The sequence below is a fragment of the Vibrio gazogenes genome, from assembly GCF_023920225.1.
In the GTDB taxonomy this organism is placed as follows: domain Bacteria; phylum Pseudomonadota; class Gammaproteobacteria; order Enterobacterales; family Vibrionaceae; genus Vibrio; species Vibrio gazogenes.
On sequence record NZ_CP092587.1, the window covers coordinates 1 to 115,343 of the forward strand.

A 115,343-nucleotide genomic window follows, 5' to 3' on the forward strand; every position below is an offset into this window, starting at 1 on the left:
GTGTCATCTTCTCTTTGGTTGCAATGTTTGCAACAGCTTCAGGAAGAGCTTCCTGCGACAGAATTCAGTATGTGGGTTCGACCGCTGCAAGCCGAGCTCAATGACAATACTCTCACTTTATTCGCCCCCAACCGTTTTGTGCTTGATTGGGTTCGAGATAAGTATCTCAATAGCATCAATCGCCTTCTCAACGAGTATTGTGGGAGTGATATTCCAAGTTTACGCTTTGAAATTGGTAACCGTCCGGTCGCCGAGCAGAAACGTGCGCCGGTACGTACACCGGCAGATGTTGCTGCCGAGTCGTCAGCGCCTGCCCGACTACAAGCTAGAAAACCCATCCATAAAACTTGGGACGATGAGTCGGCACCGATCGAGATTAACTATCGGTCGAATATGAACCCGAAGCATAAGTTCAATAACTTTGTCGAAGGTAAATCGAACCAGCTTGGTCTCGCAGCGGCAAAACAAGTTTCCGATAATCCGGGAGCAGCCTATAACCCTCTCTTTTTATACGGTGGTACCGGTTTAGGTAAAACGCACCTGCTACATGCAGTTGGCAATGCGATCGTTGATCATAACCCACAAGCAAAAGTGGTTTATATGCATTCTGAGCGGTTTGTGCAGGATATGGTAAAAGCACTGCAAAATAATGCGATAGAAGAATTCAAGCGCTACTATCGTAGTGTCGATGCGCTTTTGATCGATGATATTCAGTTTTTTGCCAACAAAGAGCGTTCTCAAGAGGAATTTTTCCACACCTTCAATGCATTGCTTGAAGGGAATCAACAAATCATTCTGACATCCGATCGTTATCCGAAAGAGATTCACGGTGTAGAAGATCGTCTTAAATCCCGGTTTGGTTGGGGGTTGACGGTCGCGATTGAACCCCCTGAATTGGAAACGCGTGTTGCCATTTTGATGAAGAAAGCGGAAGACCACCAGATTCATCTGGCTGATGAAGTGGCTTTCTTTATTGCCAAACGACTGCGCTCGAATGTTCGTGAGCTTGAAGGCGCACTCAATCGTGTCATTGCCAATGCTAACTTTACCGGTCGGCCGATTACGATTGACTTTGTTCGTGAAGCGTTGCGTGATTTATTGGCTTTACAGGAAAAATTGGTCACGATTGATAATATCCAGAAAACTGTGGCTGAGTATTATAAAATCAAAGTTGCAGATTTACTGTCGAAGCGTCGTTCACGTTCGGTTGCCCGGCCTCGTCAATTAGCGATGGCATTGGCAAAGGAGCTGACCAACCATAGCTTGCCAGAAATCGGTGATGCGTTTGGCGGACGCGATCATACGACGGTTCTTCATGCTTGTCGTAAGATCGAGCAGTTAAGAGAAGAAAGTCATGATATCAAGGAAGATTATTCCAATCTGATTCGGACCCTTTCTTCCTGATGTCTGGACAAAATCAATAGTCATACAGAACAAATAGCACGGTGTCGTCGATCTCTGACCTGATTCGGTGGAGTGACATATAATAAAGAGCGAACTATGAAATTTACCATTGAACGTAGCCATTTGATTAAACCGCTTCAGCAAGTATCCGGAACGGTTGGTGGACGGACAACATTGCCGATTCTCAGTAATCTGTTGTTGGCGGTTGAAGGTGATACCCTCATGCTGACAGCCACCGATCTGGAAGTTGAATTGGTTGGTAAAATTGCTCTGGAAGGTGATGTGGAACCCGGCCGCGTGACCGTGCCAGCCCGCAAATTACTCGATATTTGTCGCGGACTTCCCGATGATGCGATGATTTCTGTTTTATTAGATGGTGATCGATTACAGATTCGTTCCGGTCGCAGCCGTTTTTCTTTGGCAACGCTACCGGCAAAAGATTTCCCGAATATTGAAGACTGGCAGAGTGAATTATCTCTCACTTTGTCACAGTCTGACTTACGTGGACTGATCGAAAAAACGCAATTTTCGATGGCTAACCAAGATGTTCGCTACTATCTCAACGGAATGTTGTTTGATATCGAAGAGACGACATTGCGTTCTGTGGCAACCGATGGTCACCGGATGGCTGTTGCTCAAGTATCATTACCGGAGCCATTGGCTGCACAACAAATTATTGTACCGCGCAAAGGTGTTCTGGAACTGGTGAAGTTGCTTGATATGCCTGAGCAGCCGGTTATTGTGCAAATTGGTAGTGCAAACATCCGCGTTGAAGTGAATCAATTTATTTTTACCTCAAAATTGATCGATGGTCGTTTTCCTGATTACCGCCGAGTGTTGCCGCAGAGTACCAATAAAGCTCTGGTCGCATCTTGTGATATCTTACGTCATGCATTTTCTCGCGCTGCGATTCTGTCGAATGAAAAATTCCGCGGCGTTCGCCTGAATATTGATGGTAGTGATATGCGGATTACAGCGAATAATCCGGAGCAGGAAGAAGCGGAAGAATTATTGGATGTTAATTTTGAAGGTGAGCCGATAGAGATTGGCTTTAACGTAAGTTACGTACTGGATGTCCTCAATACATTGAAGTGCGATAATGTCCGAATGTCGATGTCAGATTCGAATGCCAGTGCTTTGATCGAAAATGTCGAAGACGATAGTGCGATGTATGTCGTCATGCCGATCCGGTTATAAGTCTGAGCAGTCAATGAATGCATTCGAACGATAGATTGAAGTATGCCACTTTCGCGCTTAATGATTCAGCAATTTAGGAATATCAAAGCCTGTGATATCTCATTATCATCAGGCTTTAACTTTCTTATCGGGGCGAATGGCAGCGGAAAAACCAGCGTACTTGAAGCGATTTATATGCTGGGCCACGGACGTTCGTTTAAAAGTAGTTTAACAGGCAGAGTGATCCAAAATGAGTGTCAGGAGCTATTTGTTCATGGCCGTTTTTTGAACCCCGACCAAATAGAGATACCAGTTGGCATTAATAAGCAGCGCGATGGCACGGTTGAGGTTAAAATAGGGGGTCAGGCCGGACAAAAATTGGCTCAGCTGGCGCAGGTTTTACCCCTGCAATTGATTCATCCTGAAGGCTTTGAATTGCTGACGGATGGTCCGAAACAGCGACGGGCATTTCTTGACTGGGGAATCTTTCATTCCGTCGTGGCTTTTTTTGAGGCTTGGGGACGTTTTCGTCGTCTGAATAAGCAACGTAATGCGTTACTGAAGACCGCGACGGATTATCGAGAACTCAAATATTGGGATGCGGAATTGTCGCATCTGGCCGAACAGATTGATGCATGGCGTGCCGATTATGTGGCGCAGATCAAGCCAGTAGCACAAGCGTTGTGTCAGTCATTTTTACCGGAATTTGAAATCCAGTTACAATACTATCGTGGCTGGGAAAAAGAGACGTTATATCAAACGCTTCTCGAAAGAAATTTTGAACGCGATAAAATGTTGGGTTACACATTCAGTGGGCCGAATAAAGCGGATTTAAGAATAAAAGTGAACGGTACACCGGTTGAGGATGTTTTGTCGCGCGGTCAGCTTAAGTTGATGGTTTGTGCCCTACGGGTCGCACAAGGACAACACTTAACATCCTTAACGGGTAAACAATGTATTTATCTCATTGATGATTTTGCTTCCGAGCTGGACAGCGAGCGCCGTAAAAGGTTAGCAGACTGTTTAAAAGCGACCGGAGCGCAAGTTTTTGTAAGCTCTATTACCCGAGAACAGGTGGATGACATGTGTATGTCAGACAGCAAATTGTTCCATGTGGAACAAGGCCGGATAGAGCAAGGATAAAAAATAAAGAGAGTAACTCATGTCGAATAATTACGATTCATCGAGTATTAAAGTACTGAAAGGTCTGGACGCAGTCAGAAAGCGTCCGGGGATGTACATCGGCGACACGGATGATGGTACGGGTCTGCACCACATGGTCTTTGAGGTGGTAGATAACTCAATTGATGAAGCGTTAGCGGGTTACTGTAAAGATATCATCGTGACGATTCACGAAGATAACTCCGTCTCAGTCAGTGATGACGGTCGTGGTATTCCGACTGAGCTTCACGAGGAAGAAAATGTGTCTGCGGCAGAAGTTATCATGACAGTGCTGCACGCAGGCGGGAAATTTGACGATAACTCGTACAAAGTTTCCGGTGGTTTGCATGGTGTGGGTATCTCGGTCGTGAACGCTTTGTCTGAAAAGGTTGCCCTGACAATTTATCGTAGTGGCCACATTTATACTCAGACTTATCATCACGGTGTGCCACAGTCACCATTGGCTTCCGTAGGAGATACCGAAAAGTCCGGAACCCTGGTCCGGTTCTGGCCGAGTAGTGAAACCTTTACCAATATTGAATTCCATTATGAAATTCTTGCCAAACGCCTGCGTGAGTTGTCTTTCCTTAACTCCGGTGTTTCAATCAAACTCATTGATGAACGTGATAGCAAACAGGATCACTTCAGGTATGAAGGCGGTATTCAGGAATTCGTATCGCACCTGAACCGCAATAAAACACCGATCCATGACCGTGTCTTCCACTTTAATCAGGAGCGGGAAGATGGCATTACGGTTGAAGTCGCAATGCAGTGGAATGACAGTTTTCAGGAAAGTATTTTCTGCTTTACCAATAACATTCCTCAGCGTGATGGCGGGACGCACATGGCTGGTTTCCGGGCGGCATTGACTCGGACGCTGAACACGTTCATGGACAAAGAAGGCTTCAGCAAAAAAGAGAAAACATCGACATCCGGTGATGATGCCCGTGAAGGGTTGACGGCTGTTATCTCAGTGAAAGTGCCGGATCCTAAATTCTCCAGCCAAACTAAAGACAAACTGGTTTCTTCAGAAGTGAAATCTGCGGTTGAAACCGCGATGGGTGAAAAATTATCAGAGTTTCTGATTGAGAACCCGAATGAAGCCAAAATTGTTTGTTCGAAAATTATTGATGCAGCGCGTGCTCGTGAAGCGGCTCGTAAAGCGCGCGAGATGACACGTCGTAAAGGCGCGTTGGATCTCGCGGGTCTGCCGGGCAAACTGGCCGACTGTCAGGAAAAAGACCCAGCCCTTTCTGAACTATATATTGTGGAGGGTGACTCGGCTGGTGGCTCTGCCAAACAAGGCCGAAACCGGAAAAATCAGGCTATTTTGCCGCTGAAAGGTAAGATCCTTAACGTTGAAAAAGCCCGCTTTGACAAAATGCTATCGTCTCAGGAAGTAGCAACATTGATTACCGCGTTAGGTTGCGGCATTGGCCGTGACGAATATAACCCGGACAAACTGCGTTATCACAATATCATCATCATGACCGATGCCGATGTCGATGGTTCGCACATTCGTACGTTGCTGTTGACCTTTTTCTATCGTCAAATGCCTGAGTTGATTGAACGGGGTTATATCTATATTGCGCAACCACCTTTGTATAAAGTCAAAAAAGGTAAGCAAGAGCAGTATATTAAAGATGAAGATTCAATGACCCAGTATCAGATTTCTCTGGCGTTAGATGGCGCTTCATTCCACGTGAACTCTGATGCACCACCGCTGTCTGGCGAGCCTCTGGAAGGGTTGGTTCAGCGTTATAATTCAGCGATGAAACTCATTGAACGGATGAGCCGTCGTTATCCATATGCTTTGGTCTGTGAGTTTATTTATATGTCTCGTCTGACTGAAGCCGATTGTGCCGATCACGACAAAGTTGAAGCTTGGACCAAACTATTAGTTGAACAGCTCAATGCTAAAGAAGTCGGTGCAAGTCAGTACAGTTATAAGATTGAACAAAATCAAGAGACGGGACTTGTTTCTCCGAAAATTACGGTTCGTACTCATGGCGTGACTTACGAATATATGCTGAGTGTCGATCTGCTGAATTCGAAAGAGTACGGCTCATTGGCTACCTTATCTGAAGAGCTGAATGGGCTGATTGAAGAAGGCGCTTATATTAAGCGGGGCGAACGGACACAGTTGGTGAATAGCTTTGCTGAAGCGATTCAATGGCTGATGAAAGAATCTCGTCGTGGCTTGGCTGTACAACGATACAAAGGTCTGGGAGAAATGAACCCTGATCAGTTGTGGGAAACCACCATGGATCCGGAAACGCGTCGTATGATGCAGGTGACGATTGATGATGCGGTCGGTGCCGACGAGTTGTTTACCACGCTGATGGGTGACCAAGTTGAACCACGTCGTGCCTTCATTGAAGACAATGCGCTGAAAGTGGCGAATTTGGACGTTTAGTCGGCATTTCTGATGAGATTTTGTTTCTCATACCATGTTCTTATGAAAAACAGCCACCATTCGGTGGCTGTTTTTTTGTCTGTGCTCGATACGCATTGAGATGAAAAACAGCGGCAAAAAATTTTAAAAAAATTAATTTGCTCCCCTTGAACCGAATTTGAATGACCATATATCTATGAATGAAGAGGATGCCAATCGGGCCTCTGAACCGGAAAACCGCCTTGCTCTGACGAGAAGGTGAGTTAACCAAAGTACAACCGTTCGCTCTCTGGGTCGTCTGAACAGAAAGTCGAACATTCAAATTCATGAAACTATTGCTTCATAGAGAGGATAGAAATATGAGAACTGTCGATTTCACACCTTTATACCGTAATGCCATTGGCTTTGACCGTCTGTTTAACTTAATGGAAACCGCCAACGCAAAAAATGGCTCTTCAGGTTATCCCCCATACAATATCGAGCAAAAAGGCGAAAATCAGTATCGGATTACGATGGCTGTCGCTGGATTTGCTGAGCAGGATCTTGAGATCACCCAACAGGAAAATACCCTGATTGTACAAGGTGAACGTAAACCTGAAGATGAGAGAACATACATTTATCAAGGTATTGCAGAGCGCAACTTCGAACGTAAGTTCCAGTTGGCAGATTATGTCAAAGTGGTGGGTGCAACCATGGAAAATGGCCTGCTGCATGTTGATCTGGAACGTGAAATTCCAGAAGCGATGCAACCACGCAAAATTGCGATTAACGGTAAAAACCTAATCGAAAGCAAAGAGTCATGATTGGCTGACAAATCGGTTAGGAAAGTTGTGAAGGAGCGCCTTATGGCGCTCTTTTTGATCGCCCTTGATGTGACGGCTACCGGATTGAGATCTTGAATGACCGATTGATGGTTCACACATCGCGAAAAAAGATTCGACCAGATGTAATAAATTGCCGTTTTATCCGTCTAATCTCCATAAGACCGTCGAGCACTCGTGAATTTATCACTTTCGTCTTGGCTAAAAGAACCATTGCACGATACTCTTTTTGTTAGGATAAAGTTTTGTTAGGGGAAAGTTTCGTTAGGGGAAAGTTTCGTTAGGGAACGTTTAGTTAGAGAACGTTTGGTTAAGAGACGTTTGGTTAGGGAAGTTTAGTAAAGAGAAAGTTGATAAAGGCGAAATCATCACCAACGCTCATCAAAGCATGGAAGGACAGATTATGTTGATCAGGAAAAAACCACAGCTGACGGAAGCTGATGTGACACCGGAAGCTATTTATCGTTCTCGCCGGAAATTCATGCAAGGCTCGCTTGCGCTCGGAGCCAGCGTTTTACTCCCATCACTGAATGTGCTGGCCAAACCCGGTCAGGAAGCCGGAGAGTTTCAACCGAACACACCGCAATGGCTCAAACAGCAGTTGAGAGATGCGCGCGCCAATCAGCAAATCATCAATGAACCGTTAACGCCCTATAAGAATGTCACGCAGTACAATAACTTTTATGAGTTTGGCTATGGCAAGAATGATCCCGCTGATGAGAGCGGGGATTTTCAGCCGTTCCCGTGGCAAGTCCAAATTGGCGGCGAAGTCGCTAAAGCCGGCACCTATCATTTAGAAGATTTACTCAAAGGTATCACGCTGGAAGAACGGATTTATCGGCTACGCTGTGTTGAAGCCTGGTCGATGGTGATTCCTTGGATTGGATTCCCTTTATCAACGTTACTCAAACGATTTGAACCAACCGGTAAAGCGAAATATGTCGCTTTTACAACACTCGAACGCCCGGAACAAATGCCGGGACAGAACAGTGTATTTAGCTCTATTGACTGGCCGTATGTCGAAGGGTTGCGGATCGATGAAGCGATGCACCCCCTGACCATGCTTGCAGTTGGGTTGTATGGTAAAACCCTGCCGAATCAGAGTGGCGCGCCATTTCGCTTGGTTGTGCCATGGAAATATGGTTTCAAAAGTATCAAATCGATTGTCAAAATTGAACTGACGGAAAAGCAGCCACCGACGACATGGAGCCAGTTAGCCCCTCATGAATACGGGTTTTATGCCAATGTGAATCCTCAGGTCGATCACCCGCGCTGGAGTCAGAAAGAAGAGCGGCGTTTGCCTTCGGGATTATTGAGCCCGAATATTATTCCGACACGACTATTTAATGGCTATGACGAAGTTGCGTCTTTGTATCAGGGGATGGATTTAACCCGTAACTACTGATTAAGTTCGTGAACGCCGAGATCGGTTTTGATCGTCGGAGACGCAAGTGAGGAGAAATAAATGCCGGTTACTTTACGTCGTATCTTGATTTTTATACTCGGCTGTACACCGTTGTCACTTTTGATTTGGGGTGTGTTTACTCAGAATTTAGGGGGCGACCCGGCGAAAACTATCGTGCTGGAAACCGGGCTTTGGACCTTACGTTTTCTGCTGATCACATTAACGGTTTCTCCATTTGCCCGGTATCTGAAATGGCGTTGGTTAATGCCTCATCGACGGATGTTGGGGCTGTTTGCACTGTTTTATGGATTGCTGCATTTGTTGGCTTATTACCAGTTTATTCTGGGCGGAAATCTGGCCTTCTTTGGCTCGGAACTGGTGAAGCGGCCTTATATTCTGGTTGGTGCGCCGGCATTACTGATTTTGATAGCCTTGGGCATCACGTCAACCAAAGGCTGGATGAAACGGCTTGGGAGACGTTGGCAAACCTTGCACCGTCTGGTTTATGTTGCGTTAATTCTGGGCTGGGTTCACCTGTTCTGGCAAGTCCGCTCCAGTTATTACGAGGCTGCGTTTTATGGCGTGATTGGCTTGGTGTTACTGAGTTTCCGCTTTCCACTGCTATGGCGTTTTTGTCAGTCTCGTTTACGTCGTCGGGGCAGAGCGCCCGTCAAGCCTCATTAAGCGTCGGTCCTGAATGAATGCCCGATTGATTCTCGGCAGATACCGCTCTCTTTTTTGATGAGGACAAACGCTTTCTGATTGTTTTGATACAATCAACCGGTCACAAAGCAGTTTGATCAACGGAGTTGAAATGAAACAACAGGAAGTCACCACATACTATCTTGAAATGCGTACGCTGACGGCATTGAATGAAAAACCCAAACCGGAAGGGTTTGAGGTGATTGAAGCGCAAGTGAAGAACTATCGTTTTAACCGTTATCTTTATCAGTTAGTCGGTGAACCATGGCTATGGTGGGATAAGCTCGCGTTTTCTGATCAGGAATGGCAAACCTATGCGGAATCGCCACACCTGAGAACTTGGTTTGCTTTAAGTCAGGGAAGTATTGCCGGTTATTACGAACTCGAGCAGCAAGCTGACGGGAATATTGAAATAGCTTACTTTGGACTCGCGCCTGATTTTATGGGGCATGGATTTGGCGGTTACTTACTGACTCATGCTCTTCAGTCTGCGTGGCACTGGGATAACCCGCAGCGGGTCTGGGTTCATACCTGCACGCTTGACCACGAACATGCGCTGGCAAACTATCAGGCGCGGGGGATGTCAGTTTATAAAACAGAAACTGAATCAACATCTTAGCAATTTCAACCTTAACCTTAGATATCGCCATGATTGTCAATTCGGACCAAATGGTTTGACCATGATCGTCTCTATAAATCTGACGATATCTCTCGGTTCAATCCTGATTGGTTAAACCCCTGTCTGATATGCCTTAGCGACTTCTTCTGCAATGATGGCAATGCCTTTCTGCATCTGCTGGTCATCTTGCACATAATTCATTCGTAAGCACTGGTGATCATGCTGCCACTCTTCTTGTTGGCCGATAAAGAAATATTCACCGGGGATAATCAACACACCACGATCTTTCAGGCGTTGATAGAGTTCCATCGTAGTGATCGGGAGTTCATCGAACCATAACCAGAGGAAAATCGCCCCTTCCGGTTTGTGGATCCGAAAACGTGGATCAGGAATCGCCTGTTGGAGTAGCTTAATCGCGTATTGGGATTTTTGCCGATAGAACGGCTGGATCACATCCGCGCTGAGACGCAGTAGGTCGCCTTGTTCAATCATATGATTGGCGATTGCCGGGCCGATACTGCTGGGAGAAAGATTAATAATGCCGCTGAGATTGCTCATTGCTTGAGTGATTTCTTCATTGGCAATCACAATGCCGCAGCGGACGCCCGGTAAACCGAGTTTCGACAAACTCATGCACAGAATGGTGTTTTCATTCCAGAACGGGGTGACATCTTCAAAAATAATATTTGGAAATGGCAGCCCATAAGCATTATCGATGATCAGTGGAATATGATGCTGACGTGCTAATCGGTCCAGCCTGAGGACTTCTTCATCCGTTAGCACATTGCCGGTTGGGTTGGTTGGACGGGATGCGCAGATTGCGGCTATCGAATCGTCCACTTGCAGATGTTCGAAATCGACATGATATTTAAACAGGCCATGCTCAAGCATTTCGATTTCTGGTCGGTACGAGATAAACATATCTTCATGGATACCCGCATCCCCGTAACCAATATATTCCGGAGCCAACGGCAGCAGAATTTTCTTATGTGAACCGTCCGTTTGTTTCCCGGCCAGTAGGTTGAACAGATGAAAAAAGCTGCTTTGACTGCCATTGGTCAGACTAATATTTTTTTCCGTAATTGCCCAACCGAGGTTTTCTCTGAGCAGCGCCGCCAGTGAACGCAGAAAGGTATTTTTCCCCTGTGGGCCATCGTAGTTTGCCATGGCGGCAACCAGTTCACCGCTATCGAGTAGCGACTGACTCGCCTGATGAAAATAATCGAGCATGGTCGGAATGGCGGCTGGGTTTCCGCCGCCGAGCATAATGGCACCGGGTGTGCGGAGGCCAGTATTCAAATCATCCATGAGCCGAGTGATACCTGAGTATCGGTTAAATTTTTCACCAAACGAAGAGAACTGCATGACTGAGTTACCTGATATTTTTATAGGAAAGAATCGCTTTTCGTTGCCGGAAATGATGCCGGTGCATCAGTATGGTGCTTGCATTGCGATGGTGATTACATTGCGGCTCTTGATTTCGTGATTACCTTCGATTCCGCCAGTACATCATACTAAGTTTAACCGTAATGGTTTTTAATTGAAAAGCAACTCTTACCTGTTTATTTCTCTCCTTCACCGACTCGGGGCTTTATGGGTTGGTCGAGCAACCGGATTGAGGATTACGCTTCATGTGAGCGTGAATCAAGATAATGCCGCCAGCCACCCAAGTGACTAATATCTGTTGCATGACTGAGACCGATTGGTTCGCAGATGAATCCTTTGACCCAGACGCCGTCAGCCAGCTCGACGGTTCCTAAACCGAGCGGATGTGGAATCTGGTCGAGCAGGGTACCGATCGCCTCAACCGGGACAGACCAGACTTCAACGTCAATCATGGTGCCTTCGGTTTCATTGCGGATGAGGCCGGGACGCTGCGGCGGAGAGCCAGCCAGAGCATACAAGCGGTAGTTTGCTGCTGTTTGAGTGCGTTGTTTGAGGGTGGCACCGACGCTGGTGAGCTGGTGGTTGAGCGGCAACCCTTGCATATGTGCACCACAGACCAATAGATCAAGGTGTGAACGCTGAGGCGGATACAGGCCATTGGCGCCGACGGGTAAACGAATGCGTTGTTGCCATTCGCAAGCCAGATCCATCAGGCTTCTGTCAGAGAATGCGGGGCCGAATAGCGTAAAGCCGAACGGCATAGCTGCGTCGGTAAATCCGCCCGGGATTGCGATGGCGCAGTAATCGAGCAGATTCATGAAGTTGGTGTAGTAACCGAGATTGCTGTTGAGAGTCACCGGATCCTGATTGACGGCTTCAATCGTATAGGTCGTCCCTGCGGTTGGTGTGAGCACTACATCCACATTGTCCAGCAGGGCATCACAGGTCACTTGGTAATCCTGCAATTGATAGAAGCCTTGGAAGGTTTCAACGGCTGACAACTGTTCTGCCTGACCGATGATGGTCTGAATCACCGGCAGACAGCGTGAGGCATCCTGTTCGAAAAATGGCTGAATGGCAGCATAACGCTCAGCAACCCATGGCCCCTGATACAGTAGTCTGGCCGCAGCGAGAAACGGAGACAAATCAAACGGGACCAGTTCTGCACCAAGGGCTGTCAGTTTTTCGATGACTTGTTCGAAGCCGATCTGATACGCCTGATTGCCGAAAAAATTCAGTTGTTCCGCTTGCGGTACGCCGATGCGTAACCCCTGAAACGTCGTTTTCGGAGCCGTATGGAGAGGATGAACATCCGGGCGGGCGTAGCTGTCCTGACGATCATAGCTCGCTGCGACCTGATACAGCAAAGCCAGATCTTCACCGTGATTGGTAAAGAAAGTGACGCAGTCAAGGCTGCGACAGGCTGGCACCACACCACGACAACTGAGCAGCCCTTTGGTGGGTTTGAGCCCGTAAATATGATTGAAAGCAGCCGGCACCCGGCCGGAGCCTGCGGTATCGGTTCCCAGCGCAAACAGAACCTGACCGGTCGCCACCGCCACAGCACTGCCCGCGCTTGAGCCACCGGAAATATATTCGGGATTGAAGCTGTTGGTGGTTGCTCCCCACGGACTGCGGGTTCCGACCAGTCCGGTTGCAAACTGATCGAGATTGGTTTTCCCGAGCGGAATCGCGCCGGCAGCAATCAGGCGCTCGACCACAAAAGCGGAACTTTCCGGATGGTAGCGATACGCTTCACACCCGGCGGTGGTTGCCAGCCCGGCCAGATCGATATTGTCCTTGATCGCGAAAGGAACACCGTACAGCGGGAGTTCGTCGATATCATAGGCAGACAACGCATCAAGATATTGATCGAGCTGTGCCGCAGTGATTGTACTGATCCAGGCATGGTGTGAGTCATCCTGAGCCAGCTTCAGTTGTTGGTGTAAAAAGGGACGTACCGATAGTTCTTTGCAGCGGTACGCTTCCTGTAATTGTGTGATAGTGAGGATAGTCATCAGTTCGCTTCCTTACTGCTTGAAACAGAATGAGTCGTTAAACTGGCTGAATCAGCCGTACGAATGGTTAAAATAGGCTGGCCGGCCTGAATCGGTGAACCCGTCGTATGGCAAATGGTTTCAACCGTGCCGCTGATCGGTGAGGTCACTTCCAGCTCCATTTTCATCGCTTCGAGGACAGCAATGGTTTCGCCTGCTGTCACGGTTTGGCCGGGTTGAACCTGTATTTGCCAGATATTACCGGTGACATGACTTTCCACTGCTTCACAGCCTTCATCGAGTTCCCAGCGCTCTGGTGTGGCTTCCAACGTGACATCTTCAGCAATAAAATTCGCTTGACCGCTGTCCGCCCAGCGCTGTCTTTCGGCTTCGAAAGCCGCCTGCTGACGGGATTTGCACTGCGTAATCGCATCGGCATTGTTGTCGATCAGCGTTTGATACGTTGCCAATGAAAAGGTGGTTGTTTCTATTTTTAACGGATACTGCCCGCGCGGATGTTGGCGACGAATGGTTTGTAACTCATCGGCACTGACCGGATAGAAACGAATCTGATCAAAAAATTGCAACAGCCAAGGTTGTTGGAAATAAGGCGTGGTTCGATAGCGGTTCCACATTTGTAGGGTTCGTCCGACAAACTGGTAACCTCCCGGACCTTCCATCCCATACACACACAAATACGAGCCACCGATACCGACCGCGTTTTCCGGGGTCCAGGTACGGGCCGGATTGTATTTGGTGGTGACCAATCGATGGCGCGGATCCAGCGGTGTAGCAACCGGAGCACCGAGATAAACATCGCCTAGTCCCATAACCAGATAGCTGGCATCAAAGACGATCTGTTTGACGTCATCAACGGACTCAAGGCCGTTAATCCGGCGAATAAATTCAATATTATCCGGACACCACGGTGCATCCTTTCTGACGACTTCTTCGTACTTACGAATTGCCAGTCGAGTGGCTTCATCATCCCAAGACAGAGGCAGGTGAACAATTCGCGCCGGTACCGTTAACTGATCAATATCACCAAGTTGCTGCTCTAATTCGATCAGCGTGTCGAGCAACTGTTGGCGTGGCAGGTGCAGGTTGTCATAGTGAATCTGAAGGGAACGAATACCCGGTGTCAGCTCGTGAACGCCGGAGAGTTGACATTGTTCCAGTCTGAGCATGAGCGCATGGACGCGAAAACGCAGACGGATATCCAATACCTGAGGGCCATATTCCACCAGCAGAAAATCTTCACCACACTGGCGATAGACAACCTGCTGCTGATTGGCTGATGCCGGAATTTCGGCCACGATCGGGGTGTCTGGTTGTACCGGTGTGAATGAATAAGGTTCAACCTGACATTGGCTGATCTGAGCATGTTGCTGCTGCTCGGCATCTTCCGCTTCGGCCAGAGAAACCGGCACAAAGTGAACTTTATCTCCCGCTTTGAGCTGACCGATTTTCCACAAATCGGCTTTGATTACGGTGGCCGGGCAGACGAATCCACCCAGGCTGGGGCCGTCCGGCCCCAGAATGACCGGCATATCACCGGTAAAATCGATGGTGCCGATCGCATAAGCATTGTCGTGAATGTTTGACGGGTGCAATCCTGCTTCTCCGCCGTCCGGGCGCGCCCAGTCCGGTTTCGGACCGACTAAACGGACGCCGGTCCGGCTAGAGTTGAAATGTACCGTCCAACTGGCGGCAAAGAATGCCTGAATATCATCATTCGTGAAAAAGTCTGGCGCACCATGCGGACCATACATGACATGAATCTGCCAGCTATCGGACAGTTCCGGCAGTGCCGTGACTTTTTCCGCTGTTCGACCAGACGGTGATGGATCGAGTTGCAGCACATCACCGCTGCGTAGCGCGCGTCCGGTATGTCCACCGAACTGACCTAAGGTAAACGTTGATTTGCTGCCAAGATAATTCGGACACTGAAAACCACCGGCAACGGCCAGATAACTCCGGGCTCCGGGGCCGGTAATCTTACCGAGTCGTAAGGTTTGTCCTGCATTCACTTGAGTGACAACCCCCATTTGCAGCGGTTCATCATCCAGCGTGGCTTGAATCGTTGCACCGGTCAGGACAATCTGCTTGGCCATGTTGAATCGCAGGGTCGGACCGGTCACGATGATCTCCAACCCGGCACAATGGTCATCATTGTGCAGCAACTGATTTGCCAGCCGGAAGCTAAGAGAATCCATCGGCCCTGATGGCGGTACGCCGACATGCCAGTACCCCTGACGACCCGGATAGTCCTGAATCGTGGTTTGGGTACCGCCATTGAGAATATCGACAGTATGTGGTTGATAAACGAAGTCATCCAGACTGCGGGTCAGAATCTGACCGTTTTGGAACAGCGGCGTCTGAATCAGTTGTTGCAGATACGCCTGATTATGGGTCGGACCATACAGACTGAGCTGACCGAGGGCTTGTGTCATTCGGGCCAGCGCCTGAGCGCGATTTGCTCCGTGGACGATGATTTTTGCCAGCATCGGATCAAAGTATGGGGAGACCTCGACACCGGCTTCGATCCAGTGTTCGATACGGACGCCCGGCAGTTGCGGCCACTCGACATGGCTGATTAATCCGGCACTGGGTTGGAAGTTTTTATTCGGGTCTTCAGCATAAAGGCGCACTTGAATCGCATGGCCGTCGGGCTGTCGGTCGTGCTGCCATGCTGATAAGTCGAGGGTGCCTGCCCCTTGCAGCACCATCCATTCGACCAGATCGATGCCGAAGACTTCTTCTGTGACACCATGTTCGACTTGTAAACGCGTATTTACTTCCAGAAAATAGAACTGTTCACTTTGCTGATCAAGGACGAACTCAACGGTTCCGGCACTGCGGTAGTTGACAGCGGCTGCCAGCCGAATTGCTGTCTGGCGGAGCGCCTGACGTGTGCTCTCACTCAGATTGGGGGCCGGGGTTTCTTCGATGACTTTCTGGTTGCGGCGTTGTGCCGAGCAGTCCCGTTCACCGAGGGCGATGACCTGTCCTTGTCCGTCGCCGAAAATCTGAACTTCAATATGGCGAGCTTGTTCGATAAATTTTTCTAAAAAAATACCGCTGTGACTGAAATTGTTTTCGCTGAGTCGTCGTACCGAGTCCAGCGATTGGGCCAGCTCTGCGGCATGATTACAGCGCTGCATCCCGATACCGCCGCCTCCGGCGGTACTTTTGAGCATCACCGGATAGCCGATTTGCTCTGCCTGTGTTTGTGCGTCTTCGAGATGGCTGATGAGAACACTGCCCGGCAGTAGAGGCACCTCGGCCTGTGAAGCAATTGCCCGGGCGGAATGTTTCAGACCAAAGGTTGTCATCTGCTCCGGTGTCGGGCCGAGAAAAGTGATACCGGATTGTTCACATAAAGTGACAAATGCCGGGTTTTCACTCAGAAAACCGTAACCGGGATGAATCGCATCCGCTTTGCAGGATTTTGCCAGTGCGATGATTTTTTGTTGATCGAGATAAGTCGCGGCCGCGGCGCCGTCTCCGAGAGAGTAAGCTTCATCAGCCTGAAGGACATGCAGACTTTCCGCATCCGCTTCACTGTATACTGCGACACTGGTGATATTCATCTGCTTGAGTGTTCTGATTATCCGGCAGGCAATCGCACCGCGGTTAGCAATCAATACCTTATTCAACATAAGTGATTCCGTTATTGTCGGGTCGTCCCGTTGGTATTGTGAGCAGAATCGGGGTCGTCCCCGGCTCAGATCTTCAGACTGGCAGGGATTAGGCGTCCCAGACCAATACGTCTATCGGGGTTGGGTTATAGGCATTACAAGGATTGTTCAGTTGCGGACAGTTCGAAATCAGCACAATGACATCCATCGCTGCTGTGAGCTCGACATATTTGCCCGGTGCACTGATGCCGTCTTCAAAAGTCAGGCCGCCGGATTCGGTGATCGGCACATTCATAAAGAAATTAATATTGTGGGTAATATCGCGTTTGGTCATCGCGAACTCTTCATGTTCGCTGACCGCCAGCAACCAACTGTCACGGCAAGCATGCATACATTTCTTGTCTGTCGCATAGCGAACCGTATTGCTCTCGGTCGCACAGGCTCCACCCAGTGTATCGTGACGGCCACATGTATCAGCGACAATTTCCAGCATCAGATTGCCCTGATCGGAGAGAATCCGGCTTCCGGCTGTCAGGTAGACATTGCCTTGTTCGCGAATCGTATCGATTGCGCTATAGCGTTCCGCTGGGTTATTGGCATTGTAAAACAGTGTATCCGCAGCTTGATTTCCTTCCAGATCGAGGATGCGGACAGTCTGTCCCTGATGGACGACTTTCATGTAGTAATCACCAGCCGGAACGGTATCGCGGCGGCATGCATCTTCAGCGCGTCGTGGACTTTCAATTATCATCAGAGTACCTCCTGAGGGGGGATGCAGTGGTAGCGGCGGTTATTTTCAAGACCGCGTTGATTCTCATCTTTTCCGTGTTCGGGTTCAGCCAGCGTCGCGGTTGCACTGGATTGGGTCAGTGTCAGTTGTACTGGCTTAAACGGGTATTCTGAGGCCGGGTTGAGCGGATGCGGGCAAGTCGTCAGGATGACCAGTGTTTCCATCTCGAAAGACAGGGCAATTGAATCTCCGGGCTGGCTATGATTTTCTTCGTAGATGAGGCGACCGTCCGTATCGGTACGCACTTGACTGAACAGATTCAAATTGGCAGCCAGATCCCGTTTGCCGAGACCATATTTAGCAACCTCAACCAACAGAGCGTCATAGCCGTTCTGTTTCCATTGGTTGCGGTCATGTTGATAGGTTCGCGCTCCCCATTTCTGAGTCACTTTGGCTTTATTGGCGACCCCACAGACGGTATCGATCCAACCGGTATCATCGCGCACGACGCGACAAAAAATCCGGCCCATATCTGAATAGAGGCAGTGACCTGCTGTGAGTTTAAAGGTGTGCTGGCATTTGAGTGTGTCCGGGGCATTATAGCGTTCGAGCAGGTTATCCGGGTTGTAAAACAGCACACTCAGGTTGGCACCCCCTTCGATATCGGTCGCGGTCAACGTATAGCCGCGTGGTATTTTCATCGACCAGTGCGATGCACCGGGAATGGTGTCGGTGAAAATAATGTCTGGTTCTGCGACAGACATTATCGGTTGATTTGGTATCTTTTCATTAAGCATCGTAGCGTTCCTCAGATTGCATCAGGAATCGGTTGGACCATCGCACTGACATGTTCAGCCAGCAGATGATTTGTCTGGGCGGATTGAACCGCGGTTTTATGTAAAGGAATATCGAAGGTGACTTGGGCTCCGTAGCGTTCCGGTGACTGCGGATCGAGACGTGGGTGGTCAAAGACCCAAATCCGGCTGCCGAGATGAAAACCTTCGCTCAAATCGTGGGTAATCATGAATACCGTCAGGTGTTGCTCCTGCCATAGTTTCCGTACCAGTTCATGCATGTCTTTGCGAATGCCGGGATCCAGTGCTCCGAAGGGTTCATCCAGTAATAGAATGCGTGGCTGTTTGACCAGTGACTGCGCAATTGACAGTCGTTGGCGCATTCCTCCGGAAAGCTGGTGGGGATATTGATGTTCGGCATGGCTTAGCCCGACTTGTGCCAGCATATTGCGGGCCTGTTGCTGAGCTTGTTGCCGCTGGTGACCAAACATGCGTCCCAACCAGTGACCGCTGAATTGAGCACTGCCGAATTCCAACCCGATCAGGACATTTTCCAGGACGGTCAGATGAGGAAAGACCGAATATTTCTGAAAGACAATGCCCCGCTCGACGCTGGGTTCTTGCCGGAGCGGTTGACCATCGAGCAGAATGTCTCCGCGGCTGACCGATTCGGTTCCCAGTAACAGATTGAGAAAGGTCGTTTTACCGCAGCCGGAGGCGCCGACAATACTGATAAACTCTCCTTCGGTGACGTTGAGGTTGAGCCGTTCAAGGACGATATTATCGTCATATTCTTTCCACAGATTGCGGATTTGCAGCATCGGTTTTTTCATCTGCTTACCCTCCCTGAGTCTGGTGATGCCAAGGGCTAAGCCGTCGGGAGAGTTGCCTGAGTAGCCAGTCCATGACAAAAGCCAGCAGGGTAATCCACAAAACATAAGGCAGAATGATGTCCATCGACAGATAACGCCGGACCAGAAAGATCCGATATCCCAGTCCTTCGGTGGCAACAATAGCTTCGGCAGCAATCAAAAATAGCCAGGCACTGCCGAGTGTTAGCCGGACGGCATCGATCAGATGCGGCAGGATTTGCGGGACAATTACGCGGACAATAATTTGCCAGCTATTTCCCCCCAGCGTCTGCGCCTTGATCAGTTGTTCTTCCGGGAGTGACTGGGTTTTTAACTGGATATCACGAATGATGATGGGACAGATACCAATCACAATGAGGGTCACTTTGGAAAGCTCTCCCAGCCCGAGCATGATGAATAGAATGGGGAGGATCGCCATTGGTGGAATCAGGGAAATTGTCGTCACGAAAGGTGATAACGAAGACCTGAATAAGGGGAGAATACCATTGGCGACCCCGAAACAGAGACCGATGAACGCACTCAACCCAACCCCGATACCAAGCCGTTGCAGGCTGGCTAGTGTATCGTTGAGCATCAGATACTCTCCGGTCCGTTTGCTCGGTGTGAATGCCATCCGTTCAACCGCATTGGCGAAACTACTGAAAGAGGGCAATAGTTTATCTGCCGGATTGACGCTCAGACGGGCATCTGAGGCGACCAAGTAGATGATCAGGACGATCATAAAGGGCAAAGTCCCTAACATCAGACGCAGTAATGGTGATGGTTTCCGGTTAATGAGTCGAGTCATAGCTACTCCAGATCCACAGTTGGTACGGTGCGACAGTCGGTTTGTCATGCTCACAGCTTGTGTTCGGCAGCCATTTGCATGTAAGTCGAATTGAAGCGGAGTTTGATATTGCCTGCATTACCGAACACTCCGGTAGGGGTTTCGATGCCGATAAAAGAGGCATCCGGTGCTCCATCGCCCAGCAGACCGTGATCAAAAGAGAACTGCGCGACTTTCTGCATGGTTTTCATCAGTGAAGCACTGTTAGTAAATTGCACCGCATCAGCAGGAGAGAAGAACATCTGGGTAGCTTGCAATTGGGCGTTATAACCGGCCAAATTAGTGCCGGATGCTTTTGCCATCATGGTTTTGGCGGCATCGGCTTGTGGTGATTTCATCACAGACATCACTTCATACCATGCACCTGTCAGGGCTTTGGCAAACTTAGGGTTGTCTTGCAAGGTTTGGGTATTGGCAACCAGCAGATCGATAATTTCACCGGGGATTTTCGTTGAATCGAAGACCAGTGATGTGTGGGGCTGTGCCGTAATCTCGCTCAGTAGTGGGTTCCAAGTTACGACCGACGTAACATCCGGTGTCTGATAGGCTGCGACAATATCGGCATCCGAGGTATTGACGACATGGACGTCTTGTTCTGATAAACCCACGGCTTCGAGTGCCCGAGCCATCAGATAGTGTGACACGCTGAGTTCGACTAAATTGATATTTTGACCTTTAATGTCGGCCAGTGTTTTATGATCACCTTTCAAGACAATGCCATCATTGCCCGCGGAAAAGTCACCAACGATTAACGCGGTCGAATCAACACCACTGGCTGCCGGAATTGTCAGTGCATCCATGTTGGTCATGACAGTTGCATCGAACTGCCCTGCGGTGTACTGATTGATTGATTCAACATAGTCATTGACCTGAACGACATTGATTTGAATGCCATATTTATCAGCCCACTTTTTCAGAATGCCGGATGAATCTGCGTAATCCCATGGCATCCAGCCAACATAAATCGACCATGCTAATGTAAATTGTGTTTTTTCTTCGGCGGATACCGAACGAGAAAGGGTGAGAAAAGAAACGAGTGTGACAGATAAAACGAGTGCCGTGAGATACGGTTTCAGGAAAAATTTCATAGACCACCTCCACTGTGGGTCATAGGGATGAACAAGCGCATCAGAGACATAACCAATAATATTTATTGGTTGGCCTCCCGGGCTTTTGTCCCGCCGTGTGACCTCAGGTGAGGTTGATATCTCTCGGACCAGTCGCTGCGGTAGCAGCCGGAACCCTAGATATCTATTTAATTCATTGTACGTTCGAAATACTACTGCATTATGCTCTTCGCAACTAACGAAAGAAATAGCAAAGGCTATGCCAATGGTTCAATTATTATAAATAACAATTGGTTATGGTTAATATAGTGCATTGGTGTCGGTGGGGTTTTCACCATGTTGGTGCATTTTCGCACTATTTCTGTCAGGTCGCCTTTTGTGTGAGAGCCATTTGTTATGAGAATGACTTTGGTATGTGCTCAACAAAAAAGCCCTGAATGAACAGGGCTTTGAGGGCATTGTCTTGATGTGAACCGACTACTTCTGCAAGACTGAAATATCCGCAATTTCTAAGAATAGATTGCGTAAGTCGTTGAGCAGTGTCAGACGGTTGATTTTCAGCGCTTCATCATCCGCCATGACCATGACGTCTTCAAAGAATGCGTCAACCGGTTCTTTCAGAGCGGCTAACTGGCTTAATGCTGACTGATAATCACCGTTAGCAAATGCAGGTTCCAGAGCTTCACTCAGAACCGCGACATTTTCTGCCAGTGCGACTTCAGCACCTTCCTGAAGTAAGGCGAGGTCGACTTCTTCTGCCAATTGACCGTCAAACTTAGCCAAAATATTACCGACACGCTTATTCGCTGCAGCCAATGAATCAGCCGCATCGAGTGTACGGAAATGAGAGACGGCTTTTACGCGCTGATCGAAATCAGTCGGTTTGGTTGGATGACGAGCCAATACCGCCTGAATGACATCGACGCTGAAGCCTTCGTCTTGATACCAAGCGCGGAAACGGCCAAGCATAAATTCGATAACATCGTGCTCGACGTTGGCATTGGTCAGTTTATCGCCGAACTGTGCTGCGGCTTCGGCAACTAAATCAGCCAAATCTAACTGATAGCCGTTTTCGACGATAATCCGCAGAATCCCTAATGATGCCCGACGCAATGCGTATGGATCGGAACCTTTCGGTGCCTGACCAATCCCGAAAATACCGACAATGGTATCCAGTTTATCGGCAATCGCGACCGCGGAAGAGATTGCGTTACTTGGCAGACGATCACCGGCAAAGCGCGGCATGTACTGTTCATTCAGCGCCAGTGCCACTTCTTCGGCTTCACCGTCATGACGTGCATAGTGCATCCCCATGATGCCTTGCGTTTCGGTGAACTCGAATACCATTGATGTCATCAAATCGCATTTTGCCAGCAGTGCGGCACGAGTTGCTTTCGCGACATCGGCACCGATGCTTTTGGCAATGTAAGACGCCAATACGGCAATCCGGTCGGTTTTATCTTTGATGCTGCCCAGTTGTTTCTGGAAGATCGCAGTTTCCAGCTCCGGCAGGCGATCAATGAGCGGACGTTTGCGGTCATTGTTAAAGAAGAACTCTGCGTCAGCCAGACGAGGACGGACAACTTTCTCATTGCCTTCGATGACGTGGCGAGGTTCTTTCGACTCAATGTTGGAGACGAAAATAAATTTCGGTAGCAGGTTTTTATTGGCGTCGTAAACCGGGAAATACTTCTGGTCACCTTTCATGGTGTAAACCAGTGCTTCAGAAGGGACTTTGAGAAATTCTTCCTCAAAAGAAGCGGTCAGGACAACCGGCCATTCGACCAGTGACGCAACTTCTTCAACCAAGTCTTCTTCTAAATCGGCAATCCCACCCACATCTGCTGCTGCTTTTTGCGCACCGGCAATAATCGTTGCTTTACGAGCCTCGTAGTCTGCAATCACTTTGCCGCGTTGTTGCAGAATGTCTGGATACTGGCTGGCTGATTCGAGGGTCAGTTCGGGTTCACCCATAAAACGGTGGCCGCGAATCACCCGGCCAGACTGAACGCCGAGGATTTCACCTTCGATCAATGCTTCATCCAGTAAAATGGTTAGGGTTTTGACCGGACGGATAAACTGGGTGTCTTGGTCGCCCCAACGCATTGGTTTGGCTATCGGTAAGTTTGATAATGCTTTGGCGGCGAGTTCAACAATGAGTGTTTTTGCTGACTGGCCTTTGACGGCTTGCTTGAACAGCAGCCATTCGCCTTTATCGGTTGTCAGTCGCTCTGCTTGTGCAACGGTAATCCCGTTACCCCGCGCCCAGCCTTCAGCCGCTTTGGTTGGATGACCGTCAGCATCAAATGCGACCGCTACTGCCGGGCCGCGTTTTTCGACGACTTTATCCGGTTGTTGTTCTGCTAAGCCGGCCACTTTCAGTGCCAGACGACGCGGTGTGGCGTACCACTGCATCGCTTCGAAAGGTAAATCAGCGGCTTTCAATTCGGTTTGAAAGTTGTGATAAAACGCTTCAGCCAGTGTGCGAAGCTGTGTCGGTGGGAGTTCTTCCGTTCCCAGTTCAATTAAAAGTTCTTTAGCCATGCTTTTCTCTCCCCTTATGCCTGTTGGTCTTGCTTTTTGCACATTGGGAAGCCCAACGCTTCACGAGATGCGTAATAAGCTTCTGCGACGGCTTTGGTCAAATTACGGATGCGTAAAATGTAGCGCTGACGTTCTGTCACAGAAATCGCTTTGCGTGCATCGAGCAGGTTAAATGCATGTCCTGCTTTTAAAATGCGTTCATAAGCAGGTAACGGGAGTGGCGTTTCTAGGTCCAGCAGATGCTGACACTCTTTTTCACATTGATCGAAGAAGGTGAACAGGAAGTCCACATCTGCATGTTCAAAGTTATAGGTAGACTGCTCGACTTCATTTTGGTGATAAATGTCACCGTAGGTGACTTTACCCAGCGGGCCGTCCGTCCAGATAAGATCATAAACGGAATCGACGCCCTGTATGTACATTGCCAGACGTTCGATACCGTAAGTGATTTCACCGGTGACTGGTTTACACTCCAAACCACCCACTTGTTGGAAATAAGTAAACTGGGTCACTTCCATACCGTTCAGCCAAACTTCCCAGCCCAGTCCCCAGGCACCCAAAGTCGGGTTTTCCCAGTTATCTTCGACGAAGCGAATGTCGTGAACTTGCGGATCAATCCCCAGCGCTTTCAGCGATCCGAGGTAAAGTTCTTGAATATTATCCGGTGACGGTTTGATCATCACCTGAAACTGGTAATAGTGTTGCAGACGGTTCGGGTTTTCACCGTAGCGGCCGTCAGTCGGACGGCGGGAAGGCTGCACATAGGCTGTCGCAATTGGCTCTGGGCCAATGGCACGCAGGCAGGTCATCGGGTGAGATGTCCCTGCCCCCACTTCCATATCTAAAGGTTGAACAATCGTACATCCTTGACGGGCCCAATAATCCTGCAGCGCGAGGATCATCCCCTGAAAGGTTTTGATATCATAGTTTGTTTGCATAGTCGGGTTCGCGCGAGTTGTTTGAATCATGAAAAATAACGTTGAATTATACCGATATATTGACCTATCGAGTAGGGGCAATCTTGTTTAATTGTTGTGCATTGTTCTTTTCACGATATAAAACCGATACGATGCTTGTTTTCCGTACATAAGCCCGTTAAAATCGCAGCGTCTTTGGGGAGTAGCTTACCACGCCATTGGCCCGGAATTGGATTGTTCTGCGGCAATGTCACCGGTTCGTTCGTCAACATCATTGGTGCCCATCACCGTGGCGTTCGAGACTCATACGAGTTTAGCAAGACCTTAGACAAATATCGCAGTACTAGGGGTAGGGTGCGATGTTTGTCTATGGTTCATCGTCCTGCCCCGAGAGCATGTCGTGAATATTTTAGCTATATCAATTACAACTGTAACGCTGGCAGAGATCGGCGATAAGACACAACTCCTTTCATTAATGTTGGCAAGCTGCTATCGCAAGCCGTTGCCGATTATCAGTGCCATCTTCCTTGCAACTCTGGTGAATCACGCCCTTGCGGCCTGGTTGGGCGTCGTCGTTGCTGAATACCTCTCTCCGGATATTTTGAAATGGGTGATTTTTGTCAGCTTTTTAGCGATGGCGGGCTGGGTCTTGATCCCCGATAAAATGGATGATGATGGTGCCTGTTCGAGCCGGGGGCCGTTTGTTGCCAGCTTTATTGCATTTTTCGTTGCGGAGATCGGGGATAAAACACAGATCGCAACTTCTGTGTTAGGGGCTCAATTTGCCGATGGTTTGCTCTGGGTGGTTTTGGGAACGACCATTGGGATGATGATTGCCAATGTGCCGGTTGTGTTGATCGGCAAGCTTTCAGCCGATCGATTACCGCTGGGCTTGATTCGGAAAATCACCGCGGTTCTGTTTGTCGGTTTGGCTGGCGTGGCGGTTTTATATTGAGTCGAGTCATCAGTGAACAATATCGGTGACAAGCGTGATATCTGACATACATGCTTCATGATTCTCATGCTACTGTGATGCTAGGATCGTCAATAAAGGGAGTGGCGTATGTTAGTTCGTTACACTGGCATGAGCTTGAAAAGCCAATTCTACTTGTATGGATTTGGCTTTATTCTGACTGTATTGGGTATGGTATTAACTGATATGTGGTTACCGATGGTTGTCGGCGCACTCATCTTGATGGGGCTGATCGTCGAGTCTTGGATCCATATTTTTCATATTGTGCCGCTGCATCAGGAAGTACGTTCTCTGAAAAAGCAGATGGAAAAACTGCAACATCATTATCAGGATGAGAAGGAGCTTTGACGTTTCGTTGCATTCGACATAAAACACTTCTGTGATACTTGTTCCACTTCTTTCGGGCAAGTTTTTGCTCACCGGGCAACTTCTTGCTCGCCTCTGGGCAAGATCTTGCTCGTATCTATATTTATGTCCTTATAACCATCTGATTTTATTAATATATGCAAGTTGGCACACCCCTTGCTCTTACAGTACAAGAGCCTAAAGGTTCTATGTGTATTAAAAACATGAACTTATTATAGATAATTGAAGGAATTTCAGAATGCCAACTCCATGTTATATCTCTATCGAAGGTGAAACTCAGGGGCTAATCACGTCAGGCGCTTGTACTGCTGATTCTATCGGTGACTCTTTTGTTGAAGGTCACGAAGATGAAATGATGGTTCAACAGTTCGACCACGTTGTGACTGTTCCGACTGATCCTCAGTCTGGTCAGCCTGCTGGTCAACGTGTTCACAAGCCTTTCCAATTCACTGTAAACCTGAACAAAGCTGTTCCTCTGCTGTATAACGCATTGGCTTCAGGTGAAAAAATGTCTTCTGTTACTTTGAAGTGGTACCGCACTTCAATCGAAGGTAAACAAGAAAACTTCTTCACCACAACACTTGAAAACGCAACGATCGTTAATATCGAGTGTGCAATGCCGCATTGCCAAAACCCAGCAGACGCTGATTTCACTCAAAACCTGACTGTATCAATGTCTTACCGTAAGATCACTTGGGACCACGTTAACGCGGGTACTTCAGGTGCTGACGACTGGCGTAAGCCAATCGAAGCTTAATTGTCTGATGGACAGGCACCTGATGTGCCAGTCCGACAATGCTTTGATGGTCATGTTGCTCACCTTTGGTGGGCAACATTTGTTTATATCGCGACCTTTTTTACCTTTCATCCGAATTTATTTGTAATAAGCTTATTTCGTCATCAGCAATCAGGTTGCGCTGTGATGAAGCCAGAGCCCCCGCCAGATAAACCCTTGATCTTCGATATAACACTTTGAGCGTTCCATCTTTATGATTCGGCTTTCACATTTGTATTTTGGGTTACAAGATATTTTGTGATTTCTCACCTAAGCTTCTTATTGTCTCACTCGAATATGGAGAGGAATCAATCATGAAGATACAATCGGTTTGCATTGCAGTGACCTTGATGATTGGTTTGCTTACAGGTTGTGCTCAGCAGAGGCGGGGTTCAATGATGGCGCAATTGTATGATGGTCGTCCTGTGAGCAATCTGGCCGTGAATGGTACACCGAAAACTGAGCAAGAAGCGATTGCTCGTGGCGATACTGCGATGCATGCGCAGCAGGATGATTTAGCGCTGTTTGAGTATATTCGTGCGTTGTCATTGCCAGCGGGACAGCAGCGGGATGAAACACTTTATAAAATTGGGCGAATTCATCAGTTGCATCAGCGCGATAGGTTATCCGAGAAAGCTTATCAGATGGCGTTGCAAGACAATCCGTACAATATCGACGTATTGCAGCAGTTGGGAGTGAATTACAGTAAAAAAGGGGCGTTTGATGTCGGAAAACGTTTCTTTATTCGCGCCATTAATGCAGATCAGATGCGTTTGCATCACCACGTGATGCTATCGCCGTCGATAAACCGGATCGACACTGTCGATGCCTTAGAAATGGATCAACATTCTCCCATCGATGCTTACATGGGGCTGGGGATTATTTATGATGTGGATTCTCAGCATGGCATTGCTCAGGCACTTTATAAAAAGGTGCTGCATATCTACCCTCAATCGAGCAAATTACTGCTCAACATCGGTTATTCCTATTACATGAGCGGTGACGATCTCGAGGCCAAGCGTGCCACGCTTGCTGCATTGGCGCTTGATCCCGATAACAGCAGAGCGCAGAACAATCTGGGCCTCATTTATCTGAGTCAGGGAAAAATCCAGCGAGCGCTGAAAGTGTTTATGCGGCAGATGGAAAGCTATCAGGCATTAAATCGTGTCGGCTACTTTCTGATGATTCAGGGTCACCCCGATAAGGCTATTCCTTATTTGCAGCAAGCTATTGATGAAAAGTCATCCTTCTATCAAGCCGCGCATGAAAATCTGGAAAGAGCGTTTGCTGAAGTAAACGCTTTAGCTCATCGGTAGTTATCGGCGTAACATCAACTCGACTCAAGTCCTTTCTGAATCAAAAACTGATACGGTTCTTGCTCGATTTGAGCTTCTAACAACTGATGATCCATAAACCGACAGAAGCTGGGAATATCGCGGGTTGTCGAGGGGTCATCGGCAATGACCAGTAACTTCTCTCCGTCTTTCATCGAACGAATGGTCTTTCTGACCATCATGACAGGTTCGGGACACCGTAATCCTTCTGCCTCTAATGTGTAGTCGGCTAATGATTTATCAATGGTCATGGCAGGGGCTTTGTTAGTCATTTGAATGTCAAATCATACTGCCGAAGAAAAAATATTCAATAACCTCTTGGCAAATGAAACTTTTTGTTTTAATTTATTTAACATGTTTGCAACATGACGTCGAGGAGCAAGGAATGCTGAACGAAATCGACAGACTAACTATCTATGCTCTGGCGGGATTTATCTCTTTTGGCGTGTTGGTGATGAGAACATCGGCGTCGGAACAAGCTTCACTCATGCCGGCATGGGGAGTGATTGCTGCAATGATCGGGCTTTGGCTGGAAGTCCATCAATACGATACATCCAAGCATTGATTGAAAAGTAACTCTAAACACAATGCAACCTTTCCGACACTATCCCATTTTTCTTGGGCTTCCCCGCAGTAATGCGGGATTTTTTTTGCCTGTAACCACTACCATTGCTGCGACGTTGCGACATTCAGCAAAGGTTATGCCCATCCGGTGTCGGAATTAGCTCTGGCAAAGCCGAGCGCCTCAGACACATAGCCTTTCAGAGAGACTGCACCTCAGAAACACAGCATTCGTTGGTTATCTATCGAGCCATCATCATGCCAGTCAATTGAATTGACCGGCATGATGGCTGAGAAGTAGACGATTCCCAAACTAAGACAAAAAGAACTGATAGGTCGGATTGTCGGTTTCGTCTTTGTACTGATAACCCAATTCAACGAGATGTGCTGAGAAACGGACTAAATCGTCGTCATTGAGCTCAAATGCACAAAGCACTCGGCCGTAGTCGGCACCATGATTGCGATAGTTGAAGAGACTGATATTCCAGTGTGTTCCGAGCGTACTGAGGAATTTTACCAGTGCCCCGGGATATTCCGGAAACTCGAATGCGTATAACCGCTCTTTGAGTGGCTTCGACGGTTTTCCGCCAATCATGTAACGAATGTGCAGTTTGGCGATTTCGTCATCGGATAAATCGATAACCGGATAGCCAGCTTTACGCAGATCCTGAATGATGCTGTTGAGTTCTTCCGGGCCACCGGCGAGACGAATCCCGACGAAGATATTGGCCAGTGAGTCATCATTGTAGCGATAGTTAAACTCTGTGACCGCCCGGCCACCGATAATCTGGCAGAATTCGAAAAATGCACCCTTGCGCTCAGGGATGGTTACAGCGAGCAAACCTTCACGTTTTTCGCCCAGTTCACATCGTTCTGAAACATAGCGTAAGCCGTGAAAGTTGGTGTTGGCACCGGAGAGAACGGTTCCTAACTGTTTGCCAGTCAACTGGTGCTGTTCTGCGTACTTTTTCAAACCGGCCAGAGCCAGAGCACCGGAAGGTTCGGCAATCGCACGGGTATCTTCAAAGATATCTTTCACTGCGGCACAGATTTCGTCACTGGACACAGAGACATGACCGTCCAGATATTGCTGACACAAACGGAACGTTTCATCGCCGATGCGTTTTACCGCGACTCCGTCTGCAAACATGCTGACTTGTTCCAGAACCACCGGTTCTCCGGCATCAAGCGCCGCTTTTAAACAACCGGATTCTTCCGGTTCAACGGCGATGACTTTGATTTCAGGCATCAGTTGTTTGATCAGCACGGCAACACCGGCCGCCAGACCACCGCCACCGACGGGCACGAAGATATAATCCAGATGACCGTTCTGTTGCAGCATTTCCATGCCAATCGTGCCTTGTCCGGCGATAACCAATGGATGATCGAAAGGGGGCACAAACGTATAATGATGCTCAGCGGCAAGTCGTTCGGCTTCTGCTTTCGCTTCATCGAAGTTATTACCGAATAACACCACGGCACCGCCAAATCCACGAACGGCATCAACTTTGATATCCGGGGTGGTTTTCGGCATGACGATCGTTGATTTCACACCTAACTTGGTGCCGGATAAGGCCAATCCTTGAGCATGGTTACCGGCGGATGCTGTAATAATGCCGGCTTGCTTTTGAGCTTCGCTCAGATGTGCAATCATGTTGTAAGCACCGCGCAGTTTAAACGAATGAACTGGTTGGCGATCTTCGCGTTTGAGCTGGACTCGGTTATTGAGTCTCGCTGCGAGCCGGGGCATGTCTTGCAATGGTGTCACCATCGCAACATCGTAGACCGGGGCGCGTAAAATTTGGCGCAGATAATCTGCGCCGGTTTGGCTGGTGAATGTCATCGACTAGTCTCCTAGCTTTGATTTGTCTCTCACCGCACCTTTGTCAGCACTGGTTGCCATGCTGGCATAGGCTTTCAGCGCAAAAGAGACTTCACGCTGGCGATTGGCCGGTTTCCAGCCGAGCTGATCTTGTTTCGCACGACGGCTTTCCAGTTCATCTGCTGACACGACCAGTTCAATGGCTCGTCCGGGAATATCAATATCAATGATGTCACCGTTTTTAATCAGCCCGATAGCACCGCCATTGGCGGCTTCCGGAGAGGCGTGACCGATGGACAAACCGGATGTGCCGCCAGAGAAGCGACCGTCGGTCAGCAGGGCACACGATTTACCCAGTCCCATCGATTTCAGATATGTCGTCGGATACAGCATTTCTTGCATTCCGGGACCGCCTTTTGGTCCTTCGTAGCGGATGACGACCACCTCACCGGCTTTGACTTGACCGCCAAGAATACCTTCAACCGCATCTTCCTGACTTTCAAACACAATCGCCGGACCACGGAATTTCAGGTTGCTTTCATCGACACCTGCAGTTTTGACGATACAGCCGTCCAGTGCGATATTGCCTTGCAATACCGCAAGGCCACCATCTTGGCTGAACGCGTGTTCTCTGGTACGGATACATCCGTCTTGACGATCATCGTCCAGCGTTTCCCAGTAGCAATCTTGTGAGAAAGCCTGTGTGGTGCGGATACCCGCAGGACCGGCACGGTAGAATGCTTTCACGTCAGCAGAATCAGTTTGCATGATGTCATATTGCGCCAATTGTTCTTGCAGGCTGATACCGAGTACCGTTCTGGTCTCTGTATTCAGGAGCTTGGCGCGGTTGAGTTCACCGAGAATCCCCATGACACCACCGGCACGGTGGACGTCTTCCATATGGTACTTCTGAGTCGACGGGGCCACTTTACATAAGTGCGGCACGCGACGTGACATGCGGTCAATATCGTCCATGGTGAAGTCCACTTCACCTTCCTGTGCTGCAGCAAGCAGGTGCAGTACCGTATTGGTTGAACCACCCATGGCAATATCCAGTGCCATGGCATTTTCAAATGCAGATTTATTGGCAATGTTACGCGGCAGAACGGATGCATCATCTTGTTCGTAATAGCGTTTTGCCAGCTCGACGATGCGTTGACCTGCGGTGAGGAAGAGTTTTTTGCGATCCGCATGCGTTGCGAGCAGAGAACCGTTGCCCGGTTGCGACAGCCCCAAAGCTTCAGTCAGACAGTTCATCGAGTTGGCCGTAAACATACCGGAACAAGAACCGCATGTCGGACAGGCGGAACGCTCAACCTGTTCACTTTGTTCGTCAGATACATTTGGATCGGCACCTTGAATCATCGCATCTACGAGATCGAGTTTGATCAGCTGATCGGAAAGTTTGGTTTTACCGGCTTCCATCGGGCCGCCGGAAACAAAGATCACAGGGATATTCAGGCGTAGCGAGGCCATGAGCATTCCGGGAGTGATTTTGTCACAGTTGGAGATACAGACCATCGCGTCGGCACAGTGTGCATTGACCATATATTCGACAGAGTCGGCAATCAGCTCACGAGAAGGCAGTGAATAGAGCATTCCGCCGTGACCCATCGCAATGCCATCATCGACGGCAATGGTGTTAAATTCTTTGGCAATACCACCGGCGGCTTCAATTTCACGAGCGACCATCTGGCCTAAGTCTTTCAGATGAACATGGCCCGGTACAAACTGGGTGAATGAGTTGACCACGGCAATGATTGGCTTCCCAAAATCATCTTCTTTGACGCCGGTAGCACGCCATAAAGCGCGTGCCCCTGCCATATTACGACCATGTGTTGTTGTTGCGGAACGATACTTCGGCATTGTGTTGTCCTTTACTTGATTCTTTTGGGGTTAGGCATTCTTTTGAGGATTGACGTAATCTAACCAACCCCATTTATCTTCAGTAGTTCCATTGAACAGTCCGAAAAAGGCATCCTGAATCACTTTGGTGATCGGCCCGCGTTTTCCTGAACCAACGCAGATGCGATCAACACTGCGTACCGGTACGATTTCAGCTGCGGTTCCGGTCATGAAAATTTCGTCTGCCAGATAGAGCCCTTCACGGGCGATATTGGCTTCGCGGACGGTATAGCCGAGATCTTTCGCCAAAATCATAATGGTATCGCGCGTAATCCCCGGAAGAATCGAGCTGGTTGTCGGTGGTGTGAGGATTTCTCCGTCTTTTACCACAAAAATATTTTCACCGGCCCCTTCGGACAAATACCCGTCAACACTCAGGGCGATCCCTTCGTCATAACCGTGACGACGGGCTTCTCCACCGACCAGTAGTGAAGAAAGGTAGTTCCCCCCGGCTTTCGCAGCCGTTGGGATAGTATTCGGTGCAGCACGGTTCCAACTGGAGATCATCGCATCGACGCCATTTTCCAATGCTTCTTCGCCAAGATAGGCACCCCATGGGAAAGCTGCGATAATCATATCCAGTTCGGTATCGTTTGGCGGGCAAACGCCCAGACCGACATTACCGACAAAAGCTAATGGGCGGATATAAGCGGAGTTGAGTTGATTTGCGCGTAAGGTTTCTCGGGTTGCTTCCATAATTTCTTCAACAGAATATGGAATCGGGAAGCGATAAATTTTGGCAGAGTTGACTAAACGTTGTGCGTGTTCCCGATGACGGAACACGATCGGGCCTTTGGGGGTGTCATAGCAGCGAACGCCTTCGAAGACTGATGTTCCATAGTGCATCGCGTGCGTCAGGACATGTACTTGAGCATTTGCCCACGGCATCATTTCCCCGTTAAACCATATAAAATCCGCAGTATTAGTAGCCATTATTATTTCTTCCTTATGCACAAATTTTTTGTTGTAAATTGTTATTGGGTAGTTCGTTATTGCTGATTTGAATGACTTCAACAGTACGTACATCCCATAATTTTTCGATTTGGTTGGTCAATGTTGTGATCGGCCGATCGCTGTCGACGATAATTTCGACGCTGGCAACTTTGCTTTCATGATTTTGGGTTGCCGCAACCTGTTTGATGATGAATCCGCGGTGACGAATGACACGCAGTACCCGCTCTAGCAGAACCGGCTTATCATCAGCTTTGATGTCGAGTAGATATCTTTCCATTTCTGGTGTCTCCTATGTGTTTTCCAGCATGTCATTGTTTGATGCACCGGGTGGTACCAGCGGCCAGACATTTTCTTCTTCATCAATTGCTACATGCAGTAGATAAGCGGTTTTGCTTGCCAGCATTTCTTGTAAAGCCGGCTCAACTTCTTCTTTCTTGGTAATGGTTTTGCCCGGAATATCGAAAGCGCGTGCCAGCATGATGAAATCCGGGTTGTCGTCCAGAATGGTTTCACTGTGGCGACCATCGAAAAACAGAGATTGCCATTGACGAACCATTCCCAAACGCTGGTTGTTCAACAATACGATTTTGACCGGAATCTGGCGACGTTTTAACGTGCCCAACTCCTGAATATTCATCATAAACGAGCCGTCACCCGTAATCAGAATAGATTGGTTGTTAGGACGAGCCACGGCTGCACCCATCGCGGCCGGTAAACCAAATCCCATGGTGCCAAGACCCGCGGATGAAATAAAGTTTTGCGGCGCTCTTGGTTGAATGTGCTGAGCTGCCCACATTTGATGCTGACCGACGTCTGTCGAGACAACTGAGTCGTCAGGCATCATATCGGACAACTGTTTCAGTAGCAGCGGTGCATAAATCAGTTCACCGGGATGGTCATAACGCCATTTGAATCCACTCCGCAAGCTTTCACTGTGGTGAACCCAGCCACTAATATCATGTGAGAGTTCCAGTTGCGGCAGAATCGTATTGATGTCGCCCCGCAGTGCCGCATTGGCACGTCGGAGTTTATTGAACTCAGCGGCATCGATATCAATATGAATCACTTTTGCATGTGGGGCGAAAGTATCGAGTTTACCGGTCACCCGGTCATCAAAACGAGCGCCGACCGTGATGAGGAGGTCACATTCCTGAACGACTAAATTGGCCGCTTTCGTCCCATGCATACCTAACATACCCAGATAGTGAGGGTCGTGGCGTTCAACCGAGCCTAATCCTTTGAGGGTACTGACGGAAGGCATTGGGTTGAGTCGTAAAAACTCTCGTACCGTTTCGGTTGCATGAGCGAGTTGAACACCGCCACCGACATAAAAAACCGGCCGTTGGCTTTCATTCAGCATCGTTTGTGCTTTCGTGAGTTCATCCGGATTGGTTTGAGGCATGGCAGGGGGGATACATGGGGTGAGTGTCGTGACAGGGGATTGGGCCAGTTGAACGTCTTTTGCGATATCAACGATGACTGGCCCGGGACGTCCCGTTTTGGCAACTTCAAAGGCCTCCGCCAATGTCGGTGCCAGATCATTGATATCGGTCACCAGATAACTGTGTTTGGTACAAGACAGTGACATGCCGATGACATCCATCTCCTGAAATGCATCCGTTCCGATATGAGAGCTGGCGACCTGTCCGGTAATGGCAACCAGCGGGACGGAATCAAGGAAAGCATCTGCCAGCCCTGTTACGAGGTTCGTTGCTCCCGGACCTGATGTCGCCATGCATACGGCAACTTCTTGTGTTGATCTTGCCATCCCGATGGCTGCCATTGCCGCCCCTTGTTCGTGACGACACAAAATATGTTCGACACCACCGTCATACAGGGCATCGTAGATGGGCATGATCGCACCACCCGGATAACCAAATATGGTCTTGATACCTTGTTGCTTCAGGGCTGCTACGACGAGTTGCGCTCCGTTCATCGTGTCCCTCCCGTACATTCATCGTTCTTATTGCTTCGTGTTGTGTTGTGTGAGCACTTCATGTGCGACTCCCGTTATACCGCTTTGCCGACTGAGTCAGCGCACGTTTTATTATTGTCCAGACTAAAAAAAACCCCCGGACTTTTCAGTGCGGGGGTTTTTTTTATCTTGCTGCTATCTTTCGTCCAGTAGCCCCCGCGCGGAATCAATAATGACCACGACTAGAATTAGGCTAATGAGAGAATGTAAACGGACGAATAGATGCATCATGAATAGAAATCTTATTTTTAGTTAATGTTCCAAGATTGATGAAAATCTCGACATACCTAGTGTGTAACATACAATTCTGTTACATGACAAGGAAAATATCATTCTTTTTTCATATTCTTTTATTTTCCGCCTGCATTATACCTACCCTCGTACATTCTGCGTATCACTGATTGATACCGTGAATGTTTATAAATCAATCACAAGGGAATTATATGGGGTTAGCAATCATTCATAGTCGGGCGAGTGTTGGTGTAGAAGCACCGTTGGTGACAGTTGAAGTACATATTAGTAATGGGATGCCCGGATTTACACTGGTGGGCTTACCGGAAACCACCGTCAAAGAATCACGGGATCGGGTTCGTAGTGCGATTATCCATTCTCGGTTTGAATTTCCGCCCAAACGCATCACTGTCAATCTGGCTCCGGCCGATTTACCGAAAGAGGGTGGCCGATTCGACCTGCCTATTGCTTTGGGTATTCTGGCAGCATCGGATCAAATCATGTCGGATCATCTGGCAAACTATGAGTTTTTAGGGGAGTTAGCGTTATCCGGTCAGTTGCGAACCGTGAAAGGCGTTTTACCCGCAGCTTTGGCTGCCGGGTTGGCTGATCGTGCTTTGGTGGTGCCGCATGAAAATGGTGATCAGGCGGCTTTAGTCGGGCAAGAACAACATTATTCTGCCGGGAGCTTGCAAGAAGTCTGTCAGGCTTTATGCGGCGATTTGTCGCTGGGATTACATCAGTCTCCGCCACAGATTGAACAACCAGCGTCTGTGCGGGATTTGCAGGATATTATCGGCCAGCAACAGGGTAAGCGTGCTTTAGAAATTGCCGCTGCCGGGCATCATAATTTGCTGTTTCTCGGGCCTCCGGGAACGGGTAAAACGATGCTGGCCTCGCGGCTATGTGACTTATTGCCTGAGATGAGTAATGAAGAAGCGATGGAAACTGCAGCGGTTGCTTCACTGACGCAACAGGATATTCATCAGTACAACTGGAAACAGCGGCCATTTCGAGCGCCGCATCATTCCAGTTCTATGGCTGCTTTGGTCGGTGGCGGTTCGATTCCGCGTCCCGGTGAAATTTCACTGGCTCATAACGGATTACTCTTTCTCGATGAGATGCCGGAGTTTGAGCGTCGGGTGCTCGATTCATTACGTGAACCCTTGGAGTCTGGGGAGATTGTCATTTCCCGGGCGCAAGGGAAGACGCGCTTCCCGGCGCGGTTTCAGTTAGTCGGGGCGTTAAATCCAAGCCCGACAGGGTATTATGACGGTCAGGAAAGCCGGATTAATCCGCAACATATTCTTCGCTATCTGAGCCGATTATCAGGGCCGCTATTGGATCGCTTTGACTTGTCGATCGAGATCCCTGCTTTACCGAAAGGCATGCTTGCCGAAGGTGGGGGACGGGGAGAAACAACTCAGGTGGTTCGTGAGCGAGTGCTGCGGGCGCGTGAATTAATGCTCCGTTTACGAGGAAAAGCGAATTCTCTTCTGACCAGCCGGGAAATTGAGACGTTCTGCCCATTGGCTAAATCTGATGCCGACTTTCTGGAAAATGCATTGCACAGTCTAGGCCTGTCTATTCGTGCTTATCATCGCATTATTAAAGTTGCCCGGACTATTGCTGATTTGGCGGGAGAGGAACATATCCAGCGGGCACATCTGGCAGAAGCGCTGGGATACCGAGCCATGGATCGATTATTGAAGCAGTTGACGATGCAAGCCGTTTAAAATACTGAATTTAGGTTGAAAACGGTCTTTCTTGTTGAAAAACAGATCACTTGATTCGACGATTTAAGCAGTGTGGAACGGTATTTGGGCGCTATCGGCATGACGAAGAGAAGCATGTTATTCAATGACTAAATTTGTATAATCACACGCTATTTTATTTTTGAGCGGAAATGACGTCTATCTTATGCTGGCTTACGTTTTATTGGTTGTAAACGCCTGTTTGGTGTTGGTGAATACTGGTTTTTGTTCTGTTGCGATCTGTGTAGCGGCCTTGATCAAATTGTTGTTGCCGACGCCTGCTTTAAAAGCTTATGCGACGCGGCTTGCCAACTGGTTTATGTGGTTGTGGGCCACGGTAAATATGCGTATTTTGCACTTATCCAACCCTGTCGAATGGGACATTCAGGGTGTCGATGACTTAAATCGGCAGGGATGGTATCTCATGATCAGTAATCATATGAGCTGGACGGATATCGTCGTACTATGCAGTGTGTTTAAAAATCGAATCCCAATGCCGAAGTTTTTCTTAAAGCAACAGTTACTTTATGTCCCGTTTATCGGAATGAGTTGCTGGGCACTGGATATGCCGTTCATGCGTCGTTATTCAAGAGAATATCTGCTGCGCCATCCGGAAAAACGCGGTCAGGATCTGGCGACGACACGTCGCTCCTGTGCGAAATTCAAGAATACACCGACCACCGTGGTCAATTATGTTGAGGGGACGCGTTTTACAGCGGAGAAACAACGCGCAACCAAATCGAGCTATCGGCATCTGTTGCCACCGAAATCGGGAGGCATTGCTTATACGTTGGCGGCAATGGGTGAGCAGTTCGAGAACATTATCGATGTGACGCTGGCTTATCCGGATAACCAGGCCGTGCCATTTAAAGATATGTTGATGGGTAAAATGCAGCGCATTGTGGTTCGGGTTCGGGTTTTGCCGATTGATGAGCGGGTTTCCGGTGATTATTTCAATGACAAACCTTATAAGCGGCAGTTTCAGAAATGGTTGGGAGATGTTTGGGAGCACAAAGATGCGTTATTGGATGATATCTATCAATGATGCCGGATGAGCGATGCGATATCGACGAATCAGGGCGCCCAAAGGCGCCCTGATTGTTTTGAATTGTTCCGTTGAGGTTGTTTTTGGGATTGATTATTTTTTCAGCAAATAGTCAACCAGCTCGAAATATTGTTCGATTTTAATATCGTGTGGTGGCTGAACAAGGTACTTATTGTTGACGACAACCGCAGGAACCCCAGTCAGGCCACTGTTGTTAAAGGTATCATCGAAACGGCGAACCATAGAATCTACGGCAAAGCTGTTAAATGCATTATCGAATGATTTGCCATCAATCCCTTCATCAGTAAAGATTTGTTTTAAAGCTTTGTCGTTCTGAGGTGGGCGTCGTTTGTTATGAATGCGATCAAACATCACCGGCACCATTTTGTCTTCTACATTCAGAGAGACCATCGTTGCATAAGCTTTACTCATCGAATGCGCCATGTTGCCACCCATGAATGAAACATGAACTCGCTGGAATTCAGTCCCTGCCGGAAGTTGCGCTGCCAGTTTTTCAACAATGGGTTCAAACTCATGACAGTGTGGGCAGTAGAACGAGAAAAACTCCATCACTTTCGGGTTCTCGGAATGCGGTCGATCAAGTACTTTGTAGTATTTGCCTTCTTCAAACTGAGCGGCGTGAATAGACAGACTGACGAGTAAAGTTGTTAGTAAAGCAAAAAGCTTTTTCATGATGAACTCCATATGATTCGATTATTGTATTATACCCACCTAACTTCAAATCCTTCCTACTGCATATATTCAACGCTGGTGAAACATGTTTATGCAAAGCCACAGCAATGAATTTTATTGAAGTGATTCTTCAAGGTTGGGTATTGGGGCTACCATTGGGGCATAAAAGAAAGTGGTGTCTCTTCCAGTGCTGAAATTTGTTCTTTCAGTGCAAGCACTTGTCCCTCCCAATATTTGGGATCATTAAACCAAGGGAAAGCGACCGGAAACGCAGGATCTTGCCATCTTTTTGCCAACCATGCCATGTAATGTACCATGCGTAGACCACGCAACGGTTCAATTAGTTTCAATTCGGAAGGGTTAAAATCGCAAAATTCTTGGTAACCTTCAAGGATTGTATCGAGTTGTGTCAGTCGATCAGCACGATCGCCGTGCAGCAGCATCCATAAATCCTGAATTGCCGGGCCATTACGCGCATCATCCAAATCGACAAATATCGGGCCATCACGCCAGAGAATGTTGCCCGGATGGCAGTCTCCGTGGAGACGGATATTGCTCGTTTGTTGCGGCCAGAGCTGCGCTATCGTATGAATCAGCAAAGAGAGATCGGAAAAAAACGCCTTTTCGATATGGGATGGAATAAACGTTGATTGTTCCAGTAGTTGTTGGGGGCGATAGAGGTACTCGTCTAGTGTGACGGTTGGACGATGCGTAAAGGGTTGTTTGGTTCCGACTTGATGAATACGTCCCATAAATCGTCCGACCCACTCAAGCTGTTCAGCATTGTCAATTTCGAACTGGCGTCCCCCCTCACTGTGAAACAGTGCAAATCGATATCCTTGATAATGATGAAGTGTCTTGTCCATCAGGCAGATCGGTGCGGAAATCGGGACGTCTGATTCCGTGAGTTCTTGAGCAAATTGGTGCTCTTCCTCAATTTGTTCGTCCGACCATCGTTCCGGGCGATAAAATTTCACTACATAGCGCTGACGAGATTCATCGATAAATTGGTAAACCCGGTTTTCGTAGCTATTCAACGGCAAGAATCCGGATTCGGCACGGATACCGATGCTCTCTAGTGCATACCACATGAGGTCTGGGGTCAGTGCATCGAAGTGAAAGGTTGCTTGTGTCATGATCAGAGCTTGGCTTATCGGTCTGTGATGTGTGACGAAAGACTAACATTGATTCATGATATCCCCAAACAGGCTCAGTGCTTACCAGCCTGTCGGGGAGAATCGGTTTTCCATGTAAGTGGCGTAATGGCTTATGATAAGCGAAACGCATTGACAGACTGCGACAGATCGGCCGCTATCCCAGTGAGTTGGTGGGTTTTATCCGCATTGTCGTCTGAGGTTTCTGCTGTCGCCTTCGCCAGATCGTTGATCTCGACAATACTGGCATTGATCTCCGCGGAAACGTGGGTTTGTTGTTCTGCCGCTGTCGCGATCTGGCTATTCATATCCTGAATCACCGCCACGGATTGGCGGATCGTTTCTAAGGCGTTTGTTGCGTGTAATGATTGTTCTTCGGCATGTTTTGCCCCCTCAGTATTCGATGCAATGAGCTGAACCGTTTTCTGGGTCTCTCCCTGAAGTCGTTCAATGACCATCTGAATTTGCTCGGTGCTCTCTCGGGTCCTGCCGGCAAGTTCTCTGACTTCGTCTGCAACAACTGCAAATCCACGACCATTTTCACCAGCCCGGGCAGCTTCAATCGCGGCATTTAAGGCCAGCAGGTTAGTCTGCTCCGAGATGGTATTGATCACATCAAGAATTCCCCCGATATCAATGGTCTCTTTCTCCAATTGAGCCGTGGTTGTGACCACTTGTTCCATGCCTTGAGCCAACATCCGGATGTTTTGGTTCATCTCTTGGACGATGTCTAATCCTTGTTGCGATTTTTCAGCCGCTTCTTCCGCAGCTGAAGAGGCGTTCAGAGCATTTTGTGCGACTTCATCGACAGTCACGGTCATTTCATTCATCGCTGTTGAGGTTTGCTCCAACTGATTCATTTGGGATTGAGAGCTGTGATTGACATACTGGGCTGAAGAAGACAATGTCTGAGAGACTTGATCGATGTTCGTGGCCGAGTCATTGATATTGGTGATGATATGCCGAAGATTGGCCACCATGTGCAAAACGGATCGATAGATACCTGTCGCATGTTTTTGTGTTGTTAGCTGGTGAGAAAGATCGCCATGAGCAATTTGTTCGACGATATCAGATATCTGTTGGGGCTCTCCGCCAATCGGTTTATACATCAATTGAATAACCAACCAATAGACGATGCCTAGGGATAAGCTCAGTAACACAATGGCTAATACAATAGTTAAATATAAATTATGTTTTGATGGTTGAAGAATATTATCCCAGGTGTCCCATGACCAAACCATCCAATTCAGTGAATCAATGGTTATTTCTGTAACGTAATATTCTTTACCATTATGGGTATAAGAATGGACACTATTTTCTTTATTTTTATACGGTGCATAAGAGGGTCTTATTGTGAATATATTCTTGCCAATCTCATCTTTATTTTTTGATGAGAAAATAAATCCATCCGTTCGACTAACAAAGACTTGTTTATTTTCTGATATCTTGTCGACAAAAGCATTCACTGTATCTATTGAGAAGTTTGCCGATAGTACACCAATTACTTTTCCGTTTCGATATATTGGGTTGGCAAGTGCAATAACCGATCTACCCTCTATACTTTTAAACGGTGTCGTAACAATATTTTCGTCACCTTTCATACCGCGAATGAACCATTCTCGCTGGCGTTGTTTGGCATTGAAATTAGGAATAAAACCGTTGGTGTTACTTGAAAATGTTTTGCCGGAAGGTAGTGCAACATAAGCATTGAGGAGATCTATCTTGTCTGGAAGTTCCTTCAGCGTAGAGAGCAATTTTTTTTCGTCGATAATCCGGCCATCTTGAATGGGGAGGGTATCTCCGACAATATCAAGAATATGGAATATCCTTTTTGTTTCGAGCTCGAGAACTTGAGCAATTAATGTCGATTGATTGGTTAATTTCTCCGTGTAATTTTCGCTGGATGATGAGCGAAAATTATAAAAACATACAATTGAGATGATTGTAACAATGATAGTAAACAATCCGCCAATATAAGATATTAATTTAGCCTTCGCACTCACTGACGTTCCTCTTCTTTAATATAAGTATTCAGGTGAGTAGAGCATACCATTGCTGGTTGTTTATTTGTTGGTCAAATTTACTGGTTGGAGATGATCATTTTCGATAGACAACCCTATATAAAGTATGCTTATGAAAATTCATTATATAATTTAATATATCAACAAGTTCACATGTTTTTTATATATTTTATTGATGTGATTATTAGTTTATTCGATTCATTTAAAAATAAATTGAATGAAACATTTTATGAGTGTTCGGACACAATTCTATTGAATGATACTGGATGGTTTGTCGGTTCGATAAAAGGTTGGATTGATGTCATCGCAGACCCCGAATGGGGTCATGCGTGGTTATTCGATAATACCGCGAGCTTTCAAAATAGCGGTTTTAAAATCATCTTCCTGATCCTTTTTTAAGCCCGGAATCATCTCATCTTTGGCACTATGGCGCATTTTCAGATGATAGATCAGGGTATCGTCACTTAAATCGACTAAGTCGCCTTGATAACCGGCTTCGTTGGCGAGCTTGACCAAAAAGGTTAGCAGGTTTAACTCAGAATCTTTCTGCCACTCCGGTTCTAACAGATCGATCAGCTCTTCGATACGGTGACATTTCATCGGCTTCTCCATGAAGTTTGTATGGACTTATATAGGTAAAGTAGCAAATTGTAGGCAGGAAACCAACGTGAAAAGGCAATAAAAAAGCGCAGTGTTTGACTGCGCTTTCATTGGGTTGGCTTATGCTGCTTTTACTTCGGTTGATGTTTGCGGTTCTTCATGAACACGTTTCTCTGCCGGGGTCATTACAGGTGCAACTTTTACTTTTGGTCTAGAAGCTGCGAAGCTTGCTCGACGACGTGACGCACTACCATGTGAGTGCGAAAACCTGACTGCTGCTGGGCGCATATATATACCTAACGGTCAGACATTTCCCTTGCCATTTCAATGGCCTAGATTAGCTATTGAGTCAAGACTTCATCATCACTGCTGAAGGTGGGCTCATCTGGTGCAAACCGTTCCGAATAGCTGTCTAGGAATTTCGTATGTACAATTTATGTACACATGGCTAAGCATAGCATTTACATATGAATTGATCGATAACCTTTTGTTCATACAATGTCATAAAATTTAAATTATTGATGCTAAGAATTGAGTTCTGGCAAAGTTCAGTATTACTATGAATGACCCATTTAGCTCATGATCGGATGAGATAACGTTAATTGCAGAAGGCTGGGGAGGTCGATATGTCTTTTTTGAAGAAAACCCTCGCAAGTTTTGGTATCGGGTCAGCAAAAGTTGACTCTATTTTACAACAAGAGGTGCTCCAACCCGGACAACAGGCCAATGTCACGATCCATGTCTATGGGGGAGCAACAGCACAGGATATTGATAATATTGAAGCACGGTTGTGTTGTCGCTATATCGATGAAGAGCCGATTGGCGATGATCGTCAGGGAAGCCCTCGGACACAAAGAGTGCACCGGCACTGTGTTTTGGATCAATGGCGTTTGCCATATGCATTCACCATTCACCCCGGAGAGACTCGGGATTTTTTGGTGACATTCAATATTCCCTGGAATACACCTATTACGATTGGTGATGCAAAAGTTTGGTTGGAAACCGGGTTGGATATTGCGCTCGCCGCTGATCCGACAGATAAAGATGAAGTGACCGTACGACCGGAGCCATTACTCGATGCCGTATTTAGTGCTTTCGAGTCTCAGGGGTTCCGAATTCGTCAGGTTGAATGTGAAGCGGTCAGTGGATTCGAGCTGCCGTTCGTTCAGGAGTTCGAGTTTGTGCCAACAACCGGGCCCTATCATGGCCGCTGGCGTGAAGTTGAAGTCATCGCTTATCGTTCAGAGTCTGGCTTAGAATTATGGTTTGAAATTGATCGACAACAGCGCGGTGTCAGTGGCATGTTGTCTCATCTGCTTGGCAGTGGTGCGTTGAAACGTCATCTGATGATTCCGCTCGAAACACCGCTTGAACAGGTGGCGGAGCGAGTATTCGATTTCCTTGAGGAAAGCACGTAGAATTCAGCGTACACATGTAAGTTGAATTGTGTCATACTCAGCGACGATATGGATGCTCAGGAGTTTCACATGACCTCGTTGAATCAAGAATATACGTCCAAAGAAGAGATATGGAATTCGGTCACACATGGTGTCGGCTTGATTCTGGGCATCATCGGTTTAGTGATGCTACTGGTGAAAGCTACATCAGGAACCGATGATGTTTTGACGGTCACGAGTGTTACGATCTACGGTGGCAGCATCATTCTATTGTTTCTTGCGTCGACGCTTTATCATTCGATTCCGCTTCAGCGCGCCAAACGCTGGTTAAAAACGTTTGATCATTGTGCGATTTATCTGTTGATTGCCGGCAGTTATACCCCTTTCCTTCTGGTGAGCTTGAGAACCCCCTTAGCGATAGGACTGATGACCGTGATCTGGTTGATTGCGCTGGTTGGTATTGTCTTAAAAATCGCCTTTATTCATCGCTTTAAACGTTTGTCTTTAGTGATCTATGTCGTCATGGGATGGCTGTCTTTAATCGTGGTCTATCAGTTGGCGATTCACCTGAATATCGGCGGATTGACTTTGCTGGCTGCCGGGGGAATTATCTACACGCTCGGGGTGATTTTCTATGTGACGAAAAAGATCCCATATAATCATGCGATTTGGCATGGTTTCGTTCTCAGTGGCTGTGCTTGTCACTTCTTCTCTATTTATTATTATGTGTTGTCCTGAGTGTTGAGACCTTTGATGTCAAAAGTATCTGACGTACGACACTGACTATTGTGATGTCTGCTGGTGTGTGATGCTTTTTGTCGGTGTTAACTCCGCCAGAATGCGGGAAAGAACAGAACCAGAATCGTCAGAATTTCCAGCCTTCCCATTAACATACCAAAACTCAGAATCCATTTAGCCATGTCAGGAAGCGGCGCAAAGTTACCGGTCGGGCCGATGATATCTCCCATCCCCGGACCGACGTTTGAGACGGCTGTGATGGCGCCGGAAATGCTGGTTGTTGAATCCAATCCCATGGCACTGAGCGCAGCAGCAATGATGATGATTGTAATCCCAAAAGTCAGTGCAAAAGCGACAACGGAACGAATAATGTCATCCGTGACGGGGCGGTTATTATAGCGCTGAACAAAGACCCCGGAAGGATGAATGAGTTTCATCATCTGTCGATTGAGTAGCGTGATGGCAATTTGAAAACGGAATATTTTGATCCCACCGGCCGTCGAACCGGAACAGGCACCGGCCATCATTAAAAACGCAAATAATGTGCTGGGCAGCGCTCCCCAAGCAGTAAAGTCATCCAGCCCGTATCCCGTTGTCGTCACGACAGACACAATATTAAACATAGCAACCCGGATGGCATCCATCACGGGATAGCCGTTATGGATGATGAGCCACACAGCCACAATACTGCTTGCTGCGAGAAACAAATAGAAGAAACCGCGTACCTGAGCATCTTTATACAGTTCGATCGGTGTTTTTTTACGGATTGCTGAGACAAAAAGTAAGAAGGGTAATCCGCCAAGGAACATAAAAACGGTAGCAATCCAATGGGCGCCTTTCGAGAAGTGATTCATCGAACCATCAGAAGTCGAGTATCCTCCGGTCGATAATGTTGTGAAAGAGTGATTGATTGCCTCAAATACGGTCATGCCGGTCATGACATAGCCAATGCAGCATAAAAGCGTCAGAATGACGTAAACAATCACGATGTTTTTGGCGACAGTTTTGGCCCGGGGACTACTTTTATCGGACCAGTCAGAAGACTCCGTCTGGAACAGTTTCATTCCCCCGACATTGAGCATCGGCAGTATGGCTACCGCCATCACGATAAATCCGACCCCACCCAACCATTGTAAGATCGAGCGCCAGAGTAAGATGCTGGGCGCCATGTTATCCAGACCGCTCAGGACGGTGGAGCCGGTTGTCGTAATGCCGGACATCGTTTCAAAATAGGCGTCCGTAAAACTAATGTGATTGATAAACACGAAAGGGAGTGCAGCAAAAGCACTGGCGACCGTCCAGACTAAACTGGTGATCAGAAACATATCCCGGACATTCAGCTTAAAATTTGCAGTACGCCCGAGGGTCAGAAAAATAAAGGCTGCGACATGTGTGATCAGGACGGCCTGTCCGAAGTCCAGAAATCCGGCCGTGCCGCTGACAAAAGACACCAATGTCGGAACGTACATGAACAAAGCGAGTTTGGAGAGCACCAAGCCCAGAACAAATAGAATCGATTTCAGATTCAGCATGGTCATCAATCACTACAGGAAAAATGGGCTGGGCTGGAACAACGCTTCCACATCGGAAACATACTTCTTGTTGACCAAGAACATAACCACATGGTCATCTTGTTCGATGAGTGTCCGGTCATGGGCGATCAGGACCTCTTCACCTCGCACAATCGCACCGATAGTCGTACCGGGAGGCAGTTTGATATCCCCGACCGCTTTGCCGACAACTTTTGAGGTGGTTTCATCACCGTGAGCAATCGCTTCAATGGCTTCCGCAGCGCCACGGCGCAAGGAGGAGACATTAACGATATCAGCCCGGCGAACGTGTGTGAGTAACGCCGAAATAGTTGCCTGTTGTGGCGATATAGCGACATCAATGACACCACCTTGCACGAGGTCTACATAAGCGCTTCTCTGAATCAGAACCATTACTTTTTTGGCGCCTAAGCGTTTTGCCAGCATGGCAGACATAATATTGGTTTCATCTTCATTGGTCAGGGCAATGAACACATCCACTTGATCGATGTTTTCTTCAGCCAGCAGCTCTTGATCCGCAGCGTCACCACAAAACACAATGGTATTTTCCAACTGTTCCGACAGATATTCAGCACGCTGGTAGCTTCTTTCTATCAGTTTGACACTGTAGCTATGCTCCAGACGTCTGGCGAGACTTGCCCCGATGTTACCACCCCCGACGATCATGATTCTGCGGTAAGGTCTCTCCAGACGCTGTAGTTCACTCATGACGGAACGGATATGATTACTGGCAGCGACAAAGAAAACTTCATCATCGGCTTCAATGACCGTTGTTCCCTGAGGACGAATGGGTCTGCCTTGACGGAAAATGGCTGCAACGCGGGTTTCGATATGCGGCATATGTTCGCGCAGTGCTGAGAGTGCATTGCCAACGAGTGGACCCCCATAATACGCTTTTACCGCGACCAGGCTGACTTTTTGATTGGCGAAGCTGACCACTTGTAGTGCACCGGGATAGTGGACTAAGCGCTCGATATAACTGGTTACCAGTTCTTCCGGCGCAATCAAATGGTCTACCGGGACTGCCCCGGAATGAAAGAGTGTTTCTTTTTCAGCAAGGTATTCAGGAGAACGAATTCGGGCGATACGGTTCGGTGTATTAAACAAGGTAAATGCGACCTGACAGGCAACCATATTGGTTTCATCGGTGTTTGTCACCGCCACCAGCATATCGGCATCCTGAGCGCCAGCTTCTTTGAGAACTCCCGGATGGCTGGCATGTCCGTTGACAACACGAAGGTCGTATTTGTCCTGAAGTTCTCTCAGGCGGTCACTACTCTTATCGACAATCGTAATATCGTTGTTTTCACCAACTAGGTTTTCCGCCAGTGTGCCACCTACCTGACCGGCTCCAAGAATGATGATTTTCATAACATAATCTCTTGTTTACCACTGAAAAGACAGTGCGCTTAAAATCCGTGATGACTCAGATATATGTTTCAAGTCACACTAGACGGTTTTCCGTAACACTGCGTAATAGAAACCATCCATATCATTTTCTCCCGGCAGAATTTGTCGCCCCGGATTATCAATTTCTGAATTTATCAGTTGTGCATCTAATGTTCGAGATAAAAACGTTTTTATCTGCTGACTATTTTCTTGAGGTAATACCGAACAAGTGGCGTAAACCATGGTTCCACCGGGTTTTAACTGGGCCCACATCGCATCCAGAATTTCACTTTGCAGCGAGACCAATGCGGTAATGTCATCGGCACGACGCAGCCATTTTATATCCGGATGTCTCCGGATAACACCAGTTGCCGAACAGGGAGCATCCAGTAAAATACGGTCAAACATCTCCCCATGCCACCAATCTTCAGGGTGCCGGGCATCTCCGCAGATGATTTTGGCATCCAGATTGAGTCGCTCAAGGTTCTCATTCACCCGCTTTAATCTTGACGAATCACAATCGACGGCAACCACTTGTGCATCGGGAATCTGTTCCAGAATATGTGCCGTTTTACCACCGGGTGCGGCACAACAGTCAAGAATCAGTTCTTTGGCCTGCGGTGCTAAATAATGGACCGATAACTGTGCCGCAGCATCCTGAACGGATACCCAGCCTTGCTCAAACCCCGGTAATAATTTGACATCACAAGGCGTCGCCAATTTTATGGCGTCTTTGGCTTCCGGATGTAGACTCACATCAATGTTTTGTTCTTCCAGTAGCTTCAAGTAACTTTCAGTCGTGTGATGCTGATGGTTGATCCGAAGCCACATCGGTGCTTTGTGATTGTTGGCTATGACGATAGACTGCCATTGCTCAGGATAGCTTTCCTGCAGTGATTTCAATAACCATTTAGGATGACAGTATTGAACGGCATCATGTTTGCTGTCTTGTAGGCGTTGATCGATCGATGCACTGTTGCGCTGATAATTTCTCAGAATCGCGTTCACTAAACCGCGTAGGCGTGAGCCTTTTAAATCCTGAGTTGCGCTGACGGTCTCTCCGACGGCAGCATGGTCAGGGATGCGCATAAATTGAATTTGATACAAGCCCACCAGAATTAAATGATGAAAAACTCGTTTTTTTCCGGTCAGTGGTTGACTGATCAGTTCATGTGCAGCGGCTTCTAAACGCGGAAGATAGCGAAGTACACCGAAACAGATCTCCTGAAGGAGCGCATGATCTCTGGGTTTTATTTTTTTCTGGGCCTCTGGTAATACAGAGGACAGTGATGCACCTTGGTCAACAACTTGAAAAACAACTGAAGCGGCAGCAGCACGAACATTCATCATGAATCTGAACCTTTAGTAAAGTAGATAACCGATCGGTTATCGATCGTATTAATTGAGCTGAGTTCCTACCCCAAACCACTCGGCGCGGGCATTGAGAATATCCTGAACAGGCATTGCTTTTTTGCCGGGAACTTGCAGTTGTTCTAAAACCAGAACATCTTTTCCTGTCGCAATATAAATGCCAGTTTTATCCGCTCGAATGATGGTTCCGGCTGGCTGGTCAGTCGATGCGTGTTCAACACGACTCTGCCAGACCTTAATGGCGGGGGATGACTCTGCTTTGGGATCGGTTACGGAAAAATGACTGACAGGCCAAGGATTGAATGCCCGGATACAGCGTTCAATAAAATCGGCTGGTTGTGACCAGTCTATACGGGCTTCTTCTTTACTCAGCTTCTGCGCGTAACTCGCGAGTTGGTCATCCTGACGAACGGGTGTTATTTGCTTAGTGCTTACTGCATTGAGCGTTTCAATGAGCGCTTGTGGCCCTAAATGGGCAAGTTTCTCGTACATTGAAGCACTGGTATCGGTTGATTCGATGGGGAGTTTGGCAATCGATAGCATGTCGCCGGTATCTAATCCCGCATCCATCTGCATGATTGTAACACCAGTCTCTTGATCGCCCGCCCAGATAGAACGCTGGATAGGCGCTGCACCACGCCATTTAGGCAGAATCGAACCATGCACGTTGATACACCCTAGTTGTGGGGTATCCAGAATAGCTTGAGGAAGTAAGAGTCCATAGGCGACAACAACCATCAAATCAGCATTGAGTTCGGCCAGTTGTTGCTTGCTTTCTGTTGATTTGAAATTTTCCGGTTGATAAACCGGAATCTGATGCGCTGTCGCCAAGGTTTTGACTGGGCTGGCGGTCAGTTTCTTGCCACGTCCCGCGGGGCGGTCGGGCTGGGTGTAAACTGCAATGACCTCATGCTCTGAAGACAATAATGCCGCCAGATGACGGGCGGCAAAATCCGGAGTTCCGGCAAAAATAATTCTGAGTGACTGACTCACCGTGACCTCACTTATGCTTCATTTTTATTTTTTTCGTTCGCGCGTTTGATTTTTTCCAGCTTCTCTTTAATCCGTTTACGTTTTAGCGGAGAGAGATAATCGACGAATAATTTCCCTTGAAGGTGATCTAACTCGTGTTGTACACAGATAGCCAGAAGGTCATCGGCTTCAAAGGTAAATTCTTTTCCGTCTCTGTCGAGTGCTCGAACCTTCACTTCTGCCGCTCTTGGAATCAGTGCTCTTGATCCCGGAACCGATAGACATCCTTCTTCGATACCATCTTCTCCCCGTTTTTCGAGGATTTCAGGGTTAATCAATACACGAGGCTGATCGCGGGTTTCAGAGACATCTATCACCACGATACGCTGATGAAAATCAACCTGTGTTGCTGCCAGGCCAATCCCATCTTCTTGGTACATGGTTTCGATCATGTCATCAACGAACTTCTGGATTTCAGGTGTGACTTCTTGAACGGGTTTTGCAACCGTTCTTAAACGTTCATCAGGAAAAGTTAATACTTGTAATACAGACATATACACTCAAATTGTTGAAATGTGCCGAAACAATAAAAAGTCCAATGCTCCAATTCTAGACATTTTAAGACCTAATTGACAGCATTGTGAGTGATAAATCGAAGTGATTATTAATTATCCGTCGATTAAACCATTGTTTCACCAATTTACGACTTAGTATCAGGATATCTCCGGAGATGTACCAATCAGCCTCGCATGTTACAGAACACGACCGACTATTGATGTGGATAAAACTCTGCCTGACACCTCGTCTGGGAACGCAGTCGTTGTTAAAGCTACTCGGCAAAGCATCGCTTGAGTCGTTGAGCCATTATTCTGAAAAAGAGTGGCTTGCTTTGGGACTCTCGCCCGCGCAGGTCTCTTATCTGCTCTCCGGAGCTGCGAATCAAGTGGCCGAAGATTGCCTCGAATGGCAAGTGCGTGGCAAGTATCGTCATATCGTGACTTATTTTTCACCGGATTATCCGGCACTATTGAAAGAAATTCCGTCTCCGCCACCATTGTTGTTTGTGCAGGGAGAGATTTCGCTGCTATCCGTGCCACAGATAGCCATTGTCGGCAGCCGCCATGCCAGTATGCAAGGATTGCAAGATGCGTGGCATTTTGCGAATGGATTTGCTCAGCATCAAGTAGCAGTGACCAGTGGGTTAGCGCTAGGGATTGATGGTCAGGCTCATATGGGAGCAATCGAAGGTGGCGGTAAAACCATTGCTGTTTTAGGGGCGGGCTTAGAGCGTATCTATCCGGCCCGGCATCGTGGGCTGGCTGAGCGGATACTTGAACAACAGTCCGGTGTTCTGGTGTCAGAATTTTGTCCTTCAACACCACCGAAATCAATGAACTTTCCTCGCCGTAACCGAATTATCAGTGGGTTATCTCTGGGAGTGCTGGTGATTGAAGCTGCGGAAAAGAGTGGGTCATTGATTACCGCAAGATATGCTGTTGAGCAAAATCGGGATGTTTTTGTGATCCCGGGCGCGATTCATCAGCACGGTTATCGGGGAAGTAATGCACTAATCCGTGATGGCGCTTGCTTAGTTCAGAATATTGAACAGGTACTCTCTGAAGTTGGTACGTTATCTGCTTGGGTAAAGAAAGAAGAGAAGCGAGAAGAGAAAATTCAGCAAAATGAGCTTTTTCCGCCATTAATTGACGACGAAGAATTGCCATTTGCTGAAGTGTTAGCTAACGTAGGGGTAAAAGCGACGCCAGTTGATATTCTTGCAACGCGAACCCATATACCAGTTCATGAAGTGATGAGACAGCTACTAGAGCTGGAATTATCCGGGCACGTGATTGCAGTTGCTGGTGGCTATATTCGTAAGGGGAGGGGCTAGCTATGATGATGGATATTCTTATGTATCTATTCGAAACTTACATCCATAGCGATGCTGAGTTACAAGTTGATCAAGATGAGTTAGAGGATGAGCTCCTGCGTGCAGGTTTTCATCAGAAAGAGATCTACAAAGCCCTTAACTGGTTGGAAGAATTGGCATGTCTACAACAAAGTGATGTGCATTCTCCGTTATCGATCAGTGCTGCAACAGCAATGCGAGTCTATACCGAGAAAGAGACTGCCCGACTTGATGTTGAATGCCGCGGATTCCTTTTGTTCTTGGAACAAATTAAAGTGCTGACCCCTGAAACTCGAGAAATGGTTATTGATCGAGTGATGGGACTAGAAACCAATGAATTTGAACTAGATGATTTGAAATGGATTATTCTGATGGTGCTATTCAATGTTCCGGGTAATGAGAGTGCCTATACGCTGATGGAAGAATGGTTGTATACCAAAGAGCAAGGCATTTTGCACTGATAGAGATTCAATGAGTCGTCATATAGATCAGCAATTATTTTCTGCACATGAACATGCTTTGGATGAAGTTGAGTCATGTCCCCAATGTGGTAGTGCGTTACAGTTGCGTCATGGTAAACACGGACCATTCTGGGGCTGCTCTGCCTATCCTGCATGTGATTATATTCGCCCGCGTCACCAGCAAGATGGTCATATTATCAAAGCCTTAGGTGTGCCCTGCCCTGAGTGTGGCAATGAGTTGGTATTAAGGCAGGGCCGTTATGGCATGTTTATCGGCTGTAGCCATTTCCCGCAATGTCATCATATTGAATCTTCCGATCCGCCCAAGACTGAACAACCCCGAGAGGTGTGTTGTCCGGAATGTCACACCGGTCAATTGGTTGAACGAAAATCCCGGTTTGGTAAGACTTTCTGGGCTTGCGATCAGTATCCGAAGTGTAAGTTTGCGATCAATGCTCCGCCAGTGATTGGGCAATGTAGCGAATGTGGTTTCCCGCTGTTGATTGAAAAAAAATCGGCATCCGGTATGACATTGATGTGTGCTGCCCGGCGGTGTGGTCATGTTCAAGAGACTGAATAGCTGAATGATGAAATAAGTTACCAAGGGCAGTGATACCCTTGGTTGATGAGTCGGTTATTTAAGCTCTGGTTTGAAAAATGTATCAAACCATGGACTGCATGATATCACTGATTATTTATGTTGGCTGGCGAATTGATGGACTGCTGGAAATGCATCTGCCGGAAGTATGTCAGCCAGCGAACAGATGATCCGCTCCAGCTCTGCATAGTAATCTGCACTGACATTGATATGTCCCATCTTTCTGCCTGAACGTTTTTCTTTACCATACCAGTGGATATGACATCCTTCCGTTGCCAGAATCTCTGAGGGGAGTGTATCTTCGCCCAGAATATTCACCATACATGTGGGGCGAATCAGTTTTGTACTGCCCAGAGGTAAACCACATACTGCACGTAAATGATTCTCAAACTGGCATGTATCTGCGCCCTGTTGAGTCCAGTGTCCTGAGTTGTGTACCCGAGGCGCGATCTCGTTGACAAGTAACTGCCCCTGAACATCAAAAAATTCCAGCGCAAGGACACCCACGTAATTGAGCGTATTCGCAACTGCTTCAAACATGGTTTTGCCCTGTTGCTGTAACATTTGCGCATCAATGGATGTTGATAGACTCAGTACACCATCGGTGTGGATATTTTCTGATAGTGGGTAAACAACCCATTGCCCATCTTTGCCACGAGCTCCAACCAGTGATACTTCGCGATCAAAGGGGACAAATTCCTCAGCAACAATCGCTTGATTGTCACTGGCTTCAATACATTGTTGCATTTCAGGCCAGATTGCATCGGCATCGGTTGTTGATTTTAGTCGCCATTGACCTTTTCCGTCATACCCGCCTAAAGCACTCTTCAGAACCATTGGTATACCGACATGGCGAATCGCACTGTCAAAATCATCTCTGGTTTTGATGACAAAATACTTGGCATTTTTGACGCCGGCTTCATCAAGCAGTGCTTTTTCGAGACGACGGTCACCACCGGTTTTGATGGCTTGCGCGCCGGGGAGTAGTTTCCCACTCTGTTCACACTGGTGGAGAACATCATGTGGAATGTGTTCAAATTCGGCAGTAATGACATCCGCTTGCTGAATAGCATTTTCCAAACCATGCCCTTGTACTTCCTGAGTCAGCGGATGAATCATCTGCCCACTGACCACATCGAAGGCGCTAATGTGAATGTTCAAGGGCGCTCCGGCAAGTGACATCATCCGCGCGAGTTGGCCTGCGCCTAAGACAAGTACGTGCATACTGGTTATTCCTCGGTTGGGTCTGGATGGGCAAGAACGGTATCTGTTTGCGATTGACGAAACGCTTCAACTTTTTGCATGACCTGTTCATCGTGAACACCAATGATTTGCGCTGCCAGAATACCTGCGTTCGCTGCACCAGCTTCACCAATTGCTAAGGTGCCGACCGCGATACCTTTAGGCATCTGAACGATAGAAAGTAGCGAATCCATTCCTTTTAGCGCCTTGGATTGAACCGGAACACCCAGCACGGGTAGACTGGTAAAAGCTGCGGCCATGCCCGGCAAATGAGCAGCGCCGCCAGCACCGGCGATGATCACTTTGAGACCACGTGCTTTGGCTTGACTTGCATAGTCGGCCAGTAACTGAGGTGTACGGTGTGCTGAAACGACCTTGGTTTCATATTCTACACCGAATTGCTCTAACATTTCTGCGGCGAGCTTCATCGTTGGCCAATCGGACTTCGAGCCCATTATAATTCCGACTTTCATCTCAGACTCCTTCAGGTTTATTGCAATACTCAAGTATGTTTATGCTGTCAACGTGCGACAATTTTGCGCGCATTATACGGGGAAATTTGCCGAAGGAAAACGTTTGCGTCCGGAAGGTTCCCCCGATAACGTATTTTCGGACAAAATTGATTTCGTTTTCTGGCATGATCGTTTGTACACTAGTGGCATCATCATTCGAGCATAATGAGAAGTATTGTGAATAATTTTGAGCAGGTGCTTGATGCGTTGCATCAAGGTGATGTGATTGCCTATCCGACCGAAGGCGTATTTGGCGTTGGGTGTGATCCTGACCAGCCTGACGCGATTCAAAAGTTACTGGAAATCAAAAACCGTCCGGTTGAAAAAGGGTTGATTCTCATTGCATCCAGTTATGCGCAGTTACAACCTTACATTGATGAAAGTCAGCTTTCAGCACAACAATTGGCCCATGTTCAAGCCAGTTGGCCGGGACCGGTCACCTGGGTTATGCCGGCCAGTGATCGTGTTTCGGTTTGGCTCTGTGGTTTGTTTGATACGATTGCCGTACGGGTCACGGATCATCCGCAGGTTCGGCAGTTGTGCGATGCTTATGGCAAGCCCATTACTTCAACCAGTGCCAATTTAACCGGCCAGCCGCCTTGTATGACGACAGAAGCGGTGCAGCAGCAACTTGGTCACTGTCTCCATGCTATTTTGGCCGGGCAAACCGGTGGGCGCGATAAACCCAGTGAGATTCGAGATGCACGCACGCTAGAAGTATTAAGACAAGGGTAGAGACAAGGGAAATCGCGATGAGTGGTATTGATAAACAGGCCGTTAAAACTTTTTTACTGCAACTACAGGATTCAATTTGTCAGCAGCTTGAAGCCGCTGATGGTATGTCCCGATTTGAGCAAGATGAATGGCACCGCGAACCGGGTGACCGATTGGGTGGCGGCGGACGTAGTCGTGTGATGTGTAATGGTCAGGTATTTGAACAGGGTGGGGTTAATTTTTCCCATGTCACCGGTCATGAAATGCCTGCGTCTGCAACGGCACATCGACCGGAGTTAAAAGGACGTCGATTCGAAGCAATGGGCGTTTCTTTGGTCATGCATCCCAATAATCCTTACGTTCCCACTTCACATATGAATGTTCGCTTCTTCATTGCAGAAAAGGACGGTGAATCACCCGTTTGGTGGTTTGGTGGCGGGTTTGACTTAACCCCATTCTATCCGTTTGACGAAGATTGCCATCATTGGCACCAAGTGGCGAAAGAGATTTGTCAGCCGTTTGGTTCAGAGGTTTATCTACAACATAAGGATTGGTGTGATCGGTACTTTTTCTTACCGCATCGAGAAGAAACCCGCGGTGTTGGCGGACTTTTCTTTGATGATCTGAATCAGTGGGATTTCGACACCTGCTTTGCTTATATCCGAGCGGTCGGTGAGGGATACACTCGCGCTTATCTGCCCATTGTTGAGCGGCGCAAAGACTGTCAGTTTACTGAGCATGAACGTCAGTTCCAGCTGTACCGACGAGGGCGATATGTGGAATTTAATCTGGTGTTTGATCGGGGCACATTGTTTGGTCTGCAATCGGGTGGTCGAACCGAGTCGATTCTGATGTCTATGCCGCCACTGGTTCGTTGGGAGTACGGTTATCAACCTCAGCCCGACAGTGCAGAAGCGTGTCTGACGGAATATTTGACGCCAAGAGATTGGTGACAGTGTTCGTCGGGAGTGATAGGGTCAAAAGATTCTTTTCTATTTTCTTTGAGTGAAGGCAAGGATATGGCTTATCAGGATCAGTATGCAGTATTCGGCAATCCAATCGGTCACAGCAAATCTCCTTTTATACAGACATTGTTTGCTCGACAGACCAACCAAGACATGGTCTATACGGCTGAGTTGGCGCCGATAGATGGTTTTAAAACAGCAGTAGATGCGTTTTTCTCTCGAGGGGGAAAGGGATGTAATGTGACTGTTCCCTTTAAAGAGGAAGCATACGCGTTTGCCGATCTGTTGACCGAGCGCGCCAAAATTGCTGGTGCGGTCAATACATTAAAGAAACTCGATGATGGCGGCATTCTCGGGGACAATACCGATGGTGCTGGTCTAGTTCAGGATTTATTGCAGTATCAGGTGCCCTTGAAGGGAGCGAAAATTTTGTTAATTGGTGCGGGTGGTGCAGCAAGAGGCGTGATTCATCCTTTATTAGCACAATCTCCCGACTCGATTGTGATTACCAACCGGACTTTCACCAAAGCACAAGATCTTGCTACTTTTTTCCAAGAACATAACCGTCAAAATCAAGACTCGTTAACATCCGTACCAGTCTCGGCTCAACCGATGTCAGAGATCCATACGGCATTTGATGTGGTGATTAATTCGACGTCAGCAAGTCTGTCCGGAGCGCTGCCGGATATTTCCAGTGATATCTTTGCAGAAAGAAGTGTTGCTTATGACATGATGTATGGCAAAGGGCTCACGGTTTTTAATCACTGGGCCGTGGAGAATGGTTGTGCTCATGCCTATGATGGCTTGGGGATGTTAGTTGGGCAAGCGGCGGAAAGCTTCATGCTATGGCGTGGCATTCGCCCCGGCACTCGGCAGATATTAAGAGAGCTGAGACGCAATTTGGAAGGCAGCCTATGAATCAGTCGATTCTTTTTCCCGATGTGCAGTCTTGGGATCAAGCAATGCAGCAAATCCGTTTCCCTGCTCAATGTCAGGGCGCGTTAATTGAGTGTACTGTTGCCGTTACTGTTCTGGAACAAATTGCCAACCAGCAGATAACGAATGAAGAAGAAGCTGTCAGTATTTTCTCTCAATATCGTTTCGATTGCGAAGAATTGGCCGAGCAGCTGATTGAGGATGAAGCATACAATGCGCTCGGGCAAATCGAACTGACCGTCTCTAATTAGCCGATATCTTCTACTTGATGAAGAAAGTCATCTTTATTCTGAACATAGTTCTCTGCAGATTTAACTAAGAAGGCTCGCTCTTCATCCGTGAGTGGGCGAGCCTGTTTGACAGGATTGCCCATATAAAGGTAGCCGCTTTGTAATGTTTTGTTGGGTGGGACCAAACTACCTGCACCAATCACAACTTCACTCTCTACAGTCACCCCATCAAGAATAATGCTGCCCATGCCAACCAGAACTCTGTCCTGAATCGTACAACCATGTAGCATTGCTTTATGACCTACAGTGACATCATCGCCAATAATCAGTGGGTAACCATTCGGGTTCGCGGCATTTTTGTGAGTGACGTGAAGAACCGAACCATCCTGAATATTACTTCTTTTCCCGATATGGATATGGTTAACATCGCCTCGGGCTGCCACCAAAGGCCAGATACTCGAATCATCCCCGATTCGGATATCACCGACTAATACAGCCGTACAATCCACATAAACACGTCGACCAAGTTCTGGGGCAATCCCTTTATAGCGCCGAATTGAACTCATGATGCTCTCCTCAAAATGTTAGTTTTTTGTTTTTCGTGATGTCGAATAAGGATAATGGCTTTTCTGTTTGGAGTAAAAATAGACTTTCTGCCTAAAAAACACCCGGTTGATTAGAAACATAGGAAAACTTATCAAAAAGGGCTTGCCAATCGAAAGGCGATGCCTATAATGCCCCTCGCTGACACGGGATAGCGGTGAGAAATCCCCATCTGTGTCAGTCCGGTCTTCACCGAAAAATAAATCTGAAAAAAGTGTTTGACACCAAGATTTATCTCGCTAGAATGGCCGCCTCTTCGAACGGAGAACGTTTTGAAGAATCGCTCTTTAACAATATAGACCAATCAATCTGTGTGGGCACTCGTCGATAAATATCCAATAAGATTTTATCAATGAACCGAGTGACCAATATCAAGTTGGAAAGCAGTTTACTGTAATCTGACAAGAGCACAGTCAATTCAGCATTACGTATGTAATGTGACTTTTTGCTTTCGCTTTTTTAAAAGCGGAGACGAAAAGCAGTATTCATTGAGCCGACACTTCGGTGTCACAAAAACTTTAATTGAAGAGTTTGATCATGGCTCAGATTGAACGCTGGCGGCAGGCCTAACACATGCAAGTCGAGCGGTAACAGAAAGAAGCTTGCTTCTTTGCTGACGAGCGGCGGACGGGTGAGTAAAGCCTGGGAAATTGCCCTGATGTGGGGGATAACCATTGGAAACGATGGCTAATACCGCATAATGTCTACGGACCAAAGAGGGGGACCTTCGGGCCTCTCGCGTCGGGATATGCCCAGGTGGGATTAGCTAGTTGGTGAGGTAAGGGCTCACCAAGGCGACGATCTCTAGCTGGTCTGAGAGGATGATCAGCCACACTGGAACTGAGACACGGTCCAGACTCCTACGGGAGGCAGCAGTGGGGAATATTGCACAATGGGCGCAAGCCTGATGCAGCCATGCCGCGTGTATGAAGAAGGCCTTCGGGTTGTAAAGTACTTTCAGCAGTGAGGAAGGATGTAGCTTTAATAGAGTTATATTTTGACGTTAGCTGCAGAAGAAGCACCGGCTAACTCCGTGCCAGCAGCCGCGGTAATACGGAGGGTGCGAGCGTTAATCGGAATTACTGGGCGTAAAGCGCATGCAGGTGGTTTTTTAAGTCAGATGTGAAAGCCCGGGGCTTAACCCCGGAGTTGCATTTGAAACTGGGAGGCTAGAGTACTGTAGAGGGGGGTAGAATTTCAGGTGTAGCGGTGAAATGCGTAGAGATCTGAAGGAATACCGGTGGCGAAGGCGGCCCCCTGGACAGATACTGACACTCAGATGCGAAAGCGTGGGGAGCAAACAGGATTAGATACCCTGGTAGTCCACGCCGTAAACGATGTCTACTTGGAGGTTGTGGCCTTGAGCCGTGGCTTTCGGAGCTAACGCGTTAAGTAGACCGCCTGGGGAGTACGGTCGCAAGATTAAAACTCAAATGAATTGACGGGGGCCCGCACAAGCGGTGGAGCATGTGGTTTAATTCGATGCAACGCGAAGAACCTTACCTACTCTTGACATCCTCAGAAGAGACTGGAGACAGTCTTGTGCCTTCGGGAACTGAGAGACAGGTGCTGCATGGCTGTCGTCAGCTCGTGTTGTGAAATGTTGGGTTAAGTCCCGCAACGAGCGCAACCCTTATCCTTGATTGCCAGCACTTCGGGTGGGAACTTCAGGGAGACTGCCGGTGATAAACCGGAGGAAGGTGGGGACGACGTCAAGTCATCATGGCCCTTACGAGTAGGGCTACACACGTGCTACAATGGCGTATACAGAGGGCAGCCAACTTGCGAAAGTGAGCGAATCCCAAAAAGTACGTCGTAGTCCGGATTGGAGTCTGCAACTCGACTCCATGAAGTCGGAATCGCTAGTAATCGTGGATCAGAATGCCACGGTGAATACGTTCCCGGGCCTTGTACACACCGCCCGTCACACCATGGGAGTGGGCTGCAAAAGAAGCAGGTAGTTTAACCTTCGGGAGGACGCTTGCCACTTTGTGGTTCATGACTGGGGTGAAGTCGTAACAAGGTAGCGCTAGGGGAACCTGGCGCTGGATCACCTCCTTACGAAAAGATATTTTGGATGAGTGTCCACACAGATTGATTTGGTTTATGTAGAGTGCATTGTCCCGTTCGTCTAGAGGCCTAGGACACCGCCCTTTCACGGCGGTAACAGGGGTTCGACTCCCCTACGGGATACCATTTTTAAATGTATTTAAACAGTATGTTTAAAAATGGTTTACTGATTTAAAAGTAAACTTGCTCTTTAACAATTTGGAAAGCTGACAAAATAATGTGTGTTTCTTTGGAAACAGACGATTATTTGTAAAAGTTCTCAATTCTTTCTCGAAAGAGAAAGACCAACACAATCAAGTGTTCTTGGAATGACACAATTTGTGTCTATTCAATTGAGTCCGGCAAAACCAGTCTCTCGCTCATGTAAAATAATGAGAGACACCTAGGTTACTGATATGCAGCTCGAAACTTCTTCGGGTTGTATGGTTAAGTGACTAAGCGTACACGGTGGATGCCTTGGCAGTCAGAGGCGATGAAGGACGTACTAACTTGCGATAAGCGTAGATGAGGCAGTAAGAGCCACTTGAATCTACGATTTCCGAATGGGGAAACCCACATGCAGCAGCATGTATCATCAGGTGAATACATAGCCTGATGAGGCGAACCGGGAGAACTGAAACATCTAAGTACCCCGAGGAAAAGAAATCAACCGAGATTCCGACAGTAGCGGCGAGCGAAATCGGAGTAGCCCTTAAGCTTTTACAGCGTTAGGTGAAGTGTCTGGAAAGGCACGCGATAGAGGGTGATAGCCCCGTAACCGACGGCGTTGTTTGAGTGAAAACGAGTAAGGCGGGACACGTGATATCCTGTCTGAAGATGGGGGGACCATCCTCCAAGGCTAAATACTCCTGACTGACCGATAGTGAACCAGTACCGTGAGGGAAAGGCGAAAAGAACCCCTGTGAGGGGAGTGAAATAGAACCTGAAACCGTGTACGTACAAGCAGTAGGAGCACCTTCGTGGTGTGACTGCGTACCTTTTGTATAATGGGTCAGCGACTTATATTCAGTGGCAAGGTTAACCGATTAGGGGAGCCGTAGCGAAAGCGAGTGTTAACTGCGCGTTTAGTCTCTGGATATAGACCCGAAACCGAGTGATCTAGCCATGGGCAGGTTGAAGGTTGAGTAACATCAACTGGAGGACCGAACCGACTAATGTTGAAAAATTAGCGGATGACTTGTGGCTAGGGGTGAAAGGCCAATCAAACTCGGAGATAGCTGGTTCTCCCCGAAAGCTATTTAGGTAGCGCCTCGGACGAATACTACTGGGGGTAGAGCACTGTTAAGGCTAGGGGGTCATCCCGACTTACCAACCCTTTGCAAACTCCGAATACCAGTAAGTACTATCCGGGAGACACACGGCGGGTGCTAACGTCCGTCGTGGAGAGGGAAACAACCCAGACCGCCAGCTAAGGTCCCAAATTACAGCTAAGTGGGAAACGATGTGGGAAGGCTCAGACAGCTAGGATGTTGGCTTAGAAGCAGCCATCATTTAAAGAAAGCGTAATAGCTCACTAGTCGAGTCGGCCTGCGCGGAAGATGTAACGGGGCTAAGCTGTAAACCGAAGCTGCGGCAATGCGATTTATCGCATTGGGTAGGGGAGCGTTCTGTAAGCCGTTGAAGGTGTGTTGTAAAGCATGCTGGAGGTATCAGAAGTGCGAATGCTGACATGAGTAACGACAAGGGGGGTGAAAAACCTCCCCGCCGGAAGACCAAGGGTTCCTGTCCAACGTTAATCGGGGCAGGGTAAGTCGACCCCTAAGGCGAGGCTGAAAAGCGTAGTCGATGGGAAACGGGTTAATATTCCCGTACTTGTTGTGAATGCGATGGGGGGACGGAGAAGGCTAGGTGGGCCTGGCGACGGTCGTCCAGGTTCAAGTGCGTAGGCTGTAGAGTTAGGCAAATCCGGCTCTACAATAGGCTGAGACACGATGTCGAGCATCTACGGATGTGAAGTCATTGATGCCATGCTTCCGGGAAAAGCCTCTAAGCTTCAGTTCACAAGAAATCGTACCCCAAACCGACACAGGTGGTCGGGTAGAGAATACCAAGGCGCTTGAGAGAACTCGGGTGAAGGAACTAGGCAAAATGGTACCGTAACTTCGGGAGAAGGTACGCTCTTGACGGTGAAGTCCCTTGCGGATGGAGCTGATGAGAGTCGCAGATACCAGGTGGCTGCAACTGTTTATTAAAAACACAGCACTGTGCAAAATCGTAAGATGACGTATACGGTGTGACGCCTGCCCGGTGCCGGAAGGTTAATTGATGGGGTTAGACTACGGTCGAAGCTCTTGATCGAAGCCCCGGTAAACGGCGGCCGTAACTATAACGGTCCTAAGGTAGCGAAATTCCTTGTCGGGTAAGTTCCGACCTGCACGAATGGCGTAATGATGGCCACGCTGTCTCCACCCGAGACTCAGTGAAATTGAAATCGCTGTGAAGATGCAGTGTACCCGCGGCTAGACGGAAAGACCCCGTGAACCTTTACTACAGCTTGGCACTGAACATTGAGCCTACATGTGTAGGATAGGTGGGAGGCTTTGAAGCAGTCACGCTAGTGATTGTGGAGCCGACCTTGAAATACCACCCTTGTATGTTTGATGTTCTAACTTGGCCCCATTATCTGGGGTGAGGACAGTGCCTGGTGGGTAGTTTGACTGGGGCGGTCTCCTCCCAAAGAGTAACGGAGGAGCACGAAGGTGGGCTAATCACGGTTGGACATCGTGAGGTTAGTGCAATGGCATAAGCCCGCTTAACTGCGAGAGTGACGGCTCGAGCAGGTGCGAAAGCAGGTCATAGTGATCCGGTGGTTCTGAATGGAAGGGCCATCGCTCAACGGATAAAAGGTACTCCGGGGATAACAGGCTGATACCGCCCAAGAGTTCATATCGACGGCGGTGTTTGGCACCTCGATGTCGGCTCATCACATCCTGGGGCTGAAGTCGGTCCCAAGGGTATGGCTGTTCGCCATTTAAAGTGGTACGCGAGCTGGGTTTAGAACGTCGTGAGACAGTTCGGTCCCTATCTGCCGTGGGCGTTGGAGAATTGAAAGGGGCTGCTCCTAGTACGAGAGGACCGGAGTGGACGAACCTCTGGTGTTCGGGTTGTGATGCCAATCGCATTGCCCGGTAGCTAAGTTCGGAATCGATAACCGCTGAAAGCATCTAAGCGGGAAGCGAGCCTTGAGATGAGTTCTCCCTGGCGCTTAAAGCGTCCTGAAGGGTTGTTCGAGACTAGAACGTTGATAGGCAGGGTGTGTAAGCGCTGTGAGGCGTTGAGCTAACCTGTACTAATTGCCCGTGAGACTTAACCATACAACACCGAAGGGGTTTTAGGGCTCAGTAAGAGACTTGATTGTGTAGAGAGAATCAGCTTTTCGAATTGAAAGAATTTGCTTGGCGACGATAGCGTTTTGGACCCACCTGACTCCATGCCGAACTCAGTCGTGAAACGAAACAGCGCCGATGGTAGTGTGGGGTCTCCCCATGTGAGAGTAGGACATCGCCAGGCTTTAATTTATCGTTTGTCTACGGAAGCTTGATGCTTTTGATAGCTGCGATGCTCATGTGCACTTGCACACTGCGCGTCTCACTTCAAAATCCTCAGCGCACAGCGACAAACGTCTAAATAAAGCAGTTTTTGATAGTAAGACTTTATTTAGGTAACAATTTGTGGAGAGATGGCTGAGTGGTTGAAAGCACCGGTCTTGAAAACCGGCGTACGTTAATAGCGTACCTAGGGTTCAAATCCCTATCTCTCCGCCACTTTTGAAAAGCTGTTGTTCATCAACAGCTTTTTTTTTATGTCAAAAAATCACCTATCTATATCTGCTAAACTTGCCCTACTTTTCCAGTCAAAATTGAAAACTCGATATATTCACCCATCTATTCAACTATTCTGCATATCAGAATATTCAAAACACCATCAGTCGTTCTTCGTTATATATTCATCCTTATAAAAATGAGATTGATCTGGCGCTGTTGTTGCTTGCGGAAAGAGTAACCGTGACATAGTGTGATCAATCGAGTATGTTATTTGACGCCATTACACATACTTTCTTTGTTGTCTATTTATGTCGAAGAAAATCTGCATCAATATTGTTCTATATTCTATTTTTCTACTCATTGCTGGCTGTTCTTCAGCACCAGACAGTGTGCCATTAAAGGGGAAGTGGACAGATCCCCGCACTCGCCCATGGTATAATACCAATCGCACTAATTAATTGGTCAACATGGTCCAATCTCTAAAGCAGAGTGAAATGACCCTGCTTTTGTCTGCACAAAAACGATTCCAAGCACTACACAGCTTGTCGACAATATCGTCATAACATTCAAAACACCTATTGGCTATTTCGTTCTGACGTAACCAACTCCATACCTGCTCTATTGGATTCAGTTCCGGTGAATAGGACGGTATATGAATGATAGTCACGTTCTTGAATGAATCGGCAAGATAACTTTGATGCCAACTGGCTTGATCCATGATGACGACAGCATGTTTGTCCGTGGGTGTTGATTGAGAAATGAGCCTGAGTTGCTCTTTCATTGCTTCCATGTTGCTCATCGGCACAACAATAGCTTCAGTTTCTCCGGTATTAACGCACACCGCTCCAAAGAGGTACGCATACTCAAATTGCTGTTGTTGTACCGCTCTGGGGCGAGTCCCTTTTTCTGCCCATATTCGGGTGGTTGTGTTGCGCTGGCCAAATCTGGCTTCATCTTGAAACCAGATTTGAACATCTTTTAAAGCCACATGTCCTGGGATCTTAAGGATCGTTTCGATTTGGAATTTTTTTAAAAGCTTCTTGCGCTTCTACAGATTGCTTTGGGTGCTTTGAACGCGTTGTTATCCAAACTAAATCAAGCTTTCTCAATATTTTATAGATACCTGATAAGCTGTACGATAGGCCAAATTCCTCATGTATGAATTCAATAATATCTGTTCCCTGTAGTCTTCCACCTTCAGGCTTAATCGCATTGGAAGTTATGTACAGCTTTAACTGAGATAGCTGGTCTTCAGTCAGTCGTGGAGGACGGCCTGTATGCTGCTTTTCTACTAAGCCTTCAACACCGTTCTTCAAATAAGTCACCACCCAGTTATTGACACTGGTACGACTGACTTTTAAATATTTGGCGATCTGAGTGCGGCTTTTTCCATCCACGAAATGAGATATAGCAAGAAGTCTCGTACGCATCCTAGCATCAGATGTTTCACGAATAAGTTTTGGGAAGTCAGAGGTCATCATATCAGCTCCTATTGAAGTTGACATTAGATCATAAAATTAGTGCGATTGGTATAAGGCTGCAATGGCTGCGAATGGTAAAGCCGTTATGACCCATGCTTATAGCGAAAGTTTGATCATGTTAGCCAGTTCGATTGATCAGATAAAAGGTGCTTCAATCCAGATTGCGACAGCACTGAGGAACAGTCTTGTGTTTGTGAGGATATTAGACTCAAGACGCAGCAGATTAATGGCACTGCGAATCAGCTGACCGAAGACGCTCAAGATCCGATTGATAGTGCAGAATCATTTCGGGCGGTCTCAGAGAAAATGTTCGATTTGGTTGGTAAATTTAAAGTGTGATCAATCCATTTGAATGATCTTGAAACGATATATGCCAATGCCTGAGCTGTTGTACTCAGGCATTTTTTGTATAGAGAAAACCCCCAGCTAGGCTGGGGGTTCCGTAAAGCTTACAGCTATAAGTCAGTTATATAACCCCTTTCAATTTGATAAAAACGTCTTGTGGTCTGGCAACTACAAGAGTTAATTAAGAATTGAAAGGGGGTCCCAATGGGGGACGAAAAGAGCTTAGCGCACACGCGCTGGAACTGTAAATACCACATAGTCTTTGCACCGAAATATAGAAGGCAAGTGTTCTACGGAGAAAAACGTAGAGCAATAGGTGAAATATTGAGGAAACTATGTGAATGGAAAAATGTGAACATTCTTGAAGCGGAATGTTGCGCGGATCATATCCACATGCTTTTAGAAATACCGCCCAAAATGAGTGTTTCAGGGTTTATGGGGTATTTGAAAGGTAAAAGTAGCCTAATGCTTTATGAACGATTCGGGGATTTGAAGTTTAAATATAGAAATCGAGAATTTTGGTGCCGAGGTTATTATGTAGATACGGTAGGTAAGAATACGAGCAAGATACAAAATTACATCAAGCACCAACTAGAGCAGGATAAAATGGGAGAGCAATTGTCGATTCCGTATTCAGGTAGCCCGTTTACGGGCCGCAGGGACTAGTCATATGCAAATGTCAGATCACTACGCGCCTGCTAGGGCGCTGCCAGTAGGAGAGCCTTATAGGCGCATATGAAAAACCACCGGCTATGCCGGTGGATACTTTTTTTATGAAATCAACAATGCTCTCAAGCTTTGTGTTAAAGATGGTGTTGACGGCATTAAGTTACAATACTTCTTTTCGCGGTGACTACTTGCCATAAGGCTTTTACCAGTGGTTGTTCTAACTGGGACTGACGGCAACAGACACCCAGTTGAAACGGTTGTATGAGTTGACTCTCCGGTAAGCGTTGCACTTTTTCTCGGGCCGGACTGTTATTGATGACGACATCCGGTGCAATGCCTATCCCGTATCCGAGCGCAACCATACTCACAATTGCTTCATGTCCGGCACTCTGAGCATAGATGTTCGGCTTAATTTTCATTTCCGTAAACCAAGTATTGGCTCTTTCTCTTGCCGTCCCTGATTCAGGGATGATAAATGGAATCATTGACCAATCAATCGGGTCGGCACAAAGAGCCTGCTCGAAGCTGCTGACACCGACAGGGGCAATGACTGACAGCGGTATCTCACTGATCGATTCAAATACAATGCGGTTAGGCAGTTGCTCCGGCAACGCCGAGATGGCGAGATCAGCTTCATTGTTCAGAACTTTGTCGATTGCCTGAGCGGGGTCGCCTGTTAATAGCTTAAATTCAATAAACGGGTGTTGAGAGCGAAAATCAGCGAGTAATTCGGGAAGGTGGCTATAGCTGGCAGTTACCGAACAAAACAGACGAATTTCACCTTTCAGGGTTTGGTTGCTTTCATGCAGCTGTGCTTGAAACTGCTGCCACTCACTGATAATTTTCATGGCAACCGGCAGGAGTTGAAGGCCGGTTGGCGTGACTTCTACCCGGCGATTGTCCCGAATAAAGAGGTGTTGCCCGATTTCATCCTCGAACTTTTGAATCTGGCGACTCAACGCGGATGGACTGATGTGCATTGCCGCTGCGGTTTTACTGAAATTTTTACTGTCACAGAGATGGACAAAAAGTTCTAATATTCTGATATTCATATCGTTGTCTAATGTGTTGCATTTCTTGCAATACTTTGTTGTGAATATATCACTTTCAGCAACAGAATGTCTGATTTAATATGTTGGATATTCGGTGTTTGCTACCGACATAATGAATCAATAACGAAGGAGCCCTACATGGCTAACTATTTCAATACACTGAACTTACGTCAGCAACTGGATCAACTTGGCCGTTGCCGTTTTATGGACCGTGAAGAATTTGCCACTGAAGCAGATTACCTCAAAGGTAAGAAAGTTGTGATCGTTGGTTGTGGTGCACAAGGTTTAAACCAAGGCCTGAACATGCGTGATTCTGGTCTGGATGTTGCGTATGCACTGCGTCAGGCGGCTATCGATGAGCAACGTCAGTCCTATAAGAATGCAAAAGACAATGGTTTTGAAGTAGGTAGCTATGAACAACTGATTCCTCAAGCTGATCTGGTGGTTAACCTGACGCCTGATAAACAGCATACCAATGTTGTTGAAACCATCATGCCTCTGATGAAAGAAGGCGCAGCACTGGGCTATTCACATGGCTTCAACATCGTTGAAGAAGGGATGCAAGTCCGTAAAGATTTGACGGTTGTGATGGTTGCACCGAAGTGTCCGGGAACTGAAGTTCGTGAAGAGTATAAGCGTGGTTTCGGTGTTCCGACACTCATTGCTGTTCACCCGGAAAATGATCCACAAGGAGATGGTCTGGAAATCGCGAAAGCGTGGGCTGCTGCCACCGGCGGACACCGTGCGGGTTGTCTGGAGTCTTCGTTTGTTGCCGAAGTTAAATCAGATTTGATGGGTGAGCAAACGATTCTGTGCGGTATGTTGCAGGCTGGCTCTATCGTATGCTACGAAAAAATGATTGCTGAAGGTATCGATGCCGGTTATGCAGGAAAACTGCTGCAATATGGTTGGGAAACGATCACTGAAGCACTGAAGTTCGGTGGTATTACACATATGATGGATCGTCTGTCGAATCCAGCGAAAATTAAAGCATTCGAACTGTCTGAAGAATTGAAAGACTTGTTGCGTCCTCTGTATAACAAACACATGGATGATATCATTGTCGGCGAATTTTCTAGCACAATGATGGCTGACTGGGCAAATGATGACGCAAATCTGTTGAACTGGCGTAAAGAAACGGGTGAAACGGCATTTGAGAACTACCCTGAATCCGATGTGAAAATCACTGAACAAGAGTATTTCGACCACGGTATCCTGATGATCGCGATGGTTCGTGCCGGTGTTGAATTGGCATTTGAAGCAATGACGGCTTCCGGAATCATTGATGAGTCAGCTTATTACGAATCTCTGCATGAGCTACCACTGATTGCCAATACTATCGCTCGTAAACGTTTGTATGAAATGAATGTTGTTATCTCTGATACAGCTGAATACGGAAACTACCTATTTGCCAATGTTGCGACACCGCTACTGCGTGAAAAATTCATGCCTTCAGTGAGCACGGATGTGATTGGTAAAGGTTTAGGCGAAACATCTAATCAGGTTGATAATGCTTATCTGATCGATGTGAACAGCGTGATTCGCAATCATCCGGTTGAGTACATTGGTGAAGAATTGCGTGGCTATATGAAAGACATGAAGCGTATTGCTGTTGGTGGTTAAGTTGAGTGATACAGTCGTCACCCTTGGGATGGCGATGATTCTCGCTACACTGATGAGATAATAAAAAGGCCTGAATTGAATGATTCAGGCCTTTTGCTTTTGAATACCAGACGGTGTGTCATGACAACTTGCAGGACATGACAAGTTGTTCTCCGTGCATAGAGGTTACTGATCTTGTTTGGATAACTTATCTTCCAACTCAGTAACTTTTGCTTCCAGTTGAGTCAGTTTTTCACGGGTACGAAGTAATACTTGTGTCTGAACATCAAATTCTTCACGACTAACAACATCCAGCTTATTCAATTGTCCCTGAATAACCTGACGAACTTTTTGTTCAACATCAGCGCCAAGGTCTTTGACCGGTTGAGGCATGGCATCATGAATCTGTTTTGCGACTTGCTCTAGTTTTTTGGGATCAAACATATAGGGTAAAACTCCTCTTCTACTGCTGTTATTCTATGTAATTCAGGTAAGAAAGTCGTTATCAAAGTGGACAAAAAAGGCCACAACGTGTGGCCTTTTACTTATCTGGATATTAAACACACCCGGCGAAGTACCTATGAAGCCGTATGGTTTGGTGTTTCATCGGTTGATTGCTTTTCTTCATCGTCTTCTACAAAAACCGGCAGTGGTTTGTGTTTCTCTGCCAAGTAACTATAGATGACCGGGAGAACAAACAGTGTAAACAATGTTCCGATTGCAAGCCCGGCAACAATCACAATACCGATACTGAAACGTTGTTTGGCACCGGCACCGGTGGCAGACATTAACGGAATCAGGCCGGCAATCATTGCGGCTGTTGTCATCAGGATTGGACGCAGACGAATCTTAGCGGCCTCCATAACAGCTTCAATCCGATCTTTATTGAATTTCAACTGTACCTCTTTGGCAACCTCACAAATCAAGATGCCGTGCTTGGTTATCAAGCCAATCAAGGTAATCAATCCGACCTGAGAATAGATATTGAGAGACGTGAAACCAAAGAACCCGCCCCATGCCAGGGCGACTAAAGCCCCACAGATTGCAAGTGGTACAGAGACCATGATGACGATGGGATCTCTGACAGATTCAAACTGAATCGCCAGAACCAAGAAGATGATTGCCAAAGCGAGAGCAAAGGTTGTATAGAGTGCGCTCCCTTCGGTAATGAACTGACGAGATTCCCCCATGTAGTCACGGGTGTATCCGACCGGTAGTGTCTTATCAACTTCATGATTCAACCATTCGAGAGCACTTCCCATCGTGACTCCGGGGGTTGGTACTGCACTGATCGTTGCCGAGTTCAACTGGTTAAAGTGAGGCAATGCCCGAGGTTCCGAAACCACATCAATCTTAATCAGACTACGTAAGGGAATGGCATCGCCATTGGCAGCCAGTACATAGTAATTATTCATCGATTCTGGATTGAGTCGGTACTTACGCTCGACTTGCGGAATCACTTCATACGAGCGTCCATAGAGATCAACGCGATTGACATACCCGTCAGCCATCAGCGCTGCTAGGGTCATACCAATATCCTGCATCGTCACCCCATAAGCACCCGCTTTGTCTTTATCAATGCTGATCTTCATCGTTGCAGAATCGAAGTTCAGATCCAGTGTTGAGTAGACAAACAAGGGACTATGTTGAACTTTGTCCAGAATGTCTGAAGCCAAAGTAAACAGGTTTTCAAAGCTATTGGGGGTTTTCAACACTAACTGAATCGGTAGACCTGAACCTGCACCCGGGAGTTCTGGCATCTCGAAGGCTGAAACGGACATACTCGGTACTTCTTTCAGCAGCCCTTGGAGTCGTTTCTGTATCTCAGCCTGACTTGCTTCACGTTGACTCCAAGGCACCATGACGGAGAAACCCAGCGACTGGTTTGATGTGGGTACACCAGTGAATTCCAAATTCAAGTCAACTTCGGGTTGAGCCATCAGAATGTCATTGACGTGTTCCATGGTTTTTTGCATGTAATCGAGGTTGGCATTGGACTGACCATTGGCAATAAACATCACCACCCCTTTATCTTCAGCCGGGGCCAGTTCGGTCGGAATAAATTTAAAGAGAACCGGGAGGCTGGCAAGGATGATTAATGCAAAAGCAATCACAACGGTACGGTGCAGCATGACCGCGGACAGCATTTTCTCGTAGCGGTTGGTGACACGATCCAATATTGAGTGAACCTTACTTTCAAATCCGCTAGGGGAACTATGTGCGACAAGCATTTTTGAACACATCATCGGTGAGAGTGTCAGGGCGATAATCCCTGAAACGATCACTGAGCCTGCCAGAGATAATGCGAACTCTTTAAATAGTGAGCCTGTAATCCCTTGGGTCAGAGCGATTGGTGCGTATACCGCTGCCAGCGTCAGTGTCATGGCAATGACCGGCAGTGCAATTTCTCGGGTTCCGATAATTGCAGCCCTGAACGGTGTTTCACCCAACTTGATGTGACGGTCAACGTTTTCAAGAACAACGATCGCATCATCAACCACCAAACCGATGGCAAGCACCATGGCAAGCAGAGTCATTAAGTTCCAGGAAAACCCGAAAGCTTGCATCACCAGAGAAACCCCGATCAGAGACAGTGGAATCGTGATAATCGGAATCATGACCGCGCGGAAAGAACCAAGGAACAGAGTAATCACTACCAACACGATTAAAACGGCTTCTCCGATGGTTTTGATCACCTCGTCAATCGACTCGTTGATTGCTTCTGTCGAGTCATAGAGCATCGTCATCTTGATATTGCTCGGCATATTCTTGTCGATGCGCGGCATGATAGCTCTGACATCTCGAGCAATATCGATCGGGTTAGCACTGGGAGCAGCATTGATAGCGGCAACGATGGCTTCTTTTCCGTTGGCGGTTGCCCGATAGGTATCATGACTCTTTGCCAGCGAGACTTTAGCAATGTCTCCCAGACGAATGATTTGCCCCTCATCCGACTTGATGACCAACCGTTCTAACTCTGTTGGCGTGGAAACCTGTGTATCCGCATCCCCATTATAGAGAACAAACTCTCCTGTCGACTGCCCGGTCGCCGATTGGTAGTTATTGGCGCTCAGCACACTCATGACTTGTGAAGCAGACAGTTTCAGTGCGGCCATCTTATTCGGGTCTAACCAAATACGCAGGCCATATTTGATCCCGCCATAGAGATCAACTTTCGACACACCACTGACCGAGAATAACTGTGGATTGACCACGCGCTCGAGATAGTCGTTGATTTGGCTGGAATTAAGTTCATCACTGGAAAAGCCAATATAGACTACCGCAGTCGTTGAGCCGGTTGACATCGTTACACTCGGGTCTTCCGCTTCTTTTGGCAACTGTGAGCGTACCGAATTGGTTTTTGCCAGGATATCAGCCAATGCCGCATTCGGGTCGGTATTGAGCTTCATTTTGACCGTAATTGTTGAACCACCCATTGAGGATGAAGAGGTCATGTAGTCGATATTATCGGCTTGAGCAATCGCTTGCTCTAAGGGTTGGGTGATGAATCCTTGAATCAAATCCGAGCTGGCGCCATAGTAGCCAGTCGTCACAGTGATCACGGTGTTCGTCATCTCTGGATACTCTCGGATTTGCAGTTTGAATACGGCTTGTAATCCAAGCAATGCAATCAAGAGGCTCAGTGATATGGCGAGAACCGGACGTTTGATGAAAATATCAGTAAAACGCATGGAACCTCCGGTTAAAGCATGGGAACTTCAGATGATGGTGTCAGCGTATCACTTTCCACCACATGAACTTTTGCCCCATTACTTAAGCGGACCTGACCGGAGGTCACAATCGTATCTCCGTCTTTCACACCACTTAATATGTGAGCTACATCTTTTTTGCGTTCTCCTACCTCAATAACATGTTGTTTGACACGCTTTTCACCATCTTTCTCGGTCACAATGTAAACACTGTCACCATAAAGCGTGTAGGCAATTGCCACCTGAGGAATAATTACCTGATCTTTTTGAACCGGCAGTAGGATATTTGCTTTGGCGAACATCCCGCTGCGTAGCTTGCCATCGCTATTTGGAATATTGGCTTCCACCTGAACCAAGCCACTCTGTGCACTGACCGCAGGTTCGATAGCTTTAATCGTCCCTTTGAACGAGTCATCCGGATAAGCATCGACAGTGATGTTGACTGTTTGACCAACCGAAATCTTAGATAGGTCGGTCTGCGGTATTGTAAAGTGCAGACGCATCACGGAAGTATCTTCCAGACGGACGATAGTGGAGCCGATATTCATATATTGACCGACATAGATATTGCGGATACCCACCGAACCGGAGAAGGGGGCTGTGATTTCACGCCGGGCGATAGTCGCTTTCAAACTTTCGATATCTGCAGACAGAGAGAAATAAGCAGCTTCAGCTTCATCGAAAGATTCTTGAGACAAAGACCCTTTTGCATACAGGCCTCTGTAGCGCTCATATTTTGCTTTTGCCGCAGGCAAACGAGCTTGCGCACTTTTTAGGTTCGCTTTTTCAACAGCAGAATCAAGCGTCATCAGCATCTGTCCTTTTTCGACGAAAGCGCCTGACTCGAATGTGATATCTTTAATGACACCACTGGTTTCGGAGGTGAGTGTGACCCCCTGCTTCGGTTCGATAAAACCGATCGCTTCAATAACAGGCGTCCAATCTTGTACTTTGATTTGAGAAACTGTAATCGGAAATGAGGGTTCGGGCATGTTCGCAAAATAGTCATTCATCGCTTTTTGCTTGAACAAATTGACTCCGATAACACTACCTAACAGCACAATAACAATCAGTAGCATCGAGAGTGTCCATAATAATGTCCGCTTTTTCATTCGATGTTAAACTCCAAGTTTAATGATGAACTAGCCTCAACGAGTTATTTTCCCAGTTTGTGCAACAAGATGTCCCGATAAAAATGAATCCGCTATCAGAATGATTGGTTCGCTTGATTGCTAACTTTTTGGTATTGAAGCATGAATTAGGTTGCCATTATAGCTTACAGAGTAGCCATATATGCAACACACTTGTGCAGTAAATTATGTAAAAACTCGCATATTTACCCGAGTGGTAAATTTATCAGCCGAGCATTATCATGAGGACGTGTGAATATCCTCATAAACCAGTCATCAAGTTCAGAGCAGATGAGATAACGGATGAAGTTAAATCCAAGACAAGATGAAGCCGTCAAATATATATCGGGCCCCTGTTTAGTCCTTGCCGGTGCCGGATCAGGTAAGACCAGAGTAATTACCAATAAAATTGCCTATTTAGTTCAACAGTGTGGGTATAAGGCTCGCAATATTGCGGCGGTGACGTTTACCAATAAAGCTGCCAGAGAAATGAAAGAGCGGGTTGCACAAACATTGGGGAAAAAAGAATCCCGTGGCTTGATGGTTTCGACCTTCCATACACTTGGTTTGAATATCATTCGTCGGGAATATAAAGCGCTCGGTCTTAAGGCTGGTTTTTCTTTGTTTGATGATCAGGACCAGTTGGCCCTTCTCAAAGCATTGACGGAAAAACAGATCGATGGGGATAAAGATTTATTGCGTCAGTTGCTCAGTACCATCTCCAATTGGAAGAATGACATGTTCTCTCCGGCTCAGGCTAAGGCGAGCGCCAGAGGTGAACAGGAGCAACTATTTGCTTTTTGTTATGAGCTCTATCAGAACCAGATGAAAGCCTATAATGCACTGGATTTTGATGACTTGATTCTGATGCCGGTCGGGTTACTGAAGAACAATGAGCAAGTCCGCCAGCACTGGCAATCAAGAATACGTTATCTGCTGGTGGATGAATATCAGGATACCAATACCAGTCAGTATGAGTTGGTTAAGCTGCTGGTGGGAGCGCGCGGTCGGTTTACAGTTGTGGGTGATGACGACCAGTCGATCTATTCATGGCGGGGGGCCAAACCACAGAATCTAGTGTTATTGGGAGAAGATTATCCGAACTTACGGCTCATTAAGCTGGAGCAGAATTATCGTTCGACCAATCGGATCTTACATTCAGCCAATATTTTGATTGCGAACAATGCACACGTCTATGAAAAGAGGCTCTTTTCTGAACTGCCGGATGGTGAACAACTGAAAGTCATCATGGCCAATAATGATGATCATGAAGCAGAACGTGTCACGGGTGAGATTATCGCCCACAAGTTTATCAATCATACGGAATATCGTGACTATGCCATTCTATACCGGGGGAATCATCAATCCCGTTTGATTGAGAAAAGCCTGATGCAGAACCGCGTGCCTTATAAAATTTCAGGGGGAACGTCTTTCTTTGCCCGAGCCGAGATTAAAGACATCATGGCGTATCTGCGGGTATTGGTGAATCCTGATGATGACAATGCTTTTCTGCGGATCGTTAATACACCGCGCCGTGAGATTGGTCCCGTGACACTGGAGAAGTTGGGCAGTTATGCCAACATGCGCGGTAAAAGCCTGTTTGAAGCCAGTTTTGAAATCGGGTTGGAACAGCACCTGACGGGAAAGGGGCTGGAAAATTTAAGGCGTTTTACGCAATGGCTGGTGCGGTTATCGGATCAGGCAGAGCGGGGGGATACGGTTGAAGTCACGCGATCACTGGTGCGCGATATTCATTATGAAGATTGGCTGTATGAAACCTCATCAAGCCCGAAAGCGGCTGAGATGCGAATGAAAAATGTGTCCGATCTCTATTCATGGATCGTCGCGGATTTGGAGGGCAATAACCCAGATCAGGAGAAAAAGACGCTCAAAGAGGTCGTTCAGCGCCTGACTTTACGTGACATGATGGAACGTGGAGAAGAAAACGATGACAGTGATGCGGTACAACTGATGACCTTACACGCATCCAAAGGGTTGGAATTTCCGTATGTCTATCTGCTCGGGACTGAAGAAGGTATCTTGCCCCATCAAACCAGCATTGATGAAGATAACATCGAAGAAGAGCGGCGACTGATGTATGTCGGTATTACCCGGGCCCAGAAAGAGATGACGTTTATCGTCTGTAAAGAAAGACGTCAGTACGGGGAGTTGATTCGTCCGAGTCACAGTCGTTTTTTAGATGAATTACCTTATGATGACGTGACTTGGGAACAGAAGAAAAAAGAACTTTCACCTCAGGAACGAATGGAAAAAGGACAAGCGCATATTGCTAATTTGAGAGCCATGTTTAAAAAGGATTCTTGACGAATCGAGTGGGAAAAGCAACGATAGAACACGGTATGATGCGATGCTTTGCTGGCAAGACTCAACTGTCTGATTATCGAAGAGATGCCTTTTTTAAGAGCGACTGACGAAAAAGGCGTCAAACGAGAAAAAAAGTTGAAAAAAAGCTAGACGACAATGAGTGATATCCGTATCATTCCCCTCCGCCGATAGGGCATGATGCGCCCGTAGCTCAGCTGGATAGAGCGTTGGCCTCCGGAGCCAAAGGTCGAAGGTTCGAATCCTTTCGGGCGCGCCATTTGCGGAGGAATGATCGGCAACAGACGTATGGTGGCTATAGCTCAGTTGGTAGAGCCCCGGATTGTGATTCCGGTTGTCGCGAGTTCGAGTCTCGTTAGCCACCCCATTTTCCTGAGAACATTTCCCCATTTGGGCTGTTTTTCAGAGAGACAAACGGACTGTTTGCCTTGAGCATGTATCCTATGCTGTCGGCAGTGATAGATAATATCAAAGAATAAAATATATCGGTGAATAGCGCAGTTTGGTAGCGCATCTGGTTTGGGACCAGAGGGTCGGGGGTTCGAATCCCTCTTCACCGACCACTTTTCAGTGGTGGCTATAGCTCAGTTGGTAGAGCCCCGGATTGTGATTCCGGTTGTCGCGAGTTCGAGTCTCGTTAGCCACCCCATTTATTCTCGGTGAATAGCGCAGTTTGGTAGCGCATCTGGTTTGGGACCAGAGGGTCGGGGGTTCGAATCCCTCTTCACCGACCACCTTCAAAGCCTCGGTTTTATACCGGGGCTTTCTTGTATCGGTTGTTATCTAATGTCTGCTTCAGAGCGCGAACGTCAACATAGCGCTGTTTGGTTGCGCATCCATTCTTTTAAAAATAAGCGGACCAGAGGATGGTTTTCGGGGGTTCGAATCCCTCTTCACCGACCACTTTCAAAGCCTCGGTTTTATACCGGGGCTTTCTTGTATCGGTTGTTATCTAATGTCTGCTTCAGAGCGCGAACGTCAACATAGCGCTGTTTGGTTGCGCATCCATTCTTTTAAAAATAAGCGGACCAGAGGATGGTTTTCTGGGGTTCGAATCCCTCTTCACCGACCACCTTCAAAGCCTCGGTTTTATACCGGGGCTTTTTTTGTATCGGTTGTCATCTAATGGCTGCTTCAGTGCACGAACGTCGACATAGCGCCGTTTGGTTGCGCATCCATTCTTTTAAAAATGAGCGGACCAGAGGATGGTTTTCTGGGGTTCGAATCCCTCTTCACCGATCACTTTCAGAGCCTCGGTTTTATACCGGGGCTTTTTTGTATCGGTTGTCACCGCATTGTCTGATTTCACACTATACCCATGGAAATAGTATGTTTTTTGTTTATTAGTTTTTTGAATAGATTCAGTTTCATAGTATTGTGGACATACGCTGTGGGGAGTTTAGTATAATTGACTAGGTTGTCAGATTATCGAATGTAAACATTTAGTTAATGTAATGATGGTATTAATAGCCAACAGGAGTGGTTATTTTGGTCTAATATATTGTATGTATGGTTTATGTTCGATATTTCTTATTTATATTTGATGTTTTATTAGCATTTTTTCATGTAATGTTTTTCGTGGTTCTAGAGTTTGATTTAGCGTTTTATTCTGATATTTCTATATAATTTATATTTAAAACTGATGGCGATTACATTCATACATGATGTTTTCGATTTATTTACATAAGAATAATGCACAAAAAAAGCATTTTTATTCGATTTTTATCGCAGGTTTTCCGGTTATACTGAATTTATATACTATGTTTATTGCTTTTTTTTGAAATTTTTGCACAATGATAAGCTTTGTGAGTGATCAGCAGAATATGCTGATATGAAAGGATTCAACTCTTTAGGCTCGGTATTTACTGCGAGTCAGAGGTCAAATTTGTCATGTCTCTTTTAGAAGTTAAAAATCTTCAAATCGAATATCCGTCACGCCACGGGGTACATGCCGCAGTGAAATCTCTTTCTTTTCAGATTGAGCGCGGAGAAATAGTCGGTGTCGTCGGTGAATCCGGGGCGGGAAAATCAACCGTCGGTAATGCCGTGATTGATCTGCTCAGCCCTCCGGGTATTATTGCCGGTGGTGAGGTTTATTTAAATGGTGAAAAGATTTCGGGCCTATCACCGGAGCAGATGAGACGTGTGCGGGGATCGAAAATTGGATTTATTTTTCAGGATCCGATGACATCATTGAATCCGCTCTTTACGGTTGAACAGCAACTGAAAGAAACGATTCATGCCAACATGAAAGTGACGGATGAAGAAGCCTATCAGCGTGCTCTTGCACTCATGCAGCAAGTTGGTATTCCCCAACCTGAGAACCGCTTGAAACAATACCCACATCAGTTTTCCGGGGGCATGCGTCAGCGAGTCGTTATTGCCATTGCATTGGCAGGTGAACCGGATCTGATTATTGCTGATGAGCCAACCACCGCTCTGGATGTCTCGATTCAGGATCAAATATTAAGCCTGATTCGTGAATTATGTGTACAGAATCAAGTCGGCTGTATGCTCGTCACCCATGATATGGGAGTCGTGTCGAATGTAACCGATCAGGTTGCGGTGATGTATCGTGGTGATCTCGTTGAATTCGGACCGACTGCACAAGTTTTGGGAACACCGCAGCACCCTTATACCAAAAGCCTTATTTCGGCCGTCCCCCGTTCGGATATCAAGCTTGATCGTTTTCCTCTGGTCAGTTACATCGAAGAAGCGAGTGAGATGGAACCGCTGGATATTAAGAATCACTGGCTTGGGCAACGTCAGGATCAGCGTGACTATTCCGGTGCATTATTGAAGGTCGAAGATGTTAACCTGCGTTTTGTGACCAAAGATTCGTTGTTTGAAAGTCGGCGTGAGTATGTGCAAGCTTCAAACCATGTGAGTTTTGATGTGATGGAAGGCGAAACCTTCGGCTTGGTCGGGGAATCCGGTTCAGGTAAATCAACCATTGCACGCATTATTGCCGGTTTGTATGTACCAAACTCTGGGAAGATAACCTTTGAAGGTATCGATCTCACCGCTCTCACTTCAGAAAAAGCGCGTCGTCCGCTACGTCGTCAGATGCAGATGGTTTTTCAAAATCCGTATACTTCAATGAATCCTCGCATGAAGGTCTTTGATATCATCGCTGAGCCGATACGGTTTCATCATTTGACCAAAAACGAATCTGAAACGCGACAGATTGTCTATGATTTGCTGGATCATGTTGGACTGGGACGAATGGCGGGTATTAAGTATCCGCATGAGTTTTCCGGCGGACAACGTCAACGTATTTCAATTGCGCGTGCTTTGGCGACGCGGCCCCGATTATTGATTTGTGATGAACCCACATCTGCGCTGGATGTTTCGGTTCAGGCGCAAATCCTGAATTTGTTGAAAGACTTACAAGCGGAATTGAATTTAACCATGCTCTTTATCAGTCATGATTTACCGGTGATTCGCCAAATGTGCGATCGGGTTGGCGTGATGAAGATGGGGACATTACTGGAAGTTGCACCGACAGAAAAGTTGTTTTCTGCACCGCAACATGAATATAGCCGTCAGTTAATCTCTTTGATGCCTGAGTTTACAGGGCTGAAAGAAGATATTGCGGCAATGCGTTGACCTCAACCCCAAAAGATAGAAGCAAACACACGAAGGGATGAACTTCCCGCATAAGGAGTTATGCAATGAAAATGATAAAAACCAAACTGGCTGTGGCATTGATGGCTGTTGGACTGAGTTTCTCAGCCGCTGCTGCGGATATTACGATTGCTTATGCAGCTGATCCGGTGTCTATGGACCCTCAAGAACAGTTATCTGAAGCGACCTTACAACTTTCTCACATGGTGTTCGACCCCCTTGTTCGCTATACCCAGTCTAAAGAATTTGAACCTCGTTTGGCGAAAAGTTGGGAACGCATCAATGACACCACCATGCGCTTTCATTTGCGTCATGGTGTGAAATTCCACACCGGTAACCCTTTTTCCGCAGATGATATTATCTGGACGTTCAATCGTCTGAAATCTTCAGGGGATTATAAAGGGATCTTTGCTTCAATCGATAAAGCGGTCAAAGTTGATGATTATACTGTTGATCTGGTGACCAAAGGCCCTTACCCACTCATTTTACAAAATGCGACTTATATCTTCGCGATGGATAGCAAGTTCTATTCAGGCAAAACCAAAGATGGTAAAGATAAGTCAGAAATCATCAAGCACGGTAATTCTTTCGCATCAACCCATGAATCCGGTACTGGCCCATTTGTTGTTACCTATCGTGAGCAAGGCGTAAAAGTCGAGTTTGAACGGTTCAAAGACTACTGGGATAAAGATTCAAAAGGCAATGTTGATCACCTCACATGGGTACCAATCAAAGAAGATGCAACGCGTGTTGCTGCCCTGCTATCCGGCGACGTTGATATGATTGCACCAGTTGCACCGAATGATCTGGATCGGATTGATGAAGCAAAAGACATTGATTTGGTCACCATTCCCGGTGAACGGATTATCACCTTCCAGATGAATGAGAAAAGTCAGCCAGCCTTTAAAGACAAGCGTGTGCGTGAAGCAGTGACTTATGCCGTCAACAATACCGGTATTGTGAAAAAAATCATGAAGGGTTTTGCGACTACCGCAGCACAACAGAGTCCGATGGGATATGCGGGTTATAACCCGGACCTGAAACCACGTTACGACCTGAAAAAAGCCAAAGCGCTGATGAAAGAAGCCGGATATGAAAAAGGCTTTACCATCTCGATGATTGCGCCGAATAACCGTTATGTGAATGATGCAAAAATTGCACAAGCGGTTGCTTCAATGTTGTCTAAAATCGGTATCAAAGTCGACCTGAAAACCATGCCAAAAGCACAATACTGGCCAGAGTTTGATAAATGTGCCGCAGATATGCTGATGATTGGTTGGGCTTCAGATACACAGGATTCAGGCAACTTTTCTGAATACCTGACAATGACACGTAACTCTGATACGGGTAAAGGCCAGTATAACTGCGGTTATTATTCGAATCCGGAAGTTGATCGCTTGGTCGAGGCATCCAACGTTGAAACTGATTCAGCCAAACGTTCAACGATGCTGAAAGAAGTTGAAGCGAAGTTGTATCAGGATGCTGCATTTGTACCGCTACATTGGCAAAACCTTGCCTGGGGCGCTAAATCCAATGTGGATATCAAACCTGTTGTGAACTCGATGAATTATCCTTACTTGGGTGATCTGATCGTTAAAGAGTAACGGTACCTGCTTAGCCAGCTTGATATCTTGTTGATCGATAGATTGTGTTGATCGATAGATGGTGATTGAGTGCTGGCGTGTATTTGTTTTCCTGTTATTACGGTGCTTATTTCATTCAGTCGGATAAGCACCTTTTTCAGACTGAACTCTCGTTAAAGTCATTTGGCTTGTAGCGAGGTCACAGATAGCCAAGGGGCAATATATGTTCTCTTTCCTGATCAAGCGTCTGATTCAGGCGTTTGTCGTTATGTTTGTCATTAGCTTAGTCGCTTTTGCCATTCAGGATAATTTAGGTGATCCATTGCGTGAGCTGGTGGGTCAGTCCGTGTCAGAAGCACAGCGACAAGTTCTTCGTGATGAAATGGGGCTCAATGACCCATTTATGGTGAAGTATGTTCGGTTTATAAAAGCTGCATCTCACGGTGATCTTGGGACTTCGTATTTCTTTAAGCGTCCAGCGCTGGATGTCATTCTGGAAAAACTGGTCGCAACACTGGAGCTGGTATTCGGTGCCGCTGCAATTATTATTAGCCTGTCGATTCCTCTTGGTGTTTATTCAGCGATCCATCCGAAAAGCTTTTTTTCCAAGCTGATTATGGCGGGCAGTAGTATCGGTATCTCGATTCCTGTTTTTCTGACCGCAATCATGTTGATGTATATTTTCTCGATTGAACTGGGGTGGTTGCCTTCTTATGGTCGGGGTGACACTGCCAATGTTTTGGGATGGGAATCCGGATTCTTTACACTCGATGGTTTAGCGCACTTGATTCTACCGTGTATCTCACTGGCATCGATAATGTTGCCGTTGTTCATTCGTCTGGTTCGCTCGGAAATGCTGGAAGTTCTGAGTTCGGAATACATTAAGTTTGCCAAAGCAAAAGGATTGGCATTACGTAAAATTTACTATCGTCATGCCCTGAAAAATACCATGTTACCGGTATTGACGGTTGGTGGGGTACAGCTCGGCACGATGGTCGCTTATACCATCCTGACCGAGACGGTTTTTCAATGGCCGGGTACCGGTTTCCTGTTTCTGGAAGCTATCAATCGGGTCGATACACCATTGATTACCGCTTATGTTATTTTTGTCGGGCTCATTTTCGTGGTGACGAATACCATTGTCGATCTGCTCTATGGATTGATTAACCCAACCGTAAACCTCACCGGAAAAGGAGCATGATGATGAAAGAGGCCGTATCTGCCCCGTCTCTCTGGGAGCGTTTTAAAAAATCGGATTTTCTCTATTATTTTTCTCATGACAAAGTCGCGATGTTCAGCTTTGCTGTCTTTCTCACCTTTGTTGTGGTTTCTTTATTGTCACCAGTGATTGCTCCGACCAATCCTTATGATCTGACGTCGCTGGATATTATGGATTCGGAAATCCCACCGACATGGATGCCCGGCGGGGATAGTCGTTTCTTGCTTGGTACCGATGATCAGGGCCGGGATATCCTCTCGACGATGTTATATGGTTCGAGACTCTCTTTGACCATCGGTTTTTTGGCGGTGGCGCTGCAACTGTTTCTCGGTATTATCATCGGCCTTTCATCCGGTTATTTCGGTGGCCGGATTGATAGCTTTTTGATGCGTTTTGCCGATGTGCAGTTATCTTTTTCAACCATGATGGTTGCAATTATTGTTTCGGCAATTTTTAAGGCAAGTTTTGGGAGTGAGTTCTATAGTGAATATGCGGTGATCATGCTGGTTGTTATCATCGGTATTGCCGAATGGCCACAATACGCAAGAACGATTCGTGCCTCCGTACTTGCCGAGAAGAAAAAAGAGTATGTTGAAGCAGCCCGTGTGATGGGATTTAAATCACTGCGAATCATGTTCCGTCACATCCTGCCCAATTGCTTATCCCCGATTTTGGTGATTTCAACGGTTCAGGTTGCCAATGCAATCATGTCTGAAGCGGCACTTTCTTTCCTCGGTCTTGGATTGCCGGTTGACCAACCATCGCTTGGCTCGCTGATTAGTATCGGTTTTAATTATATTTTCTCCGGTTCATGGTGGATTACAGCATTCCCCGGCGTTGTATTGGTCTTGTTGGTTCTGGTGATTAACCTGCTTGGAGACTGGCTCAGGGATGTTTTTAATCCTAAAATTTATAAAGGATGATGAAGTCGATTGATTTATCGATGAAAGTTTTCCTAAACTGAGCCGTATAATGAAAAGATACGGCTCTTTTTTTGCATGTTTCTTCGTATCGTATTGGAGCAAGGTTGTGATCGATTGATTATTTGACAACTTAAAGTGATGAAAGGATTTGTTGTGAATGTGATGATAAAGGTCACCAGAAATATCCTGATGGGGTCTGCCTTATTTTCTTGTATTTTTGGGGCTCATTGGGTAAACGCACAAGAAGAATTTCTTTGTGATGCGACACAGGCATCTACACAAGAGCTTCCCACATTAGACAAAAATTGTCCGGTTGGTGAAGGCTTATGGGGCAAAAGCCGACCTCGGAGTCAGAACTCAATGTTCTGGATTCAGTGTGGTATTTTCAGTCAGCCGATGCCGTTGGCTGATGCGAAGATACTTTATCGACAAATTTCTACGGATGTCTGGATGAAACCCGGTGCCAATCAATATCGTTGTTTGATCGGCCCGTATAATGATATTCGCAAAGCAAGACAGGAACTCAAAAAAGTTCGTCGGTTGAAAGCATATCACGAAGCATTTATCCGGGAGGTTCGTAAATCGCAACAAGGGGCGGCGAGAACCACCACATCATCGAAAGCAGCTGTGGCTCAACGGCGCGTGAGCCAACCTCGTGCCGCACGACAGCCATCTACACCGCCCCAGCCACCTCAAGCGGCCAAAACGCCAACGGCACCAACGTCAAATCAGGCCGTGACATCCCCGGCTTCTCGTATTCCAAAAGTAGGGAAAGACATTGTTATCCGCAGGCAAACTGCCATTGCCGGGGTAAAATATGTGATTCCTTTTCTGGGGGTGAAAGCATCCCAGTTTTATATGGAATATGAAATCCCTTGGAACCGGTTGAGCTATGAACAAGCCTATGCGACCTGTCAAAAAATTGGCATGAAAATGGCGACGGAGAGTCAGTGGAAACAGCTGTTGGCATCTCAGGTGATGAACCGGGAGCAATGGCCTCTTTACCTGCCTTATTGGGGAGGCGATAAGAAAGGGATGTTCACCAACGGCAAAGTCAGTCAGTTGAAAGGCTCATCGTTACTGAATGTGCTTTGTGTTCAATAAAATTATCATTCCCGGCTACCCAGAGTATCTTTTAAGCACCAATTGTTCAGTACGATGATTTTGTCTTTAAGGATGATGAACGTCAGAGAAGATGATATTTCTTATCAAATGATAATGAATATTATTTATTTTTTTTACTAATCGGGTAAAATCCAGTTTTTGCTATCCGTGTTTGTAAAGGAATTCATTCATGCTTAAAAGGTTTATGACGCTTTTTTTGATTCTATTTGTACCTCAGGTTGTTGCTCAGGTGACGACGGTAACTGACGTATTAGGTCGTCAGGTCACGCTTGACCTACCAGCCAAACGCGTCGTACTTGGTTTTTATGGTGAAGACTATATGGCCATCGGTACGGAAAAGTCATTTGATCATGTGGTAGGGATGTCAAAAGGGATTTGGGAGCAGTGGCGTCCGGCGAACTGGGCGATGTATGTTGCACATCGACCATCACTGGCAACCTTACCTGATGTCGGTAAAGTGGATACCCAGACATTCTCTGTCGAAAAAGTGATTAGCTTACACCCGGATTTGTTGGTATTGGCGGAGTGGCAATACAAAGGACTGGGCAGTGATGTGGGTCGTATGGAACAAGCTGGGATCCCGGTGATTGTGATTGATTACAACGCACAGACGCTCAAGCGGCATATTGAAAGCACGTTAATTATTGGCCAGATCACCGGTCAGGAAGCGCGAGCACAGAAAATTGCAACTGAATACAAAGACATGATTCAGTTGGTGAAAGATCGCCTGGCGAAGGCCAACCGACCCAAACCAACCATCTATGCTGAGTTTGGTTTTCCGGGAACGAAAGAATATGGTTACACTTTCGGCAAAAATATGTGGGGTGCGATGGCCGAAGTTGCCGGGGGCGAAAACATCTCCAAGCCGTTTGTTGAATGGTGGGGGCATTTGAATCCTGAGCAAGTTTTAGCCGCTCAGCCAGATGTTGTACTGCTCACCGGTTATGAATTTGGTGGCGCTGATGATGCCATGATTATTGGTCAGAATGTTGATCGTGCGACAGCATTGGCTCGTTTGAAAGGGTACAAGCACCGTTTAGGTTGGGAGAGCCTGCCAGCGGTCAAGAATAACCGTATGATTGGTATCTATCACGGCGCTTCGCGCAGTATTATGGATGCACCGATGACGCAGTATATTGCCAAAGCATTGTATCCGGATCTGTTTGCTGATCTGGATCCTGAAGCGGAATACCTCAACTTCTATAAGAAGTATCTGCCAGTGACACCAACAGGCACTTTTGCCGTTTCTCTGTAAGTCTTCTCCCATGAATAAAGCCGCTGGTTCACAGCGGCTTTTTGTCGAATAGACCAAGGATCGAATCGGCTTCGTTCATTAGAACAGACTCAGCTTATCGAAACAGATCAAGTCCCTTCGGCAGTCGCTGCCTTCATGGTGTTCACGACTTTATTCCGTTCTGAAATGACAATCAGTAATCGCTGCAATCCAATGAAAGCGAATAGCAAAATACCGATGATAATTTTAGTCCACCATGAGCTCAGTGTGCCATCGAAGGTAATATACGTCTGAATCAGCCCTTGAATCAGCACCCCGAATAGAGAACCGAACACGGTTCCGACACCACCGGAAAGTAATGTTCCTCCGATCACAACCGCAGCAATGGCATCCAGTTCGACCCCGACGGCAGCCAGCGGGTAACCGGCAGAGGTGTAAATCGCAAATACAATCCCGGCGGTTGTCGCCAATAAGGTCGACAGCATGTAAATACCGATGGTGGTTTGTTTGACGGCAACCCCCATCAATCCAGCGGAAACCGCATTTCCCCCAATGGCATACACATTATTGCCAAAGCGAGTACGATGGGCGACGAAGATACCGATAATCACCACCACCAGCATAATCACTGCCAACAAACTCAGGCGTCCGCCACCGGCAATTTTCCACATACTGCGGGAAAGCTCCCGGAAAAATGGGTGAGTAATCGGCAGCGACTGTTCTGAAATCAGGAAGCTGGTTCCCCGCAAGAAGAACATCCCGGCCAGCGTAATGATGAACGGCGGGATTTTTAAGGTGTGAATTAACCATCCCATCCCGGCACCGAATGCACTGCCCATGATGAGAACAATCACGATGGCCAATTGTGGGGCGACTTGCCAGTCACCAATCATTTTCGCCAGAAAAACACCGGTAAACGCAATCACGGCACCAACGGACAAATCAATCCCACCGGAGAGTATGACAAAGGTCATACCGACCGCGACGATGCCTAAAAAGGCGTTGTCCGTCAGAATATTACAAATCACCCGGGTTGATGCAAAAGCCGGAAACTCAACCAAGCAGATCAGGTAGCCAATGATAAATACCAGAATCGTAATAACGAGTGGCAAATTACGCTTTATCATGTCGGCGTCCTCCTTTGAGCAGTTGCACCACGGCCGGAGATTGCATAACCAGAACCAGCAAGACCACAATCGCTTTGACGATCTGATTCCATTGGGGCTGATAGCCGGAAAGCAGAATCCCGGTGTTCACACCTTGAATGATTAGTGCGCCAACAAGCGCAATAAAGAGATTGAAACGCCCTCCGGCAAGGGAGGTGCCTCCGATGACCACCGCGAGAATCGCATCCATTTCCAGCCATAATCCGGCATTGTTGGCATCTGCGCCACGGATATCGGCCGCGACGATCATGCCGGCAACAGCCGCAGTAATCCCACTGATTACGTAAGTCGAAATCACCACCGTTGGTGCATTGATACCGGCATTTTTAGCGGCCCGGATATTAATCCCGACGGATTCAATAAACAGACCTAGTGCCGTTTTCTGAGTCAGCAGCCAAATTGCCACCGCAACCACAATCGTGATTACAACCGGTGCCGGCAGATATAGGAAGGAACCACTCCCGATCCACGCTAACGTTTCATTATTGAATGTCACGATTTGTCCTTCGGTAATGAGCTGGGCAATGCCTCGCCCGGCAACCATCAGGATCAGCGTGGCAACGATCGGTTGTATTTTGAAAATCGCGACCAGAAAGCCGTTCCACAAACCACATAAAGCACCGGCCAGTAATGAGACCAGAATAATTACCGCGATCGGATAGCCCTGAGTGGCCAGACTGGCAAATGTTGCACCACTGATCGCCATCACGGCACCGACGGACAAATCGATCCCGCCGGTGGCAATCACCAACGTCATGCCAATGGTTAATAGTGCCACTGGTGAGCAGCGGTTGAGGATATCAATCACACTACCGAACAGTCGGCCATCTTGTATATTGATAGAAAAGAAGTTGTCTGCCGCGAGGCTATTAATCAATAGCACACAGATGAGTGCAGCGATCTGCGGCGTGCCTTTGGGTAATCTTTGTTGCCAGCCCGAGCTGAAATGAGCCCGTAAACTTGATGTATCCATGATGCGCCTCACATAGCAATCGCTTGCATGATATTGGGAACAGACAGATTTTCCGCTGGAATTTCTGCCACCTGTTTTCGATCTCTGAGCACAATCACCCGATCCGCGTAACCGACCAGCTCTTCCAACTCCGAAGAGATGACCAGCAAGCCCAATCCGTTAGCACATAAGGACTCAATCAAACGAATGATTTCCGCGTGCGCACCCACATCAATCCCTCGGGTTGGTTCATCGAGAATCAGAAACTTCGGCTTGGTTAATAACCACCGAGCCAGCAGCACTTTTTGCTGATTACCTCCCGATAAGAATTCGATCGGTTGTTCCATGCTCGGGGTTTTGATCGATAACTGACTGATGAAACGTTTTGACGCTTCTTCTTGTTCCGTGCGGGACAAGGGGCGGAACCAGCCGCGTTGAGCCTGAAGTGCCAGAATGATATTTTCACGCACCGATGCAGATGCAATGATACCGTCTGTTTTTCGGTCTTCGGGGCAAAAACCGAATCCCAAAGAGGAAGCTTGTCTGGCCGAACGAATTTTGATCGGCTTACTTTTGATATAACTCTCACCGCTATCATTGGGCTCAATCCCGAAAATGACTTGTGCGGTTTCGGTTCTGCCTGAGCCAAGTAGTCCGGCTAAACCGACAATTTCACCGGGATAGATTTCCAGATCAAACGGCTCAATGGTGCCTTTTTTACCGAACTGAACAAATTTCGCGATAGGACTGTCACTGAGGCGGGTTTTACCGACCCTTTCCAAGGCGTTGTCTTCGAGTTCACGGCCGAGCATCATTTTAATCAACTCAATACGGGGGAGTTTGGCGGTTTCCTCGGAGCCGACCAACTCGCCATTTCTTAATATCGTAATACGATCACTGACCGCATAAACCTGATCTAAAAAGTGTGTAATAAAGACGAGGCTAATCCCTTGGTCGCGCAAATCTCGCATGATGCCGTACAGCATTTCCACTTCATTACTGTCCAGACTGGCGGTCGGCTCGTCGAGGATCAGAATTTTTGCAGAAAGTGACACGGCTCTCGCGATAGCGATAACTTGCTGAATTGCGACAGAAAAATGATTGAGCGGCTGAGTGACATCGATATTGAGGTTGTACTGTTTGACAATCTCTCGTGCCTTTGTCTGCATTGTTTTGCGATCAACCAACCCAAATTTCTTCGGTTCGTGACCAATGAACAGGTTATCCATAATGGACATATTCGGTAGCAGATTGACCTCTTGATACACGGTACCGATTCCCAGCGCTTGCGCGTCAGCGGTACTTTGCGGATTGATGGGCTTTCCATCTAACAAAATGTCACCGCTGTCACGCTGATAAACTCCAGTCAGCGACTTAATTAATGTGGACTTTCCTGCACCGTTTTCGCCAAGCAATGCCATGATTTCACCCTTTCTCAGAATAAAATCAACGTTATTCAGGGCTCGTACTCCGGGAAAATATTTGCAAATTCCTTTGGCATGTAAAACGATGTCATTATTATTTTCCAATGACATAATCACTCCAGTTCTGGCTGACGTTCATCCCGCCTCACCTGATGGTTTAGCGGGATAATTTGGATCAATGACCATTCGGTCGCATTACCGTTGGTTAATAACCCATGTCTTTTTTCAGCTCCAGTTGTGCTGGTGCATCGGCAGGTTCAAAGAATTTAGATTCAGTTTGAATATGTTTAGGAGGGATGGTTCCATCTTTTTTATAGGCGATGAGTGCGTCAAATGCAGGTCCTGCCATATTGGGTGTCAGTTCAACAGAAGCGTTTGATTCACCGGCCATCATGGCTTTGAAGATATCAGGAACACCATCGATAGACACAATCAAAATATCACTGCCCGGTTTCAGCCCAGCTTCTTTGATCGCTTGAATCGCACCGATTGCCATATCATCGTTATGTGCATAAACCGCACAGATATTCTTACCGTTGGCTTCTGCTTTGATAAAGCTTTCCATGACTTCTTTGCCTTTACTGCGCGTGAAGTCCCCTGACTGAGTCCGGATAATTTTCACGTTAGGCACTTTGCTAATTGCGTCGGCAAACCCTTTTTTACGATCTAGAGCCACACTGGCACCCACGGTCCCTTGTAGTTCGACTACATTACATTTCTTGCCATCCATTTTATGAATCAGCCAGTTCCCGGCAACTTCTCCCTCATGAACACTGTCAGCAGCGACGGATGTCATATACAGAGAGTCATCATCGACAGTAATGCCACGGTCTAACAAAAATACGGGGATATCATAGTCACGTGCTTCTTCCAGCACGGGTTCCCAGCCGGTCTGAACGACTGGTGCAATAAAGATCGCATCCACACCTTGAGCAATAAAAGAGCGGACGGCTTTGATTTGGTTTTCTTGCTTCTGCTGGGCGTCGGAAATCTTAAGATTAATTCCGCGTTTTTTCGCTTCAGTTTTTGCCACACTGGTTTCAGCTGCACGCCAACCAGATTCAGAACCAATTTGTGAAAAGCCAACAGTGAGTGTTTTTGCCAATAAACTTCCTGATAGCAGGATGCTACCGATCGCTGTCGCGATTGCTATTTGTTTTAACATAGGATTCCCTTTTTCGTTTCACGTTACTTTTGTTGTTGTAATCAAAATAGTTATGGGACCCGTCAAGGTGCCACAATTATAGTAATGACCAATAATTGAACGGTGCGAGAGCTCAATCACAAATAGATTTCGGTAGCATAATTGTCCATGTATACAGCATGTAATGGGCTATATTACGTGAATAGAACACGCCAAATCAGGAAGTTACAGGGGAATTGACTAAATACTCGTGTTAACTTTGTTGCATATAATATCCGCAATGATCGGGATGTGGGTATTGATGAGATCAGCGTTGAAGCGGTTACAGGACGGGCATGAGAGGCACATTCAATCCCAGTTGTTGTCAACTCGGATATACACCACAGCATTCTATATATTTTATTCTTCTATCGGGTTTCAGTTGTTCAAACTATCTCATATTTATGTGAAGTCGTCAGGGGATGACGCTAAACTCAGAGCACCATCAGAAAAGAGGGTAGAGGCATTTCAACGCGTCTTATCGTTATCAATGAAAGATGGATAAAAAAACCACTGACTGCTCGTGTCGAACAGTCAGTGGTTGATTGATTTTTCAGATCGAGATTCTGAATCCGATTTACATCGTAACGAACTCTTCCGAGCCGGTCGGGTGAATTGCCACAACAGCATCGAAGTCTGCTTTGGTTGCACCCATCTTCATTGCGACCGCGAAGCCCTGAATCATTTCATCGACAGTGAAGCCAATGCCATGCAGGCCGACCACTTTCTCGTCCGGGCCAACGCAGACAAGCTTCATTCGGCATGGCTGACGGTGTTGGGTTACTGCCGTGTACATTGCTGTAAAACTGGATTGGTAGACTTTGACATTGTCTTCACCAAACTTAGCAATGGCTTCCGGTTCGGTCAGACCGATGGTGCCGATTGGCGGGTGACTAAAGACCACGGTCGGGACCAGATTGTAGTCCATTTTTGCATCGGGTTTATGGTTGAACAGGCGTTCAGATAACTGACGTCCGGCTTTGACCGCAACCGGTGTGAGCTCGATGCCACCTGCCATAATATCACCGACACAATAAATACCGGTGACATTGGTTTGCTGGTATTCATCGACTTTGATATAGCCTTTTTCATCGGTCGCAACGCCGGTGGCTGCCAAATTGATCGCATCCGTTGCCGGATGACGACCAATTGCCCAGATGACTTGGTCGACATTCTGCTGGGCGCCGTTTTCCAGATGGAGGGTCAAACTGCCATCCGCTTCTTTGATGATCGATTTCGGAACGGAATGCGTATGCAGCGTCGGCCCTTCTGCGGCCATCACTTCCATCAGCGTTTCAATCACCATCGGATCAAAGCTACGCAGTGGGGACTCTTTACGGCAGAACAAGTGGGTTTCTGTGCCTAACGCATTGAGTACACCGGCAATCTCAACGGCAATGTAGCCGGCCCCGATGACTGCGACACGTTTGGGTTGTGCCTGCAAATCAAAAAATCCATTAGAGTCAATACCGTACTCAGCGCCCGGAATCGCAGGGATTGTCGGACGACCACCAACGGCGATCAGGATATGATCAGCCGTGTAATGTTCACCGTTGACTTCAACGGTTTTGGCATCGATAAATTTGGCAAACCCGCGAATCACTTCGACTTTGTTATTTCCCAAAACGCGATCATAAGATTGATGGATCCGGCCGATGTAAGCCTGACGGCTTTCAACTAATTTTGACCAGTCAAAACCATTTAACTGGGCATCGAAACCATAGTCTTTGGCATACAGATGAATGGCTTCCGCAATCTGAGCGCCATGCCACATAACTTTTTTCGGCACACAGCCGACGTTGACACAAGTACCGCCTAAATCTTTGGCTTCGATCAGCGCGACTTTCGCGCCATATCTTGCTGCACGGTTGGCTGATGCGATACCGCCACTGCCACCACCGATACAGATATAATCAAAATGTGTTGCCATTACTTTCTCCGTTATTCTAAGTCTGTCTATGTCTGGGTTCGTTTGCCGGGAGACTCGTTTCTATTCAGGAACAACCCACCGGAGGGTTGTATGTCCGCTTTCCGGTGCGATAACCGATTGCAGATACGGTAAAATCTCTTGCATCTGACTTTCCAGTGTCCAAGGGGGATTGATGACAATCATACCGGATGCGGTCATCCCTCTCTCGTTGCTGTCGGGGGCTACACCCAGCTCAATCTGCAGGATTTTACGAATTCCCAGTGATTCGAATTCCGCCAGCATATCATCTATATTGTCCCGGTAAACCACCGGATACCAAATCGCATAAATGCCGGTAGCCCAACGTTTATAGCTCTGGGCGATTGCTTTAACGACATCCTGATATTCATGCGCCAGTTCATAAGGCGGATCGATCAGTACCAGTCCGCGCCGTTCTTTGGGCGGTAAGCTGGCTTTGAGGCAGCGAAAACCGTCGTCCTGATAGATTTTGACTTGCGAATCGCGCGCAAATTCTTGTTGGAGCAGCGGATAATCACTCGGATGAAGTTCTGTCAGCACCATACGATCCTGCGCTCTCAAATGCGCTTTGGCGACTCGGGGGGAGCCGGGATAGTAGCGCAGCGCATCTGATGAATTGAGTGTTTGAATGGCGGCCAGATAGCTTTCCAAAGCTTGAGGTTTCTGTGATTGTTGCCAGATTCGGCTAATGCCCTGTTTGTATTCGCCGGTTTTTTCTGACCATTCGTGGGTGAGATCGTACCGTCCGGCACCCGAATGGGTATCGTGGTAGACGAAAGGCTTATCTTTCTTTTGCAGCGCAGTCAGAATCAGGCTCTGTACCGTATGCTTAAGGACATCGGCATGATTGCCTGCATGAAAACTGTGGCGGTAACTTAACAAAGTGTGCTCCCCGAACCGAATGATGTGGATAAATACAGAATAGCTGCGATTATACGTGAAGATAGATTCGTTGTGATGATCTGTTGCTATTGAAAATCGTAGAATCTACCTATATTTACTATTTGTAATGTCTATTGGCTTTCAGATGCCGTTTCAGCGAGAATCATCTGTCTGTGTGCCCGATGCTTTCAAAATAAAAGGAATCGTTTATGTCGAACCCACTGCTCACCTTTACGGACCTGCCGCCGTTTTCTCAGATTCAACCTGAGCATATTAAACCGGCGATCGAACAGGCAATTGCCAACTGTCGGAGCAAAATTGAAGCCGTGCTCGAAGGCAATACTCAGCCGAGCTGGGATAACCTGATTGCCCCGATTGAAGAGGTCGATGATCATTTAAGCCGGATCTGGTCACCGATCAGTCACATGAATTCTGTGGTGAACAGTGAAGCATTGCGGGAAGCGTACGAAAGTTGTCTGCCACTTTTGTCTGAATACGGGACTTGGGTCGGACAGCATAAAGGGCTATTTGAAGCGTATCAGAAAATTCGTGGGAGCGAAGCTTATCAATCTCTGTCTCAAGCCCAGCAAAAAACGATTCGGGATGCCTTAAGAGATTTTGAACTGTCTGGTATTGGCCTGCCGCTGGCCGAACAGAAACGCTATGGCGAAATCAGTAAACGCATGTCTGAATTAGGCTCAAAGTTCTCTAACAATGTGCTCGATGCCACCATGGGCTGGACCAAGCATATCACCGATGAGAGCGAATTGTCCGGCTTGCCGGAGAGTGCTTTGGCTGCGGCCAAAGCGACTGCTGAAGCGAAAGGGAAGGAGGGGTATCTGCTCACGCTGGAGATGCCGTCTTACTTACCTGTCATGACCTATTGTGATAATCAGGCACTGCGTCAGGAAATGTATGAAGCCTACGTGACCCGGGCATCTGATCGTGGGCCAAATGCCGGTCAGTGGGACAACAGCGACATTATCGCGGAGCAACTCAAACTCCGACATGAAATCGCCAAAATACTCGGTTTTAATTGTTTCAGTGAAAAGTCATTGGCGACCAAAATGGCTGAGTCTCCGGAACAGGTTCTGACTTTCCTCAATGATTTGGCGAAACGCGCCAAGCCACAGGGTGAAAAAGAGGTACAAGCACTGCGTGACTTTGCGCAAGAGAACTTCGGTGTTGATGAACTGGCATTGTGGGATATTGCTTATTTCAGTGAAAAACAGAAACAGCATTTGTTCCAGATTTCTGATGAAGAACTGCGCCCTTATTTCCCAGAGTCCAAAGTCATCAGCGGATTATTTGAAGTGATCCACCGTGTCTTTGGTATGACTGTACAGGCGCGTGAAGGCGTTGATACCTGGCATGAATCGGTCCGTTTTTTCGATATCTTCGACCAGAATCAGCAGTTGCGCGGTAGCTTCTATCTGGATCTGTATGCCCGTGAACACAAACGTGGCGGTGCATGGATGGATGATTGCCGGGGACGTCGGGTGACATTATCCGGTGAGTTACAGTCACCGGTGGCTTACCTGACCTGTAACTTTAATAAACCGGTCGGTGGCAAACCTGCGCTGTTTACCCACGATGAGGTTGTGACGCTGTTCCACGAATTTGGTCACGGTATCCATCATATGCTGACGCAGGTTGATGTCGGTGCGGTTGCTGGGATCAACGGTGTGCCGTGGGATGCTGTTGAATTACCGAGCCAGTTTTTGGAGAACTGGTGCTGGGAAGAAGAAGCGTTGGCGTTCATTTCCGGTCACTATGAAACCGGTGAACCGTTGCCCAAAGCGATGTTAGAGAAAATGCTGGCAGCGAAAAACTTTCAGTCGGCAATGTTTATTTTGCGTCAGCTTGAATTCGGACTGTTCGATTTCACCCTGCACACCAACTATGACCCGGAAATCGGTCCGCGGGTTCTGGAGACGTTAGCGGAAGTGAAAGCAAAAGTTGCGGTGTTGCCAAGTCTGGAGTGGAACCGCTTCTCTCACAGCTTCAGTCATATCTTTGCCGGAGGCTACAGTGCGGGTTATTACAGCTATCTGTGGGCAGAATTACTCTCGTCCGATGCGTTCTCTCGTTTTGAAGAAGAAGGGATTTTCAATCCGGAAACCGGACAGCGTTTCCTGAAAAACATTCTGGAAATGGGTGGGAGTGAAGAGCCCATGGAACTGTTCAAACGTTTCCGTGGCCGTGAACCACAAATTGATGCACTGCTGCGTCATTGTGGCATTGCTGCTTAACGATTCTTCTTGATATGCAAATAAAAAAGCCCTGTGAGCAATCACAGGGCTTTATACTTATTGGTTAACTTCTTATTGGTTAACGACATCATTGGCTAACTACATCGGGCAACGATAAAAACACCGTGATATCACCTATCACGGTGTGTCGTTATTAAGCTTGCGGAGAAACGGTGACGGTTGCTCCGGTCGTTGAGTAGTCAATGCTCACCTGATAAGCCTTCCCATTGGTATCCGTCGCCGTCACTTTCTGGAAGGTCCCTTCCAGATGGTTGGATGACAGCACGGTGTAGGTTGTTGCTGTTGTCAGTGTCGGGACGTTAAGCGTGAGCTGGTTTGCCGTTCCGATCAGGTAAATACCATTGGATGCATTCAGACGCGCGTTTTTGGTCAGATCTAGCTCTAACTTTCCGTCGGCCTGAACGAAGTCAGAGACAGTTAGCATGCCTTGAGTACGATCTGAGGTACCGGCTTTGATTGCCACCCCAACGGTGCCACCCTGTTGATATAAGGTATTCGAACCAAATGCTGTGGCAGATGTTCCGACCAAAAATCCGGCATTAACCAGTGTTCCGCCCCGATAAGTATTTTGCCCTTCCAAGTATAAAGAGCCTGTGCCGCTTTTGGTCAGACGGCCCTCACCTGAAATATCGTTCCACCAGTGATCTTCTGCGTTAAATCCACCTTTTGCCGCATCCATAAACACAGTCGTATTGATATTGAAAGCACCGTAACCGTCAGCCGCATCAACCAGATTCAGGCGTCCCCATCCGCGTGATTTATTAATCACCGGATAATTTGAATCGATTTCAGTGGTTGCCAGCACGACACGACGCTGATTGCTATCTAGATAAGGGAAGCGGGTTTCCAGTAACGCTTCGGCACCTTTCGGCACTTCAGGCGCAAGTTTCGGTTCATTGAGTGGGCTGAAACCATAGGTCATATAAGCTTTGTAGCGGGCTTTCATGGCTGCATGGTCGGCATAACGATCCGTTTTGCTACATGGCTTTTCTACATCGGTTGTACAGTGTGCGTAGTCATAAATACTATCATAACCAGCCGTAGTTGCTTTGGTCATAAAGTAGCTGTTGGCCTGACTGTAAGCGTTGCTGGCCGTGGTTGCATTATTGGGATCGGTCAGTGTAGCCGCTGTTATCGCCGTTGCCATAATCCGGCCGCCAATCACATCTAACGGGGAGTGCATACCGGCTACAATCCGGTTTTGCCCGAGATCTCCGGCACGAGCCACCATTTCAGCAAAACGCTCCGGAATGGCGTAAGCGTAGCCTAGACCTCGGTCAAATGCTTCTGCCGTATGACCACTCGGGAACGCACCGTCTTTTGCCCGGCTGGAAAACGTCTCGGTTGCCAGCGGAGAAGCATTGAAATCATAGCCCTCACTGTAGCCGCCTCCGCTTTTTTCACGGTAAGTGGTCCGGGCGGCACAAATCAGGCCGGACATGGGGGTAACAATTGGATTCGCCGGACGTTCGTAGTATTTGTCCGTGTCTGTTGTCCCGTCCGGATTGAGACAGGTGACACGATCTAACTTGCTTAAGTCAGTGATGGTGCTGTAAACCGATTTAGATGGATCATTAAATTCAGCTACATCGTAGTTATCTTTGCTAATGCGCCACGGACGAGGGGATGCAAAATGATATTTTGGCGCTTGGCTGGATGCTCCGTGAGAAGCTATCGCATTGAGTAAATCGACCACATTGCTTAGTGCCGTTGGGCTGCCACCGTCTGTCGTGGTGCCGTATCCGGTTTGGATATGAGTGGCGAGTTTTTTGTTGAGGCCTTTATTATAAGTTGCTGTGGTGACATCAACGGTCGTCACGTTGTTGCTATTGTCTGTCAGCGTTACATCGTTATTGCTGTCCGTCCCGTAGGATGAGTGAGAGTTGGCTCCGGTGCGGTAATCTTCGGTGAGCGGTCCCAAACCATCGTTGAGACTAAAACCTTTATCCCGCTGGTCATCCAGATAGGCGAAGACCAGAGCAGCTTTGTTATTGCGGTCAACATCTGGCTTTGATTGGCCGGGGCGAGTCAGCGTTGTGACGTAATCAAAGTTTTCTTTCCAGATCGCCATGTCGCGGATGACATCATTGGAGAAGTTAAACGGAATCGCCAGTGTCGTACTGGTTGAGCCCCCTCCCGCCACACCGCTGTTGCCATTGACGGCATTCAGCGTATTGGAACCATTACTGGCCCAGGTATCGTCACCGGCATACCAGATATCATCAAAGCCACTCAAAATCTGAATAATCGGGTTTGAATCCGGATCAAGGGCCACTGTATTTTTGGTGTCGTTGGTGGTTGGGATATCACCATCAACAACCGCAATATTGGTACCGCTTAATACCGGTTCGCTGATGATCAAACTCCCCGATTTTCCTGTCGGAATCCCTGGGTTGGTATACGTTTTATCGGAGTGATTACATGCGGTCAAAGCCAGTGTGATAGCTGACAATGCCAGATATCGGGTATGAGATTTATCATTGAACATGAGAGGTATCCTTACTCTTAATTTAAGCGGCGTGATCCCCACAACCTGGAAATTGTGTCAGGAAAAGAGGGGGGCCGCGTTATATCGGGAACAAATAACACGCTGAGAACTTTCATTTTGAATTCAGCAAATTAGCATTGATATATGAATCAATTGTGACGTTTGTATGATGTATTGATGGCCGTGTCGGTGTGGTAAGAAACGGGTGTGATAGTACAAAGATCACAAAGACAGGCGAGCATTTGATGTCCATTTATGGTTATAATCGACACCCATGTATAAATAGCCAGTGATGTCACCATGATGGATCCCTCTCTCTTAATCGACGGTTTAAACGATAAACAGCGGGAAGCTGTTGCAGCCCCTTTGCAGAATTTATTGGTACTAGCCGGTGCTGGGAGTGGTAAAACCCGGGTATTGGTCCATCGCATTGCCTGGCTGATGACCGTTGAAGAAGCCTCACCGTTTTCGATCATGTCAGTGACATTCACCAATAAGGCGGCTGCCGAGATGCGTGGCCGGATTGAAGCACTGATGATGGGGAGTGCCTCGGGGATGTGGAACGGTACTTTTCACGGTATCTGCCATCGCATCTTGCGCGCCCACTATCTGGACGCCAAATTACCGGAAGATTTTCAGATTATTGATTCTGAAGATCAGCTGCGTTTAATACGCCGGCTAATCAAAGCGCAGAACTTGGATGAAAAACAGTGGCCGGCCCGTCAGGTTTGCTGGTGGATTAACGGTAAGAAAGATGAGGGGGTTCGGCCGCAGCATATCGATACCTATCATGATCCGGTGACCACGACTTATCTTCGCTTATACCAGACTTATCAGGAGGCCTGTGACCGTGCCGGTTTGGTCGATTTCGCCGAAATTCTGCTCAGAACGCAGGAGTTGCTGCGGGAGAATCAGTTTATCCGCGAGCATTATCAGGCCCGTTTTAAACATATTCTGGTGGATGAGTTTCAGGATACCAACAATATTCAGTACGCTTGGCTCCGGCTGATGGCTGGCCCCGATTGTCATGTCATGATTGTCGGTGATGATGACCAGTCGATTTATGGCTGGCGAGGCGCCAAGGTTGAAAATATCGAGAAATTTGCGCAAGAGTTTTCGGCAGTCAACACGATCCGGCTCGAACAGAACTATCGTTCTACCCAAACGATTCTGGAAGCCGCGAATACACTGATTGCCAATAACACCGAACGGATGGGAAAAAACCTATGGACGGAAGGACAGAAGGGCGAATCTATTTCGGTGTACTCAGCTTATAACGAGCTGGATGAAGCGCGTTTTGTGGTCAACAAGATTAAGATGTGGCAGGACGAAGGCGGCGCATTGCAGGATAGCGCCTTGCTTTACCGGAACAATGCTCAGTCGCGGGTGCTGGAAGAAGCGTTGATTCAAGCTGGGCTGCCTTATCGGATCTACGGCGGGATGCGATTCTTCGAACGACAAGAAATTAAAGATGCGCTGTGCTATTTACGTCTGATTTCAAACCGCAATGATGATGCTGCATTTGAGCGCGTAGTGAATACTCCGACGCGCGGGTTGGGCGATAAAACGCTGGAAACCGTACGTTTCGCAGCCCGTGAGCGCGGTTGTACGATGTGGCAGGCGAGTGTTCAGTTATTAGAAGAAAAAGTGCTGGTGGGTCGTGCCGGTGGTGCAATGAGCCGCTTCGTCGAATTAATCAATGCACTGGAAGATGATACGTTTGAGATGCAGTTGCACCGTCAGACTGACCATGTGATTAAAGCCTCTGGTTTGTATGCGATGTATGAGCAAGAAAAAGGTGAGAAGTCAAAAGCCCGCTTGGAAAACTTGGAAGAGCTGGTCACCGCGACGCGTCAATTTGAAAAGCCGGAAGAAGCTGAAGAGATGAGCATGTTGACGGCATTTCTGACGCATGCTGCACTGGAATCCGGAGAAGGACAGGCCGATGAATTTGATGATGCCGTGCAACTGATGACGTTGCACAGTGCTAAAGGCTTGGAGTTTCCGTTGGTATTCATGGTTGGTGTCGAAGAGGGGATGTTCCCGAGCCTAATGTCGGTGGAAGAAGCCGGTCGGCTGGAAGAAGAGCGGCGTCTCTGCTACGTCGGGATGACCCGGGCGATGAAGAAACTCTATATGACTTATGCGGAAATGCGGCGTTTATACGGGCAGGATAAATATCACAAACCATCACGTTTTATTCGCGAATTGCCGGAAGGGTGCCTCGATGAAGTGCGGATGAAAGCTCAGGTCAGCCGCCCGACCAGTACCGGCCGATTCAGCCAGAAAGTGGTCAAAGAGAGCTTCAATGAAACCGGATTTAGTCTGGGTAGTCGGGTAAAACACCCGAAATTCGGTGAAGGTACCATTATTAATTTTGAAGGGGCAGGGGCACAAAGTCGGGTACAGGTCGCGTTTAACGGGGAAGGCATCAAATGGCTGGTAACCGCCTATGCCAAGCTGGAATCCTTATAATTTAACTGCCGAACAGGATAATGGTGATGCATCCGATTCCAACCCAAATCACATTTTTTGAGTTTCTGACCCCTTTTGTGGCTGAGGGGTTAAAAACGATCACGATCCGAGATCAATCTGAAAGCCATTATGTGGTCGGCTCGCAGGTTGAGGTGTTCACTCTGGAAACCCATCAAAAGGTGTGTGACATTGAAATTGTTGCGGTTGAGCCGCTCCGGTTTGATGAGATCAATCAAGACCATGCCCGGCAGGAGTATCTGGAATTACCGGCACTGAAAGCACTGATCCGAGAAGTTTACCCTGAAACGGATGAGCTGTTTGTGATTACATTTAAGCGATTGTAATCTCAAATTATATTCATTTTATCCTTCAGCAATCATTGACGCAGTGTGCGTGAGTCGATTGTTTTTTATTCTTTTTCTCTCTTGGAAGTGTTTTGTTTTGACCCCATATTTAAAAACGGAAGGTGTCAAAGCCGTTTGTCATGCTCGGAGAACAGCGACCAGCGCGAAGCAGAATAAGCTTTGATACCCGCAAAATAATTCAGTGCTCTTCGTGAGCTTATTGTTGGTCATCGTGAGGTAAATGCTATGCATCGTTGCTCATCAATCAAGTTTTCAATCGCTGAGTCCGGGTATTTACGAGGAATGCGTTCGACGCATCAGTGGCCGGCAGCAATGACTTTCCCTCATTTCCCGGGAGGAAAACTATTCTCTATTGATAATCAGTTACCCAAGCCACCGCAGTTGGTGATATTGACTATCGATCTGTCTCAATTCTTGAAAGAGCGGGTTTTACATTAGCGCAGCGCTATCTGCCTCTGTCTGTAAAAAGAAGCGGGGACAAATAAGGAAAACCCCGGGAGCAATGCCCACCGGGGTTCTATTCTTTGCTTGCAGCCATCCTGCTACGAATAAGTGCGTCCTGCATCTAATCCTTGATCAGTCTGCTGAATCCTTCAGCCGATCCTTCCATCGCCTTCCTAGCGGTGTCCTTGACGTCCTCGTCTGCTAACCGTCCTGTTAGCACTTCCATCCCTGAAAAGTTTCCTGACATCATCCTGATGTAATAACCCTTCCCGGGTGTGTCCATCGTCATCCCTGTTCGTGACCATCCTGTCAACGAATCAATTCCTTTCGATGTCCTTGTGCCAACTTCCTGCCGACAAGTTATATATTACGGTTTTGTGTGGATTCGGCAATCGGTAGGGATAACAGAATTTTGACAAACAACTGATTAATAAATGTACTTTTTTATATTATTCAATAGGTTATTTTTAATTTTGTGAAAATGTCTTTAACCAAAATCTCTATTGGCTCACTCATTTGTAAGAGATCTCTTACAATCGAGCGAGCCAAATAACTATGCTACTGGTTACATCTTATTCACCGATCGCCACGCCTTCTCGTCGTGGGTCAGCAGCGCCTTCAAGGCCATCTTTGGTGAGGCGAATCGCATGAAGTCCGGAGTTCAGATCGCGAACATTGACGTGATAGCCCATCTTTTCCAACGCGGGTTTGAGTTGTTCTGCGGTGGTACCTTGTTCAAGATCGACGGGGCCAAAGCGATCGACAATATGCGGCATATTTAAAGCTTGCTGGATATCTTGTCCCCAAGTCAGATGCGCGATCAGTGCCTGAGCCACGTAACCGATAATGCGACTGCCTCCCGGAGAGCCGATTGCCAGATATGGCTGACCATCTTTCAGAACAATGGTTGGAGCCATCGAAGAACGAGGACGTTTGCCCGGTTCGACGCGGTTTGCGACAGGGTTATCTCCGTCATGTGATTTGAACGAGAAATCTGTGAGCTCGTTGTTGAGCAAAAATCCTCGAACCATCAGGCGAGAGCCAAACCCGTTTTCAATCGTGGTCGTTATCGATACGACATTACCGTCTCGATCAACAATATTAAAATGGCTGGTACAAGGCAGCTCGATGGCCTGATCCGTGCCGAGTTGCATGGCGTGCTGCCATGGCGGGCTTCCCGCTGAAACCTTGGTGAGGGCTTGACCAGGCTGAATGAGTTGTGCGCGTTGAGCAAGATAGTCTTGATCGACCAATCCTTGCGTTGGCATCGGCACAAAGTCTTCATCTGCCATGAACTTGCCGCGATCTGCAAATGCTAACCGTGAAGCATCTGCGATGACCTGCCATGACTTCTCACTCGTTGCTCCCCATTTTTTCAAGTCAAAATGTTGAGCCATTGAGAGGATCTGTCCGACGGTGAGTGCGCCCGAACTTGGTGGCCCCATCCCGCAGACATCATAGCCCTGATAGTCGGCACAAACGGGCTGACGCTCTTTGATGGTATAGTTGTCCAAGTCTGTTTGTGACAGAACCCCGGGATTACCGGGCGCGTGCCGGACGGTTGCCACAATATCTTTGGCGATATCACCACGATAGAATGCATCCGCCCCACCGTTAGCTATCGTCGTTAATGTCTGGGCGTATGCCGGGTTTTTGAGCAGCGTACCGGCTGGTTTCGGATTTCCTTGAGGGTCAAAAAAGTAATTGCGTGTTCCGGGGTATCGGCTCAGGCGCTGAGTATCATCAGCAATTTGCTTGGCGAGACGCGGACTGATACGGAACCCTTGTTTCGCCTGTTCAATGGCGGGAGCAAAGAGTTTTTTCCAAGGCAGTTTGCCATATTTCTGATGGGTCTCCCAAAGCAGCTTCACGGTGCCGGGGGTGCCAACAGAACGGCCACCGACAACGGCATCGTAAAACTGGAGCGGTTGTCCTTGTTCATCCAGAAAAAGTTCAGGTGTGGCCTGCACGGGGGCTGTTTCTCTGGCATCAAAAGTGGTGAGATGCTGTTTTTTCTGATCCCAGTACACCATGAATGCACCCCCGCCAATCCCTGACGATTGGGGCTCGACTAAACCGAGCATCAATTGTACCGCGACCATTGCATCAATGGCATTGCCGCCCTGACGAAGGATATCTGCGCCGGCTTTGGCTGCGAGCGGGTTTGCCGCTGTGACCATCCACTGCTTGGCATGAGTCAGCGTCTTGGCATCATGACCGGTGTTGATTTCTGGTGCGACAGAATCAGCAACCTGTGCGGCGTGGATATTTAGGGTCGTGAATAACCCTGAGAGTATCAGTAGTGTTTTTATGTTCACCGGAAAACCTCCATGTTGCATTAACATTTATGCAACACCTAGAATGACATTTCATGTCTTATAAATCCAGAGGCTTAACGTGATTTGTAGCGGGTGATACGTTGTTGAGTCACCCGCGTCAAAAACATTATGACAGTGATGTCAGTGAGGTGACTGCGTGATAACCGATCATCAGACCGAGGACGGAGAAAATGATACCGCAGAGTCCATCAATATATACGGCTGCAGCGTGCAATTTATTCTGTAATCGCGGACTGGAAAGAAGCCACGCAAGGATGGCGAACCAGAAAAAGGACAGCCCCCACAGTATGACCAGAGCGAGCATTTTTCCTGAAGCGGGAAAGTCAGCCGGGATCAGACTCGACATCAGGCTGATGAAAAACACCAGCGCTTTAGGATTGAGGAGATTAGTCAGAAAACCTTTGGAGAAAGCCTGCTTGCGATTGTCCAGCCACAAAGACGCGGGCGATAGTGTTTCAGGCTGATGACGGGTCTTCTTGCGTTGATACAGACTGCTCAAGGTGGACAGACCCAGCCAGGCCAGATAGCTGCCACCTGCGATTTGAATCAGCGCAAACCAAACCGGATGGGTATGGACGATCAGACTGATGCCGGTCAGACTGAGAATCGAATGGATCAGAATCCCGAATGATAGGCCGAGCGCAATATAAATACCGGTTGTTCTGCCATAGCGGGTGGCATTCTGAATCACGAGTGCGAAGTCTGGCCCCGGGCTCATTAATGCAATCCAGTGAATGCTCGCGAGCGTCAGGAGAATCTGGTATTCGTTGTTCATATTTACTGGCGTTCCTCACCGTCGTTTGTGTCGTTTTTGCTTCAGTCTCAAAGGATTATTCTTCTATCACAACGACAGGGCGTTTGCGATGATGATTACGAATACCGTCATAGCTGAAGAGTATTAAAGCCCCCCAGATGAATAAAAACGTGGTTGCTTTATCGGGGCTAAAAGGTTCGCCATAAAAAACCGTTGCCAGAATAAACATCATACTCGGGCCGATATATTGAAAGAAACCGAGAGTTGAAAGTTTCATGCGAGTCGCTGCACCGGCAAAACATAACAGGGGTAGTGTCGTGACCACACCCGCCATCGCAAGTAATCCATTGAGATGCAGTGAATTCTCGACCAGATTACTGGTTGCGGAATTGGCAAAACCAAACAAATATATCAGGGCGACCGGGACTAAAATCAATGTTTCAATAAACAAACCATTTAACGCACTGACCATGACTTTTTTACGTAGGAGTCCGTAAATCCCGAAGGTACTGGCAAGTGCAATGGCAATGATCGGGATCGAACCGAACAGAATGAGCTGAATCACCACGCCAATGGTGGCGAGTGCAACGGCTATCCACTGTAGGATTCGTAGCCGCTCACTGAGAAACACCATCCCCAAAATTACATTGAGTAATGGATTGATATAATAGCCAAGACTGGCGTCCAGCAGATGATGATTATTAATTGCCCAGATGAAAATCAACCAGTTGCCACCAATCAGCACTGATGTTGCGATTAAATAATAAATTTTGCGTCGATCTGACATCAGGTTACGAATCATCGGCCATTGCTTTCCGAAATGCAGCAGTACCGCCAGCAGTAGAAAAGACCAGAGGATCCGGTGACAGATAATTTCTACCGGATTGATATGTTCGAGCATTTTGAAATAAACGGGTGCAATGCCCCACATTAGGTAGGCGGCCAGAGCAAAGAGCACTCCCTGTCGCGCTTGCTGTTCATCGTTCATAGTTTTACCGCTGAAATTATTTTATGCTTAATAAAATAGGATGATATTGTGATAAGAGATGCATTATACACCACGCCAGTGGATCTCCGGCATTGATTTGTTCCGCGTGTTTTCGCGAGAAGGGTCGAAGAATTTATGGTTTTATTCCGCATCTAACCCCACTACAATAGCCACTGTGCATAACCTTCTTCTGCGAAACCCATCATATTGAGTATTTCATGACCGCTGCATTGATTGCCGAACAAGACGACCACGCTTCAACTAGCTCAGAATCTGTACTGAATACCGTCTTCGGTTATCAGACGTTTCGGCTGGGTCAAAAGGATGTGATTGATGCGGTACTTGCCGGACAAGACAGTCTGGTCATTATGCCGACCGGAGGCGGGAAATCACTGTGTTATCAAATTCCGGCGATCATGCTTGATGGTATTACACTGGTGATTTCTCCGTTGATCTCTCTGATGAAAGATCAAGTGGATCAATTGGTTGTCAACGGTGTTGCCGCAGCCTGTATTAATTCGAGTATGAGCAAAGAGGCGCTGATCGAGACGTATCAGCGGATGAATGCCGGGACTTTGAAATTAGTGTATGTCTCACCGGAACGGGTGTTAATGGCCGATTTCATCGAACGGTTACACCAGATGCAGATTGCGATGATTGCTGTCGATGAAGCGCACTGTATTTCCCAGTGGGGACACGATTTCCGTCCGGAATATGCGGCTTTGGGCCAATTGAAACAGGCCTTTCCGCAAGTGCCGGTTATCGCTCTGACAGCAACTGCCGATGAATCGACGCGGCAGGATATCCAAACCCGGCTGCATTTAAATGCCCCGCATATTTATCTGGGAAGTTTTGATCGGCCGAACATTCGTTATGCGCTGCTGGAAAAACATAAACCGGTCTCTCAAGTCATCCGTTTTCTAGGTACTCAGCAAGGGCAATGCGGCATTATTTATTGTGGCAGCCGGAAAAAGGTAGAAATGCTGACGGAAAAATTGTGTCAGAACCATTTTCGGGCAGCAGGGTATCATGCCGGGATGGATGTCGATGAACGCAATTATGTTCAGGAAGCATTTCAGCGCGATGATGTTCAGATTGTTGTCGCAACCGTCGCGTTCGGTATGGGCATCAATAAGTCGAATGTCCGTTTTGTCATGCACTTTGATATCCCTCGTAACATCGAGTCCTATTATCAGGAAACGGGTCGGGCGGGGCGAGATGGCTTACCGGCTGAAGCCGTGATGCTTTATGACCCGGCTGACATGGGCTGGTTGCGTCGCATTCTGGATGAGAAAGCGGATGGTCCGCAAAAGCAAGTTGAAAGTCATAAGCTCAATGCGATGAGTGCTTTTGCCGAAGCGCAAACCTGCCGTCGTCAGGTTTTACTCAATTATTTCGGTGAATATCGAGAACAGCCTTGTGGCAACTGTGATATTTGTCTGGATCCCCCCAAGATGTTCGATGCAACTAAAGAAGCTCAGAAAGCCTTGTCTTGCGTTTATCGGGTGAAGCAAAGTTTCGGGATTGGCTATGTCGTTGAAGTGTTACGTGGGATGCAGAATATACGGATTCGTGAAAATGGTCATGATCAGTTAAGCACCTACGGTATTGGCCGGGAACACAGCCATGATTATTGGGTCAGTATCTTCCGGCAGTTGATTCATAAAGGATTGTTGCAACAAAATATTACGCGGAATTCGACATTACAGCTGACGGAAGAAGCCAGGCCGTTACTGCGGGGAGACGTGGCGCTAGAACTGGCTGTCCCGCGTTTAGATACTGCGGTGAAAGCTTCCAAAGCGGAGAAGCTGAGCAGCAAGACCTATGATCGCCAGCTGTTTGCCAAACTACGCAAACTCAGAAAATCAATTGCAGATGAAGACGGGATTCCGCCTTATGTCGTATTCAGTGATGCAACGTTGATCGACATGGCCGATATTTTACCGACATCGTATGGTGAGATGTTAGCGGTGAGTGGTGTCGGACAAAGAAAGCTGGAAAAATATGCGGATCCGTTTTTGGATTTGATTCAGGAGCATTTGACTTATCATGGCTGAATTTTCTCTGCATGAATATTTGGCGGATTCCGGTGTGCTTATTCTGGAGACCCCACATTTTGATTTCGATTCGTTTCCTCGTTTAGGTGCTCGACTGATTGAATTGCTGCCCGCATCGATTATCGAAAAACAGTGTGATGCAGATATTCACACTTGGCTGATTGATTTTGAAGGAACACGACTGTTTCTCAAAGCCGAGCACTATGCTGGGGCCTTATGGTTTGAAGCACTGAATCCAACAGCGGATCGCGAAATTACCGATTTTCTTGCCCATATGCTGACTAAAGGGCTGTAAACGTTACTCCACGATCCGCTATCCATTCGGACTCTATTTATCCCAATTCAATTTACAGCGCATCAACGGTTTCGTAGAGATTATCCAGCGGATCTTTGGTGTCACCACCCGAAACTTGTTGTAAATGATCCGTGGTGCCCATCCAGCGTCTGACTTGTGTATTGCTCGCGGAGGCCGAGATACCCGGTAGACTGTTATCTATCACGACAGGCATCGGATAAATAATTGACCAGAGGTACAGCCAGATAGCCGCGTTATGTTTTTCTCCCTGCTGTGTCTGATTAAAGAAGCGGGTCTGTTGTTCCACAAAAGCGACCGCATTATGCAGGGCGCGGTTCTCGTCGCCGATAAATGGTGTTGATGCGACCGCCGAAGTCCGATAGGAGTCAATCGCGATTCCTTTGGGTTTGAGACGACTGACCGCTTCCCGGGCAGCTTCACCAACCCAGCGACCATTCAAATAATCTTTACTGTAGTTGGAGTAGAATGCATCTAGCAATGACACACGTTGCGGTACGATATTGTTGGCAATCTGACCGCGTTCAGCCAGTGTTGCCAGTCGATCAGCCAGCCGAAGCGCGACTTGATTTCCCAAACTGTGTCCGGCAAGGCGAATATCATTGCCCCGATATCCCTGCATGGCATTGAGATACTGTTGCAGCAATAACTCGGTGACATTCTCTGTCGGGCCAGTATGGTAGTTTCCGCGACTGTCGCGCCAGCGCATTTTTTTCGGTCCATTGGCTGACCAGATTTTTGCTTCAGCATCTTTTACCTCGGATTCGTCGGCAAATTGATCCCAATATAACATGGCCACATTATAGCCTTCGGCACGCCAGAGGTTGGCAAAGTCGATATCTGGTGTTCCACCACCGTTTTCCCAGTAGACAGTTCTGTTTTGTTCGATCGTATGATTGGATTGCCAGCCATGAATCAGAATCAGTGTCGGTCTGGATGGATCATAATAGGTGCTGCCATTGCGTGTATTTTGTCCGCCTTTCTGATATTGGTCATTCGCTCCAAACCAGTACAACCCATAACTCAGCTGATCAAAATCTTGTCTCGGAAAGACACCCGTTTTAGCGATAGCACTGAAAGACAAACATACACTAGCGAAGTAGATGACATATTTTTTTATCATAATTTATCCATATAAGTCTAAGAAGTAAGTAACTTGAGGAAATAAGTAACTTGAGCAAATGCTCGAATGGATAAAAACGGCTTTATGTTCAAGTGTCTATAAAAAGTGTATCGGTTTTATAGACGATTTATCTGTTTTCTATACAGGCTCACATTTGTTGGCTTTGTTGCATATAGTTATAACGATAACAACCCTTGGATGACTTGTTATTCCTTCTTTTCATTCATTCGAATTCCATCATTCATCATGTCACCAGCATTTTTTCGAGATAAAAAGGTGATGTTCGTAACAATATTGGAAACCGGTTTCCAATATTTACCCTAAATCTGAAAAATCGTGCTGATCACCACAATCTATTGTTGTCTATAGAATTAGACTGGCTTTGAACAATAACTGAGCTCTCGAAAAAATGCTGTGATTCTTTAAATATGATCGTTTCTGCTGGTTGTTTCCGTATTTTGAAACGTTGCCAAATCTTAGACGGTTGTGAGAACTGAGCATGATGAACCTTTGGTTTCAAGGGAACATGGGGTCAATTTCGGGAAGATGGTCTGAAACGATAGGTAAAATAAAGACGAGAAAACTATGGACAGGAAAAAACAGATGGGACTGAAGGTACTCCCAGTGATGCTGGCAGCCTGCTGGTCATTCAGTTCAGTTGCTGCCGCAGTGGATAAAGCAGCGCTGGACACTCAAATCCAACAACTCGAACAGTTACATCAGCAATACCAGAGTGAACTACAAAAGCTGAAACAAGAAAGAATGGATTATGAAGAGTCGATGGACAGTGATTCGATTACCTCGCTGAAAGCGATGATGGAGCGGGTACATATCTTTGGTTTTTTCAGAGCAAAATACGATCACGATGATCGTGATCCAATTGGTTCCGGTGCCAATAACAAGCATTTCTATATGGATTTAGAAGGCAAGATGAAAGTCTCGGAAGACTGGAGTGCAAACTTCCAGATTGAGACTCGTAAAGGCTATACCGTCACGCAATCATGGCGTAACGGGGATAACGGTAGTAGTGATCAGGATGGGACATTACAGCGGATTTGGGTTGAAGGTCGCCCCGGTGGTGTCGGTGTGACATTAGGGACAAAATGGTGGGGCTACGGATTTCAGGCCGTTCCGTTTGGTCATGCGGCTGATGGGGTTCAGCTTGATTATGATGTCTTGCCGGGATGGAATGCCAAAGCATTTTGGCTAAGACCGAGACAGGGGGATTTGGTGACGATGCCAAACAGCTCTGATATCTCGATTGCCGGTGCGAATCTGACTGGTAGCTTGACCGATGATTTGCAGACCAGTTTGACCGTTGCGACGAACGACAACGAAAATGACGCGCAGAAAATGGATCGGATGGGCGCATTTGAACTGCAATACCGCCTGACGGATGACATTCTACTCCGCGGTGCGTTTGCGATGACGAATGCTGAGCATCATAACACCAGCCAAGAATACCGCATCGATTATAAAGATACTGACTTAGCACAAGTCGGCTCATACGGACTTTATTTCCGTTATATCGATTTCAGAAGATATGGGGACTACTCCCATGATGATGAATGGGGTTCATTACCCACTGATGCCAAAGGCGGCATTCTTGGGGTGAAATATGTGTTATTTAAAAATGTTGTTTGGGAAACCTTCTACTCCGTTCAAGAACGGTTCCGTTCCGGCGGTAGTGACGCGGGTGCCTATCGACATCTATTCCGTACACAGATTGATTTCCATTTCTAAGGAGGGCACAAAATCGGTTGTTTTGTTTTTGTTCAATACATAAAGCTGTTTCACCAGAACAGCGCATAAATAGAAGTTAATAAGAAAAGCATATTGTTAGAAAAGGGAAAACCGGCGGTTCAGGGGGAGAATCGTCGGTCTTTCTCACTGAGATGGTTGCCTGTAGTCATTCTAGGTTATCGGATGAATTAATGTTTTTGGGCGGCCATTTGCTCTTGCTGCGCGAGAATGATTTTCTCGTGGGCACGGAAAAAGGGGAGGTACAGACAATAGGAATTCACGAGCGCAAACAGCACCATTAACACGTTGGCGATACTGCCATTTGCGGCCCATGTGGCACCGAGTGGGGCGGGAACGGTCCAAGGTAGCATCATGACGATTCGGTCCAGCACGCCAATCGATGTCAGATACCAAGCGATGGTGGCATTCAGTATCGGGACAAAAATGAAAGGGAGAATAAATACCGGATTCATGATAATCGGGAAACCGAACAAAATCGGTTCGTTAATATTAAAAATTGCAGGTAATAGCGCGACTTTCCCAACTGACTTCATGTGGTTGGAGCGGCTTTTCAACGCAAGATATACCAACGGTAGTGTTGAACCGACGCCACCGATGAGGAGGAAAAAATCCCAGAATGACGCTGTATAAATATGCGGTGGAATTTGGACACCCGTTTCAATGGCGGCTTGATTGGCGAGCAGGTTCGTCATCCAGAAAGGATTCATGATACTGGTGATAATGATTGAACCGTGGATTCCGACAAACCACAACAGCTGACAAACCAGAATCGAAATAATCACCGCGGCCAGACTGTCGGAGGCAAGAATGAGTGGCTTGAACAGTGTTTCAATCAGGTGGGGGAAATGCACACCAGCGTAATGTTTCAGAATGAGATCAAATAGCGATAATGTCAGGAAGACAACAAAGATCGGAATCAGTAATTTAAACCCTTGCGCAGTAATCAGCGGTACGTCATCAGGCATATGGATGTACCAACCTTTCTTGATAAACATATTAATGACTTCAATGGCATAGATACCCGCGACGAGCGCCGTAAAAATACCACCGCCACCCAGATAGTAAAGTTCTTGGGTATTTAGTGTTGAAAACCCCGACAGCATCAGAAAAGCGAGGCAACCTGTTAATCCGGATAAACGTTCCGGAAGACGGTATTGTTTTGCCAGACTGGCGGAGATACCAAATGAGATAATCATTGCAACCAGCCCCAGTGTGATTTGGTACATGGGCAGAATGACGGGTTGTAAACTGCGACTGAGCGATTCCCACCACAATGCGATCAATGAGGTTTCGCCCATCGATAGGGCAGAGGTAAGCGGAAAAACCAGAGGTACAAAAATGCAACCAATAAAGACAAAAGGCATCGAGATCTGAAAACCGTCGCGTAATGCGATCAGATGGGGGCTCTGGCTTAACTTCCTTGCATATGGTGAAAAATAATGATCAAGTGTGTCCGCGAACAGTCTGGTAACGGAATGATTCATGGCGATCCTTGTCCTGGATGAGTGATTTTGGAAACCGATTGTCCAACCTGCTATTCTTTCATAAACAACGATTTATAAATAAAGATTAGATCACACCTTCATACGGTGATATTGCCTTTTACTGTGGTAAAAACAGTCGGCAAAATCAGTGCCTTTCTTTCAATCAGCATAACCATGAATCGATGAATCTGTTTGATAGATCATAGAATCATACTCGCTTGTGACCGTTTTAATGATCAATTTCACATTCCCACGGATTGCACTTGGAAACCGGTTTCCAAGTGCAATCCGTGGGCGCATACTTTCAGTGTCTAAACAGATAATCGCCTAAACAAATCAATCAGTGTCTAAACGAATCAATGCTTAAGCGAAATCATCGTTGAAGCAAATATATTGAAACGAAGTAAGGAGTATCGGTTATGAAAAAGATCATGCTGTGTTGCTCAGCAGGAATGTCAACCTCGTTGCTGGTGAAGAAAATGGAAGCCGCAGCAAAAGAGCGTGGCATTGATGTTGAGATAAAGGCATATGGTACCTCGGAGTTCAGTGATCAGGTTGGCAAGTATCAAGTGGTTTTACTGGGCCCTCAGGTTAAGTACATGCAACAGGATTTACAAAAGAAAGCCGACAAATATGGTATCAAAGTCGAGCCTATCAATATGATGGATTATGGGATGCAAAATGGAGACAAAGTGCTTGATTTTGCAATAGAACTGATAGGCGAGTGCGTTTGAGAAAAATTAAGAACAGGACATCAAAATGAGTACTCTATACGACCATGTGGTCAATGCAATTGAACAAAAACTAACACCAATAGCGGTCAAAGTTGGTCAACAAAAATATCTCACCTCGATCAGGGACGGTTTTATTGCGGCATTGCCGTTCATGATTGTCGGATCATTCATGCTCGTGTTTATTTTTCCACCGTTTCCCGCGGATACAACATGGGGCTTTGCCCGGGCATGGCTGGACTTTTCCACCGAATACCGCGATCAACTCATGTTACCTTTCAATCTGAGCATGGGGATTATGACCGTTTTCATATCGGTCGGGATTGGATCCAGCCTGGCCAAGCATCACGAGCTTGATCCGATGACAACCGGCCTGCTGGCATTAATGGCATTTATGCTGGTTGCGGCGCCATTAAAAGACGGTTCGATATCGATGCAATACTTGTCAGGACAGGGGATCTTCACTTCAATCCTGACCGCGATTTATGCGACCGAAGTGTATGCTTTCCTGAAGCGTCACCATGTGACGATTAAACTTCCTCCCGAAGTTCCGACAGGCGTTTCTCGCTCGTTTGAAATCCTCATCCCGGTTTTATTCATCATTCTGACGTTGTATCCACTCAACTTATTGATTGAATCACAAACCGGTATGATTTTACCTCAAGCGATCATGACATTACTTGAACCGTTAGTGTCTGCTTCCGACTCATTAGCCGCAGTATTACTTGCCGTCTTTATTTGTCAGCTCCTTTGGTTTGCTGGGATTCATGGGGCGTTAATCGTTACAGGGATCATGAACCCATTCTGGATGACCAATCTGTCTGAAAACCAAGTAGCGATGGCCGCAGGTGAAGCGCTGCCTCATATTTTCCTACAGGGTTTTTGGGATCACTACTTATTGATCGGTGGTGTGGGGTCAACTTTACCACTGGCATTTTTACTGCTGAGATCAAAAGCGGTTCACTTAAGAACGATTGGGAAAATGGGTATAGTCCCCGGCTTCTTTAATATCAATGAACCGATTTTATTCGGGGCTCCGATTATCATGAACCCGATCTTTTTCCTACCATTCATATTGATTCCGATGATTAATGCGGTGTTTGCGTGGTTTGCGGTGGACCTCGGTCTTGTTGCAAAAGTGGTCTCACTGACGCCATGGACAACACCTGGCCCAATCGGGGCATCATGGGCCGCCAACTGGGCCGTTAGTCCGGTAATTCTGTCTCTATTGTGTATGTGTTCTGCTGCGCTGATGTATCTGCCTTTCCTGAAAGCTTATGAGAAACAGCTATTAGACAAAGAAGCAACCGAAGCGGAGAAGAAAGAAGCCGAGCATCCACAAGGCGTCACCGTTTAATCGTGTGGTGCAACGTCAATCAACAAGATAAGAGATATACAGTGCGGGCAGAGCAACTGCCCGCTGATGGAGAACAAATATGAAGTATCAATTTCCGCAGCATTTCTATTGGGGAAGTGCAGCCTCAGCGACACAAACTGAAGGTGCGGCCTTTTCTGGCGGAAAAGGGGAAAATATCTGGGATCACTGGTACAAATCTGAACCGAATCGCTTTCATCAAGGGGTTTCTGCGACAGATGCGTCAACGTTTTATGAGCATTTCCGTTCAGATATTCAATTGATGAAAGACATCAAGCATAACAGCTTCCGGACCTCAATTTCGTGGGCTCGTTTGATCCCTGACGGGACTGGTGACGTCAATCCTGAAGCGGTTGATTTTTACAATCAAGTGATCGACACACTGATAGAACAAGGGATCGAACCATTTATCTGTCTGTTTCATTTCGATATGCCGATGAAGATGCAGGCAATCGGCGGTTTTGAGAATCGTCGCGTATTACAAGCCTATGCCGATTATGCCGAAACCTGTTTTCGTCTGTTCGGTGATCGGGTGAAGCACTGGTTTACATTTAATGAGCCGATTGTGCCGGTTGAAGGTGGTTACTTGTACGATTTCCATTATCCGAATGTGTTGGATTTTCGTCGTGCTGCAACTGTGGCCTATCATACCGTATTGGCGCATGCGATGGCCGTGAGCAAGTATCACGACCTGAAGCTGAGCGGACGGATTGGCATCGTGCTTAATCTGA

88 protein-coding genes, 7 tRNA genes, 3 rRNA genes, 1 pseudogene and 1 riboswitch (1 of these 100 running past the window's edge) are annotated in these 115,343 nt (G+C 47.3%); of the genes and pseudogenes, 53 read left to right on the top strand and 46 right to left on the bottom strand.

Going from position 1 to position 115,343, the window contains the following annotated elements; all coding sequences use genetic code 11:
• The 8 genes from dnaA to MKS89_RS00040 all read left to right on the top strand — a co-directional run bounded on the left by dnaA (window position 1) and on the right by MKS89_RS00040 (window position 9,683).
• Window positions 1–1,404, top strand: a complete 1,404-nt coding sequence (gene dnaA / locus MKS89_RS00005; protein WP_182287973.1) for a chromosomal replication initiator protein DnaA — start codon at window positions 1–3, stop codon at window positions 1,402–1,404.
• Window positions 1,405–1,500: 96 nt separating this feature from the next.
• Window positions 1,501–2,601 (top strand): DNA polymerase III subunit beta, encoded by a 1,101-nt coding sequence (gene dnaN / locus MKS89_RS00010; protein WP_072963067.1) that lies wholly within the window; start codon window positions 1,501–1,503, stop codon window positions 2,599–2,601.
• 42 nt (window positions 2,602–2,643) lie between these two features.
• Complete coding sequence (gene recF / locus MKS89_RS00015) at window positions 2,644–3,723, top strand: DNA replication/repair protein RecF (RefSeq protein WP_072963064.1); 1,080 nt, start codon at window positions 2,644–2,646, stop codon at window positions 3,721–3,723.
• A gap of 19 nt (window positions 3,724–3,742) precedes the next feature.
• The gene (gene gyrB / locus MKS89_RS00020; RefSeq protein WP_072963061.1) at window positions 3,743–6,157 is read left to right on the top strand and encodes a DNA topoisomerase (ATP-hydrolyzing) subunit B; all 2,415 of its coding nucleotides are present in this window, start codon (window positions 3,743–3,745) and stop codon (window positions 6,155–6,157) included.
• A gap of 338 nt (window positions 6,158–6,495) precedes the next feature.
• Complete coding sequence (locus MKS89_RS00025) at window positions 6,496–6,939, top strand: Hsp20 family protein (RefSeq protein WP_072963056.1); 444 nt, start codon at window positions 6,496–6,498, stop codon at window positions 6,937–6,939.
• Window positions 6,940–7,360: 421 nt separating this feature from the next.
• Entirely contained in the window at window positions 7,361–8,362 is a 1,002-nt protein-coding gene (gene msrP, locus MKS89_RS00030) for a protein-methionine-sulfoxide reductase catalytic subunit MsrP (protein WP_072963053.1), read from the top strand.
• Between the two features lie 60 nt (window positions 8,363–8,422).
• On the top strand, window positions 8,423–9,046 hold the full coding sequence (msrQ, locus tag MKS89_RS00035; RefSeq protein ID WP_072963050.1) for a protein-methionine-sulfoxide reductase heme-binding subunit MsrQ: 624 nt from the start codon (window positions 8,423–8,425) through the stop codon (window positions 9,044–9,046).
• Window positions 9,047–9,176: 130 nt separating this feature from the next.
• A complete protein-coding gene (locus MKS89_RS00040) occupies window positions 9,177–9,683 on the top strand; it encodes a GNAT family N-acetyltransferase (RefSeq protein WP_072963048.1) in 507 nt (168 codons plus the stop codon).
• Window positions 9,684–9,794: 111 nt separating this feature from the next.
• Here the strand turns inward: MKS89_RS00040 and MKS89_RS00045 are convergent, their stop codons facing one another.
• From MKS89_RS00045 to MKS89_RS00095, 11 genes are all read right to left on the bottom strand, one after another.
• A complete protein-coding gene (locus MKS89_RS00045; protein WP_072963045.1) occupies window positions 9,795–11,048 on the bottom strand; it encodes a valine--pyruvate transaminase in 1,254 nt (417 codons plus the stop codon).
• 257 nt (window positions 11,049–11,305) lie between these two features.
• Window positions 11,306–13,087 (bottom strand): allophanate hydrolase, encoded by a 1,782-nt coding sequence (atzF, locus tag MKS89_RS00050; protein ID WP_072963042.1) that lies wholly within the window; start codon window positions 13,085–13,087, stop codon window positions 11,306–11,308.
• A complete protein-coding gene (uca, locus tag MKS89_RS00055; RefSeq protein WP_072963040.1) occupies window positions 13,087–16,728 on the bottom strand; it encodes an urea carboxylase in 3,642 nt (1,213 codons plus the stop codon). The genes atzF and uca overlap by 1 nt, the downstream gene beginning before the upstream one ends.
• Before the next feature lie 88 nt (window positions 16,729–16,816).
• A complete protein-coding gene (locus MKS89_RS00060; RefSeq protein ID WP_021021443.1) occupies window positions 16,817–17,458 on the bottom strand; it encodes an urea amidolyase associated protein UAAP2 in 642 nt (213 codons plus the stop codon).
• On the bottom strand, window positions 17,458–18,234 hold the full coding sequence (locus MKS89_RS00065) for an urea amidolyase associated protein UAAP1 (protein ID WP_235862449.1): 777 nt from the start codon (window positions 18,232–18,234) through the stop codon (window positions 17,458–17,460). The genes MKS89_RS00060 and MKS89_RS00065 overlap by 1 nt, the downstream gene beginning before the upstream one ends.
• 11 nt (window positions 18,235–18,245) lie before the next feature.
• Window positions 18,246–19,064 carry an ABC transporter ATP-binding protein gene (locus tag MKS89_RS00070; RefSeq protein WP_072963037.1) on the bottom strand — a complete coding sequence of 273 codons (819 nt, stop codon included), beginning with the start codon at window positions 19,062–19,064 and terminating at the stop codon, window positions 18,246–18,248.
• 4 nt (window positions 19,065–19,068) lie between these two features.
• Window positions 19,069–19,890, bottom strand: coding sequence for an ABC transporter permease (locus tag MKS89_RS00075; RefSeq protein WP_072963034.1), 822 nt, complete (start codon window positions 19,888–19,890; stop codon window positions 19,069–19,071).
• Between the two features lie 50 nt (window positions 19,891–19,940).
• A complete protein-coding gene (locus MKS89_RS00080) occupies window positions 19,941–21,017 on the bottom strand; it encodes a putative urea ABC transporter substrate-binding protein (protein ID WP_072963031.1) in 1,077 nt (358 codons plus the stop codon).
• Between the two features lie 72 nt (window positions 21,018–21,089).
• Window positions 21,090–21,187: riboswitch (guanidine-I (ykkC/yxkD leader) on the bottom strand.
• 286 nt (window positions 21,188–21,473) lie between these two features.
• Complete coding sequence (gene glyS / locus MKS89_RS00085; RefSeq protein ID WP_072963028.1) at window positions 21,474–23,540, bottom strand: glycine--tRNA ligase subunit beta; 2,067 nt, start codon at window positions 23,538–23,540, stop codon at window positions 21,474–21,476.
• A 14-nt stretch (window positions 23,541–23,554) separates the two neighbouring features.
• A complete protein-coding gene (gene glyQ, locus MKS89_RS00090; protein WP_072963025.1) occupies window positions 23,555–24,478 on the bottom strand; it encodes a glycine--tRNA ligase subunit alpha in 924 nt (307 codons plus the stop codon).
• A 110-nt stretch (window positions 24,479–24,588) separates the two neighbouring features.
• The gene (locus MKS89_RS00095; protein WP_159439559.1) at window positions 24,589–24,732 is read right to left on the bottom strand and encodes a hypothetical protein; all 144 of its coding nucleotides are present in this window, start codon (window positions 24,730–24,732) and stop codon (window positions 24,589–24,591) included.
• A 125-nt stretch (window positions 24,733–24,857) separates the two neighbouring features.
• Here MKS89_RS00095 and MKS89_RS00100 point away from each other — a divergent pair, with 125 nt between their 5' ends.
• The 4 genes from MKS89_RS00100 (at window position 24,858) to MKS89_RS00115 (ending at window position 27,887) form a co-directional block, all read left to right on the top strand.
• Window positions 24,858–25,412 carry a TMEM165/GDT1 family protein gene (locus MKS89_RS00100; RefSeq protein WP_072963022.1) on the top strand — a complete coding sequence of 185 codons (555 nt, stop codon included), beginning with the start codon at window positions 24,858–24,860 and terminating at the stop codon, window positions 25,410–25,412.
• Between the two features lie 108 nt (window positions 25,413–25,520).
• Window positions 25,521–25,778 (top strand): hypothetical protein, encoded by a 258-nt coding sequence (locus MKS89_RS00105; protein ID WP_072963020.1) that lies wholly within the window; start codon window positions 25,521–25,523, stop codon window positions 25,776–25,778.
• A gap of 256 nt (window positions 25,779–26,034) precedes the next feature.
• A complete protein-coding gene (locus MKS89_RS00110) occupies window positions 26,035–26,553 on the top strand; it encodes an Hcp family type VI secretion system effector (protein ID WP_077316181.1) in 519 nt (172 codons plus the stop codon).
• A gap of 332 nt (window positions 26,554–26,885) precedes the next feature.
• Entirely contained in the window at window positions 26,886–27,887 is a 1,002-nt protein-coding gene (locus MKS89_RS00115; RefSeq protein WP_072963414.1) for a tetratricopeptide repeat protein, read from the top strand.
• A 14-nt stretch (window positions 27,888–27,901) separates the two neighbouring features.
• Here MKS89_RS00115 and tusA read toward each other — a convergent pair whose 3' ends face one another.
• Window positions 27,902–28,156 (bottom strand): sulfurtransferase TusA, encoded by a 255-nt coding sequence (tusA, locus tag MKS89_RS00120; RefSeq protein WP_072963482.1) that lies wholly within the window; start codon window positions 28,154–28,156, stop codon window positions 27,902–27,904.
• Window positions 28,157–28,290: 134 nt separating this feature from the next.
• Between tusA and MKS89_RS00125 the strand changes: the two genes are divergently transcribed.
• Complete coding sequence (locus MKS89_RS00125; RefSeq protein ID WP_072963416.1) at window positions 28,291–28,470, top strand: hypothetical protein; 180 nt, start codon at window positions 28,291–28,293, stop codon at window positions 28,468–28,470.
• Window positions 28,471–28,779: 309 nt separating this feature from the next.
• On the opposite strand, the gene ilvA is transcribed toward MKS89_RS00125, so the two are convergent.
• The 5 genes from ilvA to ilvG are packed head-to-tail and all read right to left on the bottom strand — an operon-like array spanning window position 28,780 to window position 35,083.
• Window positions 28,780–30,309 carry a threonine ammonia-lyase, biosynthetic gene (gene ilvA, locus MKS89_RS00130; RefSeq protein ID WP_072963419.1) on the bottom strand — a complete coding sequence of 510 codons (1,530 nt, stop codon included), beginning with the start codon at window positions 30,307–30,309 and terminating at the stop codon, window positions 28,780–28,782.
• Window positions 30,310–30,312: 3 nt separating this feature from the next.
• Window positions 30,313–32,154 (bottom strand): dihydroxy-acid dehydratase, encoded by a 1,842-nt coding sequence (gene ilvD, locus MKS89_RS00135; RefSeq protein WP_072963422.1) that lies wholly within the window; start codon window positions 32,152–32,154, stop codon window positions 30,313–30,315.
• A gap of 30 nt (window positions 32,155–32,184) precedes the next feature.
• A complete protein-coding gene (locus MKS89_RS00140) occupies window positions 32,185–33,126 on the bottom strand; it encodes a branched-chain amino acid transaminase (RefSeq protein ID WP_072963424.1) in 942 nt (313 codons plus the stop codon).
• Window positions 33,127–33,139: 13 nt separating this feature from the next.
• Window positions 33,140–33,424, bottom strand: coding sequence for an acetolactate synthase 2 small subunit (gene ilvM / locus MKS89_RS00145; protein WP_021021460.1), 285 nt, complete (start codon window positions 33,422–33,424; stop codon window positions 33,140–33,142).
• Between the two features lie 12 nt (window positions 33,425–33,436).
• Window positions 33,437–35,083 carry an acetolactate synthase 2 catalytic subunit gene (ilvG, locus tag MKS89_RS00150; RefSeq protein WP_072963427.1) on the bottom strand — a complete coding sequence of 549 codons (1,647 nt, stop codon included), beginning with the start codon at window positions 35,081–35,083 and terminating at the stop codon, window positions 33,437–33,439.
• Between the two features lie 482 nt (window positions 35,084–35,565).
• Here ilvG and MKS89_RS00155 point away from each other — a divergent pair, with 482 nt between their 5' ends.
• On the top strand, window positions 35,566–37,089 hold the full coding sequence (locus tag MKS89_RS00155) for a YifB family Mg chelatase-like AAA ATPase (RefSeq protein ID WP_072963430.1): 1,524 nt from the start codon (window positions 35,566–35,568) through the stop codon (window positions 37,087–37,089).
• A 184-nt stretch (window positions 37,090–37,273) separates the two neighbouring features.
• Window positions 37,274–38,152, top strand: coding sequence for a 1-acylglycerol-3-phosphate O-acyltransferase, YihG family (gene yihG / locus MKS89_RS00160; protein WP_072963433.1), 879 nt, complete (start codon window positions 37,274–37,276; stop codon window positions 38,150–38,152).
• A gap of 93 nt (window positions 38,153–38,245) precedes the next feature.
• Here the strand turns inward: yihG and MKS89_RS00165 are convergent, their stop codons facing one another.
• The 4 genes from MKS89_RS00165 to MKS89_RS00180 form a co-directional block, all read right to left on the bottom strand.
• Window positions 38,246–38,845: a thiol:disulfide interchange protein DsbA/DsbL gene (locus MKS89_RS00165; protein WP_072963435.1), complete on the bottom strand. Its 600-nt coding sequence runs from the start codon at window positions 38,843–38,845 to the stop codon at window positions 38,246–38,248.
• A 149-nt stretch (window positions 38,846–38,994) separates the two neighbouring features.
• Window positions 38,995–39,981: a serine/threonine protein kinase gene (locus MKS89_RS00170; RefSeq protein ID WP_072963437.1), complete on the bottom strand. Its 987-nt coding sequence runs from the start codon at window positions 39,979–39,981 to the stop codon at window positions 38,995–38,997.
• A 131-nt stretch (window positions 39,982–40,112) separates the two neighbouring features.
• Window positions 40,113–42,002 (bottom strand): methyl-accepting chemotaxis protein, encoded by a 1,890-nt coding sequence (locus MKS89_RS00175; protein ID WP_072963440.1) that lies wholly within the window; start codon window positions 42,000–42,002, stop codon window positions 40,113–40,115.
• A 351-nt stretch (window positions 42,003–42,353) separates the two neighbouring features.
• Entirely contained in the window at window positions 42,354–42,620 is a 267-nt protein-coding gene (locus MKS89_RS00180; RefSeq protein WP_072963442.1) for a YihD family protein, read from the bottom strand.
• A 626-nt stretch (window positions 42,621–43,246) separates the two neighbouring features.
• Between MKS89_RS00180 and MKS89_RS00185 the strand changes: the two genes are divergently transcribed.
• Both MKS89_RS00185 and trhA read left to right on the top strand, forming a co-directional pair.
• Complete coding sequence (locus MKS89_RS00185) at window positions 43,247–44,038, top strand: sporulation protein (protein ID WP_072963445.1); 792 nt, start codon at window positions 43,247–43,249, stop codon at window positions 44,036–44,038.
• Window positions 44,039–44,107: 69 nt separating this feature from the next.
• Window positions 44,108–44,755, top strand: coding sequence for a PAQR family membrane homeostasis protein TrhA (gene trhA / locus MKS89_RS00190; RefSeq protein ID WP_072963447.1), 648 nt, complete (start codon window positions 44,108–44,110; stop codon window positions 44,753–44,755).
• Between the two features lie 86 nt (window positions 44,756–44,841).
• Here the strand turns inward: trhA and MKS89_RS00195 are convergent, their stop codons facing one another.
• From MKS89_RS00195 to def, 5 genes are all read right to left on the bottom strand, one after another.
• Window positions 44,842–46,287 carry a TrkH family potassium uptake protein gene (locus MKS89_RS00195; protein ID WP_072963449.1) on the bottom strand — a complete coding sequence of 482 codons (1,446 nt, stop codon included), beginning with the start codon at window positions 46,285–46,287 and terminating at the stop codon, window positions 44,842–44,844.
• Window positions 46,288–46,299: 12 nt separating this feature from the next.
• A complete protein-coding gene (gene trkA, locus MKS89_RS00200; RefSeq protein WP_072963452.1) occupies window positions 46,300–47,676 on the bottom strand; it encodes a Trk system potassium transporter TrkA in 1,377 nt (458 codons plus the stop codon).
• Window positions 47,677–47,754: 78 nt separating this feature from the next.
• Window positions 47,755–49,041 carry a 16S rRNA (cytosine(967)-C(5))-methyltransferase RsmB gene (rsmB, locus tag MKS89_RS00205; RefSeq protein ID WP_072963485.1) on the bottom strand — a complete coding sequence of 429 codons (1,287 nt, stop codon included), beginning with the start codon at window positions 49,039–49,041 and terminating at the stop codon, window positions 47,755–47,757.
• 51 nt (window positions 49,042–49,092) lie between these two features.
• Entirely contained in the window at window positions 49,093–50,058 is a 966-nt protein-coding gene (fmt, locus tag MKS89_RS00210; protein ID WP_072963454.1) for a methionyl-tRNA formyltransferase, read from the bottom strand.
• 11 nt (window positions 50,059–50,069) lie between these two features.
• Window positions 50,070–50,591, bottom strand: coding sequence for a peptide deformylase (gene def, locus MKS89_RS00215; protein WP_072963456.1), 522 nt, complete (start codon window positions 50,589–50,591; stop codon window positions 50,070–50,072).
• A 176-nt stretch (window positions 50,592–50,767) separates the two neighbouring features.
• Here def and dprA point away from each other — a divergent pair, with 176 nt between their 5' ends.
• The 3 genes from dprA to MKS89_RS00230 are packed head-to-tail and all read left to right on the top strand — an operon-like array spanning window position 50,768 to window position 52,987.
• Entirely contained in the window at window positions 50,768–51,928 is a 1,161-nt protein-coding gene (gene dprA / locus MKS89_RS00220) for a DNA-processing protein DprA (RefSeq protein WP_370737062.1), read from the top strand.
• A 5-nt stretch (window positions 51,929–51,933) separates the two neighbouring features.
• Complete coding sequence (locus MKS89_RS00225; protein ID WP_205409204.1) at window positions 51,934–52,407, top strand: DUF494 family protein; 474 nt, start codon at window positions 51,934–51,936, stop codon at window positions 52,405–52,407.
• A 10-nt stretch (window positions 52,408–52,417) separates the two neighbouring features.
• On the top strand, window positions 52,418–52,987 hold the full coding sequence (locus MKS89_RS00230; RefSeq protein ID WP_072963461.1) for a DNA topoisomerase family protein: 570 nt from the start codon (window positions 52,418–52,420) through the stop codon (window positions 52,985–52,987).
• Between the two features lie 111 nt (window positions 52,988–53,098).
• Here the strand turns inward: MKS89_RS00230 and MKS89_RS00235 are convergent, their stop codons facing one another.
• Both MKS89_RS00235 and purE read right to left on the bottom strand, forming a co-directional pair.
• On the bottom strand, window positions 53,099–54,229 hold the full coding sequence (locus tag MKS89_RS00235) for a 5-(carboxyamino)imidazole ribonucleotide synthase (protein ID WP_072963463.1): 1,131 nt from the start codon (window positions 54,227–54,229) through the stop codon (window positions 53,099–53,101).
• A 5-nt stretch (window positions 54,230–54,234) separates the two neighbouring features.
• Entirely contained in the window at window positions 54,235–54,720 is a 486-nt protein-coding gene (gene purE / locus MKS89_RS00240) for a 5-(carboxyamino)imidazole ribonucleotide mutase (protein WP_072963465.1), read from the bottom strand.
• Window positions 54,721–54,936: 216 nt separating this feature from the next.
• Between purE and tsaC the strand changes: the two genes are divergently transcribed.
• The 4 genes from tsaC (at window position 54,937) to MKS89_RS00260 (ending at window position 57,625) form a co-directional block, all read left to right on the top strand.
• Window positions 54,937–55,494, top strand: a complete 558-nt coding sequence (gene tsaC / locus MKS89_RS00245) for an L-threonylcarbamoyladenylate synthase type 1 TsaC (protein ID WP_072963468.1) — start codon at window positions 54,937–54,939, stop codon at window positions 55,492–55,494.
• Between the two features lie 17 nt (window positions 55,495–55,511).
• Window positions 55,512–56,426 (top strand): oxygen-dependent coproporphyrinogen oxidase, encoded by a 915-nt coding sequence (hemF, locus tag MKS89_RS00250; RefSeq protein ID WP_072963471.1) that lies wholly within the window; start codon window positions 55,512–55,514, stop codon window positions 56,424–56,426.
• 66 nt (window positions 56,427–56,492) lie between these two features.
• Window positions 56,493–57,356 carry a shikimate dehydrogenase gene (gene aroE, locus MKS89_RS00255; RefSeq protein ID WP_072963474.1) on the top strand — a complete coding sequence of 288 codons (864 nt, stop codon included), beginning with the start codon at window positions 56,493–56,495 and terminating at the stop codon, window positions 57,354–57,356.
• A complete protein-coding gene (locus tag MKS89_RS00260; RefSeq protein ID WP_072963477.1) occupies window positions 57,353–57,625 on the top strand; it encodes a DUF1488 family protein in 273 nt (90 codons plus the stop codon). Before aroE ends, MKS89_RS00260 begins: the two co-directional genes overlap by 4 nt.
• On the opposite strand, the gene MKS89_RS00265 is transcribed toward MKS89_RS00260, so the two are convergent.
• Entirely contained in the window at window positions 57,622–58,170 is a 549-nt protein-coding gene (locus MKS89_RS00265) for a gamma carbonic anhydrase family protein (protein ID WP_072963479.1), read from the bottom strand. The genes MKS89_RS00260 and MKS89_RS00265 overlap by 4 nt on opposite strands.
• Before the next feature lie 556 nt (window positions 58,171–58,726).
• Here MKS89_RS00265 and MKS89_RS00270 point away from each other — a divergent pair.
• From MKS89_RS00270 to MKS89_RS00290, 5 genes are all read left to right on the top strand, one after another.
• Window positions 58,727–60,268: ribosomal RNA gene (locus tag MKS89_RS00270) — 16S ribosomal RNA — on the top strand.
• 59 nt (window positions 60,269–60,327) lie between these two features.
• Window positions 60,328–60,403: transfer RNA gene (locus MKS89_RS00275), tRNA-Glu, on the top strand.
• A gap of 298 nt (window positions 60,404–60,701) precedes the next feature.
• Window positions 60,702–63,591, top strand: a 23S ribosomal RNA gene (locus MKS89_RS00280).
• An 80-nt stretch (window positions 63,592–63,671) separates the two neighbouring features.
• Window positions 63,672–63,787, top strand: a 5S ribosomal RNA gene (gene rrf / locus MKS89_RS00285).
• Together the 16S, 23S and 5S rRNA genes with 2 tRNA genes alongside form the textbook arrangement of a ribosomal RNA operon.
• A gap of 163 nt (window positions 63,788–63,950) precedes the next feature.
• Window positions 63,951–64,041: transfer RNA gene (locus MKS89_RS00290), tRNA-Ser, on the top strand.
• A gap of 454 nt (window positions 64,042–64,495) precedes the next feature.
• On the opposite strand, the gene MKS89_RS00295 is transcribed toward MKS89_RS00290, so the two are convergent.
• Window positions 64,496–65,522 (bottom strand): IS630 family transposase gene (locus MKS89_RS00295; protein WP_252518332.1). Its coding sequence is split into 2 segments (ribosomal slippage): window positions 64,496–65,071 and window positions 65,073–65,522, totalling 1,026 coding nucleotides; the frame shifts between segments, so codons are not numbered across the junction.
• A 549-nt stretch (window positions 65,523–66,071) separates the two neighbouring features.
• On the opposite strand from MKS89_RS00295, the gene tnpA reads away from it, so the two are divergent.
• The gene (tnpA, locus tag MKS89_RS00300) at window positions 66,072–66,533 is read left to right on the top strand and encodes an IS200/IS605 family transposase (protein ID WP_252518336.1); all 462 of its coding nucleotides are present in this window, start codon (window positions 66,072–66,074) and stop codon (window positions 66,531–66,533) included.
• A 158-nt stretch (window positions 66,534–66,691) separates the two neighbouring features.
• Here tnpA and ilvY read toward each other — a convergent pair whose 3' ends face one another.
• Complete coding sequence (gene ilvY / locus MKS89_RS00305; RefSeq protein ID WP_072962898.1) at window positions 66,692–67,588, bottom strand: HTH-type transcriptional activator IlvY; 897 nt, start codon at window positions 67,586–67,588, stop codon at window positions 66,692–66,694.
• Window positions 67,589–67,726: 138 nt separating this feature from the next.
• On the opposite strand from ilvY, the gene ilvC reads away from it, so the two are divergent.
• Entirely contained in the window at window positions 67,727–69,211 is a 1,485-nt protein-coding gene (gene ilvC / locus MKS89_RS00310; RefSeq protein WP_072962901.1) for a ketol-acid reductoisomerase, read from the top strand.
• A gap of 165 nt (window positions 69,212–69,376) precedes the next feature.
• Here the strand turns inward: ilvC and ubiK are convergent, their stop codons facing one another.
• The 3 genes and pseudogenes from ubiK to MKS89_RS00325 all read right to left on the bottom strand — a co-directional run bounded on the left by ubiK (window position 69,377) and on the right by MKS89_RS00325 (window position 74,012).
• Window positions 69,377–69,634 (bottom strand): ubiquinone biosynthesis accessory factor UbiK, encoded by a 258-nt coding sequence (gene ubiK / locus MKS89_RS00315; RefSeq protein ID WP_072962903.1) that lies wholly within the window; start codon window positions 69,632–69,634, stop codon window positions 69,377–69,379.
• 179 nt (window positions 69,635–69,813) lie between these two features.
• Window positions 69,814–72,882, bottom strand: a pseudogene (locus MKS89_RS00320) (multidrug efflux RND transporter permease subunit); the annotation flags it as partial.
• 11 nt (window positions 72,883–72,893) lie between these two features.
• Window positions 72,894–74,012, bottom strand: a complete 1,119-nt coding sequence (locus MKS89_RS00325; RefSeq protein WP_072962911.1) for an efflux RND transporter periplasmic adaptor subunit — start codon at window positions 74,010–74,012, stop codon at window positions 72,894–72,896.
• Between the two features lie 321 nt (window positions 74,013–74,333).
• Between MKS89_RS00325 and rep the strand changes: the two genes are divergently transcribed.
• The 12 genes from rep (at window position 74,334) to MKS89_RS00385 (ending at window position 86,105) form a co-directional block, all read left to right on the top strand.
• Window positions 74,334–76,355 carry a DNA helicase Rep gene (gene rep / locus MKS89_RS00330; RefSeq protein WP_072962913.1) on the top strand — a complete coding sequence of 674 codons (2,022 nt, stop codon included), beginning with the start codon at window positions 74,334–74,336 and terminating at the stop codon, window positions 76,353–76,355.
• Window positions 76,356–76,555: 200 nt separating this feature from the next.
• Window positions 76,556–76,632, top strand: a tRNA-Arg gene (locus tag MKS89_RS00335).
• Between the two features lie 32 nt (window positions 76,633–76,664).
• Window positions 76,665–76,740: transfer RNA gene (locus tag MKS89_RS00340), tRNA-His, on the top strand.
• A 119-nt stretch (window positions 76,741–76,859) separates the two neighbouring features.
• Window positions 76,860–76,936: transfer RNA gene (locus MKS89_RS00345), tRNA-Pro, on the top strand.
• Window positions 76,937–76,946: 10 nt separating this feature from the next.
• A tRNA-His gene (locus tag MKS89_RS00350) sits at window positions 76,947–77,022 on the top strand.
• A gap of 8 nt (window positions 77,023–77,030) precedes the next feature.
• Window positions 77,031–77,107 (top strand) — tRNA-Pro (locus MKS89_RS00355).
• 1,156 nt (window positions 77,108–78,263) lie between these two features.
• On the top strand, window positions 78,264–79,982 hold the full coding sequence (locus tag MKS89_RS00360) for a dipeptide ABC transporter ATP-binding protein (protein WP_072962916.1): 1,719 nt from the start codon (window positions 78,264–78,266) through the stop codon (window positions 79,980–79,982).
• Between the two features lie 65 nt (window positions 79,983–80,047).
• Window positions 80,048–81,604: an ABC transporter substrate-binding protein gene (locus MKS89_RS00365; RefSeq protein WP_072962918.1), complete on the top strand. Its 1,557-nt coding sequence runs from the start codon at window positions 80,048–80,050 to the stop codon at window positions 81,602–81,604.
• A gap of 202 nt (window positions 81,605–81,806) precedes the next feature.
• Window positions 81,807–82,784, top strand: a complete 978-nt coding sequence (locus MKS89_RS00370; protein WP_072962920.1) for an ABC transporter permease — start codon at window positions 81,807–81,809, stop codon at window positions 82,782–82,784.
• Window positions 82,785–82,786: 2 nt separating this feature from the next.
• Entirely contained in the window at window positions 82,787–83,725 is a 939-nt protein-coding gene (locus MKS89_RS00375; protein ID WP_072962923.1) for an ABC transporter permease, read from the top strand.
• Between the two features lie 162 nt (window positions 83,726–83,887).
• Complete coding sequence (locus MKS89_RS00380) at window positions 83,888–84,829, top strand: SPOR domain-containing protein (RefSeq protein ID WP_235862448.1); 942 nt, start codon at window positions 83,888–83,890, stop codon at window positions 84,827–84,829.
• Between the two features lie 190 nt (window positions 84,830–85,019).
• Window positions 85,020–86,105, top strand: coding sequence for an ABC transporter substrate-binding protein (locus tag MKS89_RS00385; RefSeq protein ID WP_072962929.1), 1,086 nt, complete (start codon window positions 85,020–85,022; stop codon window positions 86,103–86,105).
• Window positions 86,106–86,212: 107 nt separating this feature from the next.
• Here MKS89_RS00385 and yjfF read toward each other — a convergent pair whose 3' ends face one another.
• The 6 genes from yjfF to MKS89_RS00415 form a co-directional block, all read right to left on the bottom strand.
• Entirely contained in the window at window positions 86,213–87,211 is a 999-nt protein-coding gene (yjfF, locus tag MKS89_RS00390; protein ID WP_072962931.1) for a galactofuranose ABC transporter, permease protein YjfF, read from the bottom strand.
• On the bottom strand, window positions 87,198–88,223 hold the full coding sequence (gene ytfT / locus MKS89_RS00395; protein WP_072962934.1) for a galactofuranose ABC transporter, ATP-binding protein YtfT: 1,026 nt from the start codon (window positions 88,221–88,223) through the stop codon (window positions 87,198–87,200). Before ytfT ends, yjfF begins: the two co-directional genes overlap by 14 nt.
• 8 nt (window positions 88,224–88,231) lie before the next feature.
• Window positions 88,232–89,737: a galactofuranose ABC transporter, ATP-binding protein YtfR gene (gene ytfR, locus MKS89_RS00400; protein WP_072962936.1), complete on the bottom strand. Its 1,506-nt coding sequence runs from the start codon at window positions 89,735–89,737 to the stop codon at window positions 88,232–88,234.
• A 94-nt stretch (window positions 89,738–89,831) separates the two neighbouring features.
• Window positions 89,832–90,791, bottom strand: coding sequence for a galactofuranose ABC transporter, galactofuranose-binding protein YtfQ (gene ytfQ, locus MKS89_RS00405; protein WP_072962938.1), 960 nt, complete (start codon window positions 90,789–90,791; stop codon window positions 89,832–89,834).
• Between the two features lie 595 nt (window positions 90,792–91,386).
• Window positions 91,387–92,739 carry a glutathione-disulfide reductase gene (gene gorA / locus MKS89_RS00410; RefSeq protein WP_072962940.1) on the bottom strand — a complete coding sequence of 451 codons (1,353 nt, stop codon included), beginning with the start codon at window positions 92,737–92,739 and terminating at the stop codon, window positions 91,387–91,389.
• Window positions 92,740–92,799: 60 nt separating this feature from the next.
• A complete protein-coding gene (locus MKS89_RS00415) occupies window positions 92,800–93,639 on the bottom strand; it encodes a 23S rRNA (adenine(2030)-N(6))-methyltransferase RlmJ (RefSeq protein ID WP_072962943.1) in 840 nt (279 codons plus the stop codon).
• A gap of 209 nt (window positions 93,640–93,848) precedes the next feature.
• Between MKS89_RS00415 and prlC the strand changes: the two genes are divergently transcribed.
• The gene (prlC, locus tag MKS89_RS00420) at window positions 93,849–95,891 is read left to right on the top strand and encodes an oligopeptidase A (protein WP_072962945.1); all 2,043 of its coding nucleotides are present in this window, start codon (window positions 93,849–93,851) and stop codon (window positions 95,889–95,891) included.
• Between the two features lie 154 nt (window positions 95,892–96,045).
• Here prlC and MKS89_RS20875 read toward each other — a convergent pair whose 3' ends face one another.
• Entirely contained in the window at window positions 96,046–98,400 is a 2,355-nt protein-coding gene (locus MKS89_RS20875) for a phosphatase PAP2 family protein (RefSeq protein ID WP_072962948.1), read from the bottom strand.
• A 300-nt stretch (window positions 98,401–98,700) separates the two neighbouring features.
• On the opposite strand from MKS89_RS20875, the gene uvrD reads away from it, so the two are divergent.
• From uvrD to MKS89_RS00445, 3 genes are all read left to right on the top strand, one after another.
• Entirely contained in the window at window positions 98,701–100,875 is a 2,175-nt protein-coding gene (gene uvrD, locus MKS89_RS00435; protein WP_072962952.1) for a DNA helicase II, read from the top strand.
• A 26-nt stretch (window positions 100,876–100,901) separates the two neighbouring features.
• Complete coding sequence (yqfB, locus tag MKS89_RS00440) at window positions 100,902–101,219, top strand: N(4)-acetylcytidine aminohydrolase (protein WP_072962954.1); 318 nt, start codon at window positions 100,902–100,904, stop codon at window positions 101,217–101,219.
• Window positions 101,220–101,465: 246 nt separating this feature from the next.
• Window positions 101,466–101,678 carry a hypothetical protein gene (locus tag MKS89_RS00445; protein WP_072962956.1) on the top strand — a complete coding sequence of 71 codons (213 nt, stop codon included), beginning with the start codon at window positions 101,466–101,468 and terminating at the stop codon, window positions 101,676–101,678.
• A 578-nt stretch (window positions 101,679–102,256) separates the two neighbouring features.
• On the opposite strand, the gene ggt is transcribed toward MKS89_RS00445, so the two are convergent.
• The 3 genes from ggt to rarD form a co-directional block, all read right to left on the bottom strand.
• On the bottom strand, window positions 102,257–104,002 hold the full coding sequence (gene ggt / locus MKS89_RS00450) for a gamma-glutamyltransferase (protein ID WP_235862447.1): 1,746 nt from the start codon (window positions 104,000–104,002) through the stop codon (window positions 102,257–102,259).
• Between the two features lie 127 nt (window positions 104,003–104,129).
• Window positions 104,130–104,798: a LysE family translocator gene (locus MKS89_RS00455; protein WP_072962958.1), complete on the bottom strand. Its 669-nt coding sequence runs from the start codon at window positions 104,796–104,798 to the stop codon at window positions 104,130–104,132.
• Window positions 104,799–104,853: 55 nt separating this feature from the next.
• Window positions 104,854–105,765: an EamA family transporter RarD gene (gene rarD / locus MKS89_RS00460; RefSeq protein WP_072962961.1), complete on the bottom strand. Its 912-nt coding sequence runs from the start codon at window positions 105,763–105,765 to the stop codon at window positions 104,854–104,856.
• Between the two features lie 218 nt (window positions 105,766–105,983).
• Between rarD and recQ the strand changes: the two genes are divergently transcribed.
• Together recQ and MKS89_RS00470 are read left to right on the top strand one after the other, a co-directional pair.
• Entirely contained in the window at window positions 105,984–107,822 is a 1,839-nt protein-coding gene (gene recQ, locus MKS89_RS00465) for an ATP-dependent DNA helicase RecQ (protein ID WP_072962964.1), read from the top strand.
• A complete protein-coding gene (locus MKS89_RS00470) occupies window positions 107,812–108,117 on the top strand; it encodes a DUF3630 family protein (RefSeq protein WP_106406998.1) in 306 nt (101 codons plus the stop codon). The genes recQ and MKS89_RS00470 overlap by 11 nt, the downstream gene beginning before the upstream one ends.
• A gap of 52 nt (window positions 108,118–108,169) precedes the next feature.
• On the opposite strand, the gene MKS89_RS00475 is transcribed toward MKS89_RS00470, so the two are convergent.
• A complete protein-coding gene (locus MKS89_RS00475; RefSeq protein WP_072962969.1) occupies window positions 108,170–109,258 on the bottom strand; it encodes a hypothetical protein in 1,089 nt (362 codons plus the stop codon).
• Between the two features lie 603 nt (window positions 109,259–109,861).
• Here MKS89_RS00475 and MKS89_RS00480 point away from each other — a divergent pair.
• The gene (locus MKS89_RS00480) at window positions 109,862–111,001 is read left to right on the top strand and encodes a PspA/IM30 family protein (RefSeq protein ID WP_072962972.1); all 1,140 of its coding nucleotides are present in this window, start codon (window positions 109,862–109,864) and stop codon (window positions 110,999–111,001) included.
• A 188-nt stretch (window positions 111,002–111,189) separates the two neighbouring features.
• On the opposite strand, the gene MKS89_RS00485 is transcribed toward MKS89_RS00480, so the two are convergent.
• Window positions 111,190–112,506, bottom strand: coding sequence for a PTS sugar transporter subunit IIC (locus MKS89_RS00485; protein ID WP_072962975.1), 1,317 nt, complete (start codon window positions 112,504–112,506; stop codon window positions 111,190–111,192).
• 419 nt (window positions 112,507–112,925) lie between these two features.
• Between MKS89_RS00485 and MKS89_RS00490 the strand changes: the two genes are divergently transcribed.
• The 3 genes from MKS89_RS00490 to MKS89_RS00500 form a co-directional block, all read left to right on the top strand.
• Entirely contained in the window at window positions 112,926–113,240 is a 315-nt protein-coding gene (locus MKS89_RS00490; RefSeq protein ID WP_072962977.1) for a PTS sugar transporter subunit IIB, read from the top strand.
• Between the two features lie 25 nt (window positions 113,241–113,265).
• A complete protein-coding gene (locus tag MKS89_RS00495; protein ID WP_072962980.1) occupies window positions 113,266–114,594 on the top strand; it encodes a PTS sugar transporter subunit IIC in 1,329 nt (442 codons plus the stop codon).
• Window positions 114,595–114,673: 79 nt separating this feature from the next.
• Window positions 114,674–115,343: the start of a glycoside hydrolase family 1 protein gene (locus tag MKS89_RS00500; protein ID WP_072962982.1), read on the top strand. 716 nt of this gene lie beyond the right edge of the window; only the first 670 of its 1,386 coding nucleotides appear in the window; it begins with the start codon at window positions 114,674–114,676; the stop codon falls past the right edge of the window.

Bases quoted from the DNA above. Each gene is read 5' to 3' on its own strand.
- MKS89_RS00040 (WP_072963048.1), top strand. From the start codon at position 9,177: ATGAAACAACAGGAAGTCACCACATACTATCTTGAAATGCGTACGCTG.
- uvrD (WP_072962952.1), top strand. From the start codon at position 98,701: ATGATGGATCCCTCTCTCTTAATCGACGGTTTAAACGATAAACAGCGG.
- ilvY (WP_072962898.1), bottom strand. From the start codon at position 67,588: ATGAATATCAGAATATTAGAACTTTTTGTCCATCTCTGTGACAGTAAA.
- rep (WP_072962913.1), top strand. From the start codon at position 74,334: ATGAAGTTAAATCCAAGACAAGATGAAGCCGTCAAATATATATCGGGC.
- MKS89_RS00140 (WP_072963424.1), bottom strand. From the start codon at position 33,126: ATGGCTACTAATACTGCGGATTTTATATGGTTTAACGGGGAAATGATG.
- yjfF (WP_072962931.1), bottom strand. From the start codon at position 87,211: ATGATAAAGCGTAATTTGCCACTCGTTATTACGATTCTGGTATTTATC.
- MKS89_RS00065 (WP_235862449.1), bottom strand. From the start codon at position 18,234: ATGCTTAATGAAAAGATACCAAATCAACCGATAATGTCTGTCGCAGAA.
- MKS89_RS00385 (WP_072962929.1), top strand. From the start codon at position 85,020: ATGCTTAAAAGGTTTATGACGCTTTTTTTGATTCTATTTGTACCTCAG.
- MKS89_RS00080 (WP_072963031.1), bottom strand. From the start codon at position 21,017: ATGAAATTTTTCCTGAAACCGTATCTCACGGCACTCGTTTTATCTGTC.
- prlC (WP_072962945.1), top strand. From the start codon at position 93,849: ATGTCGAACCCACTGCTCACCTTTACGGACCTGCCGCCGTTTTCTCAG.
- MKS89_RS00110 (WP_077316181.1), top strand. From the start codon at position 26,035: ATGCCAACTCCATGTTATATCTCTATCGAAGGTGAAACTCAGGGGCTA.
- ubiK (WP_072962903.1), bottom strand. From the start codon at position 69,634: ATGTTTGATCCCAAAAAACTAGAGCAAGTCGCAAAACAGATTCATGAT.
- MKS89_RS00070 (WP_072963037.1), bottom strand. From the start codon at position 19,064: ATGAAAAAACCGATGCTGCAAATCCGCAATCTGTGGAAAGAATATGAC.
- trkA (WP_072963452.1), bottom strand. From the start codon at position 47,676: ATGAAAATCATCATTCTTGGAGCCGGTCAGGTAGGTGGCACACTGGCG.
- MKS89_RS00370 (WP_072962920.1), top strand. From the start codon at position 81,807: ATGTTCTCTTTCCTGATCAAGCGTCTGATTCAGGCGTTTGTCGTTATG.
- MKS89_RS00265 (WP_072963479.1), bottom strand. From the start codon at position 58,170: ATGAGTTCAATTCGGCGCTATAAAGGGATTGCCCCAGAACTTGGTCGA.
- MKS89_RS00375 (WP_072962923.1), top strand. From the start codon at position 82,787: ATGAAAGAGGCCGTATCTGCCCCGTCTCTCTGGGAGCGTTTTAAAAAA.
- yihG (WP_072963433.1), top strand. From the start codon at position 37,274: ATGCTGGCTTACGTTTTATTGGTTGTAAACGCCTGTTTGGTGTTGGTG.
- MKS89_RS00170 (WP_072963437.1), bottom strand. From the start codon at position 39,981: ATGACACAAGCAACCTTTCACTTCGATGCACTGACCCCAGACCTCATG.
- MKS89_RS00490 (WP_072962977.1), top strand. From the start codon at position 112,926: ATGAAAAAGATCATGCTGTGTTGCTCAGCAGGAATGTCAACCTCGTTG.
- rarD (WP_072962961.1), bottom strand. From the start codon at position 105,765: ATGAACGATGAACAGCAAGCGCGACAGGGAGTGCTCTTTGCTCTGGCC.
- MKS89_RS00180 (WP_072963442.1), bottom strand. From the start codon at position 42,620: ATGAAATGTCACCGTATCGAAGAGCTGATCGATCTGTTAGAACCGGAG.
- dnaN (WP_072963067.1), top strand. From the start codon at position 1,501: ATGAAATTTACCATTGAACGTAGCCATTTGATTAAACCGCTTCAGCAA.
- MKS89_RS00325 (WP_072962911.1), bottom strand. From the start codon at position 74,012: ATGAAAAAGCGGACATTATTATGGACACTCTCGATGCTACTGATTGTT.
- MKS89_RS00045 (WP_072963045.1), bottom strand. From the start codon at position 11,048: ATGCAGTTCTCTTCGTTTGGTGAAAAATTTAACCGATACTCAGGTATC.
- MKS89_RS00360 (WP_072962916.1), top strand. From the start codon at position 78,264: ATGTCTCTTTTAGAAGTTAAAAATCTTCAAATCGAATATCCGTCACGC.
- dprA (WP_370737062.1), top strand. From the start codon at position 50,768: ATGTACCAATCAGCCTCGCATGTTACAGAACACGACCGACTATTGATG.
- recQ (WP_072962964.1), top strand. From the start codon at position 105,984: ATGACCGCTGCATTGATTGCCGAACAAGACGACCACGCTTCAACTAGC.
- msrP (WP_072963053.1), top strand. From the start codon at position 7,361: ATGTTGATCAGGAAAAAACCACAGCTGACGGAAGCTGATGTGACACCG.
- ilvC (WP_072962901.1), top strand. From the start codon at position 67,727: ATGGCTAACTATTTCAATACACTGAACTTACGTCAGCAACTGGATCAA.
- MKS89_RS00230 (WP_072963461.1), top strand. From the start codon at position 52,418: ATGAGTCGTCATATAGATCAGCAATTATTTTCTGCACATGAACATGCT.
- ytfT (WP_072962934.1), bottom strand. From the start codon at position 88,223: ATGGATACATCAAGTTTACGGGCTCATTTCAGCTCGGGCTGGCAACAA.
- uca (WP_072963040.1), bottom strand. From the start codon at position 16,728: ATGTTGAATAAGGTATTGATTGCTAACCGCGGTGCGATTGCCTGCCGG.
- MKS89_RS00485 (WP_072962975.1), bottom strand. From the start codon at position 112,506: ATGAATCATTCCGTTACCAGACTGTTCGCGGACACACTTGATCATTAT.
- rsmB (WP_072963485.1), bottom strand. From the start codon at position 49,041: ATGAATGTTCGTGCTGCTGCCGCTTCAGTTGTTTTTCAAGTTGTTGAC.
- MKS89_RS00260 (WP_072963477.1), top strand. From the start codon at position 57,353: ATGAATCAGTCGATTCTTTTTCCCGATGTGCAGTCTTGGGATCAAGCA.
- MKS89_RS00185 (WP_072963445.1), top strand. From the start codon at position 43,247: ATGTCTTTTTTGAAGAAAACCCTCGCAAGTTTTGGTATCGGGTCAGCA.
- MKS89_RS00235 (WP_072963463.1), bottom strand. From the start codon at position 54,229: ATGCACGTACTTGTCTTAGGCGCAGGCCAACTCGCGCGGATGATGTCA.
- gorA (WP_072962940.1), bottom strand. From the start codon at position 92,739: ATGGCAACACATTTTGATTATATCTGTATCGGTGGTGGCAGTGGCGGT.
- purE (WP_072963465.1), bottom strand. From the start codon at position 54,720: ATGAAAGTCGGAATTATAATGGGCTCGAAGTCCGATTGGCCAACGATG.
- MKS89_RS00455 (WP_072962958.1), bottom strand. From the start codon at position 104,798: ATGAACAACGAATACCAGATTCTCCTGACGCTCGCGAGCATTCACTGG.
- atzF (WP_072963042.1), bottom strand. From the start codon at position 13,087: ATGACTATCCTCACTATCACACAATTACAGGAAGCGTACCGCTGCAAA.
- MKS89_RS00125 (WP_072963416.1), top strand. From the start codon at position 28,291: ATGCTGAACGAAATCGACAGACTAACTATCTATGCTCTGGCGGGATTT.
- tnpA (WP_252518336.1), top strand. From the start codon at position 66,072: ATGGGGGACGAAAAGAGCTTAGCGCACACGCGCTGGAACTGTAAATAC.
- ilvG (WP_072963427.1), bottom strand. From the start codon at position 35,083: ATGAACGGAGCGCAACTCGTCGTAGCAGCCCTGAAGCAACAAGGTATC.
- ilvM (WP_021021460.1), bottom strand. From the start codon at position 33,424: ATGGAAAGATATCTACTCGACATCAAAGCTGATGATAAGCCGGTTCTG.
- MKS89_RS00095 (WP_159439559.1), bottom strand. From the start codon at position 24,732: ATGATGTTGACGAACGAACCGGTGACATTGCCGCAGAACAATCCAATT.
- trhA (WP_072963447.1), top strand. From the start codon at position 44,108: ATGACCTCGTTGAATCAAGAATATACGTCCAAAGAAGAGATATGGAAT.
- ilvA (WP_072963419.1), bottom strand. From the start codon at position 30,309: ATGACATTCACCAGCCAAACCGGCGCAGATTATCTGCGCCAAATTTTA.
- MKS89_RS00365 (WP_072962918.1), top strand. From the start codon at position 80,048: ATGAAAATGATAAAAACCAAACTGGCTGTGGCATTGATGGCTGTTGGA.
- MKS89_RS00495 (WP_072962980.1), top strand. From the start codon at position 113,266: ATGAGTACTCTATACGACCATGTGGTCAATGCAATTGAACAAAAACTA.
- glyS (WP_072963028.1), bottom strand. From the start codon at position 23,540: ATGGCTAAAGAACTTTTAATTGAACTGGGAACGGAAGAACTCCCACCG.
- MKS89_RS00075 (WP_072963034.1), bottom strand. From the start codon at position 19,890: ATGACTCGACTCATTAACCGGAAACCATCACCATTACTGCGTCTGATG.
- MKS89_RS00195 (WP_072963449.1), bottom strand. From the start codon at position 46,287: ATGCTGAATCTGAAATCGATTCTATTTGTTCTGGGCTTGGTGCTCTCC.
- MKS89_RS00060 (WP_021021443.1), bottom strand. From the start codon at position 17,458: ATGATAATTGAAAGTCCACGACGCGCTGAAGATGCATGCCGCCGCGAT.
- MKS89_RS00115 (WP_072963414.1), top strand. From the start codon at position 26,886: ATGAAGATACAATCGGTTTGCATTGCAGTGACCTTGATGATTGGTTTG.
- MKS89_RS00155 (WP_072963430.1), top strand. From the start codon at position 35,566: ATGGGGTTAGCAATCATTCATAGTCGGGCGAGTGTTGGTGTAGAAGCA.
- def (WP_072963456.1), bottom strand. From the start codon at position 50,591: ATGTCTGTATTACAAGTATTAACTTTTCCTGATGAACGTTTAAGAACG.
- MKS89_RS00165 (WP_072963435.1), bottom strand. From the start codon at position 38,845: ATGAAAAAGCTTTTTGCTTTACTAACAACTTTACTCGTCAGTCTGTCT.
- MKS89_RS00445 (WP_072962956.1), top strand. From the start codon at position 101,466: ATGCATCGTTGCTCATCAATCAAGTTTTCAATCGCTGAGTCCGGGTAT.
- MKS89_RS00225 (WP_205409204.1), top strand. From the start codon at position 51,934: ATGATGGATATTCTTATGTATCTATTCGAAACTTACATCCATAGCGAT.
- recF (WP_072963064.1), top strand. From the start codon at position 2,644: ATGCCACTTTCGCGCTTAATGATTCAGCAATTTAGGAATATCAAAGCC.
- yqfB (WP_072962954.1), top strand. From the start codon at position 100,902: ATGCATCCGATTCCAACCCAAATCACATTTTTTGAGTTTCTGACCCCT.
- ytfR (WP_072962936.1), bottom strand. From the start codon at position 89,737: ATGTCATTGGAAAATAATAATGACATCGTTTTACATGCCAAAGGAATT.
- ilvD (WP_072963422.1), bottom strand. From the start codon at position 32,154: ATGCCGAAGTATCGTTCCGCAACAACAACACATGGTCGTAATATGGCA.
- ytfQ (WP_072962938.1), bottom strand. From the start codon at position 90,791: ATGTTAAAACAAATAGCAATCGCGACAGCGATCGGTAGCATCCTGCTA.
- MKS89_RS00105 (WP_072963020.1), top strand. From the start codon at position 25,521: ATGTTAGTTCGTTACACTGGCATGAGCTTGAAAAGCCAATTCTACTTG.
- tusA (WP_072963482.1), bottom strand. From the start codon at position 28,156: ATGACCATTGATAAATCATTAGCCGACTACACATTAGAGGCAGAAGGA.
- MKS89_RS20875 (WP_072962948.1), bottom strand. From the start codon at position 98,400: ATGTTCAATGATAAATCTCATACCCGATATCTGGCATTGTCAGCTATC.
- MKS89_RS00475 (WP_072962969.1), bottom strand. From the start codon at position 109,258: ATGATAAAAAAATATGTCATCTACTTCGCTAGTGTATGTTTGTCTTTC.
- aroE (WP_072963474.1), top strand. From the start codon at position 56,493: ATGGCTTATCAGGATCAGTATGCAGTATTCGGCAATCCAATCGGTCAC.
- glyQ (WP_072963025.1), bottom strand. From the start codon at position 24,478: ATGCAAACAAACTATGATATCAAAACCTTTCAGGGGATGATCCTCGCG.
- MKS89_RS00480 (WP_072962972.1), top strand. From the start codon at position 109,862: ATGGGACTGAAGGTACTCCCAGTGATGCTGGCAGCCTGCTGGTCATTC.
- gyrB (WP_072963061.1), top strand. From the start codon at position 3,743: ATGTCGAATAATTACGATTCATCGAGTATTAAAGTACTGAAAGGTCTG.
- msrQ (WP_072963050.1), top strand. From the start codon at position 8,423: ATGCCGGTTACTTTACGTCGTATCTTGATTTTTATACTCGGCTGTACA.
- MKS89_RS00025 (WP_072963056.1), top strand. From the start codon at position 6,496: ATGAGAACTGTCGATTTCACACCTTTATACCGTAATGCCATTGGCTTT.
- MKS89_RS00380 (WP_235862448.1), top strand. From the start codon at position 83,888: ATGATAAAGGTCACCAGAAATATCCTGATGGGGTCTGCCTTATTTTCT.
- hemF (WP_072963471.1), top strand. From the start codon at position 55,512: ATGAGTGGTATTGATAAACAGGCCGTTAAAACTTTTTTACTGCAACTA.